The organism is Dialister sp., assembly GCF_047832375.1.
Lineage (GTDB): Bacteria > Bacillota > Negativicutes > Veillonellales > Dialisteraceae > Dialister.
Genome location: NZ_CP181256.1, coordinates 1,680,587 through 1,795,929 on the forward strand (window position 1 = coordinate 1,680,587; position 115,343 = coordinate 1,795,929).

Genomic DNA, 115,343 nt, shown 5'->3' on the forward strand with positions numbered 1-115,343 from the left:
CTGATTGCGGCTTTAATATAGTCAGGGGCCTGCTGACTCTATCACTAAAAATATAATTAACCATGCAGGGGGGCTAAGAGATAGTGGAAGCGCCACAGGTTGACCAGCTAAAAGGTAACAGCCAGAAGTTAAAAGCCCTTGAGCATTTGGCCGCTTACTTATTCACTCGTTCTCCGGCCCAAAGGGCCTAACCAGCTCAAGGCTCATTGCTCAAGGCAACCATACATTCACAGACACGCAGCTGCGCTTGCTGTCCATCTGCCTGCCGTACGGCACGGATGAAGGCGGCTATTTTCTCCGGGTCCTTCCCCTTCCGGTCTTCGTATTCCACACCGGAAGAGACATCCACCATATCCGGATGGACTTTATGTATGGCCTCTCCCACATTGGCCGCCGTCAGTCCGCCGGCAAGGATCCACTTCCTTCCCTTTCTGGGAAGGGCAGAAAGCCGATTCCAATCAAAGGATTTCCCGCTTCCCGGCTGGGCCGCATCGAACAGCCAGGCCGCCACACGGCCACCTTCCTCCATGTCCGGTGCCCCTTCTTTCATATTCACCGCCCGGATAACGGGAATGTGGATCCCTTCAAAAATCCGGGGATTCAGGGTCCCATGGATCTGGATATAGTCGAACCCCGCCTTCTCTATGGCCTCCACCTGCTCCATAGAAGGAGACACGGTGACCGCGGTCTTCCTGATTTTCTCCGGAACTGCCTTCATAATGGCCGCGGCTTCCGTGAGAGATATATTTCGTTTACTTTTGGGACAGAAAAGAATCATGCCCATGAAATCCACCTCTTCCGGTGGAAGATACTTCGTTTCTTCCGGCGAAGTAATGCCGCAGATTTTGATCTTTGTTCTCATAGATGCTGTCCTGTATGAATGTAAAATGGACGATGGAAAAATGAAAAATAGTGGTGGCGTCGCAAAAAAGGCAGCGGCCTTTGGACGTGGCTCTGTCCCATGGACAAGGTTCTGCCTGACGGCAAAGCTGTGGCCTGCGGCCAGGGGTGATGGCGGCGCACAAATTATATAGCGCCGCCTTATGAGACCAGCCCGCGGCGAAGCCGACTGGCCTCAATTCTCTTCACTCAATTCTCAAATCTTTTTCCACCGCAGGGCCTGACCGCCTGGATCCAGACCTGGCTGCTAGACCTAAATCAATCCTGGGCCACGCCGGTGACGATATCGATCTTCATGGTCTCCAGGGACATGCCCGTGGTGTATTCGATTTCCTTCTGCACATGGTCCCGCATGGTATGGATGGTCCGCTTGATTTCCTGGGGTGTACCGCTTCGAACAGTCACATCGAGCCGCAGGATCAGTCCGTTCACCTGACTTTCACTCTTCTTGCTCTTTACGTGGCGGATCCGGATTTTCTTCAGATTCCGTACGGCGTAACGGACCAGGTCCTCTATGACCCGGTCAGAAAAGGTCAGTTTTCCGTAATAGCTGAAAACCGGCCGCACCACGGACCGTTCATTCCATTCACTGAACCGCTTCGGCTCTTTTTTTCGGTTTCGAAGGAACCGGAGCGGGTCTACCATGTACCCTTTGAAATAGGGTTTGAGCTCCATGGTGGGCACAGGAATCACATGCTTACCTTCCTTATGCCGGGCCTCGCTGGCTTTCAGCATATCCTCAGGCTTCGCCACGTCTTCGATGCGGATATACTTCGACGGCATAGGAAGATCCAGGGCCTTCGCAATGGTCACCACCATCCGGTCCGACGTACCGAGGATGAGAACCCGTTTCGGATTGATTTTTCGGAGCGCATCGCGTACTTCATCCCGCTGTTCCTTATCCCAGAATATGGCCCGCCGCACAGCCTTCAGTCGGCTCGCTTCCCGTTTCGCCGATTTGCCCGCCACAATGCGGCTGTGATAAATCAGGATACCGTCATCAATAATGCAGGACGCCTTATTTTCATAGGCAATCACCAGGGCCCGGTCACTCTTCCCCGTCCCTGGCGGGCCATAAAATCCAATGGTTTCCATGGCATAGCTCCTTTCTTCACTTTGTTTTATCCATTATATCATGGAAGGGCCGTACAAGAGAGCCTGCAATGCCTGTATAGAGGAGCAGCATGCATTCGTGCGGAGACTTGAGCGCCTTAAGCTGTGCAGGTCCCTTGGACCAGGGAAGCGCTGATTAATTCGCAGAGTCAGATTTCATAAGGATTTTTATGCACTGCTTCGTCATAAATCGGCCAAGGGTAAAAGGAAGGCGCTTTTATGTGCAGAGAAAGCGCCAACTTACCTTGGCTCAGCAGTCCTATGCAGGACTGCTGCCTTAAATAGCTCGCTATTCGCGTCGAGTTATTCCTCGCATTGCATAAAAATCCAAGAATGAAATCTGGCAACGATTTAATCAGTGCTTCCCTAGATCCATCCGTTCTCTTCAGCTCTCCCTCAGCCACCGCAGCCACCTTTTCTTATGCCTTGAACAGAGCATAAAGATACAAAAAGGCCATGAAAGCATATCCGCTCTCACAGCCCTTTCATTTCTATTCTTCCCCTACGATCTGGACTTCCGTATGAAGGTCTACGCCGTAATTCTCTTTCACCTTTCGCTGCACATCGTGGATGAGATGAAGCATATCCTCGCAGCTGGCGTGGCCATTATTGATGAGGAAGCCCGCATGCTTTTCGCTGACCTGGGCATCTCCCACTGCATATCCCTTAAGCCCCAGTTCCTCGATCATCTGGCCTACGAAGTGGCCTGCCGGCCTCTTGAACGTACTGCCGGCACTCCGCTTTTCCAGGGGCTGCTTCGTCCGCCGCCGATGGTTCAGGTCATCCATGAGAGCCCGGATATCCTTCTTATTCCCCTGCTTCAGAGACAGGGTGATGTCTACGATGACCTCGCCATTTTCCATGAACAGGCTGTGACGGTAGGAATAGCCGATGTCATGGCTGTCATAGGTGATGAGGTCCCCCTTAGCATCACAGGTGGTGGCGGAAACGATGATTTTCGACATTTCTCCGCCATAGGCGCCAGCGTTCATATAGGCTGCGCCGCCGATGGTGCCCGGAATGCCGCTGGCAAATTCCATGCCCGAAAGTCCATTCTCATAGGCCGCCTGGGCTGCCTGGGCCGTAGAAACGCCGCTGGACACTTTCAAAAGGTTACCGTTCTGTTCGATTTTATGGAGCCGTCCGGTAAAAATGACTACCCCACGAATTCCCTTATCCCGTACCAGCAGGTTCGCTCCTCCGCCCAGGATAAAAACGGGAATATGATTCCTGTGGGCCAGCTTTGTCACTACGCAGAGTTCCTCCGCCGTCTTCGGCACCAAAAAACAATCCGCCGGGCCGCCGATACCAAAAGTGGTATGACGGCTCATGGGTTCATTGATTTTTATCTGCTTTTCATCTAAAACATTAGTAAAAATCTGTGCATATTCTTTATTCATACATGTCCCTTTTCCATTGAAATAATTACTCATATTATTATAAATTTGCCCGATGGTATCGTCAATGGAAAACGTGAAATTGGTATGTGTCAAGGTTTTCTCGGTACTTTATTTGACAGTCGACGTTATCAGGTTTCCCAGCCTCTGCTTTCTCAATAAATCTGTATCGCTTTAGCAAGCTGGCCCATCGGAGTTGAAGTCGCTCCATATACGCCTATACGGCCTTCCAGGCACCCGGGACGGTAATTCCGTGCGTTCCTGTGCCATTTAGCGTCCCTGGCGGCTTTGCGGTTCGTTTTTACGGCTGCTACGACCGCCTTATGCATCTGCCGGTCCATCTTCTTGTAGGCTTTGCCTGCAGCACAGTAAATCAGGGCTTTTTCCAAAGTGTCATTCTGGGTAGCAGTAATCAGCGTGCCTATTGAATCCATACCTATCCTGCACCAGCTGCGCCCCTGCTTTTTCAGACGGTAGCTATAGCGTCGGTGGTTGCTTTCAGCTGCCCCCAGTTGGATATCGGTTCGGATTCCGCGCTCCCGGATGCCCGGGATATAGTCGGCGTTGCGACTCAGATAGTCTGCCAGTCTCCGTACCTGCTCGGCCTGTTCTTCTGTTTCTGCGTAGCTGGCAGCCGCATCCAGATATGGCTTCATATCTGTGATGACATTTCTGCTCTTATTCAGTTCAAGCACGAATTTATCGATGAATCCACGTGGGCAGAAGCTGAGGCGGGTCCGCACTTTCTCATTCACATGGTATCTGTCCCGGAAATGGTAATGTGTCTTGCATCCCTCGACTATATCGTCGAAGTCACCGAAATTATATCCTGCTCCGCCATCCCCGTTGGAAAGTACTGTAATCTCGCTCAGATTGTACCGGCCATGCACCCACACCTTGACGAGTTCAACCAGCCTTTTCCTATCCGTTCCAGAGAAGCAGTTGTACCCTGTCAGTCTCGAACGTTTCCCATTCTTCTCGACGCCCTCATAGACCTGGATTCGGTGAAGTTCTATGTTCTGGCCGCCTTTGGTATCGGTGTCGGGGTCCGCCTGCTGCTTCATTACAATCCCATCGCCCTCAATAGCCAGCAGCCCGTCCTCCGGTACTCTCTTCTCGGCCTGCTCCATAGCTGCATCTGCTGCTTCGTATTTTCTGACCATTTGGGCGGCAGCGCGGCTGAGATTTGAAACTGTCTGATGTGAAATATCCGTCTGGGTCAGAATTTTCACGATATGGCTCACATTACGGAACTGGGTAACCTGGGTAGCCTGCGCAATGCGCAGAATCACTCCCATGCTATAGTGACGGGAAGGCAGAAATCCAAATTTCTTATCTAACGGGTAAAATCCCTGCTTTCCGGCCATCTCCAGCCGCCTCCGCTTGTAGGTGACAGGACCAAACAGGCAGTATATGGTTCTGGAATCCCGCCGGGAAATCCGCCACCCCTGAGGCTTGTAGACCCTATCGTACAGCTCGCCATCGATCATTTCGAAGGCCGTCGCCACAAGAAGGCCAAAGAGTTCCGTGAAGAGGTGCCAGAGAACCTGCTCCATGGCCAGTGAATCCTTAGAATCCTTGATACTCTTGAGAATTTCCTCCTGAATAAAAGGTTTGAAAAGTTCGATATTCTCTGATAAAATGCTCATTGGGAAGAGTCCTTTCTTTTGATTTTGTCGCAAGGAAATTATAACATTTCCATCAAAGGGGACTCTTCCCTTTTCTATCCAGCAGGGGAGAAATCCTCTACCGAGAAACATTTTACACTAAGGTGAAATTGTCCTGTGGTAATTGGGATATAACCGGGAAATAGACCTTACGGAAACAAAAGAACCGCAGGATATTTCCCACGGTTCTTTCCAGGTTGTCAAAATTTCAGGTTGTTATTATTTCTTTTCTACCAGTTTCAGGTCTACGGCAATGTTCTTTTCTACGTTTTCACCCTTAGCCAGTTTGATGGCGGTTTCTACGCCGATTTCACCCATCTTATCCGGCTGCTGGGCAATGGTAGCTGCCATGGAACCATCGTTGACAGCTTTGATGCCGTCATCGGTGCCATCGAAGCCGATGATGAAGATCTGCTTATTAGCTGCTTTAGCAGCACTTACAGCGCCGAGGGCCATTTCATCGTTTTGGGAGAAAATAGCCTTTACGTCAGGATTTGCCTGGAGAATGTTTTCAGCAACGGTGAGGCCTTTGGAACGGTCGAAGTCAGCGTTCTGTTTTGCAAGGACCTTCAGTTTGCTGTCCGCAATGTTATGGAAGCCCTGGCCTCTTTCACGGGTTGCGGATGCGCCGGGGATACCTTCCAGTTCTGCTACCGGAGTGCCTTCACCCAGTTTGGAAACGATATATTCTGCTGCCATTTCGCCGCCTTTGACGTTGTTGGAAGCGATGTGGGCAGCGACTTCGCCCTTATCAGCGGAGCGGTCAATGGTAATAACCGGAATCTTGGCCTTATTGGCTGCCAGTACGGAGTTGGAGATTGCAGCAGAGTCTACCGGGTTAACGATAAGTACGCTGATATTTCCCTGGAGCAGGTCGGCGATATCATTGGACTGTTTAGCCGGATCGTTCTGGGCATCTACGATCTTTACGTTGACGCCTGCTTTGTCAGCAGCTGCCTTTACGCTGTTGGCCATGGTCACGAAGAACGGGTTGTTCTGGGTGGATACGGAGAAGCCAATGGTAATCTTTTTGTCACCGGATGCGGAGCCGGCAGCCTTCTTGTCAGAAGAAGAGCCGCAGCCTGCGACGGAAATGAGAGCTGCGCCGATAAGAGCAGCTAATGCGATTTTCTTTAACACTTGTTTTCCTCCTTAGTTTTTCTTGCGATCCATAAGTACTGCGAGCAGAATAACGATGCCTTTGACAACCTGCTGGTAGAAGCTGGATACATTTAATATGTTAAGGCCATTATTCAGGGTACCGATGATGAGTGCACCGATGAGGGTACCGGAAATACGGCCTTTGCCGCCTGCAAGAGACGTACCGCCAAGAACAACGGCTGCAATGGCATCCAGTTCATAGCCCATGCCGGCTGTCGGCTGGGCACTGTTCAGGCGGGCAGTGAGGATAGCACCTGCAATAGCGCAGAGGCATCCTGTTAAAGAATAGGCAAAAATCTTGATTCTGTCAATCTTGATACCGGAAATGTAGGAAACTTTTTCGTTCCCCCCTACGGCATAGGTCTGGCGGCCAAGGGGTGTCTTCTTCAGGACAAACCAGAGAATGAAGAACGCAATGAGCATGATGATGGCCGGTACCGGGATATCCATGATGAAGCCCTGGCCGAATCCGGTAAAGATGGGATCATCGGAAAGGCCGGAAATCGGGTTGCCGTTCGTAAATACCAGGGTAGAACCACGGTAAATGGTCATGGTAGCCAGTGTAGCAATGAAGGGAGCCACCTTGCCATAGGAAATGATGATACCGTTGATGGCGCCCAGGAGAATGCCGATGAATGCGGAAAAAACGATAGCCATTTCCGGGTTGGTTCCCTTGGCGATCATGCTGGCCATGAGGGCACTTGACAGGGCCAGGATACTGCCTACGGAAAGGTCGATGCCGCCGGTGAGGATGACGAAAGTCATACCGAAGGCAATGAGGGCATTAATGGAAATCTGGCGAGCCAGGTTTTTCAGGTTGGACGGGTCAATGAAGCTGTCATTCAATGCGGAAATAACAATGAAGAGAACAATAAGGCCGATGAGCGGTCCCATTTCTCTGACTATATTTTTTACTTTTGCAGAACTCATGCTTTTACTCTCCTCCGGTTGCAAGTGTCATAATGCGGGTCTGGGTGGCATCTTTATGTTCAACAATGCCGGCCACCGTGCCTTCGTGAATGACCAGAACCCTGTCGCTCATGCCGATGACTTCCGGAAGTTCCGAAGAGACCATGATAATGGATACGCCCTGGGCAGTCAGTTCATTCATCAGATCATAAATATCTTTTTTCGCGCCGATATCGATGCCCCGTGTAGGTTCATCGAGAATCAGAAGTTTCGGGTGCATGCCCACCCATTTGGCAATGACCACTTTCTGCTGGTTGCCGCCGGAAAGGGTGCTGGCAGGCAGGTTGATATCCTGGGCCTTGACGCCGAGCCGTTTGGAAAGGGTGCTGGAAAAATCAAATTCTTCTTTATCATTGATTACGTCATGCTTAGCCAGCCGTTCTTCACTAGGCAGGGCAATGTTCCGTTCAATGGAGAAATCAAGAATCAGACCTTCGGTCTTTCTGTTTTCCGTGATAAACCCAAAACCTGCCTTAATGGCATCCCGGGGATTGTTGATGTGGATTTTCTTTCCTTCAAAGAAGAGCTTTCCTTCCTTATGAGGATCCACGCCGAAGATGGCCCGCATGATTTCTGTGCGGCCTGCGCCCATGAGGCCTGCCACACCGAGAATTTCTCCCTTCCTCAGGTTGAAGGAAATATCCCGGAATACGCCGGGCTGGGTAAAGCCTTCTACCCGGAAAATCTCATCCCCCGGTACATTGGTACGGGCCGGATAGTATTCACTCATGACGCGGCCCACCATGTCTCCTACAATCTGGTCCATGTTCGTTTCTTCCGTGGGCCGGGAGCTGATGGTCTGCCCATCCCGCATGACGGTGATGGTATCGCAGTTGGAGAAGACTTCTTCCATACGGTGGGAAATGTAAATAATGGAAACGCCCCGGGCTTTCAGTTTCTTCATAACATCGAAGAGCCGGTCCGTCTCTCTTTCCGTCAGGGCCGCTGTCGGTTCATCCATGATGACCGTCTTTGCATCAAGCATAAGGCTTCTCGTAATTTCCGTCATCTGCTGCTGGCCTACGGAGCAGTCCCCAGCCACTTCATCCAGGGGCAGGTCGATACCGATTTCCTTGCACTTGGCTTCCGCCATTTCATGCATTTTCTTGAAATCAATGGTACCGAATCTCGTTTTTGGCTGGTTCATGAGGAACAGGTTTTCCAGAACCGTCAGGTTCGGCCAGATATTCAGTTCCTGGTGAATGAAAGCGATACCGTGTTCTTCGGCGTCTTTATTGTTGCGGAAGGTGACTTCCTTCCCGTCCACCAGGATCGTGCCGGCATCAGCCTTGTGGATACCGGTAAGAATATTCATTAATGTGGATTTTCCGGCGCCATTCTCTCCCATGAGAGCATGAACTTCGCCGGGCCGGATATGCAGGTTGACTCCGCCCAGTACCTTATTGGTACCGAAGGATTTGCAGATCCCTACCATTTGTATGTCCATGTAATTTGTTTTCCTCTCTTAGAAGATGACTCCGGACTGGAGAATGATATTGGAGAATGGTGTGATTTCCCCGGTGCGGATAACTGCCTTGCAGTCCTTTTCCCAGGCCTTCAGCTGTTCATGGGAATCGAGCATGACCCATTCCACTTCGCTTTCCGGGAATACTTCCTGCAGTGCCTTCCACTGCTTCGGATTCTTAATCTTTGTTTCCGGCGCAATGTAGATTTTTTCAATCTGCATGTACTTCGCCATTTCCTTCACCACTTCGATAAACGGCGGTTCCCCAAGGCGAAGGGCCAGGTCGATTTTCTGGACTCCCGCCGGAACCGGAAGGCCACAGTCCCCTACGCATACTTTATCCGTATGACCCAGGTCAGCCAGCACCTTGGCAATATTGCTGTTCAGAATTCCTACTTTTTGCATGAGAGCATATCCTCCACATCTTTCCGCCAGGGCATTCCTCCCTGGGCACCCAGTTTACCTACAGACAGAGCAGCGGCGGCATTGGCGAAACGGATAGCTTCCTTCACGGAAAGTCCGTCGCACCGGCCCGCTGCGAAAGCGCCATTAAACGTATCCCCTGCACCGGTGGTATCTACCACGGACACAGAAAATCCGGGAACATGGACCACTTCCTCTTTTTCACCATAGAGGACGCCATCCTTTCCCACAGTCATAATCACCTTGCCTGCATGGGACTTCAGGATTTCATCCCGGTCCATGCCTTTGAACATGAGGGCCGCCTCGTGTTCATTCGGTGTAATATAGGTGACCTTCTCGATCCAGTCTTCCGGGATATCCATGTAGGGAGCCGGATTCAGCATGACCGGTACCTTTTCTTCGTAGCAGCGGTCAATGATGTAGCCGATGGTATCCATGGGAATTTCATGCTGCAGCATGACCAGGTCCGATGTACGGATCACATCGAAGGCCTTATCCACCACATCCCGGGTCACCTTCTCATTGGCACCCTTGATGACGATGATGCTGTTATCCCCTTCCGCCAGGATAATGTGGGCCGTACCGGTATTGACCCCTTCCAGCACCGAAACATAGTCCGTCTTCACATGGCTGTCTTCCAGGGCCTTCAGCATGAGGCTGCCATAAGGATCATCCCCCACACAGCCAATCATATATACCTCTTCCCCAAGCCTTGCTGCCGCAACCGCCTGGTTAGCCCCTTTGCCGCCGGGAGAAACGATAAGCCGTTTCCCCATCACCGTTTCACCGGCCTGTGGACGGCGGTCTGCCTCTACAGTGAGGTCCATATTGCAGCTTCCGATCACAGAAATATGTCCCATAGTACCTCCAAAAACAGATATATACAGTATATACTTTTTCAAGTCAACGCTATTATTCTATCACAAAGTACGGGGAGATTAAAGATGATTTGAAAATTTGTATGTGTCAAGGTTTTCTCGGTACTTTGTATGTGTCAAGGTTTTCTCGGTACTTTATTTGACAGTCGACGTTATCAGGTTTCCCAGCCTCTGCTTTCTCAATAAATCTGTATCGCTTTAGCAAGCTGGCCCATCGGAGTTGAAGTCGCTCCATATACGCCTATACGGCCTTCCAGGCACCCGGGACGGTAATTCCGTGCGTTCCTGTGCCATTTAGCGTCCCTGGCGGCTTTGCGGTTCGTTTTTACGGCTGCTACGACCGCCTTATGCATCTGCCGGTCCATCTTCTTGTAGGCTTTGCCTGCAGCACAGTAAATCAGGGCTTTTTCCAAAGTGTCATTCTGGGTAGCAGTAATCAGCGTGCCTATTGAATCCATACCTATCCTGCACCAGCTGCGCCCCTGCTTTTTCAGACGGTAGCTATAGCGTCGGTGGTTGCTTTCAGCTGCCCCCAGGTGGATATCGGTTCGGATTCCGCGCTCCCGGATGCCCGGGATATAGTCGGCGTTGCGACTCAGATAGTCTGCCAGTCTCCGTACCTGCTCGGCCTGTTCTTCTGTTTCTGCGTAGCTGGCAGCCGTATCCAGATATGGCTTCATATCTGTGATGACATTTCTGCTCTTATTCAGTTCAAGCACGAATTTATCGATGAATCCACGTGGGCAGAAGCTGAGGCGGGTCCGCACTTTCTCATTCACATGGTATCTGTCCCGGAAATGGTAATGTGTCTTGCATCCCTCGACTATATCGTCGAAGTCACCGAAATTATATCCTGCTCCGCCATCCCCGTTGGAAAGTACTGTAATCTCGCTCAGATTGTACCGGCCATGCACCCACACCTTGACGAGTTCAACCAGCCTTTTCCTATCCGTTCCAGAGAAGCAGTGGTACCCTGTCAGTCTCGAACGTTTCCCATTCTTCTCGACGCCCTCATAGACCTGGATTCGGTGAAGTTCTATGTTCTGGCCGCCTTTGGTATCGGTGACGGGGTCCGCCTGCTGCTTCATTACAATCCCATCGCCCTCAATAGCCAGCAGCCCGTTCTCCGGTACTCTCTTCTCGGCCTGCTCCATAGCTGCATCTGCTGCTTCGTATTTTCTGACCATTTGGGCGGCAGCGCGGCTGAGATTTGAAACTGTCTGATGTGAAATATCCGTCTGGGTCAGAATTTTCACGATATGGCTCACATTACGGAACTGGGTAACCTGGGTAGCCTGCGCAATGCGCAGAATCACTCCCATGCTATAGTGACGGGAAGGCAGAAATCCAAATTTCTTATCTAACGGGTAAAATCCCTGCTTTCCGGCCATCTCCAGCCGCCTCCGCTTGTAGGTGACAGGACCAAACAGGCAGTATATGGTTCTGGAATCCCGCCGGGAAATCCGCCACCCCTGAGGCTTGTAGACCCTATCGTACAGCTCGCCATCGATCATTTCGAAGGCCGTCGCCACAAGAAGGCCAAAGAGTTCCGTGAAGAGGTGCCAGAGAACCTGCTCCATGGCCAGTGAATCCTTGGAATCCTTGATACTCTTGAGAATTTCCTCCTGAATAAAAGGTTTGAAAAGTTCGATATTCTCTGATAAAATGCTCATTGGGAAGAGTCCTTTCTTTTGATTTTGTCGCAAGGAAATTATAACATTTCCATCAAAGGGGACTCTTCCCTTTTCTATCCAGCAGGGGAGAAATCCTCTACCGAGAAACATTTTACACTAAGCGGTACTTTATTTGACAGTCGACGTTATCAGGTTTCCCAGCCTCTGCTTTCTCAATAAATCTGTATCGCTTTAGCAAGCTGGCCCATCGGAGTTGAAGTCGCTCCATATACGCCTATACGGCCTTCCAGGCACCCGGGACGGTAATTCCGTGCGTTCCTGTGCCATTTAGCGTCCCTGGCGGCTTTGCGGTTCGTTTTTACGGCTGCTACGACCGCCTTATGCATCTGCCGGTCCATCTTCTTGTAGGCTTTGCCTGCAGCACAGTAAATCAGGGCTTTTTCCAAAGTGTCATTCTGGGTAGCAGTAATCAGCGTGCCTATTGAATCCATACCTATCCTGCACCAGCTGCGCCCCTGCTTTTTCAGACGGTAGCTATAGCGTCGGTGGTTGCTTTCAGCTGCCCCCAGTTGGATATCGGTTCGGATTCCGCGCTCCCGGATGCCCGGGATATAGTCGGCGTTGCGACTCAGATAGTCTGCCAGTCTCCGTACCTGCTCGGCCTGTTCTTCTGTTTCTGCGTAGCTGGCAGCCGCATCCAGATATGGCTTCATATCTGTGATGACATTTCTGCTCTTATTCAGTTCAAGCACGAATTTATCGATGAATCCACGTGGGCAGAAGCTGAGGCGGGTCCGCACTTTCTCATTCACATGGTATCTGTCCCGGAAATGGTAATGTGTCTTGCATCCCTCGACTATATCGTCGAAGTCACCGAAATTATATCCTGCTCCGCCATCCCCGTTGGAAAGTACTGTAATCTCGCTCAGATTGTACCGGCCATGCACCCACACCTTGACGAGTTCAACCAGCCTTTTCCTATCCGTTCCAGAGAAGCAGTTGTACCCTGTCAGTCTCGAACGTTTCCCATTCTTCTCGACGCCCTCATAGACCTGGATTCGGTGAAGTTCTATGTTCTGGCCGCCTTTGGTATCGGTGTCGGGGTCCGCCTGCTGCTTCATTACAATCCCATCGCCCTCAATAGCCAGCAGCCCGTCCTCCGGTACTCTCTTCTCGGCCTGCTCCATAGCTGCATCTGCTGCTTCGTATTTTCTGACCATTTGGGCGGCAGCGCGGCTGAGATTTGAAACTGTCTGATGTGAAATATCCGTCTGGGTCAGAATTTTCACGATATGGCTCACATTACGGAACTGGGTAACCTGGGTAGCCTGCGCAATGCGCAGAATCACTCCCATGCTATAGTGACGGGAAGGCAGAAATCCAAATTTCTTATCTAACGGGTAAAATCCCTGCTTTCCGGCCATCTCCAGCCGCCTCCGCTTGTAGGTGACAGGACCAAACAGGCAGTATATGGTTCTGGAATCCCGCCGGGAAATCCGCCACCCCTGAGGCTTGTAGACCCTATCGTACAGCTCGCCATCGATCATTTCGAAGGCCGTCGCCACAAGAAGGCCAAAGAGTTCCGTGAAGAGGTGCCAGAGAACCTGCTCCATGGCCAGTGAATCCTTGGAATCCTTGATACTCTTGAGAATTTCCTCCTGAATAAAAGGTTTGAAAAGTTCGATATTCTCTGATAAAATGCTCATTGGGAAGAGTCCTTTCTTTTGATTTTGTCGCAAGGAAATTATAACATTTCCATCAAAGGGGACTCTTCCCTTTTCTATCCAGCAGGGGAGAAATCCTCTACCGAGAAACATTTTACACTAAGGAAAATTTTACAAAAGCCCAAAAGAACGCACAAAGACCGTATTTTCTTTATTATACCCGAAAGGGAAAAGGACGTTAAGGGAAAGAAGAGAAGCGGTATGGGATCAGGGGGAGTTGGCAAGTTCCCCAATTGGGCGAATGGGGCTAAAGGTGGTGGGTGAACATCGCTTCGCTCGTTCACCGGGTTGTGGGCGCTGACACGCCAGGGACATAAGGGAAAACAGCCGCCTTCGGCGGCAGATTCACCTCACGCTCCCGCTTTACCGGGGCGTCAGCCCCAGGTAAAGCCACACCCCGGTTGGCAAGCGCCAGCGATGCCAACCCACCACCTTTAGCCCCATTGATACGTATGAGACGTCTCTCAGCTGCTCCCGCACTATAAAACAGCTGCCGTCACGGAATGTAACGGCAGCTGCATCTTATATTGACCTTACCGGTCTACATTGGTCATTTCTCTCGGGTTCACCCATTTATCGTAATCTTCTGCGCTCACATAGCCAAGGGCCACCGCTGCTTCCTTGAGGGAGCTGTTGTCGGCAAAGGCTTTCTTCGCAATCTGGGCCGATTTTTCATAGCCGATATGGGGAGACAGGGCAGTAACAAGCATGAGCGATTTTTCTACCAGTTCCGCCATCCGTTCTTCATTGACTTTGATGCCCTGGGCGCAGTGGATATCGAAGGAATGAATGGCATCGCCCAGGAGTCTTGTGGATTCGATGAAGCTTTCTGCGAGAATCGGAGCAAATACATTCAGTTCGAAACGGCCCTGGGAGGAAGCCATGGAAACTACGGTCTGGTTGCCGTGAACCCGGCAGGCCACCATGGTGAGAGCTTCGCACTGGGTGGGGTTCACCTTGCCCGGCATGATGGAAGAGCCCGGTTCATTGGCAGGAATGGAAATTTCTCCCAGTCCTGCTCTCGGACCGCCAGCCAGGAGGCGGATATCATCGGCAAACTTCATGCAGTCCCCTGCCAGGGCATCGAGAGCGCCATGGGCAAAGACAATGTTATCCCTGCCGGTTAAAGCATAGAATTTATTGGGCGCCGAAGTGAAGGGCATGCCCGTTTCTTCAGAAATGGCTTTAGCCACCTTTTCCCCGAAATCCTTCGGGCTGTTCAGGCCGGTACCTACGGCTGTGCCGCCGATAGCCAGGGGATGCAGGTATTTTTCGGCATCCTGGATCATGGAACGGGCCTGTTTCAGCATTTCCAGCCAGCCGGAGATTTCCTGTCCGAATGTGAGGGGTACCGCATCCTGCACATGGGTACGGCCGATCTTCACCACATGCATGAATTCCTTGCTCTTGGCAGCAAAGGTATCAATAAGTCCATCCAGGGAACCGTAAAGGTAATGATGGAGCACATACACCGCTGCCACATGGAGAGCCGTGGGGAAAGTATCATTGGAGGACTGGGACATATTCACATCATCATTGGGGTGTACCCGCTTATCACTGCCCGCTTTTTCCAGCTTGGCATTGGCAATATGGGCCACCACTTCGTTCATGTTCATGTTGCTCTGGGTACCGGAACCGGTCTGGTAAACCACGAGAGGGAATTCTCCGTCCCACTGGCCTGCCAGAATTTCATCGCAGGCACTGCGGATGGCCTTCCCCTTTTCCGGATCCAGTTTCCCGTCTTCCTCATTCACTTTGGCCGCGCATTTCTTCAGGATAGCAAAGGCCCGGATAATTTCCTTCGGCATGGCATGGCCGCCGATTTTAAAGTTTTCAAAGGACCGTTGGGTCTGGGCACCCCACATGTGGTCCGCCGGAACTTTGACTTCACCCAAAGAATCATGTTCGATACGATATTCCATATTGGTTCACTCCTTTTTTATGAAATGGGATTACTAAACTTACCTATTTATTGTAACATCTTTGCATAAAGGGGAAAATTGCAATATTCATATAGGTAATGGGAATATCTTTGCAAAAAGGGCATAAGAAGAAGTGGCTGAGGAGTAATGCCCTGCGGGCAAGGTGACTCAAGGGAAACGCCTGCGGCGAGGGGGTGGTGCGGCGCACAAAATTTTGAAGCGCCGCAAAATATTGATAAGGCGGCTGCGCCGCAGGATTCAAAACTTGTGCCGCTTTATAATTTATTGCACCGCACCATCCCCTCGGGCGAAGACCGTTCCCCCTGAGCCACCTCGCCGCAGGCGTTACCCCTCAGTCACTTTTCTCAAGATACACCTTCATCCCAAATAGCCGAAATCCATATCCCCCTTATCCTACCCTTCCACCGTTTTCACGGCGCCGGCCAGATCCGTGGTGAAATCGATTTTTCCGAAGGAGGAAGACTTGGGAAGGGCCAGGGAGAAATCGGAAAGGAGGCAGAACTCAGCGGTCCCCTTTTCCAGGAAAAGGTCCATTACATGGCCGCCCCGGCTCTTATCATCGGAAAGGTAGTGGAAATGCCACCCCGGCATATTGAGGCTGGCCATGAAGGCCGGGCAGTACAGACCGATAAGGGTGCCTGTGGTATGTTCGAAATGAAATTCCACCTGGTCCGTCTTCATGGCTTCATCCAGCCGGCGATAGGGCTTCTGCTGTGCTTTTTCACTTCGAGTATACATTTTTTCAAAGGTTCCATGAATTCGGATACCATAAAAATAATTCTTTCCCCACCGGTTGATGAAGTCATCCGCCTCTCCCCGGAGCTTGGCCAGGGATCCGATATGCTCCAGTGGCAGTGTCCTATCCGGTTCAAAGAAGAAAACGTCGGCAAAAGGAACTTTCACCGTTCCCTCCGGTTTCTTCACTTCCCCCTTTCCATTGACCTGGTACACCTGGCCATCCACCATGACCAGTTCCCCATCCAGGGAATCAAAGGTGCCAATGCCATAATCCCCATGGCCCATGAGCTCTTTTACAGGGATAAAACCTTCATAATGGCCCAGTACCAGGGACTGCAGCAGGGCAGCCTGATATAATGTACGTTTCGTTGTATTCATGATATTCTCCTTATATGCATTTTCACCATATGGTTTATGTAAATATCGATACATTTATTGCTGAAGGTGGCTAAGGTGGCTCAAGGTTCTCAGGTGGCTGAGAGGAATGTGCGGCGCACAATTCATATAGCGCCGCTCTTCGTATGCAGCAGTTCCGTTGCAGAATAAACAGCCTGTGCCGCTGTATAATTTTATGCGGCACACCTTCCCCTCGGGCGAAGCCCGTTACCCATCAGCCACTTTGCCCTAAGGGCATTACCCCTCAGCCACTATGACTATAACCACTTTCATGCCAGTGAATATTCACACGTTTTATCCCACTATACCATCAGCAAAAGCCGGGCGGACTGCCCGGCTTCTTTTATTCTACGGAATGGATGAAATCCATGACTTCCTTCTTTTTCTCTTCCAGAAGAGCCCGGTCTCCCTTTGTTTCCATATTGAAACGAATGAGAGGTTCCGTGTTGGAGGGGCGCAGATTGAAGCGCCAGTTGTCGAACTCCACGCCGATGCCATCGGTGAGGTCGATGCGGGTCGCCGTTTTTTCGTATTTTTCTTTCACCTTTTCAATGACTGCGGCGCCATCTTTGATGGTGAGGTTGATTTCCCCGCTGCAGGGGTATTCCTTCTCCATTTCCGCCACCAGTTCTCCCAGATGCTTTCCTTTTTCACTCATCACCTGGGCCACAATGAGCCAGGGAATCATGCCGGAATCGCAGTAGGAAAAGTCCCGGAAGAAATGGTGAGCCGAGTTTTCGGCCCCGTATATGCCATGGACCCGGCGCATGGTTTCCTTCATGAAGGCATGGCCCCCCTTGGATTCCACCGCCTTTCCCTTGAGATTCCGGCAGATTTTTTCCGTGCACCAGAAGACTCTCGGATCATGGACAATGGTTTCACCGGGGTGCCGCTTCAGGAAATATTCTGAAAGAAGTCCCACCATGTAGTACCCTTCCACGAAGTGGCCGTTTTCATCGATAAAGAAGCAGCGGTCAAAATCCCCATCCCAGGCGATGCCAAGATCCGCTTTTTCCGCAAGTACCTTTTCCACCAGGGGCTTCCTGCATTCTTCCAGCATAGGATTCGGTACGCCATGGGGGAAGGAACCGTCGGGCTCCATATAAAGTTCCGTAAAAGTAAAGGGCAGGTGCTTTTTCAGTTCGGAAAATACGATGTTGGCACAGCCATTTCCTGCGTTCACCACGATGTGGAATGGTTTCATCTTCTTCACATCCACGAAGGACAGCACCGTTCTGATATAGTCCGGAAGGATTTCCTTCTCATGAAGGCTCCCCTTCTTCGGAGCCTCGGAAAAGTTTCCGGAAAAGGCCAGGGACTCGATATCCTTCAGCCCCGTATCGGCGCTCACCGGAATACCTTCCTGCCGTACGATTTTTATACCATTATAATTGGATGGATTATGGCTGGCGGTAATCATGAATCCTCCATCCATGTGGTAGTAGAAGGTACCAAAATACATCATTTCCGTGCCGCAGAGGCCGATGTTGTACACTTCGCTGCCTCCATCCATAAGTCCCCGGGCCGCCGCTTCCATGATGGCCTTCGAACTGGGCCGCACATCATAGCCGATGCACATGGTCTTCGGATGGTAGAGGGACGCATAAGCCCTCCCCACCCGATATGCCAGGTCCTCATTAATTTCATCGGGTACAATGCCCCGGATATCATAGGCCTTAAAGCCTTCATGAGACATCTGTAAAGGTTCCATGCCGATTATTTTCCTCCCTTCCGGTCCTGCAGCCGCTTGAGAATCGTAATATACCCATCGGCTCCGTATTTCAGGCACCGCTTCACCCGGGAAATGGTGGCCGTGCTGGCACCGGTTTTCTTCTCGATCTGGTCGTACTTTTCCCCGGCCTCCAGCATTCTCGCCACCTCCAGGCGCTGGGACATATCCCGGAGCTCATTGATGGTGCATAAATCTTCAAAGAATTCATAGCACTCCTCCCTGGTCTTCAGGGAAAGAATCCCGTCAAACAGGGTATCTGTCAAAGGATTGACAAGTCTCTGGTTCACACTCATGGTAAACCCCTCCTTCTATATATAAAGACCTGCGTCTTCTTTACTTTAGTATATTATAACATTACAGGCTGACAGGTGCAAAGGAAAAGGGACATACTGTATGTTTTAAATGCTTTCCCATATATCTTGGAAGTGAGGGGTTAGGAGTGAGGAGTGAGGAGTTGTGGTGCGCCGCATCAGAATGGTGGGCGGCGCAGATTTTTTTATTTTTCATCGGATTTAACAAACGGTGATTTATTGTATCCCTTATCCAGGGGCTCCATACTGTGGAATAAAATATAAAAATCGCGGCGCTACATGAATTGTGCGCCGCACATTCACTCTGAACTGGCCCCCTTGTCAAGGACACAATTAAAAGTGTAGTTTGAACCCCAAAGAGGGGCACCTGCTCACGTCCACCCTAACATTGCCACGCATTGGCGTCGTATAGGCTCCAGCACAAGTGCCTGTGCTGGTTTGCCTCATTTGCTACGGTATTTGCCCAAATAAGCTCCCAATAACGGCATCTACGGCCAGCTCGCAAGGATCCCTGGTAATTTCAGGAGGAGCGGGCACGTAGGGGACGTCCAAAGGGTATTTTCCGGTAGTTACGAAATTGTAGAATTCATTTGGGGAAAGCTTTGCCAGATTCCACTGGTAGCGACGGTTATTGTAATAGTCAATATAATCATCAATGATGGTTTTCACCTCCTCGAAGCTGGTAGCAACGGCCAACTTGTCTCTGATGCAGTCCTTCATGTGGCCAAAGAAACTTTCCTGTGGTGCATTGTCCCAGCAGTTTCCTCTTCTTGACATAGACCGGCGAAGGTTACTTTTTCGAAGAAGATCGACAAAATCATAGCTTGTATAGTGGCTGCCCTGATCTGAATGGATAATGGTCATTGTATTCAATGCTATAGGGTGGTCCCGTAGTAGAGCTTTGACTGTATCTAGTACAAAGTCAACCTCCAGGGAATCGCTGACCACGTAGGCCAGAATCTGCTTGGTAAAGGCATCCAAAATAGTAGATAGTGGGTGTTAAAAAACTAAAATAGCCTATTTCCTACTGAATGCTGATTATTATACATGATAATGTTATAATAAGTGCATAGGTATTTGACACACTAGGCAATTATCTTTGCATTTGGGAGCACAATTATGTATAAAATAACACCTGCAATTCGTGAAACTTCCCTTTTCGGATTCTATCAGGCCTCCGGCATTCAGCTTGATCCTGAAAACCAGTGGGTCAAACTGGCGGATAGCCTGGATTGGAAACGGTATGAAAAACTGTATGCCGCTTTATTTCCATCCCACACAGGCCGCCCAGGCATTCCATTTCGCATTGCATTTGGCGCCTACATCATCCAGAAGTACACGGGAGCATCGGATCGCAAGGTCTGCCAGCTGATTACTGAAAACCCATATTATCAGTACTTTCTGGGACTTGAGGAGTTTCAGCATAAGTGTCCCTTCAGTTTCCCGGCTCTGGTCTCTTTCCGCAAGCGCTTCACTGCAGAATTTATCATGAAGATCAACGAGATGTTTCTGGAAAGCGCAGCTCCCACCGCTCAACACAAGAATGACCAGACTGTACCGGGCCCCAATGCAGATGCTTCCATTAACTTCGGGACATTGATTGCTGATGCGACCTGTTCCCCCTCAAACATACGGTATCCACAGGATTTTTCACTCCTGAACGAAGCGAGGGAAAAACTTGAAGAGATGATTGACTATTTCCATGAGACCTATCATCCTTGGCAGAAGCCCAGAACATACCGTAGAATAGCTCGTAAAGACTATCTCCGGATAGCCAAGGCGAAGAGGCGTCCAGCTAAAGCAATGCGAATGCAAATACGGCGCGAGCTGGGAAACATTGAACGGGATCTTCGATACATTCAGGCTTATCTCGACGCTGGCTTTGAAATGCCAGAGAAGTACCTGACCATGTACGAGACCATCAAAGAGCTTTATGAACAGCAGAAGTACATGTATGACAACAAGGTGCACCGCGTCGATCATCGTATTGTGAGTCTGAGTCAGCCTTATCTCCGTCCCATTGTGCGTGGTAAAACAAAGGCTCCTGTTGAATTTGGGGCCAAATATGACATCAGCATCGATGAGAAAGGCCATGCCCGCATGGAAAAGATATCCTTTGATCCGTATAACGAAGGCGGGTTCCTTATTGATGCTATCGAGCGGTACAAGGCTCGCACAGGCAGGTATCCTGAGAGGGTGCTTGCTGACCAGATTTACCGAACCAGATCCAACAGGAAGTACTGCGAAGAACACGGAATACGTCTGTCAGGCCCAAAGCTTGGCAGACCGCCAAAAAACAAGCCTAAAACAACCAAGGCCGAATACAAAGATAATGTCGATAGGATCGAAGTTGAGCGGGTGTTTAGCCTTGACAAGCACTGCTATGGAGCCGGGCTCATCATGACTAAGCTCTCGGAGACGACGCTGTCTTCCATTAGCATGTCTGTTTTCGTTGGGAACCTGTTCAGTGTCCCAGTTGGGTCGTTTTTTTTACTCTATTTCGCAGATTGCGGTCCGGAAGCTGGCTCCCAACACTACATGGAGCTTATTGACTAGGCTGCGAAGGGGCTAAACTGGCAAGGTGACCGGATTTTTGCTCCGGTGGTGGTGCAAATGCTATTTTGAAAAAAGTAGGTTAATAAACAGCCACTAGATAAGTAGGCAAAAATTCCATTGTATGGCAGGTAGGTAATGTCCGTCAGTAGAACCGTTCTGGGGCCAAATTCCTCAAACCGTCTCTTCAACAGGTTTGCCTTAGTGTAAAATGTTTCTCGGTAGAGGATTTCTCCCCTGCTGGATAGAAAAGGGAAGAGTCCCCTTTGATGGAAATGTTATAATTTCCTTGCGACAAAATCAAAAGAAAGGACTCTTCCCAATGAGCATTTTATCAGAGAATATCGAACTTTTCAAACCTTTTATTCAGGAGGAAATTCTCAAGAGTATCAAGGATTCTAAGGATTCACTGGCCATGGAGCAGGTTCTCTGGCACCTCTTCACGGAACTCTTTGGCCTTCTTGTGGCGACGGCCTTCGAAATGATCGATGGCGAGCTGTACGATAGGGTCTACAAGCCTCAGGGGTGGCGGATTTCCCGGCGGGATTCCAGAACCATATACTGCCTGTTTGGTCCTGTCACCTACAAGCGGAGGCGGCTGGAGATGGCCGGAAAGCAGGGATTTTACCCGTTAGATAAGAAATTTGGATTTCTGCCTTCCCGTCACTATAGCATGGGAGTGATTCTGCGCATTGCGCAGGCTACCCAGGTTACCCAGTTCCGTAATGTGAGCCATATCGTGAAAATTCTGACCCAGACGGATATTTCACATCAGACAGTTTCAAATCTCAGCCGCGCTGCCGCCCAAATGGTCAGAAAATACGAAGCAGCAGATGCAGCTATGGAGCAGGCCGAGAAGAGAGTACCGGAGGACGGGCTGCTGGCTATTGAGGGCGATGGGATTGTAATGAAGCAGCAGGCGGACCCCGACACCGATACCAAAGGCGGCCAGAACATAGAACTTCACCGAATCCAGGTCTATGAGGGCGTCGAGAAGAATGGGAAACGTTCGAGACTGACAGGGTACCACTGCTTCTCTGGAACGGATAGGAAAAGGCTGGTTGAACTCGTCAAGGTGTGGGTGCATGGCCGGTACAATCTGAGCGAGATTACAGTACTTTCCAACGGGGATGGCGGAGCAGGATATAATTTCGGTGACTTCGACGATATAGTCGAGGGATGCAAGACACATTACCATTTCCGGGACAGATACCATGTGAATGAGAAAGTGCGGACCCGCCTCAGCTTCTGCCCACGTGGATTCATCGATAAATTCGTGCTTGAACTGAATAAGAGCAGAAATGTCATCACAGATATGAAGCCATATCTGGATGCGGCTGCCAGCTACGCAGAAACAGAAGAACAGGCCGAGCAGGTACGGAGACTGGCAGACTATCTGAGTCGCAACGCCGACTATATCCCGGGCATCCGGGAGCGCGGAATCCGAACCGATATCCACCTGGGGGCAGCTGAAAGCAACCACCGACGCTATAGCTACCGTCTGAAAAAGCAGGGGCGCAGCTGGTGCAGGATAGGTATGGATTCAATAGGCACGCTGATTACTGCTACCCAGAATGACACTTTGGAAAAAGCCCTGATTTACTGTGCTGCAGGCAAAGCCTACAAGAAGATGGACCGGCAGATGCATAAGGCGGTCGTAGCAGCCGTAAAAACGAACCGCAAAGCCGCCAGGGACGCTAAATGGCACAGGAACGCACGGAATTACCGTCCCGGGTGCCTGGAAGGCCGTATAGGCGTATATGGAGCGACTTCAACTCCGATGGGCCAGCTTGCTAAAGCGATACAGATTTATTGAGAAAGCAGAGGCTGGGAAACCTGATAACGTCGACTGTCAAATAAAGTACCGAGAAAACCTTGACACATACCAGGTTTGCAACCACATTTCCTGTCTGCAAATCCCGCAGAATCTTTCTTCGTGGGTTCAGCTTTCTGAGAGGGCATATGAGATTGTACTTGTTCATCAGCCGTAAAACTTTCTTCCGGTTCATAATGATCGGCGGGGTCATATGCAGCAGGGTCATATGGATTTCCCGGGCCCCCTTGGGATATCCATCCATGTTGTATGCACGCAGAATGAGGTCAAAGTCTCGACGGTCTCTTTCTTCACGGGCTGCACGGAGTGGTGCGGCGTTCAGCCATGCATAGTATCCGCTGCGGGAGACACTGGCTATATTGCAGAGATCTTTGATGTTGAGCCGATTCCCCGACGCCTGCGTAGTTTCGTAGATGATTTCAAATATACTGGAGGAGTCATTCATGAGCACTGCACCTATTTTCTCGAAATCCCTACAGATGTAATTTTTTTAAAAACTCCACCTGTTGCTGCAGGTATTCCACCCTGCTTTCGAGACGGCTTAGAGGATCTTGCCCGCTGACGGCCGCCGGGCCTTTGGAGGGGCCCGGCGGCTTGCGCCCCTCGTGGAATTCGCCGTATTTGGCGTACTCATCCTTGATGTGCTGAGTAATACTCCAAATCCTTCTCTGCCCAATAACGTCGGCTGAAAAGCCATGGTGCTTCAGAATGTCCCTTGGCAATGCGCCCTTTTGGTACTCGGCATAGAATTTTTCTTTGAAACTCTTAGTCAGCATCAATGTTGACCTTGTAACGCTGAAAACGTTGGGGTTCAGGATTAAATCGGCTATCTGTTTGTCGGTAAATAGTTGTTTGCTCATGTGCATCCTCCTTGAAATGATGTAGATTGAGCATACCATAGGCACCGAGGTTGTGTCTAACAGGCCGGACCATGGTTGGCGCGCCATCCAGACCTGCGTCACGCCTAAAGGCGCCTGGAGTGGGGAGGAAAACTGTGAGGACGTGTCCAAAATATGGGGGCCTCACTTTCGGACGTGTCCACTCCTCGGGATCCAGTTTACTCCTCACTCCTCACTCCTAACTCCTCACTCCTAACTATTCATCATATGGGCCCTGTTCTGCCTGATTCCGATTTCGCCAAACTGCTCTAGTCTCCAGCTATCCCCCGTTATAGCCAAAAGTTATATTGACAACACTTTTCATGAATAGTATTATAAGTGCAACCCTTTTCGTAAGGGTCAATTTTACATGGATTCATCATGAGTGGCGGAGGGACTGGCCCTGTGAAGCCACGGCAACCATTCCGGTAGGGAAACGGTGCCAATTCCAGCGAGTGTAAACTCGAAAGATGATGTGGATAATGACTTTCATCTTTCGATGAAAGTTTTTTATGATTCAAAACGATAAGGAGCCCTGAATGATTGAACTTAAACATATAACGAAATTATATGGCAGTTTCAAAGCACTGGACGACATCAATCTCACCATTAAGGATGGAGAAATCTTTGGGATTGTAGGACAGTCCGGCGCCGGTAAGTCCACCCTGATCCGGTGCATCAACATGCTGGAACCGCCTACGTCCGGTGAAGTACTCATCGACGGCAAGGACATGACAAAGCTCACGAAGACCCAGCTTCGGGAAGAGCGAAAGAAAATCGGCATGATTTTCCAGCATTTCAACCTTCTCTCCAACCGCACCGTGGCCGGCAACGTGGCATTCCCCCTGGAACTGTCCCATGTGCCGAAGGCGGAGCAGAAGAAACGGATCGACGAAATCCTGGATGTCGTAGGCCTTACGGAATACAAAAACAAGTATCCCTCCCAGCTCTCCGGCGGACAGAAACAGAGAGTCGGCATTGCCCGGGCCATCGTTTCCAACCCTTCGGTCCTCCTTTCCGATGAAGCCACCAGCGCCCTGGATCCGGAAACTGTAAAATCCATCCTCCAGCTGCTGAAGGACATCAATAAAAAACTGGGCATCACCATCATCATGATTACCCACCAGATGGAAGTGATCAAGGAAATCGCCGAACAGGTGGCGGTCATCGAAAAGGGCCGCATCATCGAACAGGGCAGCGTGGTAGACCTCTTCACGAACCCCCAGACCGAGACACTGAAAAAGTTCGTAGGCTCCGTCATGTCCTCGGACGTGCCGGAACAGCTCTCCCACATGAATATTTCCAAAGAGAAGAAAACGGACAGCGACCAGACCGTGGTGAGCCTCAAATTCCGGGGAGATGTAGCCAACGAACCGATCATTGCAAACCTCATCAAGAAATACAATCTGGACGTCAGCATCCTTTACGGTTCCATCGACTACATCCAGAACGTGTCCTTCGGCCGCCTCATCATCATGATCAACGGCAGCGAAGCAGATATGAACAAGGCCCTGGGCCATTTGAAATCTTTACCCATTACAAGCGAGGTGATCGGATATGTCTCCGGCAATAACTAATCTTCTTCTGAAAAGTCTGGCAGAAACGCTCTACATGCTTTCCGTTTCCGCCTTCATCGCCGCCATCATCGGCATTCCCCTGGGGATCCTTCTGGTGGTAACCGAAAAAAACGGCATTCTCTCCTGCCCGGTGCTGAACAAGCCCCTGGCCTTCATTATCAACCTCATCCGCTCTATTCCGTTCATCATCCTCATGGTGGCCATCATTCCGTTCACACGGCTCGTAGCCGGCACATCCATCGGTACCACCGCCGCCATCGTCCCATTAACCATTGCGGCTATTCCTTATACCGCCCGTATGGTGGAAACCTCGATTCGTGAAATTCCCTTCGGCCTCATTGAAGCCGCTGAATCCATGGGCGCTTCCCCCCTCCAGATCATCTGGAAAGTCCTCATTCCGGAAGCCCTCCCCTCCATCATTGAAAGTCTTACGGTAGTCATCGTCTCCCTCATCGGTGCATCCGCCATGGCCGGCACCATCGGCGGCGGCGGCCTCGGTGACCTGGCCATCCGCTACGGCTACCAGCGCTTCCAGGCAGATGTCATGATTGCCACCATCATCGTCCTGGTCATCATCGTCCAGCTCATCCAGCTCATCGGCAGCCGGCTTGCAAGAAAAGCCGATAAGCGGTAAGGAGCTCTGCCTCAACCTCCCGCTGAAATCTCCGGTAACATCCGGTGTTTAGTTAGGAGTGAGGAATGAGGAGTGAGAAGTGAAGGTGTGCCACTTCAAAATAATAGGGCGGCACGTAATTATATATATAAATGGTCCCGTTGAAATAAATTCTAGATTTGGAATCTATTATATCTAATTAGCGGCGCTATATAATTTGTGCGCCGCCACCACCACTCCTCACTCTGAACTGGCCCCCTTGTCAAGGACACAATTAAAAGTGTAGTTTGAACCCCAAAGAGGGGCACCTGCTCACGTCCACCCTGACATTGCCACGCATTGGCGTCGTATAGGCTCCAGCACAAGTGCCTGTGCTGGTTTGCCTCATTTGCTACGGTATTTGCCCAAATAAGCTCCCAATAACGGCATCTACGGCCAGCTCGCAAGGATCCCTGGTAATTTCAGGAGGAGCGGGCACGTAGGGGACGTCCAAAGGGTATTTTCCGGTAGTTACGAAATTGTAGAATTCATTTGGGGAAAGCTTTGCCAGATTCCACTGGTAGCGACGGTTATTGTAATAGTCAATATAATCATCAATGATGGTTTTCACCTCCTCGAAGCTGGTAGCAACGGCCAACTTGTCTCTGATGCAGTCCTTCATGTGGCCAAAGAAACTTTCCTGTGGTGCATTGTCCCAGCAGTTTCCTCTTCTTGACATAGACCGGCGAAGGTTACTTTTTCGAAGAATATCGACAAAATCATAGCTTGTATAGTGGCTGCCCTGATCTGAATGGATAATGGTCATTGTATTCAATGCTATAGGGTGGTCCCGTAGTAGAGCTTTGACTGTATCTAGTACAAAGTCAACCTCCAGGGAATCGCTGACCACGTAGGCCAGAATCTGCTTGGTAAAGGCATCCAAAATAGTAGATAAGTAGGCAAAAATTCCATTGTATGGCAGGTAGGTAATGTCCGTCAGTAGAACCGTTCTGGGGCCAAATTCCTCAAACCGTCTCTTCAACAGGTTTGCAACCACATTTCCTGTCTGAAAATCCCGCAGAATCTTTCTTCGTGGGTTCAGCTTTCTGAGAGGGCATATGAGATTGTACTTGTTCATCAGCCGTAAAACTTTCTTCCGGTTCATAATGATCGGCGGGGTCATATGCAGCAGGGTCATATGGATTTCCCGGGCCCCCTTGGGATATCCATCCATGTTGTATGCACGCAGAATGAGGTCAAAGTCTCGACGGTCTCTTTCTTCACGGGCTGCACGGAGTGGTGCGGCGTTCAGCCATGCATAGTATCCGCTGCGGGAGACACCGGCTATATTGCAGAGATCTTTGATGTTGAGCCGATTCCCCGACGCCTGCGTAGTTTCGTAGATGATTTCAAATATACTGGAGGAGTCATTCATGAGCACTGCACCTATTTTCTCGAAATCCCTACAGATGTAATTTTTTTTAAAAACTCCACCTGTTGCTGCAGGTATTCCACCCTGCTTTCGAGACGGCTTAGAGGATCTTGCCCGCTGACAGCCGCCGGGCCTTTGGAGGGGCCCGGCGGCTTGCGCCCCTCGTGGAATTCGCCGTATTTGGCGTACTCATCCTTGATGTGCTGAGTAATACTCCAAATCCTTCTCTGCCCAATAACGTCGGCTGAAAAGCCATGGTGCTTCAGAATGTCCCTTGGCAATGCGCCCTTTTGGTACTCGGCATAGAATTTTTCTTTGAAACTCTTAGTCAGCATCAATGTTGACCTTGTAACGCTGAAAACGTTGGGGTTCAGGATTAAATCGGCTATCTGTTTGTCGGTAAATAGTTGTTTGCTCATGTGCATCCTCCTTGAAATGATGTAGATTGAGCATACCATAGGCACCGAGGTTGTGTCTAACAGGCCGGACCATGGTTGGCGCGCCATCCAGACCTGCGTCACGCCTAAAGGCGCCTGGAGTGGGGAGGAAAACTGTGAGGACGTGTCCAAAATATGGGGGCCTCACTTTCGGACGTGTCCACTCCTCGGGATCCAGTTTACTCCTAACTCCTAACTCCTCCCTCCTAACTATTCCAGAATTATGATACGATTCTTTTTCGGTATAATCAGCTATTTATCTCGTATATAACGGGTCCTCCCCTTATATAAATCCACTTCCCTCCATACAGACCTGTCTCACGTGGAAGGGAAAAAGAAAAGAGAAAGGAAGTCTTATTTATGTTAAAGAAATTAGTCATCGCCGGTCTCTGTGCACTCTCCGCAGCAGCATTCATTTCCGGCTGCGGTTCCAGCCAGAAACCCACCTCCTCCGCCGCCGCATCTGCCCCGGCTGAAAAGAAAGAAATCACCGTTGGCGCCACCGCCGGCCCCCATGCGGAAGTCGTAGAAGCTGCTGCCAAAGAAGCTGAAAAGAGCGGCCTCAAAGTCAACGTAAAGGAATTCTCCGACTACATCACTCCGGACCAGGCACTGGCTGACGGAGACCTGGACATGGTCGTTTACCAGCACAAGCCCTTCATGGAAAACTTCAATAAACAGCATGGCACTAACCTCACCGCCATCGGCAAAGCCATCCTCATGCGCATGGGCATTTACTCCAACAAAGTGAAGGATGTAAAAGACCTGCCCGACGGCGCTACCATTTCCATTCCGAACGACCCCACCAATGAAGGCCGCGGCCTCCAGCTCCTGGAAAAAGCGGGTGTCATCAAACTGAAAGACGGCGTAGGCATGAAAGCCACCCCCGCTGACGTAGTAGAAAATCCGAAACACATCCAGTTCAAGGAAATCGAAGCAGCCCAGCTCCCGAGAAGCCTGGATGATGTGGACGCTTCCGTCATCACCATGAACTACGTCATGAGCGCCGGCCTCTCCCCGAAGGACCAGGGCATCTTCCTGGAAGACAAGGATAACCCCCTGGCAGTCATGATCATCGCTGTCCGTGACAAAGATAAAGACCAGCCGGCCTACAAGAAATTCGTACAGGCCTACCAGTCTGACTCCGTAAAGAAATTCATTGCCGACAAGTACCATGGCACCATCGAACCGGCCTGGGACTGATTCGTGAATCGAACCAAAAAGAACTGCGACTAAAAGGTCGCAGTTCTTTTTTATTCCTGTAGAAATATTTCACCAAACGGGCGGAGTTTCTAGCTGCCAGAAAACTTAATGGCCTTCGGCGCTTCCTGATTGATGAATAGAAATCAATTTTGCACCTTGCTGACGTTTGGTCCAACGGAACTGAACAACTCGATCTAGGTCTCGATCTTTTCACCCCAGCTTCTTCGAGCCGAAAGTATAGTCCGGCGGGAGGAACGGGGACACCGGTGCATCCACTTTATCTGCTGCCGCTTCGGTGAAGGATTCAAAAATCGCCATATCCAGTCCATCGTAGATGTAGGAATATTCCGGGTGCCACTGTACGGCCCAGATGAACCGTTTTTCCGGCGCATAGGCTGCTTCCACCAGCCCATCCTCCGACATGGCCATGGGCACAAGGCTGTCGGACAGTTTCTTCACCGCCTGATGATGGAGAGAGTTCACGCCCAGCATGGGGACTCCCAGCCGTTCATAGAGCGGCGTCCCTTCCAGAATATGGTTGAAATGGGCAGTCCAGTCATAGGCAAAGCTCATGGTATGCTCCGGCGCATGAAGGAAAGGCCGCTCCTCATCAATATCCTGGTACAGGGTCCCTCCCAGGAGGGCATTCATCAGTTCCAACCCCCGGCAGATTCCAAGAGCCGGCACATCGTGGCTCCAGCAGTAGCTGAAAATCATGGTTTCCAGTGCATCCTTCGCTTCACACACCGGACCGCAGCAGGCCTTCTTCTTCTCCCCATAGAGGGAGGGGGATATATCCTGGCCTCCGGTAAACAGGAAACCATCGAAGTCATCCCGGATTTCAGAAAATTCCTCTTCCGTCATATGAAGCGGCAGGATCAAAGGAATACCTCCGGCCTCCCGAATGGAATCCATGTAACCCGGCAGCATCCAGATGCTCTTCTTCTCTTCATCCCATAATGGCGTGATACCAATTCTCGGCTTTCTCATAATAAGCACCTCCGAATTCCTGTTTACTTTGAGCAAGTCAACCCCAAAATGTGTATGAAAGCGAAAAAGCACTGTCCAAAAGACAGCGCCCTTACTGAAAAGCAAAAGGCACCGATCACTGATCGGCGCCTTTGCCCTTGTTAAATTCTTGTACTAAGTATAAGGGATTTCTCCAACCCTTGTCAAATCGTTACGTATTAAAAAGATTCTATAAGTACTTACAGAAAAAATATGGTGCTGCAGTGTGGCTTACCAGCGTGCATACGAATGGGGCCTTGAGCATTCAGCCTTGGGCCTTGAGCAAATCGACCGCTCCGCGGCGATTATGTGGCTGAGTGACATGCAAACGGACGGGGACTTCCATCTGCCAACTGATAGCTTCAAGAAATGCTGGAAGCCGAGGCCCCGTACGATTGCATGAAAGCACATACAAGCGCTGCAGGCTTACCGTTTTCCCTGACTGTCAGCAGCTAAAAGCCAAAAGCCTCACCTGTTCGCATGCCATTCAGTCATTCGTCCATCGGCCCGAAGAGCCTGATTTCCAAATCCAAGTATCAAACTCTATTGATACCACCACAATAAGCCCGAAAGAAGGGTCAAGCAAGGGCCATGCAGCACTCAAAGTATCTGCCATGCTCCAACCATTCAGTCAGGCTTATTTTTGACGACCTGTTCAGTTTTGGCTAGTGTCTATTTCCATCCAAAAGGAAGGAAATAGTGGAAAGTGCATCGAACGGGTTTTGATCCCGGAGCTCTTATGGATTCATCTTTGCAGGATGGCTTGCAGCTTCCGCCTTGTCCGGGTATTTTTTCGAGGCCTCTCCCCGGAAAGGCGTACACCCTCATCCGTATAGATTATACATGATAATATCTATTTTGAGAATAGTAATATTTATATTCTGATAAAGTATTTTTCTATAGGTTTGTATAAATTCCAAAATAAAATTATAACGGAAAATCTATGGAAAAGAAAAAATATTAAAATGGCCATCCCCTTCTTACCGAATATCCCGTTTCTTCATGGCCCAGACTGTCAGGAAGATGGCCAGGATGCCGGCGGCCAGTTCGCCTCCCGGGATAGAGAGCCACACAAGAAATAGTCCATTGGACTCCTTTGCTGCCAGCCATGCGAAGGGGAGGGGGATAAGGATGAGGCGGACGAAGGAAATGAGGAGGGAGCAGCCCCCTTCCTCCATGGCCTGGCAGGCGCCCTGGAGGATGATGGTGATTCCGGCGAAGGGAAAGCCCCATAAAATGATATGGAGAGCGGTGACTGTGAGATTCATGGACTCCTCGGTCAGTCCAAATCCATGGACCAGGATTCCGGCACCGGCGCCGATGACCGCCATTCCGGCTGCCATGATGGCCAAGGCTCCCATCAGGGCCCACCGGAGGGTTCCCTTCACCCGATCTCCCCGGCCGGCACCCCGATTGAAGGAAATGATCGGTATGGAAGCATTATTCAAGCCATAGGCCGGCATGAACACGAAATTCTGGAGTTTATAGTAAATCCCATAGGCCGTGACTGCAGAAACAGACAGGCCACCGAGGATGATATTCATGCCGTAACTCATGACCGGCGTCAGGAGCTGCATCACCATGGCCGGAATCCCTATGGCATACACCGGCGAAAGGACCTGGAGTCGGGGCTTCAAGCAGCGGAATCCGTGGTCCAGTTCCCTGATTTCATGGAAATAATAGTGGCCTGCAATGAAGAGGGAAAGGAACTGGCCTATCACCGTAGCCGCCGCGGCTCCTGCCACCCCCATGGCCGGCAGGCCGAAGCAGCCATAAATCAGGATGGGATCCAGCAGGCAGTTGGCCAGGGCCCCGGACAGCTGGGCCGTCATGGTGACCATGGTATGACCTGTGGCCATGATGATTTTTTCCAGAGCCATGTACATCACCGTGCCAAAGGAAAAAATGGTCACAATCTGCAGGTATAAAACGGCGAGACTCCCTATTTCTTCATTTCCTGTCTGGGAAGCGATAAATGCGGGAGCCCCAAAAAGACCGAAGAGAAAAAAGGCAAGGCTGTAAACCAGGGTCACAAAGATGGCATTTCCCGCCGTTTCCGAACCTGAAGTCCGCACATTTTATATCTATGCTGCGGCAGGACAAGCTTAATTGATTCGATAAATACTGCCTTTTCTATCTTCTATAGCACTTGACTGCCTTATGCTCTAGATATAAAATATGTCTAGAGGTGGACAGCTATGGACTATAAAACACAAGTCATTAATGGCACAACATATGCTTTCATAGATAAATCACACTGGAATTCAGAGAAAAAACGCGGTGAGCATAAACGCAAGTACATCGGCAAGGTAATTGAAGGCAAACTGGTCTTCAATAAGAAGTATCTCTTGGAAAAGCAACTGGAAACGCAGAAAACATCAAAGCCTGGGCCGGTTCCGGTTACTTCGTGCAAACGGTCTTTCTACGGCGCTGTTTATCTGCTTTCCTGCATTGCCGAGAAGATCGGGCTTCGTGATGACCTGAAAGCCTGCTTTGGTGATATTTACAAAGAACTTATGTCGCTTGCCTTCTATCTCGTACTGGAGGAGGGTCAGGCGATGTATCGATTCAAGAAATGGGGACACACCCATGTGCACCCATTTGGAGCGGATATTCCGTCCCAACGCATCAGCAGGCTCTTTGGGATGATTACGGAGGATGCGAAGATGGCCTATTTCAAAAGGCAGGCCAAGAGGCGCTGTGAAACGGAATATCTGGCTTTTGACACAACGTCTATTTCCTCATTTTCGGAGTTGCTGAAGCAAGTGAAATATGGCAAGAACAAAGAAGGAGATGACCTTCCCCAAATCAATCTGGCACTCCTCTTTGGCGAAGTTTCCATGCTGCCGGTGTATTACCGAAAACTGCCGGGCAATATTGCGGATGTAAAAACCATTGACAACCTGATCAAGGACGTGGATTTTCTCGACCTCGTAAAACTGCAGCTCTGCATGGACCGAGGGTTCTTTAGCCAGAAGAACATCAACGAGCTGATGAAGCACCACCATAAGTTTCTCATTGGAGCCAGAACCGGCTTGAAACTGGTAAAAACACACCTGGACGATATCCGTGACAGCTTTGTCACACGGTCAAACTACAATCCTGCATTGCAGCTGTATGTATGCACATTCACAGAACAGTGGGATTATGAAGAAGAGAAGCCGCGTCTTGGAACAATTAAAACGGGAAAGCGTCGGGTATACCTGCATATTTACTATAATGATCAGCACTGTACAGATGACCGTAACCGTTTTAACCATATGCTTGACCGGTATGAAGAAGAGCTGCAGACCGGAAAACGCAAACGGGAACATGAGGGTGCCTATGCCAAGTATTTCATTGTCCACGAAACACCGGCAAGAGGCATAGCCATCGCATATAATGACAAAGCTATCCGCGAAGCCGAAAAAGACTTTGGCTATTTTGCCCTCCTGACCAACTCCATTAAGGATCCGGTCGAGGCAATCCGTATTTACCGCATGCGGGATCTGATAGAAAAGTCCTTTGGAAACCTTAAAGAGCGTTTAGATATGCGGAGAATGTCCGTATCGTCAGAGGAAAATCTCGAAGGCAAGCTGTTTGTACAATTCCTTGCACTGGAGCTGATGTCTTACATCAAACGCCAAATGGAAATCCATGACCTCTACAGGAATTACACCATGCAGGAATTCTTGGATGAACTGGATACCATCGAGTATTACCAGCAACCCGGCAGGGCTCACCATCTGTCCGAAATTACAGAGAAACAGCGCAAGCTGTATGAGATGATGGGTGTGGATGTACCAACCTAGATATAAAATGACAGGACTTCAGGTTCCGAAGCCACCTCTCTCCTCTTCTGCCCCAGCTGCCGTGCCAGCACCGCATTGATGCCCACTCCCGTTCCCACGCCGATGGCAATCATCAGGATCTGGATGGGATAGGCCAGGGTCAGCGCATTCACCGCCTTTTCCCCGTAATCCACGATTTCCGGGGAATCTGGAATGTGGGAAACGAAGAAAGTATCCACCACGTTGTACAGGGCCTGGCCCACCATGGAAACCATCATGGGCGCCGCCATGTGGAACAGGAGTCGGTTCACCGGCATCCGGGCCATGGGACTTCCCCCGGGTTCTCTATGATTCATTTCTGTCTCCATTGATTTTTCCTCTGCAAGTAAAAATTTGGAAAGCCTATAATCATAGAAAATACCACAGTTCCAAGGCCCATGTAAGTATGCACTTTCCCTATACCTGCTATAGAAAAGGAAAGCAGGCAGCCGGACAGCTGGCAATCCGGCCCTCAGACGATGGAAGGTAGATGCGAACAGGCCCTGTGGGCGTGAGATCGAGACCGAGGTCGAGATTGAGGCGGACAGTGGCTTCGCCGCAAATGCCCCCGCCCGTTCGAACGTACACTCCTCCACCAATCACCCGACCCGAAGGGCCTGTTCCGCTCAAGGCTCAAGGCTGAAGGCTCAATGCCCACATCCATTCAAACGTACACTCATCCACAGGATGCGGCGAAGCCGCTGAAGGCCTAGACCTAGATCTAGATCTAGATTTCCAGGGCCTATGGCCCGATTCCCTCTCGGTCTCGACATTTCCATCCTATGGTATAATAGATACATTGAAATTTCGTAATCTGTAAATCAATTGATGTAAAGGACCATCTATGTCTATATTCCGTTTTTTCCCGGCCCTCCAGGTCCGAAATTACCGGATCTTCTGGGTTACCCAGTGGATTGCCCTTATCGGGTTCTGGCTCCAGCTCACTGCCCAGCAGTGGCTGGTGTATACCATGACGGACTCCGCCTTTCTCCTGGGGCTGCTCTCGGCCTGCCAGTTTGCGCCGAGTCTCTTTTTTACCCTCTTCACGGGGCTCTGGATCGACAGGCACAATAAGAGGAAAATCCTCATCGGCACCCAGATTACTTACCTGGTGCAGGCCTCCCTGCTGGGTCTTCTCCTCTATACGGGCCATGCGACCTACGGCTGGATCCTCTTCTTTGCTTTCTTCGTAGGCACCATCGATTCCTTCGACATGCCCGCCCGCATGGCCTTCATGCCGGAACTGGTGGGGAAAGAGGCTCTCCACAGCGCCATCAGTCTGAATTCCGCCAATTTCAACCTCACCCGCATGATTGGTCCCCTGCTGGCGGCTTTTCTGATCAGTTACCTTTCCTACAGCACCATCTTCTTCCTGAATGCCCTGTCCCTGATTCCCATTATCCTTGCCTACAGCACCATGGATGTAAACTCCACCATCGTCCCTGCAGAAAACCGGCATCCCCTGCAGGAAATCAAAGAGGGACTGCTGGAGGCCAAACGGAATCCTGTCATTTACAAGAATCTCCTGGCCGCCGGCATCGTAAGCGGTCTCATTCTCAATATGGGTACCTATGGCCCCCTCTTTGCGGACCGGGTACTCCACGCCGGGGTTGGCGGGTTCGGAGCTATCCTCTTTGCCGCCGGAGCGGGATCCATGGCCAGCGGCGTCCTTTCTGCCGCTTCAAAGAAACACCTGTCCCAGTCCTACATTTTCCATTCCGCCATCGCCTGCGGCCTCCTTCTCATGGCGGTGAGCTACATTTCCTTCCAGCCACTGGCTCTCCTGGTCTTTGGCATTTTGGGATTTACGGTCATTATTTTCATGGTAAACTGCAATACCGCCATCCAGCTGGCATCGCCGAAGGACTGCCTGGGCCGCATCATGGGACTCTACACCTTCGTCTTTTTAGGGAGCGCTCCCTTCGGCTCCCTCCTGGTAAGCACCATTATCGAGTACCTCGGCACCTCCGCCGGCCTCCTGGTCACGGGACTTCTGGAAATCCTGCTCATCGTGCTCTATACAAGGCCTGATCAGCAGTAGATGGGTGGCAAACCCACTCCGGTGCATGGAATTAAAGGTGGTAGGTCGAGCGATGCTTCGCTGGCCCCACCAGGTGGTGGGCGCTGACGCGCCGGGGACATAATGTGGATCCGCCTGCGGCACCCTTCGGAATCCCTCACCCCGGTGGGGAGCATTCCGGCCAGGCGTCAAAAGGAAAGCTCTTTTATGTGCAGTATAAGAGCAAACTTACGCCTGGCTCAGAAGTCTTATGCAGGACTTCTGCCTTTAGAAAAGGGAGCCTCGTGCAGTGTCATTTTCATGGCTTTGGGTTATAGTCATTAGGCTCCCAACAGCGGCGGAGCCGCTATTCGTTAGCCTCCTTCCTTGGGAAGGCGAGAGTCCTGCAGAGGACTCTCGAGCCGGGCTCATTTGCGAGCATTTACTGCACATTAAGCGAGCACCTTAGAGCCCGGCCGTCGGTGGCGCCGAAGGCGACGGAGGTTAGCAGTTGAAAGCGCCGCAGGCCAGTCCACCAACGGCCCCGGCGCGAAGCGCCTATCACCCGGTGAACGAGCGCAGCGATGTTCACCCACCACCCTTAGCCCCATTCACCCGTTTGGTGCAAAAACTTACATACAAAAAGCCGTCCCTGCATTCACCGCAGGAACGGCCTTCTTCATTTTATGAACAGCGGCAAAACCGCTGGGGACGTCGAGTAGACGGAATCAGATTTCTCTGTCCGCCCCTCACGGAACCGTACGTGCGGTTTTCCCGCATACGGCTCTTCAAATAGTCTTTTCAATTCCATATCTGCACCATGATTCTTGGAGGGGATACATGTTCCGCCCATATTTCGCGAAACTTTTCCCATCCTAAGCTCTTACGTTGGCTTCTCTTATTCAGATATTTATGTGTCATGTACTTGGTAAACCGTACAAAGCCGGATATTCCTTCATAGTTTCCATTAACACCGTAATAACTGTAGTGCCCTCTGAGCTTTGCATTGAGATGGTCCACCATTTCGTGTACTGGCATATGCATATTTGCTTTCAGCCATTCCTTGACATTCTTCTTCTTTGTTTTCAGTTTCTTCTTGCTAGAGCGCACGCCAAGTCGGTATGTTCCGGTCCGAGTCCGAGTGTCATAGAACGTGAAGCCAAGAAAGTCAAATTCCTTGCCTCCCTCGCTATTTCTCCCAATGGGCAGTATCCGTGTCTTGTCTTTAGCAAGCTCAAGGCTATATCTGTCCAGTCTCTTTCCCAACACATCATAGACCTTTCGTGCATCCTCTTCGTATTCGAAGAGAACGAGAAAATCATCTGCATATCTGACATAGTACATTTCACCTTTCATACGAGGCTTTACAGTCTCCATCATCCAGGTATCCAGCACGTAGTGCAGATATACGTTGGCCAGTATGGGCGATATAAGCCCGCCCTGCGGCGTTCCTTTATCGCTCTCATAATATTTGCCTTCTTCCATAATCCCGCTTTTAAGAAATCTGACGGTGTACCGCAGAAAATTCTTGTCGGCTATGTCTCGGCTCAGGAATTCCATGAGCTGCTTTTGGTCCACGTTGTCAAAGAATCCTTTGATGTCTGCTTCCAATACCCAGTTCACGTTTCCTCGCATAATGGCCCGGTCAATCACACGGATTACGTCATGAGCACTCCGTTTCGGTCTGAATCCAAAGGAACAGTCCAGAAATCTTGGCTCGTAAACGGCTTCCAGTAAGTAAGCCATGACATACTGTACCAGCCTGTCTTCATAAGCCGGTATTCCCAATGGACGGCGTTTGCCATTTCCTTTTGGTATATATACCCTCTTTACTGGTTTGGGCCTGTACTGGAATTTCTTCATGGATTCCACCAGTTTACTGATGTTTTCCGTGACATTCCTGTCATAATCTTCCCTACTGACTCCATCAACTCCTGTAGCCTTGCCTTTTCTCTGTTTGAGATGGGCCGCATACAGTGTTTCTGCATTGACTCGATGCATCAGCCCTTCCACTCTTTCGTGGCCTGCTGATAGGAATCTAATCTCTTGTACATGTTTTGGCATTCTTTTGCAACCTCTTGTGTCTGAATGTTCTGCACAATAAGCACAACTATTTGCTGTTCCCTTCGCTCCATCCGCTTTCACAGACTTCCTTACTACTATGGAACAGTCCGACTCCTGCCGAAGTATTTGGGTCTCTCCTCTTCGTAGGATTCAATTCCCATACCTTGCGGACCTCGGCAGGTCTCCCAGGTACATACATAGTATCTTGCACACTCGCCATGCCCTTGGACCCCGGTGGCACCTGCATGTTTCTCGCTTAACGAACCATGCATTACAGTCTGCGTCCATCGAGAGAGAATCGACTGCCACTCATCATCGTTACGGGGCTGAATAAGCTTCACACTCACGGAGTCACCGCTTTGCATTACGGCTCTTGTGCTCCCCTGTCTACGCTTAGACTGCAACCTCACGATTGCAATCCCAAGACTAGGTACCAGCTGCCTGCTAAGCTTTGCTGGGTCATGGACTTGCACCACGGCTATACTATGTACGCCGAACTGGCGCACCTCGATCTCGATCTTTCTTCCGATCTCACTTTTCTCGTATCTTCCGAATCACATTGGTGGTCGAATAGCCATCCACGAAGGGAAGGATTTCCACCTTTCCCGCGTACTGCCGGCCGGCCACTTCGGACACTTTGTAGTCTCCGCCTTTCACAAGGATGTCCGGCTTCAGGTGGGACAGGAGCTCTTCCGGCGTGTCCTCATCGAAGATTACCACTTCGTCCACAGACCGGAGAGCGGCCAGCATGAAGCTCCGATCCCCTTCGTTATTCACAGGCCGTGAAGGCCCTTTTAAAGCCTTCACGGAGCGGTCGGAATTGAGTCCCACAATCAGGTGGTCCCCCAGGGACGCTGCCTGCTGGAGGTACGTAATGTGGCCCCGATGGAGTATATCAAAGCAGCCGTTGGTGAAGACCACCACTTCTCCCCGACCCTTCCACTCTGCCACCTTCTTTTCCGCTTCTTCCCAGGTGAGGGGCCGATAGGAAAGCCGCAGACCCTCCCCGGATACCCAGGCCTTCAGCAGTTCTTCCCGCTTGACCTGGTAGGTTCCTACCTTGGAAACGGCAATGCCCGCCGCCTTATTGGCAAGTTCCAGCAATGTTTCCATGTCCATATGGGCTGCCGTGGCAGCGGCGGTGACGGCCATCACCGTATCTCCGGCGCCGGATACATCGAACACATCCTGGGCCACCGATGCCCGGTGGACAGCACTGTTTTCACTGACTGCGGTGATTCCCTTTTCCGAACGGGTCACAAAAAGATGGGTGAGGTGGAACTTTTCCCTCACCGCCTTTCCGGCTTCTACGATGGCCTCTTCTTCATTAGGGATTTCTTTACCCACGCAGTCCGACAGCTCTTTCAGGTTCGGAGTAATGCCATAGGCTCCATCGTACTTTGTCCAGTCACTGCCCTTTGGATCCACCAGCACCGGTACACGGCGGGACTTTGCCAGGCCAATGACGGACTGGGCCAATTCTTCCGTAATCATGCCTTTGCCATAATCCGAAAGGACGATGGCCCCCAGCCCCCTTTTCAGGAGCCCCGAGAGCCAGTCCATAATGAACTTTACCTGCTCCGTAGAGGGCTGTTTCTTTTCCTCATAGTCCAGGCGCATCATCTGCTGCCGCGCACCGAGGATACGGATTTTCGCTGTGGTATGGTAATGGTCCGCCGTAATGAGGCCGGACATGTCGATCCCAGCCTGCTGCAAAAGAGACGAAAGAACGGCGCCGTCACTGTCATTGCCCCTCATTCCTGCCGCATAGACCTCACATCCCAGGGCCGCCAGATTTGCCGCCGTATTGGCAGCGCCTCCCAGCACATCCCGCTGGGATTGGACCAGGTTCACCGGCACCGGAGCCTCCGGAGAAATCCGGTTCACCTTGCCCGTAATGTACCGGTCCGTCATCATATCCCCGATAACCGCGGCCTTGATATGAGTAATTTCATCTTTCAAAAATCGTTCGCCATCGAGCTGCATAGAATCTCCTGTTATAAAAAATGAATTCGAGTCATATTGATTATTATACCATAGGAATGATGGTGGGTGCTCAAACAGGTGAATGGGGCTAAGGGTTGTGGGTGAACTGCGCTTCGCTTGTTCACCGGGTTGTGGCTGCATGCCAAGGCCTTCGCCTTGGCGCAGCGGGGGCATAAGGTTGATTTGCCGCCAAAGGCGGCTTTTCTCCCTTACGCCCCCGGTGCGCAGCACCTACAACCCGGTTGGCGAGCGGAGCGATGCCAACCCACCACCCTTATGAACCATTCACCTGTCTGGGCCTATAACTTCACAAATTCTGCCTCTTCGAGGCAGATCCATCCTGCGGCTTTGCCGCGGACCGTTTGGCCTGATAGGAAGGCGCCTTTATGTGCAGGCTAAGCGCCTTTTATATTTCAGGCCAAACTTGGAGGTCCTCTGCAGGACCTCCATCTCTAAGGGGCTGCATGACCAGGGATTATCTCACATTGGTCCAATGCTCTTTACGATGATGCTGGTGCTCTGTCAGCTGTAAGCTGACAGCAGTAAGCAGATAATTAATAATCCGCGGCCCTATATATTTTGTGCGCCGTACCTCCCCCTTGGCCGCAGGCCATTACCCCTGAGCCACTTCGCCGAAGGCGTTACCCCTTAGCTACTTCAGTCTAAAGCCAACCAGTAGTTTGTGATATCCGCTCTCTCGCAGATTCTGCCTCTTCGAGGCAGATCCATCCTGCGGCTTTGCCGCGCCCCTTCTCTAAGGGGCTGCATGGTCAGGGATTATCTCACACTGGACCAATGCCTTTTACGATGATGCTGGTGCTCTGTCAGCTGTAAGCTGATAGCGGTAAGCAGATAATTAATAATCCGCGGCCCTATATATTTTGTGCGCCGTATCTCCCCCCTGGCCGAAGGCCATTACCCTTGAGACACCTTGCCGAAGGCGTTACCCCTTAGCTACTTCAGTCTAAAGCCAACCAGTAGTTTGTGATATTCGCTCTCTCGCAGATTCTGCCTCTTCGAGGCAGATCCATCCTGCGGCTTTGCCGCGCCCCTTCTCCAAGGGGCTGCATGGTCAGGGATTATCTCACATTGGACCAATGCCCTTTACGATGATGCTGGTGCTCTGTCAGCTGTAAGCTGATAGCGGTAAGCAAGAAACTAAATAATCCGCGGCGCCATATATTTTGTGCGCCGCACCACCACTCCTAACTCCTCACTATCATCATTTCTTCCACACCTTCATAGCCATCTGTGCCATTTTATCGTATCCCTTGCTGTTGGGATGGACGCCATCGGTGAACCAGCGGTCGTCAGCTGGTAAGCCCCGGCAAAAATCGATAGAAGGGATGCCCTCCTTTTCCGCCAGATTTCTCAAAAACGACGCGTATTCCTGAAGGTCCTGCAGGTTTCTTTCATACACGTAGGATGCCTGCCATCCCGTTTCTATGCTGTTCTTCGTGGTTAAAGGAGGAATCCCCACCGTAAGGGGTACTTGTGAAGAAAGGCTCCGGATGCCGCGGGCTACGTCCCTTTCCAGCACGCTGAGCCGAAGGCCGTTCAGGATATCATTGGTTCCGGCCATGAAGAAGAACCCCTCCCCCTCCTCGGGATGGAAGGACGATGCAAAGAGGCTGTCAAGGATATCCACCGCCAGAGCCCCACATACCCCATGGTTGGTAAAAGAAATGGATTTCATCCGCTTATCAAGAAGTTCTACCCATCCCTCGCCCTGCCTTACTCCGTAACCTTCGGTAAGGCTGTCACCAAAGCAGTGAATGGCGGAAATCTGATTCTGGTCCCATGCTTTTCCCATACATATCACCTCAGTTTTATTGTAGCATGGACCGGCTAAAAAGAGGCTGGCTATCATGATGAATGGGGAATTCTCGCTGTCATCTTCCTGGATTCCTGTAAAGCTGACCGACCTGCTGCGCTTTATCGCTTTATAAGGATAAGAATAACAGTCTCTTCAAGCGTAGGCTGTAATACTTTCCTGGAAGCCCAAAACAAGGAAATACTGATTAATTTGCAGAGTCCGATTTAATCAGTACTTCCCTGACCAGCTGCTATAGTTATGTATTTTTGAATATTCAAGTTGAATCGTCCTGCGATCCATATATAACAAGCATGAACCTGGAATATCTGACGCACCAAAAAGCCGTGAAAAATGACAACTCATTTCTCACGGCTTTTCTCATACCCTTATTTCAGATGGTGGCTTCCCCGTTCTGTAATCGGAACGCCTGCTTTACAAAGTGGGCATTCTTCCGGCTTGTAAGTCGGAACAGTGAGGTGGAGCAGCGGATATACTTTTTCCGGTGGTACGCCGAAATCTGCTTTGCCGCCGGAACGATCAACGAGAAGACCGATACCTACGATATCGCCCTTTGCCTTATTGACTACATCTACCACTTCTTTGATGGAGCCGCCGGTGGTGACGATATCTTCCACAATCAGCACCTTTTCACCGGGAGCAATTTTAAAGCCCCGACGAAGGGTCATTTTTCCATTTTCCCGTTCTGTAAAAATAGAGCGAACACCGAGGAGACGGGCAGTCACCTGGGAAAGGATAATGCCGCCGGTTGCCGGTCCGATAACCGTTTCAATGCCCTTATCCTTGAAATGGTTGGCAAATTCCTGGCACAGTTTTTCCGTATATTCCGGATGCTGGAGAACATTGAATTTTTCTACATACAGGGGGCTGTGAAGTCCGCTGGTGAGAAGGAAATGGCCTTCCAGAATTGCCTTGGTTTCTTTCAGTAAAGATTCAACTTCTTTTTCGTTCATCATGCATTCTCCTTAATTTCCTTTAAAATAAGCCGTGCTGCTGCACAGGGATCAATGGCCTGGGTAATAGGCCGACCGATAACGAGCATGGAAGCGCCATCTTTAAATGCTTCCGATGGTATAGCAATACGCTTCTGGTCATCGGTCTGGGCAAAGGCAGGGCGGATACCGGGTGTCACAATCAGAAAATCATCTCCCGCCATCTTACGAATGGATGAAGCTTCCCGTGGGGAAGCTACTACCCCATCCACACCGGATTCTTTGGCCAGTTCCGCCAATTCCAGCACATGGTCCTGGATAGGAAGATGGCCGCCTACTTCCTGCCATCCCTGGTCATCGAAACTGGTGAGCACAGTGACTGCCAGGATCTTAGGCCGTTCTACGCCCAGTTCTTCCGCCGTAATCCTTGCATACCTGGCTGCTGCCTGCATCATGGCCCTGCCACCGCCGGCATGGACAGTAATGAGATTGACGCCGAGCCTGGTCACTGAAGCCACGCTGTGTCCCACAGTATTGGGAATGTCATGGAGCTTCAGGTCAAGAAAAACCTTTTTCCCATGTTCCTTCAGATAATGGATGGTTTCGCTGCCGGCACTGTAATACAGTTCCATTCCTACCTTGTAATAGGAAATCAGGTCCCCCAATTCATCCACCAGGGCCTTCATTTTTTCAAAAGAATCCACATCCAGTGCCACAATCAGACGATCATCAGCTGTGTAGACTTCCTCTTTGTCTTCCATTCACGCTCTCCCTTCATGAATACATACTTCTCGAATATTATACCATTTCAGGCCGCCTGTGGCGAGATTTGAATGGCTGACTTGTGAATGTATCACCCAATTCGGTGGATGGGGCTAAAGGTGGTGGGTGAACGTCGCTTCGCTCGTTCACCGGGTGGTGGCTTCAACATCGCTTCGCTCGTTGAAGCGGGGTCATGAGGTGGATCTGCGGCTTCGCCGCTGTTCATAATCAGCCGACACAGGCGGCGTTACATAAGGTTTCCCTTCCTTTTAAGCGCAGCGTCCCAACCCAGTTGACGAGCGCAGCGATGTCAACCTGCCACCCGGTCGGGCAAGCGCAGCGATGCCCGACCCACAACCCTTATGAACCCTTCGCACGTTTGGGCCCGTATCATCTCCGGAACGCACAAAAGGCCGCGAAGAATCATTCTTCACGGCCCTTTCTTTACTTTCCTGCCTGGGTGGCAGCTTCTTTGATCATATGAAGGGTAACGGAATTGAAATCCACCGGCGTATCCAGTGCTTTCACTTCCTTGAAGCCTACCCCCAGTTTTCCGGTATAGTAGGCAGTGACTTCGCCCTTTGTATTAATCTTAACAGCATAAATGGTCTTGTCGTCTCCAAGACCCACGAGGCGGAACGCGCCGGGTGGGGAAATGACGCGCCAGGAGCTGTCATCTCCATTAAAGGTGTAGAGAATGCCCTTCTGGCTGTCATCATAGAAGAGACGGTCCTTATCATAGTACACCGCAATCTTACCAATATGGGAGGTCTGCACGTAAATACGGCGGGTATCATAGTTCGCATCGGTACGATAGATACGGTAGAGCCCCTTGCCCACTTCCATCTTCATATACACCGCATTGGTAGCGGTGGAATAGGCCACATCCACGATTTTTGCATTTCTCGGGAGGTCCCGGATAGGCGCATCGGACTCGTGGGTGGTGCCATCCGGATTGTACCGGGCCAGGGTCACATCCCACCGTCCACCGCTCCAGTGGATCGGATAAAGGGCCATGAGTGCCAAGTTCCGGTCAGGCATCCATTCGAAGAAGGATACGCCCTGGTTCTTCAGGTCTACCTTTTGGGGGTTATTCAGGTCATCGGCCTTGTAAATAGTAACGCTGTCCTGGGTCACATCAGCCATGTATTTGAAATCATGGGAATAATAGGCTTTTCCTTTGACACTGACCTTAGCATACAGTTTCTTGCCCTCTTTTTCTGCCGCTTCTGCCACCTTGTCCTTGACGTCGGACATATCATAGTCCCCACTGGACAAAGGGGCAAAGAGGACACGGTCCATGTAAAGATAGGCTCCTGCCTGGACACCGATGCCCAAGATAAAGCAGAATGCCAGCTGGCATAACTTCTTATTCAACCTGTCCTCCTTATTTCACGATAAAAGCAGTAGGTATCATACGCTCGCCCAGAAGGTCTGCCGGTTTGTTTACGACTTTACCGTTATAGTACAGGGTCGTGGAAGAACCGCCATCCAGGTTGGCCGCAATGTAAGCACCGTTTTCATAAAGAATATTTTGGGAATCCACCAGGGTGGCGCCGATACTGTATCCCGGCTGCCGGCCATCGATAACGAGGAAGAGAATGGTACCATCTTTCTTCTGTCCAATGGCGGAACGGGGCGAAATTCCCCATCCACCGTCACCGCTTTTGATGACCTTTTCCCCGTTGATAATGAGAGGCGGTCCAAAGGTCAGACCTTCCACAGCGCCAAGGTCCCGGAGCTGTTTCTTATTATAATGGCCGGCTATGAGGTTTCCGCTCTTCGTCATACCTACGAAGTCTACCTTTTCATTATCGTCCACCTGCTGTCCCAGGAGGTATTTCCCGCCATGAAGAATAAATCCATAAGGCAGGCGGCCGGTCCCGGTGCCATTGGGGTCATAGAAACCACCGCCATTAATGGCTGCCACGGCATTGTTCTTTTTCGCAATGTTACTTGTGGTATCCCCTTTTTCATTAATGTCTTCCGCCGTGGCCACCTGCACCCGGGTAGGATTCGGGATTTCCAGGAGATATCCCACGAACCGGGATGTTTCGATTTTCTTCAGGGTCAGGGAAGAATCTGTCCGAGGCTTGAAGGAAAACATCTTCTGGGTGTCCGTTGTCGTTACAACGCCGAGAATCTTATTCAGCTCATCCTGGGAGTAGAGCCAGGTAATGTACTGGGGATGGCGGGACCGCATAATGGCGCCCACCACCGCTCTCTTCAGGTTGCCGAACGGCCCGAACAGAACCACAATGGGTGACGTAATGATGAAGAATATGAGCGTCATCAGTATGAACTTAAATATAAAGCTGTGAAATATGCGTTTCATTCGTGCTCCTAATAAAAACCGAAGTTCCCGGCATCTGTCCGGTCAGGACGGATGCCCTGTCAGACCGGCGTATAATTATCTTTGTTCAGCCTTTCAGAGAACCGGGCCAGGGAAATATCATTTCCGATATATACCCGTTTCAGCTCGTATGGGTAACTGCCTACATGAACCCTGCCGACATCGGTGGTAACAGCCATTTTAATGCCTGCTTTCTTGGCAATGGCCACCACTTCATCATCGTAGTCACCATAGGGGTATGCCAGCCAGGGGTTATCGATACCCAGATGGTACTTCAGGGCCTGGTTGGCTTCCACAATTTCCTTCTCCTTCTCCTTGGCCGTGGCCAGGTTATGGAGTTTCGGGTGGGACAGGGTATGGTTGGCAATGGTCACGGTGTGGCTGTCAGCCATTTCCTTCAGCTGGTCCCAGGTCATCCGGTTATAGGGCTTGCCCACATCATCGGTAATGAGGAACAGGGTCCAGGGGTATCCGTATTCCTTCATCAGGGGATACACAATGGTGTAGCTGTCCAGATAGCCATCATCAAAGGTGATACACACCGGCTTCTCCGGAAGCGGGGCACCCTTGGTCACATAATCATAGAGTTCCTGCATGGTAATGGGATGGTATCCGTGGTCCCGAAGATAATTCATCTGGATGCGAAGGTTAGCCTCCGTCATAATGGCTGCATTACCCTGTTCATTACCAATCATGTGGTACATAAGGACAGATACACCCTCCGGCACACTGTAAGGCACGCCGGGATCCCGGTGCACTACAGCCACTCCTGGTTTCAGCGCCGTCTGGGATGCAGCAGGCTGGGAAGAGGCTGCGGAAGAACCGCCTGAAGCTCCGCCATTACTGCAGCCTGCCACTCCCAGGATGGAAAGGGACACCAGGGAAACAGCAGCCAGAACAGCCGCTTTTCTCCAATATTTTGACAACGATTTCACTTAAAAAAACTCCTTCTTGCAAAAGTCCATAATTCCTCATTTTGACAATATGTAATTATTTTACTACTATTTTCTCTCTTTTGCTACTATTTGCAAAAAATAGAGGTCCCACTGCATCAATGTATTGGTACAGATTGAGGCAGCCTGCCGACAGGCAGGCTGTTCATAGGCCACAGGATTTTTCGAATCGTAAATTCTCAAAGTAACTTCCAGTCGCCTGAAACTGGCGATAAGTTCGAGAAATTTGCTGGAAGTTAGTTTGAGAAATTGTAAAAATCGCCTTAATTTTCGTTGTTAATTGTGAATTTTAGAGCAATAAGACTGTTTCAGCGCATGCTAAAAGAAACTTTGAATTGTTATTTTTCAAAGTAAATTCCGGTTGACATGAAGTTGCTTTGAGAAATACTCCTGGCTCTAAAACAAGAAGATGCTGTTGAATTTGTTGCTGGTAAAAGTAAGCAGTTGACAATATCCATTCCGGGGCTGCTGATTTTCGCCTGTTCTCCAATGCTTGTCAAGACGAAAGACATGTCTTGACAAACATTGGAGAACAGGCGGTCAGCTGGCCAGTCCGGAAATGGATTAGAATGCTACAACTCCAAGTATCTGGAGCAGCTTTGTCGTCTGCACAACGTTTTCAGCAGGGACTTTGCAGATTCCTAAAATGTGGGCAGCCTCCGTACCATAGATGTGGGTAAACATTTCGTAGGCGGTTTTGCCATTAAAGACTGACCTTTTGGTTGAATTTATGTGGGAAAAGATTATATCTACTTTTTCCTGCGTCAGGTTGTCGAAGTTGGCTCCTTTCGGCAGGATGTCACGGAGGAGTGTGTGATTCTTCTCCACGCGAGGCTTTTGGCTGGAGCGCATAGGATCGCAATAAAAGAGGCGTGTTTCCCTCGTTCCGGCCGCATTCATCTCGATGCCATCTATATTGGCGAATTCTCCCCCGTTATTTGTAAGGATAAGAGAGAAACAACTGGCAAAGGGAATGCCGGCATCGGTGAATTTCTGACGGAGGGTTTGAAACTGCTCCGTTACAGCCTGGGCCGTCTTGTTGGGCAGCAGCCGGCCAAACATGAAATTGCTGTTGGTAAAGAGCATTGTAAGCAATACCTTGCCGCCGACACGTCCAATTACAGTGTCCATCTCAACCCAGTGCGTAATATGATTTGCAGCGATATGCTGCTGGAAATCTTCATATGCGCGGCCTTTCTTTGCTCCATACGGCACATATTCAAGCTGACGGGGCTTGCGGGATCTGAATTTGACCATACGGGGAAGTTCGATCGGGCTGAAGGAGCAGTATCCTTTCTTGATATAGCGGTAAACAGTAGCCTGCGACGCCTGAATTTCCTCGGTCTGCATAATGTGGTAAATATGCTGCCCTTTCTTTATCCCTTCCCGGAGCTTCCTGTCAGTATCCCAGAAACTGGCTTTATTAAGTGCAATACCGGTTCTGGATTCTGACCTGAGGGCCTCATAATCTTTTTGGGCAGATTTGGCTCTATAGACCAGACGTTTAAGATGACAGTATGGCTTTTGCTTACAGCCATTGCAGACATAAGGCGAATGGGCGAGTTTGGGACATTCGTCGTTTAAGACACGGCCACTGTCATCGCGGCGAGTCCAGTTGTTTGCAGCCAATTCCCGATGTTTACGTACTTCCTTAGATATTGTGCTGGCATCCTTTCCAATAGTACGTGCAATTTCAGAGAAAGTAGATTGGGATTTGAGCATCGCTTCGATGGTGAGTCGGTCATCAAAGGTGAGATGTTTGTTCTTCCTTGTAGAATTGACAATGTTGCTCATAGTTAACCTCATATTCCACGAGTATTTCTCAAGTTAAATTCTACCAAATGTCAGTTCTCAAAGTAAATTCCAGAATGACCTTCAGAGCTGGAACTTACTTTGCGAAATTGCTGGATTTTTCGAATTCTCAGCGTACATTTATAATTATCACTCCCATCCTCTCCCTACCCATTCTTTCGTGATATAATAATAGATACCCGATTTTGCATTGGAATACTCATATATAATGTAAGAAATGAAGAAAGGACGCTCTATGAAAACTCTTTTTAAATGGCTTATGGCACTAATCCTGCTTTTATTCCTTCCTTTGACCATGCCCGCCATGGCAAAGAATGCGTCAGTCACATCTCTTCGCTGGACTACACGAAACGATGGCAATCCTCCCTTTGTACGCATCGCCATGGATCTCACAAAGGCGGTGCATGCAGAAGCAGCTATCGATGATGCCGGCAAGAATTTTGAAGTCATCATGAGAAATACGTCCATGGGAAACGTGGCGTCCCAGTATGATATGGATTCCCGGGCTATTGATTTTGCTACCCTTTCTGAAAAAGATGGGGATACCTATCTGGACGTAGCTCTGTCTAAATCCCAGAAAATAGATGACATCCGTGTCTTTGCCCTTCGTCCCGACGCAAAAATGAAAAAGCCTCATCGTTTAGTCGTAGATATCCCGGTTCCCGGTGCAGTGCAGACCTACAAAAAGAAATCTTCCACCACCCCTGCTTCTTCCAAATCCGATGCCACTCCAGCTATCAAAAGCTACAGCGTATCGGATCAGGCTAAAAATGTATTAAAAGGAAAAATCATCTGCATCGATCCTGGCCATGGCGGTACTGACGTAGGCGCTATTGGCCATGTGGGAGATAAGACGGTTTATGAAAAGGACATTACCCTGTCCATTGCCCTTCCCCTCCGGGATATGCTCACTTCTGCCGGTGCAGAAGTCGTCATGACCCGATCCACTGATAAAGACGTGTATGGACCCTGGGCCGATGCGGATCCGGAGCTCCAGGCCCGCTGCGATGTAGCGAACGAAGCCCATGCGGATGCCTTTGTTTCCATCCATATAGATTCTTTCTCCAATTCCACCGTCGACGGTACCACCGCCTATTACTACCCCAAGAGCTCCAAAGACCTGCTCCTGGCCCAGATGCTGCACCAGTCCACAATGAATACCCTCTCCATTCCTGATCGGGGCGTACGGTCCAATGATTTCTACGTAAACAAGTACACCACCATGCCTTCAGTACTCATGGAAATGGGATTTATTACCAATACCCACCGTGCGAAAATGCTCACATCCTCCTGGGCTCCCAGAAGTATCGCCCAGAGCCTCTTCAATGGACTGGTTAATTATTTCGCCGCCATTCAGTAAGGAGAACCGCCATGGATAAAAAACTCTTCTTTTTAGCCGTTTCTCTCTCCGCCCTCATTGCCCTGTCCGGATGTGCACCGGATACAGGGAAACAGTCTGCCCAAAGCATTTCACCTAAGGCCGCCTCTTCCCAGTCCGTGAAAACACCGGCAGAAGCATCGTCTACTCTAACCTACTACCGGATCAGTGATGACGGCCTCAGAATTATCCCCACCGCCATCAAAGTCAAAGCCAGTGACCACACCGCCAGAAACAGTCTGGAAGAAATGATACGGACTGACAGGAAATCCAAATATCCCCTCCTCCCGGCTGGGCTTTCCCTGAAAACCATTTCCATAAAGGACGGCAGGGCTTACGTAAACTTCAGTAAAGAGCTGAACAGCCTCAAAGGAGAAACGGCGGAGTCCCTTTTCATTGCCATGACTGTAGATACACTCACAGAATTCCCGAATATCAGGGAAGTAGAAATCAAAGCGGACGGCAAGGCACCGAAATTCCAGATGGACATGACAAAGACCTTCAAGAGGGATGAAAGTTATATACAGATGGAAAAGAAATAAAAAAGAGCCCTCAAGGGCTCTTTTTTATTTGGATCCGAATATCGGTATTCTCCAATCCCATAAATGGGGCTAAAGGTTGCAGATGAACATTGCCCCGCTCGTTCACCGGGTGGTGGGCACTTCGCACCGAGGGCGTGAGGTACATTACGCTTCGCCGAGCTGCGTCCTTCCAGCCAGGACTCTATCCTTCGGCCAGGGAAGATGCAACGCACAATTCATATAACGTCGCAGATTTTCTTAACAGGAAACCTCCCTATCTATGAAGAGAGCAGTGTTTTAACCTTTCCCACTCATGGAGGAGGTAACGAGCGCAGGAGGGCGGAGGGATTCTCGCTGAAGTCACTCCTACCGTTCTACCCCATAATCCCAGCCCCCCTGCGGCATTTCCATCCATTTCCTATAGCACCCCTCCACCGCTGACACGGCCACCCTCTTTCTAAAGAGGGTGGGTCAGGGTACTGTTTTTAGCGACGGGCTCTGTGAATTCACAAGGCGGCGCTATATGAATCATACGCCGCACCTTCCCCGCAGTCACCTCAGCCACTTCAGCCACCTTAGCCACTATGACCGTATCCATACGTTCAGCCGCCCGTCACCATGCCTTCTCCAATCAAAAATCGGGGTTTGAGTCTCAATATTTAAAACTCAAATCCAGATTTTTTTATTTTTCTTCTTTCTTTTCCGGCACCAGAATCTGGCCTTCTGCAAAAGCAGCGGGATAGGAATATTCCCGCATTCCATCCTTGAATTCTACCGTCAGCCGCCCATCGCTGATTTCTGTAATGACCCCTTCTCCATAGTCAGGAGAAAGGACCAGTGTCCCTTCACTTAAATCAATGTACCGGGTATTGCCGCGATGGGTTTCTTTTGCCACGTGGGGCGAAATCGTATGGCGCCGTTCCGGCTTTTCCTGTTCCGGCACCCGGTAGGTCCTGCCTTTACCCTTGGGTAGGGTTTCCTTTTTCGCTTTTTTCTTGTCCGGGAAAGCGCTCTTTTTCAGCTTTGCCGGCAGGCCCTGGGGATACATGACATGTTCTCCTGTGGCTTCATAGGTCACATAGACTCCCCGCTCCGTGATGCGGCTGACTACCCCTTTCCCCAGCTTTTCATCGTTCACTGCAAGGCCCACGGTGACTTCATTTCTTTCCTGATTTCTCTGCCGATTCTCCGTCCGGTCCTTGGTATCGAAGGTAAATACCTTCTTCTCAAAGGGCTTACCATCGGCCCGGGATTTGGAAATCCGGCTTCCATCATCCCTTTTGCGGCGAGGAATGACCTTTTCCACATCTCCGAAGGCTACGGTAATACCATCTTCCGTCACCTTTCTTACAATGCCTACGCCCAGGGTACGGTCTTCAAATTCCACGCCCGGTTCCAATTTTCTCCTGCGGAACGTTCTGTTTCCATTGGCCCTTCTGTCTTTATGAAAGGGTTTCCCGCCTTTCCTGTGAAAGGGCTTATCCGATTTATCCATTTCTTTCTCCTTATTCCCATTACAACCTGAACAGCAGCCTGGTATTTACATTACTTTACACTGAATGGTTTCTTTCTGCAACCTTTGGGCTACCGCCAGTCGTAACGTTGTTCCTTGATTCTGCGGTCCAGATCCTTTTTCGCCGCCTTTTCAGCCATATCCTGCCGTTTATCGTATAATTTCTTCCCCGTAGCCGTACCAATTTCCACTTTCACCTTGCCATGACGGAAATACATCTTCAGGGGCACCAGGGTATACCCCTTCGTCTTCAGCTTCATTTCAATTTTGCGGATTTCCTGCTTATGGAGCAGAAGTTTCCGGGTACGGAGGGGATCGTGGTTAAAAATATTGCCCTGCTCATAGGGACTGATATGGGCATTCCAGAGGTATACCTCTCCATTTTCTACTTTCGCGAAACTGTCCCGGAGATTTACCCGTCCTGCCCGGATGGATTTCACTTCCGTCCCGGTGAGAGCGATCCCGCATTCATAGGTTTCGTGTATAAAATAATTATGGTAAGCCTGCCGGTTCGTAGAAACCGGCGGTGCTGTCTTCAACTTTTCCTTTGTCATCAATGCATCCTGCTTTCCGGAATCGGTTCAAAGGACTTCTGCAGACCCCGGGGCTGGAAGCGCCGCCCCTGTGCAGGGCCTCCCTCCCCATCGGCCGGGCTGGACCTGCCAGCCTTACCTGCTTCTTTTTCCTTTACCTTTTCCCTTTCCTTTGCTCCCTTTTTTCTCTTTCTTCCGGGAATGGGATTTGGAGGAGCTTCTTGTTTTCTTCTCCAGGTTCAGGGGAGAATGGATTTCTCCGAGGATGAAATCTACTTCTCTTCTTTCCTTGTCCGCCTTCACCAGTGTCACCCGGACCGGCATTCCCATGGAATAGGTGGTACCGGAGAACCGGCCTTTCATGGTCATGGTGTCTTCCTGGTAAACGTATTCATCATCGTCCATGGAATCGATGTGGACAAGGCCTTCTACCCCATTGTCCAGGCCCACGAAGATACCGAACCTGGTAATCCCCGTAACATGGCCGTCAAAGGGCTCTCCCACGAAGGGAACCATGTATTCCGTCATCTTCAGGTCATCCACGTCCCGTTCCGTTTCCGTTGCATTCTGCTCCGTTTCAGAGCAGTGCTCCGCGGCGCGGATGAGGAATTCCGTCTGTTTTTTCCGCTGGGCCTTCGTCATATCGTCATGAAGGGCCTCACGGATAAGACGATGGACCATGAGATCCGGATATCGGCGGATAGGCGAAGTGAAATGGGTATAGCATGCACTGGCAATGCCGAAGTGTCCATTGTTATCGGTACTGTAGCAGGCCTGGGGCAGGGAACGGAGCGTCATCACCTGCACTACCGCCTCAATGTCCTGGCCCTTCACCGATTCCAGCAGCTTCTGCACATCCTTTGGCTCCGGATCGTCGGGGATATGAATAGGAAGACCCATGATGGCAATGAGGCGCTTCAGGGAATTCAGCTTATCCTGGTCCGGATGGTCATGGACACGATAAATGGATGTGTGGCCTGTCTTTTCCAGGAACCGGGCCACCGCTTCATTGGCAGCGATCATGGCATCTTCGATCATTTTCTCCGCTTCCCCGCGGACTCTCTTTTCGATGCGAAGGGGCGTGCCATCCTCGTCGAGGACCACCTTATATTCGGGGAAATCAAAATCCAAAGCTCCCCGACGGGTTCTGTTATCCCGGAGCGCCTTGGCACATTCCCTCAGGTCTTCCAGCATAGGAAGGTGCAGCTTCAGGTCTTCCGGTGCAATTCCTTCATCAAAGGCTTTGTTGATTTCCGGATAATTGCAGCGCCTTGCCACCCGGACGATGGAAGGGGAAATACATTCCGTCTTCACCGTGCCATCCGGCGCCACATCCATGACACAGGACATGGCGTACCGGTCTTCATCATGGTTCAGACTGCAAAGGTCATTGGACAGCTGGAAGGGAAGCATGGGAATCACCCGGTCCGCCAGGTACACACTGGTCCCCCGGCGATAGGCCTCATCATCCAGAAGGGTTCCCTTCCTCACATACCTGGACACGTCGGCAATATGGACGCCCAGTTCGAAATGGCCGTTCTCCTTCTTTTCACAGTACACTGCATCGTCCAGGTCCTTGGAATCAGGGCCGTCGATGGTAACGATAGGAATATTCCTGAAATCCTTCAGTCCCTTTTCCATCCGGATATCCCGGGAAAGGTGGTCCGCTTCTTCCATGAGGTCATCGGAGAACACATGGGGCAGCCGATGCTGGGCTACGATGATATCGATATCCAGGCCCTTGTCTCCTTTATATCCGATGATTTCAGTCACATGGCCTTCCGCATCGGTCCACTCTCCGGGCCACCGGGTTACTTCTACTACCACCCGGGCCCCTGTGGTGGCTCCCATCTCCTGTCCCTCAGGGATCTGGATTACCATATCCACCTTTTCATCGATAGGCACAGCCTCTCCGCCGCCCTTGAGCATTTCATAGGTGCACACAAAGGTATCATTGGCTCTTTCAATGACTCTGGTAATCCGGCCTTCCGTATTGTGACGGCCGGTTTCACTCTTCATGGTCTTTACTTCTACCGTATCATTATTGACCGCATTCAGATGGTCCTTCTCCGCAATATACACATCCTCATGATCTTCATCGGTCAGAAGGAATCCGAATCGGCCGTAGGACTTGTAGGTCCCCTGCAGTACCACTCCCGGCTTGTAAGGCAAAAGTTCCTTTTTCTCCATTTATATCTCCTGGTTCAAATACCTGCATCGCAGGAAAGACTGACCCTTCGCCAACGGCCGATATTCCTGCATAAAAAACGATCTTCTCTATTAAGACTACATGAAATGGGGCCCTTCTGCAAGAGCAAAATAAAACGAGGCCTGCGGCCGGCAAGCCTCGTTCCGCCTGATCAGAAAGTATTCATGTATCTCCCCAGTACAAGGCAGAGAACAGCAAAAATAGTGCCAAATACGATGGTGAACTTCGACAGCACCGCATCCTTGCCACGGGTCCTGCCGCCGGCCATATTCTCCGTACCTCCGCCGATGGCTGTTCCCATGCCGGCCTGTTTCGATTCCTGGCCAACAACTACCACAATCAGAAGTAAAGAGACAATCAATGTCAAACCAATCAAAAAGTACTTCACTGTAAATCCTCCTCTGCACCTGCCACACTCAAGGCAGATACGGCCTTTTTCCGAATAAAATGATAAATATCAAAGACTATTTTATACTAAACCGGGTAGCGGGTCAAGAGGAAGGGTCGGATGAGTATGTGTCAAGGTTTTCTCGGTACTTTATTTGACAGTCGACGTTATCAGGTTTCCCAGCCTCTGCTTTCTCAATAAATCTGTATCGCTTTAGCAAGCTGGCCCATCGGAGTTGAAGTCGCTCCATATACGCCTATACGGCCTTCCAGGCACCCGGGACGGTAATTCCGTGCGTTCCTGTGCCATTTAGCGTCCCTGGCGGCTTTGCGGTTCGTTTTTACGGCTGCTACGACCGCCTTATGCATCTGCCGGTCCATCTTCTTGTAGGCTTTGCCTGCAGCACAGTAAATCAGGGCTTTTTCCAAAGTGTCATTCTGGGTAGCAGTAATCAGCGTGCCTATTGAATCCATACCTATCCTGCACCAGCTGCGCCCCTGCTTTTTCAGACGGTAGCTATAGCGTCGGTGGTTGCTTTCAGCTGCCCCCAGGTGGATATCGGTTCGGATTCCGCGCTCCCGGATGCCCGGGATATAGTCGGCGTTGCGACTCAGATAGTCTGCCAGTCTCCGTACCTGCTCGGCCTGTTCTTCTGTTTCTGCGTAGCTGGCAGCCGTATCCAGATATGGCTTCATATCTGTGATGACATTTCTGCTCTTATTCAGTTCAAGCACGAATTTATCGATGAATCCACGTGGGCAGAAGCTGAGGCGGGTCCGCACTTTCTCATTCACATGGTATCTGTCCCGGAAATGGTAATGTGTCTTGCATCCCTCGACTATATCGTCGAAGTCACCGAAATTATATCCTGCTCCGCCATCCCCGTTGGAAAGTACTGTAATCTCGCTCAGATTGTACCGGCCATGCACCCACACCTTGACGAGTTCAACCAGCCTTTTCCTATCCGTTCCAGAGAAGCAGTGGTACCCTGTCAGTCTCGAACGTTTCCCATTCTTCTCGACGCCCTCATAGACCTGGATTCGGTGAAGTTCTATGTTCTGGCCGCCTTTGGTATCGGTGACGGGGTCCGCCTGCTGCTTCATTACAATCCCATCGCCCTCAATAGCCAGCAGCCCGTTCTCCGGTACTCTCTTCTCGGCCTGCTCCATAGCTGCATCTGCTGCTTCGTATTTTCTGACCATTTGGGCGGCAGCGCGGCTGAGATTTGAAACTGTCTGATGTGAAATATCCGTCTGGGTCAGAATTTTCACGATATGGCTCACATTACGGAACTGGGTAACCTGGGTAGCCTGCGCAATGCGCAGAATCACTCCCATGCTATAGTGACGGGAAGGCAGAAATCCAAATTTCTTATCTAACGGGTAAAATCCCTGCTTTCCGGCCATCTCCAGCCGCCTCCGCTTGTAGGTGACAGGACCAAACAGGCAGTATATGGTTCTGGAATCCCGCCGGGAAATCCGCCACCCCTGAGGCTTGTAGACCCTATCGTACAGCTCGCCATCGATCATTTCGAAGGCCGTCGCCACAAGAAGGCCAAAGAGTTCCGTGAAGAGGTGCCAGAGAACCTGCTCCATGGCCAGTGAATCCTTGGAATCCTTGATACTCTTGAGAATTTCCTCCTGAATAAAAGGTTTGAAAAGTTCGATATTCTCTGATAAAATGCTCATTGGGAAGAGTCCTTTCTTTTGATTTTGTCGCAAGGAAATTATAACATTTCCATCAAAGGGGACTCTTCCCTTTTCTATCCAGCAGGGGAGAAATCCTCTACCGAGAAACATTTTACACTAAGGTCGGATGAGATACAAAAAAGACTCTGACTCTGAACCTAAACCGAACAATAGCCTCTAGCCGAGGCCCCTTCCTTGGGGATGTAAGCGAACTGGATTCGTAGTAAGCATCGGCGAGCGAAAATCCAGTGAACCCTTTCCCAGCGAAGTCGGGCAGGGAATCCCCAACGGGGTGGGGTTAGCTGATGGAAAATGATTGAAGCGCCGCAGGCTGGCCATCTTTCCTGGCCGCTAGTAGCTAGAAGCCCCGCCCGTTCACACGCATCCATAGCCACACGAGCCCCGCCAAACGGAACTGTTGCATAAATAAAAAAATGCGGCGCCACATTATTTTTGTTTGTGCGCCGCACCACTATTCCTCATCCCTCATTCTTGATTTCCCCTACTTTTTTCTCATCTGATCCAGTTTTTCCTGCACCGATTGGGGAATGGCTCTTCCAATCTCGCTGCGCAGGTTTTTCCGGTTATTATGGGTGATGAAGGTGGCCTGCACCGCCTTATCATCTTTTACCGCCTTTACCAGGTCATCCACTGCCACCCGGTAGGCGCCGTTTCCCATGACCTGGCTCTGTTCCGGCCCGTCGGAGGTAACCACGAAAATGTGGCGGTATTCATCCCGCCGGAGGTACGATTCTTTTTCGATGTAGCTGTCGGCGGTCATACGGCTGGGCGTATAAACGAGAGTAAAGGAATCGGCCAGTTTCTCTACCTTCGCCTTTGTGGACTGTCCCTGGCCATCAAAGACGATGATCACTTCGATATCGTTGTGGGCGCCATAGTCCTGCATGAGGTCCACCAGCTTTTTACGGCTCGATTCCAGGTCTTCCCGGTCAAAGAGTTCCGGCCGCCAGAAGATGACGTTGTATCCATCCACCAGATAGAGATCTTTCATGACTGGCTCCTCTGCTTTGCTGCTTCGTAAATCAGGAGGGCTGCTGCCACGGATACGTTCAGGGAGGACACCTTTCCCTTCATAGGAATGCGGACACAGAAATCGCAGAGCTTCCGGGTCAGTGGACTCACGCCCTTCCCCTCTGCTCCCATAACGATAACAAGGGGCCCCTTCAGGTTCGCCTCGTAGTACAGGTCTTCTCCATCCATATCTGCCCCTACCACCCAGAATCCTTTGTCCTTTAAAGATTCCAGGGTCTGCCGGATATTTCCGGTCTGGCATACCGGAAGGTAGGCAAAGGCACCAGCTGCTGTTTTCATGGCCGCCGCCGTAACAGGGGGGCTCTTATGTTTGGGAAGGAGTACCGCCGCCGCACCGGCACATTCCGCTGTCCGCACGATGGCCCCCAGGTTTCTCACGTCCTCCAGTCCATCCAGAAGAATAAGGATAGGAGACTTCCCTTCCCATTCCGCCAGCACTTTGTCCAGGTCCGCATATTCATAGGGCTTCAGGAGTGCCGCCACTCCCTGGTGCACCACGCCCCGTGACAGGTCATCCAGCCGTTCTTCGGTCACCTCTTCCACCGCCGCCCCAGTATTCTCAGCCAGGTTCAGGATAGAAAGGAGCCGTTCATCCTTCTTTCCATCCTTCACGAATACTTTACGCACACTCCGGGTACGGAGGAATTCGGTCACACTGTTTCGTCCGCAGATGAGGAGGGAATCCGAAGACTCTCCCCGGATTCCCTGTTTTCTGTCTCCCCTGCCAGGCTTGCGGCCTTTCCTCAGGCCTTCAGGTCCGGACCTTCGATTGTTTTTGGAAACCATTTTTCTTTTATCCATTTTCATGGCCCATTTCTCCTGCCACATACTTCAGGCTTCTCTGCATGAGGAAATCAAGACGCTCCGTCTGTCCCGAAAGCTGGAGGTATCCAAGGAGCGCCTCGAAGGCCGTAGACTCCCGGTACTCCTCTACCGTAGCACTTTTCGGCACATGGGAGCTCGTATTTCTGGCCCTTTTGCACACCTTCAGTTCCCTGTCATTCAGGAGTTCCCTGATTTCGAAAAGGATCCGGCTCTGCCAACGGGCAGAGACGATTTCCGATGCCAGGCTGTTCAGGATCTGTACATTATATATGCCCGTATCAATCAGTGATTTCCTGATAAAGAACGACCAGCACACATCGCCCATGTACGCCAGGGTCAGGGCATCCATGGAAAAGACCTCCTGCTCACCGAGAACAGGAGATGCTTTACCGATTTTGTGGGCCATCTGTTTTTTCAGGAACAGGACTCTTTTAAACTCCACGCTTTTTCCACCTTGCTCCTGTAGGAGTATCTTCAATCACAATACCGATTTCACCCAGCTTATCCCGGATTTCATCGGCCAGCTGGTACTGCTTTGCCTTTCTGGCGGACTGGCGGACAGAAAGGATGACGTTCATGAGGTCATTGTAGTCCTTGTCGTCATAGGCTTCTTTCTTCTTCCATTCCTTTTCCAGAATACCGAGGATATCCAGGATGGTCTTGAATGCCTTTCCTGCCTTATCCAGGGCTTCCCTGTCGAAGGAGGTGCCGCCATGTACTTCGTTGTAGTACACGTTAATGGCCTTTGCCAGGTCAAACATGGCACCGGTAGCAAGACCTGTATTGAAATCATCGTCCATGGCATCATGGAAGACCTTCATGTCCGTTTCTGCAGCCTTTTCAAGAGCCTTGGAGGCATCTGTCTTTTCGGTTCCCTCTTTGCCGGAAAGCTCTTTCACCCGGGCAATGACGTCTTTCAGCTTATCCATATTCTTTTCTGCTTCTTCCAGGCGGTCATCGGAGAAGTCCAGGGGGCTTCTGTAATGGGTGGACAGGAGGAAGTACCGGAGCGCATCGCCGGAATACTTTTCCAGCACATCCTTCACCAGGAAGAAATTGTTCAGGGACTTGCTCATCTTTTCAGAATTGATGGTAATGAAACCATTATGCAGCCAGTAATCCACGAAATGGCAGCCCGTGCATCCCTCAGACTGGGCAATCTCATTTTCATGATGCGGGAAAATCAGGTCAGAACCGCCGCCGTGGAAATCAAAGGTCTTCCCCAGGTAATGGATGGACATGGCAGAGCATTCGATGTGCCAACCCGGACGGCCTTTGCCCCAGGGACTTTCCCAGAACGGTTCTCCCGGTTTAGCCGCTTTCCAAAGGGCAAAGTCTCCGGGATTTCTCTTTTCGTCATTCACTTCAATCCGGGCGCCTGCCAGCATGTCCTCAATCTTGCGGCCCGAAAGTTTTCCATAGTCCTTGAACGTGGAAATATCATAGTACACGTCACCGCCAAGAACATAGGCATGGCCCTTTTTGATCAGGGTCTCCACCATGTGGATGATATCATCCATGTGTTCAGAAACCCTGGGGTACACATCGGCCCGGCGCACATGGAGGGCATCCATGACCTGGAAATAGGCATCGATGTAGCGGTCGGAAATGGTCTTCCAATCGGTCCCTTCCGCATTGGCTTTGTTGATGATCTTATCATCCACATCGGTAAAGTTCTGGACAAAGGTCACTTTATAACCGATGTATTCCAGGTACCGGCGAATCACGTCCCAGGTCACTGCCGGCCGGGCATTGCCGATATGGGGATGGTTGTATGGGGTGACGCCGCAGACGTAGATCTTCGCTTCCCCCGGGGTAATCGGTTTAAAAACCTCTTTTTCCTTGGTCAGTGTGTTATAGACTTTAATTTCTTCCATTTAAATTCCTCCATCACGAGTCAGATCAATGCTTCCATTTCAGAAAGACAGACAAGGCATTATTTCTACAGTGACACAATCCCATCATCTTCTTTCTTCATTCAAAAAGCCACCGCCTCACAGAGACGGTGGCCCGTTATTCCACTCTGTCGGCAAATGCCGCACATTCGGCTGTATCGCAGCCCTGCGGAAAAGGATACTTCAATTTCCCCTTTTCAGCTCCCAAAGGCATTTCCTGAAAGATCGCTCCAGACATTCCCACCATCCATGTCCTCTCTGCAGGATGACTTCCAGTACTTCTTTTGATCATCACTCGAAAATATAAATATAAGCATTCACAGCTGACCTGGCTTTTGACCCCACACTCGCCTGCTGGAGCGTTCGCTACCCGGTATCTTCCTCTCACTACTGACCCTCTCGGTTTTCCCGGCAGGACTTACATCTAAACCGCACCATGCTCAGCAGGAATTTTTCCTGCGTTACGTGGATCGCTTTGGCTGCGACTACCATCGACTTTCAGCCACAGACCTGCAATGCTTATTTATTATTATAGATGGAGTATGTGGAACCTGTCAATATGGAAACGATAAAAGAAATGCGTTTAAAGCGGCTGAAAGATGATATCTGCAAATTAAATGCAAGGCTCAAAACAGAAGCTTTCAAACTCATCGCCCATGTAGCCAGACATTTTGCTAACCAGGTTAAGGTGGAGAGGCCCAACGGGACAGATTCTCAATTAAGCCCAGCTTTTTGCGATAAGTCCACAGTATTCCTTCATTCACGCTTTATCATCGATAATAGCAGCACCGCCTTTTTCGCCGGTACGAATTTTCACGGCGGTCACCAGCTCAGAGACGAAGATTTTTCCATCTCCCACATGGCCGGTGTTGCAGGTGTCCCGAATTGTCTGGATCAGTTTTTCCAGGGGAGTCTCATAAATGACGATTTCTATTTTGATTTTCGGTAGGAGGTTCACGGAGAGCACGTTGCCCCTGTAGATTTCTTCCTGTCCATGGGTGAGGCCGCAGCCGTAGACTTCGGTCACCGTAATGCCGGTGACGCCGATTTCATAGAGCTTGTCTTTCAGCTCTTCCAGTTTCTCCGGCCGAATGACCGCGTCCACTTTGTAGATTTTCTTTTCTGTTTCCATCCTGTTCACCTCTTACAGTTTATTATACGCTCTTTCACCATGATCGATGAGGTCCAGGCCCTGGGCTTCTTCGGAAGCGCTGGCACGAACCTGCATGAAGCATCCCAGTACTTTGATGATGATAGTGGTCATCACTACGGCCACAATGATGCCGATGATAATGCCGGTAATCTGGGGAATCATCTGGGCCGGGTTTCCATAGAGGAGGCCGTCGGCGCCGGCATCGTTAATGGTCTTCGTGCAGAAGACGCCGGTCATGAGGGCGCCCCATACGCCGCCCATGCCGTGGCAGCCGAAGGCGTCCAGGGAGTCGTCATAGCCGAATTTCGTTTTCACTTCGGAAACAAAGAAGTAGCAGAGGCAGGGTGTAGTGAGGCCGATGATGAAGGCGGCGGAGGCATCTACGAAGCCCGCCCCCGGAGTGATGCCTACGAGACCGGTAAGGATACCGGTCATGAGGCCCAGGGCAGTCATTTTCCTATGAACAATCTGTTCAATGATAATCCACACAAGACCGGCGGTGCAGGAGGCGATGCCCGTATTGGCCAGGGCCTGTGTCATGACGTCGTTGGACATGAGGCCGGCACCGGAGTTGAATCCGAACCATCCGAGCCAGAGGAAACTGCCGCCCAGGCAGACATAGGGAATGTTATGGGGACGAAGGGACAGGAAACCGTATCCCTTTCTCTTGCCGATGAGAATCGCAGCCGTGAGAGCGGAGAAACCGGAGGTCACATGAATGACCGTGCCGCCGGCGTAGTCCAGGGCTCCCATGTCCCGGATGAATCCCCCTACACCCCAGACCATGTGGCACATGGGGTCATAGACCAGGGTCCCCCAGAGGAGGATGAAGAGGCAGTACGCAGGGAAACGGGTCCGTTCCACGATGCCGCCGCTCACGATGGCGGGGGTCAGGATGGCAAAGGCCATCTGGAACATGGCGAAGAGGATATGGGGAATGGTTTCCGAATATTCCGGGTTTGCCGCCATGCCTACATGGTGGAAGAAGGCCCAGTCCAGGTTCCCGATAACGCCGCCCACATCGGGTCCGAAGGAAAGGGAATAGCCATAGACGAACCACTGTACCGTGAAAATAGCCAGGCACACCATGGACATCATAATGGTATTGATCGTGTTTTTCCGGCGTACCAGGCCGCCGTAGAAAAAGGCCAGGGCCGGGGTCATGATAAGCACCAGCAGCGTGGCGATGGCCATGTAGGCCATGTCCGCCCCATTCAGTTTACTTTCTCCATCCGCCGCCAGGGCAAGGGTCGGCAGGAAACAGGCCCCAAGGAAGGGGGCAGGTATGTATTTCTTCATAGCAACCATCCTTATCTGCAAATAAAAAAGCCGCCGGGAACACAGTATTCCGCAAAGCAGCACCATCACCATTTTTTATGAACTTGTCAAAGGGAAAAGGTTTCCTGGGCCCTTTCCTGAAATACCGGTAAGTACGATTCCTTACCCCTTTCCGGGATACACGGAATGCATCGGTAACACCTCCAAAAAAAGAGAGAGCCTCCGTTTTCTACGAAGGCTCTCTTGCCGTTTATTTACTTATGTAGATTATTATAGCCACAGTGGATGGATTTTGCAAGGGGATGGATTGAAAATTGGAATCTCAATAGCCCGCAAATGTTTATAGGCATAGTGGCTAAGAGGACTAAGGTAGCTCAAGGGGAACGCCCTGCGGGCGAAAGAAAGGTGTGCCGCGACAAAATTAAAGCGGCATGAATATTTTATCCAGCAGCGAAGCCGCATTCCAGTATCGCAAGGCGGCGCTTACCTGTTTGTACGCCGCCACCTTACCCTTGAGCGAAGCCAGTTCCCCTGAGCCACTTCACCATCAGCCGTTACCCCTCAGCCGCCTTCCAACGCTTCCGTCACACTATCCCACTGTCTCACTCAGCATCCGCCATCTTCGCCGCCTCGTCCAGTACTTTGCCGATACTGTCGTGGAAGACCAGGTCACAGGACGAATCCTTGGCCGTTTCATCCCGATTGATCATGACGAGACTGTCGCCGGTGAAATAGTCGATAAATCCCGCTGCCGGGTACACCACAAGGCTCGTACCGCCGATGATAAGCATATCCGCCTCCTGGATGGCCTCCATGGCATCCTGCATGGTATCCATGTCCAGCGGTTCTTCGTAGAGCACCACGTCCGGCTTGATAATACCTCCGCAAACGGGGCAATGAGGCACCGGATGGCAGAGGGATAGAAATTTATCCACGGTGAACGATTTCCCACAGCCGATACAGTAATTCCGAAGGACAGAACCGTGAAGCTCCAGTACATTCCGGCTCCCCGCCCGCTGGTGAAGGCCATCGATATTCTGGGTCACCACGGCAGAAAGCTTTCCTTTCCTCTCCCAGTCCGCCAGCACATAGTGGGCCCGGTTCGGACTTGCTTTCAGCATGGCTTCCGTGAAGGATGCATAGTTTGTAAAAAATTCCACCGGATGCTCCTCAAAGAAATGGTGGGACAGCATCTCCTCCGGCGTCCAGGGCAGATCCGTCTTCTGCCGATAAAGACCGTTAGCACCGCGGAAATCGGGGATATCGGACTCCGTGGATACGCCGGCACCACCAAAGAAAACGATGCGATGGTGGTTCCGGATCATGTCTGCCAGTTTTTCTATGTCTGTCATGGGAGGCTCCTTTCTGCCATGTGGGGCAAATGTCAATGAGAGGGATTATGGCTGGCTGTAAGACGGTATTGCTGTATAGGGCCTGCGCAGCCCTACTATCCCTTATTTTTTATTGTATCACGAAAATCAGGAGAATATTTCAAAATTCCGTCAAAATCTCGCAAAGGAGGGAGAAATAGGCAGATGTACGTACAAACGGCAGGAAAGCCGAGAGTCAGGAGTGGCAATAACGGTGCCATGCGATAGAGGTTATCTGTTGGATACACCGCAGGCTATCGTCTTGCGGCGCTGGCCGCTATCTGGTAGTCTCCCTTTTTCAAAGGCAGCAGTCCTGCATAGGACTGCTGAGCCGGGCCCAAGTTGGTGCTTTTTCTGCACATTAAAGCACCTTCCTTTTGTGGCCCGGCCGGAATGATGTCTGCTAAGCAGACAGAGGGATTCTGATAGGTTTACAGTGGATAATACGGATATTTTATAGAATTAGTTATATAACTGTTAGACGATAAAGATAGATGAGAACATGCTTAGCGGGCCGAGATCCACCAGTACCCATCCCTATTTCTCAGCCATTGTCAGCTCTCTTCCGGGAAGAGAGCCTCGTACAGTGTCATTGGCACGTTTGGAGTGCAGAATCTTCCGGAAACCATCTGGAGGCGCAGCCGCGGTCAAGGTGTATAAGGCGTTGCCTCTCAATTTGTGCGATCCCCCTTGCGCCGCAGACCATTTTCCCCGGCCACTTTCCTGATAGCGGCAGAGCCGATGTTTCCTCAATCTCGGTTTCGACCTCAATCTCGTCAACCCTCTCTTCCTTCTTTGGGTTATAATACATATAGCATGTAATCACAAGGAGGTCATTATGAGTCAGTTAACACTTGCTAAAGCTAAGGAAATCCTTCCGAAATACACGACGGAAGACCATCTTTTCACTCACGCCCTGGCCGTAAGTGCTGCTATGGGCGCCATGGCAGACTATTTCCACCAGGACAAGGACCACTGGGAAGCCATCGGCTATCTCCACGATGTGGACTATGAAAAGTATCCGAACGAGCACTGCCACCATGTCCGAGAATTTCTGGAGCCCGAAGGGGTAGATGAAGAAGATATCAATACCATCATCTCCCACGGCTGGGGTATCTGCGATAACGACGTGGAACCTACCACGGATATCGAAAAGAGCCTGTTCACTGTGGATGAACTGACGGGGGTGGTCATGGCCTATGCCCTCATGCGTCCGGAAGGCATTACGGGCATGGAAGTAAAGGGCCTGAAAAAGAAATTTAAAGATAAGCGCTTCGCCGCCGGCTGCAACCGGGACGTCATCAAGAAGGGATTTGAAATGCTGGGTCTCGATGCAGCTACAGTGATGCAGGCCTGCATTGATGGCATGACTGCCCACAAGGAAGAACTGGGGCTGAAGTAATAAGGGAACCTTCGACTGATGAAAAATAACTGAAAGGGAACGCCCTGCGGTCGAAGGGAGTAGTGTGCCGCAGCAAAACTAATTGGCGGCATGAATATCATATCCAGCGGCTTTCCCGCGGTCCAGTATCATAAGGCAGCGCTTCTCTATTTGTGTACCGCCTCCACCACCCTGGCCGCAGGCCATTTCCCTTAAGCCACCTTGCCCGCAGGGATTTTCCCCCTCAGCCATTATTCCCTCTTTTATAACCCCTCTTTACCCCTCTTTTATAACCTTTTCTCTATAATCGAGTAGGAGGCGGGCACTTACCCGCCGACCTCTCACACCACCGTACGTACCGTTCGGTATACGGCGGTTCTCTAGTTTTCGCATACTTGCTTATAGTAGCTCGTTAGGGACACATATCCCTGGCGGGCTATTTCTTTATTGCTAAGGATTTGGTTCAGCATAAGTGCCGCCCTCCATGTCCCTTTTCGGCAGTTGGCCAGTTCGTGTACCTTCCATTCCGGTATTTTGTATTGCCGTATCATTCGGTACTTTGTCCTGACCTTTTTCCACTGTGTCCAGTAGATGGCTCGTATTCGCCTTCTCACCCATTCATCCATCTCACGAAGCATTCCTGTCATATCTGCCAACTTAAAGTAGTTCACCCATCCTTTGGCTATCTGATTGAACCTTACTGGGCGCATTTCATTACTAATCGCTTTATTGCGGTTGGTAATAGCCCTCAGGTTTTCTTTCAGTTTGCTCTTGGCCTTCGGATGTACTCTGAAGTGGCATTTTCCTTTCTTGCGATAGAATCCGTATCCCAGATATTTTACCTTGGATATGGATTCCACGCTGGTTTTCTCCCTGTTCACTTTGAGGAACAGCTTCCCTTCAATGAACGGGATGATGTGGACTAAGGTTCTTTCTGCACTTTTCCTGCTTTTACACAGTATCATGCAGTCGTCTGCGTAGCGCACAAACTTATGCCCCCGCTTTTCCAGTTCCTTGTCCAGTTCATTCAGCATGACATTCGCAAGTAGAGGGCTGAGTGGTCCTCCTTGTGGTACGCCTTTCTCACTCTTTTCAAATATCCCGTGAGACATTACGCCTGCATTGAGAAATTTATGTATGAGCGAGATGTCTCTGCCATCTTTTACAGTACGCGAAAGAATCTCGATGAGCTTGCTTTGGCACACCGTGTCAAAGAATTTCTCAAGATCCATGCTTACCGCATAGACATATCCTTCCTCCGCATACTTTTGGCATTGTCTTAAGGCATCATGGGCTCCCCGCTTTGGACGAAATCCCAAACTGGAATCTGAGAATTGCGGCTCATAGATAGGCATAAGTACTTGGGCTATGGCCTGTTGCACTACCCTGTCTACTACCGTCGGTATTCCCAACTTACGAAATTTGCCTTTTTCTGCCTTGGGTATTTCTACCCTGCGGACCGGTTCAGGGGTATATTCCCCTGCCACTATCTCCTCAAGCAGGTCCAAGCGGTGCTCGCTAAGATACGGTAGAAGTTCATCTACACTCATCCTGTCGACTCCGCCTGCCCCTTTGTTGGATTTCACTTTCCTGTAGGCAGCATTCATGTTGTCACGGGATAAAATCCGCTTAAGGAGACTGTCCGTTGGCAAGTCTGCAATGATGTTGTTGTGTTCAGCAATCCCCACATGGATGGGCACTCCGGCATATCCCTGCTGTTCCGCAGCTGCTTTCTGCCAGTAATCTTCTTTCTGAAGTTGTCTGCCTTTAAGCCCATGGTTGGTTACTTTCATTGACTAACATCTCCTAAAGTTCGGCCCTTCCCAGATATCTATAGGTCATCTGGTACTATGGCTTCTGCTGACTTCTCACGACAAATCTTATTTCAACCACAGCACAGCCCAATAAATACAGCCTTATTCTGCTGTGTCCGTGAGACCTCCCCAGGTAAGAACGCACTCTTTCTCTCCATATATCCGCCACATTTACTCTACAGGATTCCGTACAGCTATGGGACTTCAGTTTGTATGGCAACCTTATCCATCCTGCCGTAGCCTTATGTGATTCTTGTACATCGGACCGGAGATTTGCCTGCACCTTCCTTCAGATTCCACCTCACGATGGACACCCTTGGTGTTCGGCTATGACCTTCCCGCTGTCGGGCAGTCTAGGGACTTTCACCCTCAAGAGTGCACCCATGCTGGGCGCACCATCAAAACAGCCCCCGACCGAATTTGGTCGGGGGCTGTTTTACGTCCTTATTTCTTCTTCATTGCTTCCGCTGCTGCGGCTGCTTCTTTCGCCTTTTCTTCGGCTTCCATTTTCTTGAAAGCTTCGGTCATCTTGATCTTGCGGATTACTTCCTGGCCGGCGGGGCTCTTCAGGTAAATGAGGGTGGTCTTCGGAACCATGCGGTACACGGTCTCCCAGTCGTCTTCCGCCAGGGCCTTACGGACGGTGGAGGCGGAGACAATCTGGTTCCCCTTCTGTTCCCGAGGGATTTCCTTCAGCTCAATGCCGTTGGCTGCAAACACTTCCCGCATGGCATTGTTGTAGGCCATGGTAGTCTTGTCGGTCGGTTCTTCGCCTACAAAGCGGACCGTAATATTCAGGGCTGGCGCAATGCGGGTGGCAAAGACTGTGGCGTCCAGTTTTGTCTGGGCTGCCAGTTCATCGGTGCCTTTAATGAAGTAGGTAGGGAATGTGGCGTTGGAAATGATGAAATCGCCACCGCTGATGACTTCAACTCCCTTCATGTCACGAACCCCCTGTTTTATGAGAGAGAAACGGTCAGAGAATGGGAATATGGACCGATCTTCCTGGACAGCGAAAATAATAACTTCGTCGCAATTGTTGTGAGCATATTCTACAAGGCTCCGATGGCCCAATGTAAAGGGATTGCAGTTCATAACGATGGCGCCCCGGTTCTTACCTTCTCCGGTACCCAGGATAGCCCGTACCCGTCCCAGATAATCCTCCAGAGTATCTGTACCCCGTTCCAGCAGGGCTGCGTATGGTTCCGCCACTGCCACACATTTAAATCCCATGTGTTCAAAAACCGGCACGTTCTTTGGTTTCGTGAAAATCTGGTTTCCCGTAATCCCCCGGCGGTTCGATTCACCCTGAAGATTCCGGATAATGCGGCGGGTGAGCCCCTTCTTCTGGTAATCTTTGCGGATGGCGATATCCCGCATCACCCTTCCGCCAAGGGAACCGGTACCTATGAGCTGACCATCATCGTAGAGCCCCATGGTGTAGTCAATGTTTCCCGTAAATGTAAGGTCAAAGGTTTTCAGAAATTCGACGACCTTTGCTTTTTCAGCAGGGTCAGTCAGAAATATTTCGTGTTCAGAAATCATAAGCAGTTCCTCCTTCGTAACAGGCCAGGCTTCCCGGAGGAAGTGGCAGGATCCGGTCAATACCGGGATTCTAGAAGTGTATCAAAAAGAGTATATTTATTGTCAAAATACTGTATATTTTATTCCCACTACCGCTATTATAACATAGCCCCTCTCTCTCGGAAATAGATTCTATAATTTAATTTCATCCAATAATGAGTTTATGTAAATTCCTCTTTACCCTTATCATAGCATAGGAATGAAAAAATAGAATTGATATATATCAAGAAAAACCGGGAAAGAAAATTCTTTCCCGGTTTTCTTGTATAGGGAGGAAGGATTATTTCTTTTCCCCTTCCCCTGTTTTTTCAGCTTCTGCTGCTTCCATTTCTTTTTCTTCAATATACCGGATGGCATCGCCCAGTATGTAAAGAGATCCGCAGATGAGAACAATATCATTTTCTCCGGCTGCCTTCGTGGCATCTTCCAGAGCTTCTCTCACCGTGCTTTCCGGTTTGAAGTCTACCGCAATGTGCTGCTCTACGATGAGTTTGCCGATGTCTTCCGGCTTTCTTGTCCTCGGTGTGGGCGCAGGGCAGGCAAAGACCATGTCTCCCTTACGGATGAGGAGCTGGATTACGGTCTGGGTATCCTTATCGGCCAGGGAAGTGAAGACGAAAATCCGCCGTTTCTTCGGATACTGTTCTTCCAGGGCTTCTGAAAGAGCTTCGGCACCGGCAGGGTTATGCGCCCCGTCCATGACGTAGGTAACGCCGCGGATGGTGTGGATTTCGAAGCGTCCCTGCCAGCGGGTACGTGCCAGGCCCTCCCGGAGGTCGTTTTCATTGACCCGGTCATCCTGCTTCATGATAACCGTAAGGGCCATGGCAGCCACCGCAGCATTCACGGCCTGGTGGGCACCTACAAAAGGAACATAGAGAATGCCCTTTTCCAGGTCCTTGGGCACGTCCTTCCTTTTGATTGTAATGACCTGGCCCTGGTGCCATCTGCTGCGGGAGTCGATTTCAAAATCCCGGCCGTAGAAATAAATACGGGATTTTTTCTCGTGGGCCTCTTTTTTCAGCTGTTTCAGGCCACCCTGCTGGGCCGCTGTGACAACAGGAATTCCTTCTTTGATGATTCCCGCCTTCTGGTGCGCGATTTCCTGGAGTGTATTGCCCAGGTACTTCATGTGATCCATGGCCACATTGGTGATAATGGAGACCACGGGGATAATGACGTTGGTGGAGTCGTACAGTCCTCCCATCCCCACTTCCATGACAGCATAGTCCACTTTCTGTTCTTTGAAATACCAGAAAGCCATGGCCGTGAGGAGTTCAAATTCCGTGGGCGCTTCCACGCCATCAGCCACCACTGCCTCCGCTGCCTCACGGACCACAGTGGCCGTTTTGGCAAAGTCTTCCCGGGAAATGTCATGGCCGCAGACGTAGATCCGTTCTGTGTAGTCCACAAGGTGGGGAGAGACATAACGTCCCACCCGAAGCGTGGCATTTTCCAGTACGCTGGTGATCATGGCGGTAACGCTGCCTTTGCCGTTTGTCCCGGTGACGTGGACCACTTTGTAGGCGGTCTCGGGATGTCCCAGCTTTTCGAGCATGGCTTTAATCCGTTCCAGTCCCGGTTTTATGCCAAAGGAAGCTGCCTGTTCGAGCCAGGCTACTGATTCTTCGTAATTCATAGTTTCTCCTTTGAATATGAGATAGCGTATGTGCAGATGAGATCAAGGGGAGTAGGGCCTGAGGCCCCGGGGATCCAGACCTTCAGGGGTTCAGGCCCGCTCCCCCTCAGCCACTTTCTATTACAGCTGCTGGAGGAATTTCAGGCGTTCGTCCAGAGATTTCATCTTTTCTTCGAATTCTGCCAGTTTATCCTTTTCTTTCTGAACGACCGCTTCCGGCGCTTTGGCGAGGAAGCCTTTGTTGTTCAGTTTTCCGGAGGTCCGGGCAATTTCTTTTTCCAGGGAAGCCTTGTCTTTTTCGATGCGCTTTGTTTCTTTTTCTGTATCGATGAGGCCCTTCAGTTCCAGGTATACTTCCATGCCGGTGACTACGGTGGTCAGGGCATTTTCCGGTTTCGCAGCCCCTTCGTCCAGGAGGTGGATAGTTTCTACGTGGCCCAGTTTTTCGTAGTATTCCTTATGAGATTCGATGGCTTCTTTCAGATCGTCCCGGAGAATAGCCACGTCAATGTGGCACATTTTGTTCGGTGCTACGTTGGCTTCGGCCCGCATGTTGCGGACAGCCTTGATGGAGTCCATGATCCGTTCGAACTGTTCTGCTTCCTTCGGGAACCGGAGGTTGTCATCGGCCACAGGCCAGGGAGCTCTTGCCAGAATTTTGCCTTCATGGGGCAGGTGCTGCCAGAGGTGTTCTGTAATGAATGGCATGAATGGGTGTAGCAGGGCCAGCATCCGGGTGAGAGTGTACACGAGAACGTACTGGGTCACCTTGCGGTCTGTATTGTGCTCGCCATAGAGACGGGTCTTGGCGGTTTCAATGTACCAGTCGCAGAAGTAGTTCCAAGCAAAATTGTAGATGGAGTCAGCTGCTTCACCCAGTTCGTACTTGTCAAGGTTCGTGCTTACGTAGTCTTCGGTGGCAGCGAGGCGGTCAAGGATCCACTTGTCTGCCAGTGTGTACTGGTCAGCGGTGGGAACGAAGTCTTTATCATAGTCATCCAAGTTCATAAGGGTAAACTTGGTGGCATTCCAGATCTTATTGGCGAAGTTCCGGTTTCCTTCTACCTTTTCATAGTAGAAACGCATGTCGTTGCCAGGGGTATTGCCGGTAACCAGAGTGAACCGAAGGGCATCGGCGCCGTACTTGTCGATAACTTCAAGCGGATCAATGCCGTTGCCCAGGGATTTACTCATCTTGCGGCCCTGGGAATCCCGGACGAGGCCATGGATGAATACGTACCTGAATGGAATTTCATGCATGAATTCCATAGACATGAACATCATGCGGGCTACCCAGAAGAAAATGATATCGTAGCCGGTGACCATGGTGGACGTCGGGTACCACTGTTTCAGCACCGGAGTCTGGTCCGGCCAGCCCATAGTAGAGAATGGCCAGAGGGCAGAGGAGAACCAGGTATCCAGTACGTCCGGGTCCTGGTGGATGTGCTTGCTGTGGCACTTCGGGCATTCCGTAAGATCCGTGCGGGATGCGGAAACGGCGCCGCAGTCATCGCAGTACCATACAGGAATACGGTGGCCCCACCAGAGCTGGCGGGAAATGCACCAGTCGTGAATGTTGGAGAGCCACTGGATGTAGGTCTTGGAGAACCGTTCCGGTACGAACTTTGTCTTGCCGGAAGTGACGGCATCCATGGCCGGACCGGCAAGAGGTTTCATCTTCACGAACCACTGTTTCGTGGTCATCGGTTCTACGACGGTCTTGCAGCGGGAGCAGTGGCCTACGGCATGCTTCGTTTCTTCAATCTTTACGAGAAGTCCTGCTTTCTTGAAATCTTCGATGATGGCTTTCCGAGCTTCATAGCGGTCCATACCATTGTACTTACCTGCCTTTTCATTCATGGTGCCATCTTTGTTCATGATGACGATGGTGGGCAGATCGTGGCGCTGGCCCACTTCGAAGTCGTTGGGGTCATGGGCCGGGGTGATTTTCACGCAGCCTGTGCCGTATTCCATATCTACGTAGTCGTCGGCGATGATGGGGATTTCCCTGTCCGTGGTGGGCAGCTTCACCATCTTGCCTACGAGATGGGCATAGCGCTTATCCTTCGGGTTCACCGCTACTGCGGTATCGCCGGGGATAGTTTCCGGGCGAGTGGTGGCAATCTGGATGTAGCCATCCTCACCAACAATGGGGTAATTGAAATACCAGAGATGGCCTACTTCATCCTCATGTTCTACTTCGATATCAGAAAGGGCCGTCTGGCAGCGGGGGCACCAGTTCGTAATACGGAAGCCCTGGTAAATGAGTCCCTTTTCATAGAGGGAAACGAAGACTTCCCGCACAGCCCGTGCGCATACGTCGTCCATGGTGAACCGTTCTCTCTTCCAGTCACAGGAAGAGCCGAGACGGCGAATCTGAAGGCCGATGCGGTTGCCGTATTTTTCCTTCCACTGCCATACCCGTTCCAGAAATTTTTCACGGCCCAGGTCATACTTTGTGAGCCCTTCTTCAGCAATCTGCTTTTCTACCTTTACCTGGGTAGCAATACCGGCATGGTCCTTGCCTGGGAGCCAGAGGACATTATATCCCTGCATTCTCTTGTACCGGATGAGGATATCCTGGAGAGTATTGTCCAGGGCGTGGCCCATGTGCAGCTGTCCCGTCACATTCGGCGGCGGAAGGACGATGCTGTAAGGTTTCTTCGTGGGGTCCGGTTCATCGTGGAATACATCATTGTCTTCCCAGAATTTGTACCATTTCTGTTCAATCGCACTGGGATCATATTTCCCAAGGTCATTCGTGTCTGCCATACTATTCACTCCTAAAAATAAAAAATCTCCTCCATCCACATAGGACGAAAGAGTGCTTCCGCGGTACCACCTAATTAATCATTACAATGATCTCTCATTTGCGGATAACGTGCGCCACGGACATTTCTGCCAGCTCCGGGGTGACCTGCTGTTTCCTTATATACCGCCTTCCCACCAGCCGGCGGCTCTCTGGAATCAATTCCACAGCTTCTTCCCATCTTTGCTTTTCATAGTATGAAATTATGATAGCAGGTCATGGAAGGAAATGCAAGAGGGGGATGGCAGGATGGTGAGTTGGTATGTTGGTGATTTGGTGAATTAGTGAGTTGGTGAGTTGGTGGGTTGGTGGGACAGTGGGACAGGGGCGGGCTTACTGCTATCCGCTTACAGCTGACAGCTTGCAGGGAATCGGCCGTGTCCAGGGGATGTGTGACTTAGTGGCGTGCGAACAGATGGGCCTTGAGCCTTGAGCTTTGAGCTTTGAGCCTTGAGCGGGACAGGCTATCCGGGCCAGGTGCCGGATGGATAAGTGCGACCATACTGATGGGCTTCCAGCTGCCAGCAAAGTTGGACAGCCTGCGGCGGAGCCGCTTATCGCGTCGAGTAGACGGAATCAGATTTCTCTGTCCGCCCCTCACGGAACCGTACGTGCGGTTTTCCCGCATACGGCTCTTCAAATAGTCTTTTCAATTCCATATCTGCACCATGATTCTTGGAGGGGATACATGTTCCGCCCATATTTCGCGAAACTTTTCCCATCCTAAGCTCTTACGTTGGCTTCTCTTATTCAGATATTTATGTGTCATGTACTTGGTAAACCGTACAAAGCCGGATATTCCTTCATAGTTTCCATTAACACCGTAATAACTGTAGTGCCCTCTGAGCTTTGCATTGAGATGGTCCACCATTTCGTGTACTGGCATATGCATATTTGCTTTCAGCCATTCCTTGACATTCTTCTTCTTTGTTTTCAGTTTCTTCTTGCTAGAGCGCACGCCAAGTCGGTATGTTCCGGTCCGAGTCCGAGTGTCATAGAACGTGAAGCCAAGAAAGTCAAATTCCTTGCCTCCCTCGCTATTTCTCCCAATGGGCAGTATCCGTGTCTTGTCTTTAGCAAGCTCAAGGCTATATCTGTCCAGTCTCTTTCCCAACACATCATAGACCTTTCGTGCATCCTCTTCGTATTCGAAGAGAACGAGAAAATCATCTGCATATCTGACATAGTACATTTCACCTTTCATACGAGGCTTTACAGTCTCCATCATCCAGGTATCCAGCACGTAGTGCAGATATACGTTGGCCAGTATGGGCGATATAAGCCCGCCCTGCGGCGTTCCTTTATCGCTCTCATAATATTTGCCTTCTTCCATAATCCCGCTTTTAAGAAATCTGACGGTGTACCGCAGAAAATTCTTGTCGGCTATGTCTCGGCTCAGGAATTCCATGAGCTGCTTTTGGTCCACGTTGTCAAAGAATCCTTTGATGTCTGCTTCCAATACCCAGTTCACGTTTCCTCGCATAATGGCCCGGTCAATCACACGGATTACGTCATGAGCACTCCGTTTCGGTCTGAATCCAAAGGAACAGTCCAGAAATCTTGGCTCGTAAACGGCTTCCAGTAAGTAAGCCATGACATACTGTACCAGCCTGTCTTCATAAGCCGGTATTCCCAATGGACGGCGTTTGCCATTTCCTTTTGGTATATATACCCTCTTTACTGGTTTGGGCCTGTACTGGAATTTCTTCATGGATTCCACCAGTTTACTGATGTTTTCCGTGACATTCCTGTCATAATCTTCCCTACTGACTCCATCAACTCCTGTAGCCTTGCCTTTTCTCTGTTTGAGATGGGCCGCATACAGTGTTTCTGCATTGACTCGATGCATCAGCCCTTCCACTCTTTCGTGGCCTGCTGATAGGAATCTAATCTCTTGTACATGTTTTGGCATTCTTTTGCAACCTCTTGTGTCTGAATGTTCTGCACAATAAGCACAACTATTTGCTGTTCCCTTCGCTCCATCCGCTTTCACAGACTTCCTTACTACTATGGAACAGTCCGACTCCTGCCGAAGTATTTGGGTCTCTCCTCTTCGTAGGATTCAATTCCCATACCTTGCGGACCTCGGCAGGTCTCCCAGGTACATACATAGTATCTTGCACACTCGCCATGCCCTTGGACCCCGGTGGCACCTGCATGTTTCTCGCTTAACGAACCATGCATTACAGTCTGCGTCCATCGAGAGAGAATCGACTGCCACTCTTCATCGTTACGGGGCTGAATAAGCTTCACACTCACGGAGTCACCGCTTTGCATTACGGCTCTTGTGCTCCCCTGTCTACGCTTAGACTGCAACCTCACGATTGCAATCCCAAGACTAGGTACCAGCTGCCTGCTAAGCTTTGCTGGGTCATGGACTTGCACCACGGCTATACTATGTACGCCGAACTGGCGCACCTCGATCTCGGTCTCGACCTCAATCTTACCATTGCCGCAGGACAGAGCCCAGTCCCTTCCGTTTAACTCTTCTCTTTTCCTAATGGGAACGAATCGCATAATCCTTCGATTTTATCGTTGTTTCCCCATTTCATAGATAACTATATAAATTGGAAAAAGCCTGCAAACTGTATTATAATGTATAAGGCTAAAAGTAAAAGTTTGCAAAATCTTGACTATTCCTATACAATGATATCGTTTCACATATAGAAACGACAGGGTTCCGGAAATCAGATTCTGAAATTTCCCGTTCCCCTGTTCCCCATTCCCGGTTATTTCGAAAAAAATGATCTGCCCATGCGCCGTTCCATGGCGGCAGGATTCCTCAATTCCCTGGCGGACGGCGAAAAGGATACTATATGATTGACAAATGTAAAAAGATCATAGGCTTTGTGATCCTGATCATTGCTGCCATCATATCCGTTTATGTAGTCCGTACTTACTACCCGGAGTTCTATTATCATACGATCCATCTGACCATGGCCGGTGATGTGGATGGGCTGGCAGACTATATTTCCTTTTTTGGATATGGTGCTTTTCTGGTGAGCATTGGCCTCCTTATCTTCTGCAATGTATTTGGCATACCTACTATCCCCTTCCTCACTGTAAATGGTGCCCTGTTCGGACTCATTCCGGGCATTATCATTTCCTGGATCGGCGAAGTGATCGGCATTGAAATCAGCTTTCATATCGGCCGTATTTTCTTCCGCAAACAGGCCCGTGCCATCATTGAGAAAAAGCATATGCTCACAAAGCTGGATAAGTACAGCTGTGTGAAGAATATGGCCCTGGCAAGGGCTATCCCCTACTCCCCCAATATTCTCTTCACCGCTATCGCTGTACTGAGCAAACTCACCTGCCGGGAACATCTGAAAGCTACGCTCATTGGGAAAATCCCATCGGTCATCGTAGAAGTGTGGCTTGGCCATGATCTCATTTACTTCTCCGAACACGGCACCCGGTTCCTCGTTCTTCTGGGTCTTCTTGTCTGTGGATATGTACTCCACCGGATGTATAAGAAACGTCATTGTTTCAAGAATAAATGTCTGTAAGCAAAATGGTCGGCTCCAAAGCCGACCATTTTTTACTGCCTCAGGGATGGTAAAAAGTCGTGGAAGAGAAAAGTGATGGCATGCTAAAGCGAATCCGGGGAAGCACTGATTAATTCGCAGAGTCAGATTTCATAAGGATTTTTTGCAATGCTGCGTTATCATTCTCCTTACATAGTGGAATGGTTTCGGCGGCGCGTAAATGATATACCCCCGCTACCCCTCCCTTTCCTGGGTATTGTATAATATACTTGTAGTTATAGATAATAAGAAAATCTATATAATTTATGAATATTAGGATCAAAGAAAGGAGGCCTCCATGAAAGGATATATAGAAGTTTACACGGGCGATGGTAAAGGAAAGACCACCGCTGCCATCGGACTGGCTATCCGCGCCATTGGGGCCGGAAAAAAAGTATGCATTATCCAGTTCATGAAATCCCTTGCCTATGCAGAGCAGAAAGTGCTGAAAGAACTGCCGGGCATTACATTGATTACGTTAGGAAAACCTTATTTCATCGCCAAGGAAGGTATGCTTTCGGAAGAAGAAATCAAAGCCTGGGGCGATAAGCTGGTGGTTTACCCTGCCGGCCACCCGCCGGAAGAGTATCACCGGATGATCCAAAAGGGTATCGACGAAGCGGTAAAAGCGGTATCCGGTCCCTACGACGTGGTGATTCTGGATGAGTACAATATGGCCTGCTGGTATGACCTGGCCAGTGATGAAGACACGAAGAGAATCCTTGCGGCCCGCAGGCCGGAGGTGGAGCTGGTATTCACCGGCCGCAATGCCCCCCAGCTTATTCTGGACAAGGCAGACCTTATTACAGAAATGAAAAAAATCCGCCACTACTTTGATAAGGGCGTCATGGGAAGAAAGGGAATCGAAGACTGATTTTTTCTCCCATAAGAAAGGACAATAGTTATGGAAAAAATTACAGGAAAAAGCATTTCCGGAATGGTCACCATCGGACCACTCCGTATATTCCGCTGGAAGGAACCGGATATTCCGGAAATGAAGGTAGAAAGGCCGGAAACCGAAGTAGCCCGTTTCGATTCCGCCAGAAATACGGCGGGAGCCAAAATGAAGCAGTTCTATCAGGAAGCCATCAGCCACGTGGGCCTCGATAACGCTTCCATTTTCAAAGTATACCAGCAGATGCTGGCGGACTCGGAATTCATCGATTCTGTGCGGTCCATGATCCGCAGCCAGGGTATCAACGCTGAATACGCCGTATCCCAGGCTGAGCAGAATTTCACCCGTATTTACAGCGCCGACTCCGACGCCTACATGCAGGCCCATATTGCCGACGTTCAGGAAATCGCCCGGATCCTGCTCCGCACACTCCGTCAAAAAAAGGCACTCTTTGCCCAGGATGAACCCTGCATTCTCTACGCTGATGACCTCACCCCAAGCGAGACCATCCAGATGGATACCACAAAGATTCTGGGATTTGTGACGAAAGAAGGCACCCCCACCTCCCACACCGCCATCCTGGCCAGGGCGCTGGGTGTACCGGCCATCGTGGCCACAGGATCCGACGTGGATGACTCCTACGACGGAAAGACGGCTGTCATCGATGGTTTCTCTGGTACCGTATACCTGGACCCCACACCGGGCATTCTTTCTGTGATGAAAGAGAAACAGGACCAGAGCATCCGGCTGAAGGACCTTCTCCAGCAGCTGAAGGGCCTTCCCAGTGAAACGAAGGATGGCCACCGGGTAGAAGTGGCAGCCAACGTATCCTCTGCCTCCGACCTGGCAGCAGTCCTGAAAAATGATGCCGAAGGCATCGGCCTCTTCCGCAGCGAATTCATTTACATGGGCCGGGATACACTGCCCAGCGAAGAAGAACAGTTCAACATTTACAAACTGGCACTGGAAACCATGGCAGGCAAACGGGTCATCATCCGTACCCTGGATATCGGCGCCGACAAAGAGGCCTCTGCCTTCCACCTTCCAAAAGAAGAAAACCCAGCCCTCGGCCTTCGGGGCATCCGCATTTCCCTGAAACGGCCGGAAATCTTCAAGACCCAGCTCCGGGCCATCCTCCGGGCCAGCGCCTTTGGCAAAGCAGCTATTATGTTCCCCCTCATCACCTCTGTCTGGGAAGTGTGGAAAGCAAAAGAAATCCTGGATGAAGTGAAACGGGAACTGGACAAGAAGGGCATTGCCTACGATCACCATATGGAAACGGGCATCATGATCGAAACACCGGCAGCGGCTCTCATCAGCGACAAGCTGGCGAAAGAAGTGGACTTCTTCTCCATCGGCACCAACGATCTGTCCCAGTACACCCTGGTCGTAGACAGAACGAGCCGGGTGCTCTCCGATTTCTTTAACCCCCATCACCCGGCTGTATTGAAACTGATCCGGATGACCGTGGAAAATGCCCATAAAGAAGGCATCTGGGTAGGCATGTGCGGCGAACTGGGTTCCGATCTTTCCGTTACCGAGACATTCCTTAAAATGGGAGTGGATGAATTCTCCGTAGCCCCTTACTCTGTCCTCCCCCTGCGCCAGCAGATCCGTTCTCTGGACCTTTCTCGAAAAAACTGATTCAGAGCTGGAAAAAAACGGGACCATGAAAAATCATGGTCCCGTTTTTTTTCTGTGTTTAAAAGCGGAGGGTTCAAGTCCACAGGGTTCAAAGGTTCAGAAAGATTCCACCGGTCTCGCAAGCTCGCATGTCAGGTTCAAGGAGAAAAATACGGAGCTGATATTAAATCGTCCCATGATTCCTCTTCACACAAAGAAACCGCGCTCCGTACAATTTGCGGCGAATCCCCTGCATCTCCCTTTGAACCTGCAAGATTAGCACAGCCAAATTCCAAGGAACCTTTTGAACTCTCTTGAAAGAATGAGTAAATAGTCAGATTTTAGCTATTTTTCGCACTCCCTGCCCCTCAAACTCGCCATCAATCCCGACCTCACCTTGCTCCCAGTTTGAACACCACCGTTCCCAGAACTGCGGACACCGTGGAAGAGAGAAGGATGGAAAATTTCGCCAGGTTCAAGAGGCCAGGGTCCGTGAAAGCGATGGAAGCGATGAATATGGACATGGTAAATCCGATGCCTCCCAGCATGCCTGCTGCCGCCAATTCTCCCGGACGAGCCCCACCGGGAAGTGATATGCCTGTGATTTTATGGATCAGGAATACGGAACCAAAGATGCCCAGCGGTTTTCCCAGTACCAGCCCGGCGCCGATACCCCAAAGAAGGGGCGATGTGAAATCCAGGGCTCCCAGGGAAATAGCCACACCCGCATTGGCCAGGGCAAATACCGGCATAATGAGGTAAGAAGACCAGGGTTCCAGCCGTTCTTCCCATTCATGGAGCATGGATGTTTTCGGATCTTCCCGAGCGGGGATGGAAAAGCCCAGGACCACGCCGGCAATGGTGGGATGGATACCGGCCTTCAGGAAGAAATACCATCCGAAAAGTCCGCAGACCAGGTAAGCCGGAAACCATTTCACCTTAAGCCGGCCCATGAGGAAAGGCACCGCTAAGGCGACGAGTCCCGCTGCCAGGGCTGCCCATTCCATCTGGCTGCTGTAAAAAAGGGCAATCACAATGATAGCTCCCAGGTCATCCACAATGGCCAAGGCCGTGAGAAATACCACCAGTCCCAGGGGCGCGCTCCCGGCAGCCATGGTCATAATGCCCAGGGCAAAGGCAATGTCCGTGGCCATGGGGATTCCCCATCCTCCCATGGTGGGGCTTCCCCAGTTCACGATGCTGTAAAGGATGGCCGGCACCACCATGCCCCCCAGGGCACCGAATACGGGCAGTACCATGGCTGACGGAGTTTTCAGCTCTCCAAAAAGAAACTCCCGCTTGATTTCCAGACCCACCAGGAAGAAAAACACCGCCATGAGACCATCATTGATCCAATGGACCAGCCCCATTTCCAGGGAAAAGGCTCCGTATCCCAAGGATAGCGGGGTATGAAGGAAATGGTCGTATTCTTCCCCTAAAGGGGAATTGGCAAGTATAACGGCTGCCAGGGCACAGATCAGAAGAATCACGCCACCGCTGGCTTCAGATTTCAGAAACGCAAGAAATGGGTCTTTTATGGTCCGGATCGTTTTTCTCATAGTCATCTCCTTTTTATGATATAAACCAATTTATATATAAATCATAGCATATATTTTTATTTATGTCATTATATGTTATGATTATTTTTATTATTGCATTGTATGCTATAGGTTGCGTTGGAATCTGCCGGATATTATTCGGAGTTATGGAGTGTAGATGATGGCTGACAGCTATAAGCTTGCAGTTGACACCTGGCGGCTGACGGCCTACCGCTGCTGAAAAAGAAAACTATCCGCAAATCAAGCTATTCCCCAATATCTGTAAGCTGTAAGCTGTAAGCTGATAGCTGTCAGCCATTGACTGTAAGCCGTTAGCAGTAAGCGGATAACGGATAGCAGACGGCGGATAACCATCCCCCAGCCAACAAAAAAGACTGCAGATTTCTCCACAGTCTTTTCATTGACATCCTTATTTCAACAGGTTTCCATCTTCAAAATAGTTGATCCTCATGGCTTTCCTGACCTTCTGCAGGGTTTCATCAGCCTTGGCGGCTGCTTTCTTTGTGCCTGCCTCCAGGATATCCGCCACAACGGGAAGCCGTTTTTCCCATGCATGGCGCCGTTCCCGGATAGGAGCCAGTTCTGCCTGCATCACCTTATTCAGGAACCGTTTCACCTTCACATCCCCCAGGCCGCCCCGGGTGTAATGGGCCTTCAGTTCATCCAGATTCTTGTATTCCGGAAGGAATTCTGCAAAGTATTCATCCCTGCAGAAAGCGTCGAGATAGGTAAATACGGGATTTCCTTCCACGTGGCCTGGATCGTCTTTCCTAAGGTGTGTGGGATCGGTGTACATGGACATGATTTTCTTCTCAATGTCCTCCGGTTCATCGGACAGATAAATGCAGTTGCCCAGGGATTTGCTCATCTTAGCCTTCCCATCGGTGCCGGGCAGGCGGAGGCTGGCCTTGTTGGAAGAAAGGACAATCTCCGGTTCCACCAGGGTTTCCCCGTAAATTTCATTGAACTTCCGGACAATTTCCCTTGTCTGTTCCAGCATAGGTTCCTGGTCTTCCCCCGTAGGAACAGTGGTGGCCATGAAGCCCGTAATATCGGCGGCCTGGCTCACCGGGTAGCACAGGAATCCCGCCGGAATACTGGCCTCGAAATGCTTCTGCTGGATTTCTGCTTTTACCGTAGGATTCCGTTCCAACCTTGCTACGGTAACCAGGTTCATATAGTACATGGTCAGTTCCGGCAGCGCCGGCACCAGGGACTGGATGAATATGCAGGATTTTTCCGGATCAATACCTACAGAGAGGTAGTCCAGCGCCACCTGCAGCACATTCTTGCGAACCTTTTCCGGGTTATCCGCATTGTCCGTCAATGCCTGGGCATCGGCAATTTCAATATATACTTCATCAAATTTTCCGGAGTTCTGGAGAGCCACCCTTTCGCGAAGAGATCCCACATAATGGCCCACATGCAGGCGGCCAGTAGGACGGTCACCGGTTAAAATAATTTTCTTCATACACACAACTCCTATCCTTAAATTCCGGACAAGCCCAATCGAAAGCATCTCCAGAGGACTGGAGAATCGCCGTCAACCGGTACTTCTCTCATATAGTTCTATTTTATGCTGAATGCCCTGATTTCGCAATAGCAGGGATGTCTGGTGGTCTGGGTGGTCTGCTGTCCGCCTACAGCTGTCAGCTTACAGCCTCAGATCATGAATCTGACAGCGGTAAGCCAATAACTATCCGCTGTGAGCCGTAAGCTGCTCCCCATGGATCGAGTAGGAGGCGGGCACTTACCCGCCGACCTCTCACACCACCGTACGTACCGTTCGGTATACGGCGGTTCTCTAGTTTTCGCATACTTGCTTATAGTAGCTCGTTAGGGACACATATCCCTGGCGGGCTATTTCTTTATTGCTAAGGATTTGGTTCAGCATAAGTGCCGCCCTCCATGTCCCTTTTCGGCAGTTGGCCAGTTCGTGTACCTTCCATTCCGGTATTTTGTATTGCCGTATCATTCGGTACTTTGTCCTGACCTTTTTCCACTGTGTCCAGTAGATGGCTCGTATTCGCCTTCTCACCCATTCATCCATCTCACGAAGCATTCCTGTCATATCTGCCAACTTAAAGTAGTTCACCCATCCTTTGGCTATCTGATTGAACCTTACTGGGCGCATTTCATTACTAATCGCTTTATTGCGGTTGGTAATAGCCCTCAGGTTTTCTTTCAGTTTGCTCTTGGCCTTCGGATGTACTCTGAAGTGGCATTTTCCTTTCTTGCGATAGAATCCGTATCCCAGATATTTTACCTTGGATATGGATTCCACGCTGGTTTTCTCCCTGTTCACTTTGAGGAACAGCTTCCCTTCAATGAACGGGATGATGTGGACTAAGGTTCTTTCTGCACTTTTCCTGCTTTTACACAGTATCATGCAGTCGTCTGCGTAGCGCACAAACTTATGCCCCCGCTTTTCCAGTTCCTTGTCCAGTTCATTCAGCATGACATTCGCAAGTAGAGGGCTGAGTGGTCCTCCTTGTGGTACGCCTTTCTCACTCTTTTCAAATATCCTGTGAGACATTACGCCTGCATTGAGAAATTTATGTATGAGCGAGATGTCTCTGCCATCTTTTACAGTACGCGAAAGAATCTCGATGAGCTTGCTTTGGCACACCGTGTCAAAGAATTTCTCAAGATCCATGCTTACCGCATAGACATATCCTTCCTCCGCATACTTTTGGCATTGTCTTAAGGCATCATGGGCTCCCCGCTTTGGACGAAATCCCAAACTGGAATCTGAGAATTGCGGCTCATAGATAGGCATAAGTACTTGGGCTATGGCCTGTTGCACTACCCTGTCTACTACCGTCGGTATTCCCAACTTACGAAATTTGCCTTTTTCTGCCTTGGGTATTTCTACCCTGCAGACCGGTTCAGGGGTATATTCCCCTGCCACTATCTCCTCAAGCAGGTCCAAGCGGTGCTCGCTAAGATACGGTAGAAGTTCATCTACACTCATCCTGTCGACTCCGCCTGCCCCTTTGTTGGATTTCACTTTCCTGTAGGCAGCATTCATGTTGTCACGGGATAAAATCCGCTTAAGGAGACTGTCCGTTGGCAAGTCTGCAATGATGTTGTTGTGTTCAGCAATCCTCACATGGATGGGCACTCCGGCATATCCCTGCTGTTCCGCAGCTGCTTTCTGCCAGTAATCTTCTTTCTGAAGTTGTCTGCCTTTAAGCCCATGATTGGTTACTTTCATTGACTAACATCTCCTAAAGTTCGGCCCTTCCCAGATATCTATAGGTCATCTGGTACTATGGCTTCTGCTGACTTCTCACGACAAATCTTATTTCAACCACAGCACAGCCCAATAAATACAGCCTTATTCTGCTGTGTCCGTGAGACCTCCCCAGGTAAGAACGCACTCTTTCTCTCCATATATCCGCCACATTTACTCTACAGGATTCCGTACAGCTATGGGACTTCAGTTTGTATGGCAACCTTATCCATCCTGCCGTAGCCTTATGTGATTCTTGTACATCGGACCGGAGATCTGCCTGCACCTTCCTTCAGATTCCACCTCACGATGGACACCCTTGGTGTTCGGCTATGACCTTCCCGCTGTCGGGCAGTCTAGGGACTTTCACCCTCAAGAGTGCACCCATGCTGGGCGCACCATAAAAAATCCGCAGGACCTTTTGTTCCTGCGGATTCTGTTCAGTTATTCAACGGTCACAGACTTGGCCAGGTTTCTTGGTTTATCCACATCGTTGCCTCTCTTGATACTGGTGTAGTAAGCAAGGAGCTGCATGGGAATCACTGCAAGAATCGGAGCGATGAAGAAGTCCACCCTTGGAATACGAACAGTTTCGGTGGTGTATTTCTCCAGTTCCTTGTCGTCATCGTAGCCGATGCCAAGGACCTCTGCGCCCCGGGCTTTTACTTCCTGGATGTTGCTGTACATCTTGGAGCTTACAGCATCCTGTGTAGCCACGGCAATGACCGGCGTATCTTTGGTAATGAGAGCCAGTGTACCGTGTTTCAGTTCTCCAGCGGCATAGGATTCTGCATGGATATAGGACACTTCCTTCAGTTTCAGTGCCCCTTCCATGGCGATGGCATAGTCGATAGAACGGCCCAAATAGAAAATATCATGGGCTTTGATGAGACGGTCCGCCACATGGGACATGTGGTCTTTTTCACCCAGTACCTTTTCAATCTGCTTCGGCAGGTCCTTCAGGCCATCGGTAATCTTGTGAATCAGTTCCATCGGAATGGTGCCACGAAGCTGGGCCATGTAAAGGGAAAGCAGCAGCAGCGCCACGAGCTGGGTGGTATAGGCTTTTGTGGAGGCCACGGCGATTTCCGGACCTGCCAGGGTATAGACCACATTATCCGCTTCCCGGGCGATGGAAGAGCCGATGGAGTTCGTGACCGCCAGGCTCTTTGCGCCATGGCGCTTGGCTTCCTTCAGTGCTTCCAGGGTATCGATGGTTTCACCGGATTGGGAAACTACAATGCACAGGGTATGGCTGGTGGTAAGAGGCTTGCTGTACCGGTATTCGGAAGCGATTTCTACGGAAACCGGAATCTTCACGAACCGTTCGATGTAGTGCTTTGCTACGAGCCCTGCATGGTAAGCAGTACCGCAGGCAGTAATAAGGATATTGTCGATGTCATCAAAGCATTCCTTCGTCCAGTGAAGATCCGGGAAGGCTACGGAGCCATCTTTGTTCAGGTGAATCTGTACGGTGTCCCTGACGGCTTTGGGCTGTTCAAAGATTTCCTTCAGCATGAAATGGGGATAGCCGCCTTTTTCTGCAGCTTCTGCGGTCCAGGTGACCTTCTGGATTTTCTTCTGGATCGGGTGTCCTTCTTTATCAAGAATAGTGACGCTGTCTTTCTTCACCACCGCCAGTTCTTCATCGTCCAGGATGTAAATATCCCGGGTTCTGTTGATCACTGCCGGAATATCGGAGGCAATAAAATTTTCTCCTTTACCGAGACCGATGATGAGAGGGTTTGCTTTCTTTGTACAGATAATGGTATCCGGGTCTGCAGCGTCCATGATGACCAGACTGTAGGAGCCTTCGATCATAGAGAGCATCTTGCGGACAGTGGACAGGAAATCCCCATCATCCAGTTCTTCCAGGAGGTGCGGAACCACTTCCGTATCCGTATCGGACTTGAAGACATGGCCCTTTTCCATGAGGTCCTTTTTCAGGGTCATGTAGTTTTCAATGATGCCATTGTGGACCACTACGAAATGGTTATGGCAGTCACCGTGGGGATGGGCATTCCGGTCAGACGGCTTGCCATGGGTAGCCCAACGGGTATGACCGATGCCGATATGACCAGTCAGGGGATGTTCTTTCAGCACATTTTCAAGGTTCACCAGGCGACCTTGCTTCTTCTCGATTTGGATTTTTCCATTTTCATAGACCGCGATACCGGCAGAATCATATCCTCTGTATTCGAGACGACGAAGACCGTCAATCAGGAAGTCCTGGGCATTCCCGCTTCCCACATAACCTACAATACCGCACATATGGTATTCCTCCTTATACATTCTGTTTCTTTATTATCGATTATATTATTCTGCCCCAGCCGGGGCCGCCTGCTTTTAAAGCGAAAAAAGGCAATACATACGCATATTATTATATCACAGGGAATGAAATTTTGAAAATTCAGGGCTCCAATGCCTTTGTCGCCAGCCATGAGGCATACAGGTAAGGAACGGGACTTTCCCATTTCTGCCCGTCTCCTGGCCCTGAAAAGAAGCTGGGGCTGCGTCAATTCCGACACAGCCCCATTGCTATTGATTCTATTTTACATCCCGCTGATGACAGATTCAATAGTCTGTACGTCCTGCATATTGGCAATGCCTTCCACCGCTGCCATGACTCCCAGAGCCATGAGGGCCAGGAGGAAAACTACCGCCAGCACATAGGGTGTGAGGGCAATAAGCACCGATTTCCCGAAATGGAACCGGTAATTTTCACTGATAGCCTTCACATCCAGATAAAAGGACCAGATGAATATGACGAAGCTGCCGATGCCGGAGAGGAAAGAAATACCAAGATTATCGAGGAACGAAAACACCACGGAGAAAGCCAGAGGCAGGGACGCTGCCATGAAGCCCGCCGTAATCCCCTGGGCCGTTCCCATGCCGCCCCATAGTCCGGAAATGTAGTCAATCACTGCGCTGTGCACCAGAAGAGCGGCGCCCATGAACAGGAACAGCATCAGGAACTGTACCACCGGTCCTGGTCCCTGCCGAAATACGGAAAGGGATAAAAGAAATACAACGAAGAGCCAGAGGATAAAACCTTCTTTCAGCCGTTCTTCATTGGTCACCTGCCGGAGCGCCCGTTCCGGCGCCGTGAGCAGGGCAAATGCCAGGTCTAATAACTGATTCATGGAAATCCTCCTTATTTCATGGACGGTACTGACGATTCGAGAAGGGACTCTTTGAAGCTGTCAGCCGCTGCCCTGGCAAACAGGCCGGAAAGATTTTTCACTTCACCGGACAGAAGGCCCTTCAGGGATACACCGCTGCCATAGACTTTCACCGGAATATTTTCCCCGTCTCCCTGGATACCGCCGCTGGATGCCGCATAGCTCAGGGCATCATAGTAGTTGCCCATGGCATCCACCAGTCCCAGGTCCTGGGCCTGTTTGCCCGTAAGGATCCGGCCGTCGGCAATGCTCCGAACCTTGCTTTCATCCATTTTCCTTCCATCCGCCACGGTCTGGACAAACTGGCTGTAAATATCATCCACCATGGACTGCACCATGTCCCGTTCTTCTCCGGTCATGGAGCGGTACATGGAAAGGATATCCTTGTGGGCACCACTCTTGATCTTTTCATTTTTAATGCCCAGCTTATTCATGAGGTCTTCCACATTCGTATAGTCCATGTAAACCCCGATGCTGCCCGTAATGGTGGCGGGAGTAGCAAAAATATAGTTTCCTTTGCTTGCAAGCCAATAGCCTGCAGAAGCGCACATATCCCCCATGGAAATGATGATGGGCTTTCCGCTGCTCCTGATCTTATCCATCTCCTCCGCAATTTCCTGAGTAGCCCCTGTGGAGCCGCCGGGGCTGTTAATACGGACAAGGATGGCCTTGGCCTCCGGGTCCTTGCGGGCTTCCTGGAACTGACGCATCAGTTCCTCACTGGTGACGCCGCTGCCGCCGTTGAGAAGGGAATCCGTATCCGGTCCCCCGTAAATGGGTCCATCAATGCGGATCACCGCCACATAGCCGCTTTTCCTGTTCTGGGAAGCCCCGTTTTTCCAAAGGTCCGCAGTACCCGCTGCGATGGCCACCACCAGAAGAAGGACAATGCCAAGGATCATCCATTTCCTTTTTACCTGTATATCCATAGATTCCTCCTTTACACCAGGGAATTCCATACCGAAACCTGCCGGCCTTCCAATGAATGCCTGATTAGATTATAGCACAGAGGGGATAAGGAAGGGTTTATCCGGTTCACGGCTTACAGCTATCTGCTATCCGCTTACGGTCCTCTATTACTAAACTGTCAGTGGTACTCTGTAAGCAGTTAGCCGACAATCCCCTACTTCCTGATAAATCTCATATAAATGTATGCCGCCGACAGGACCTGGAACAGGAAAGACAGGAGAAATACAGGTCCCATGCTGCCGCACACATGGGCCAGGCCACCGCCAAGGACCGGGCCCATACAGTTTCCGATATTCATGGCAGCCGCATTGATTCCATAGGCGCTACCGGCTTCATCGTTGCTGATCATCTCCGGGATGGCACCGGATATGGACGTCACTCCGCCCATGGTGAAGAACCCAAATCCAAACTGCCCCAGGCCAAAAAAGACAACCGTAGGCGCCAGGAACTGGATTCCCGAAAACAGCCCGGCGCCGGCAAAGGAAAGGGCCATGGTCCTGTAGAACCCCATCTTTTCCCCGCACCGGCCCCAGAAGGGACCCGCCACGGCTCCGGCTACCCCAGCAGCGCCGCAGATGAGTCCGGAGATGAGGGTGGCATTATCCGTAGTGCCAGTCAATTCTACCACATGGAGTGCTATGAGGGGATTGATAATCAGCATGGCGCACTGGTTAATAATCATGAGGGCCATGAGAATCATAAAATTCTTATTTTTTCCCAGCTGCCGGAGAGAAGCAATAAGGGGCACCTTTTTTTGATTTCCTTTTTTCCGGGCCGGTTCCTTCACGAAAAGGAAGACCAGGAAAAAGGCAAGGACATCGACACATCCTGAAATGAGGAACGGGAGCCGAAGGCCCGTCAGGGCTCCCAGAATACCGCCCAGGAAGGGGCCCAGCATGGTCCCCGCGCTCCGTCCGCCCAGAAGTATACCGATGGACAGGCCCGCATGGCTTCCGGCAATTTCTGATACCAGGGCCTGGCTCACCGGATTGAAGCCGAAGGAAAATCCCTGAAACAGCCGGGCTCCCAGAAGCTCCCATGGATTCTGGGCAAAATAAGACATAAAATAAGCAATAGATAGACAAGCTGCGGACCGGAGAATCATCTTCCGCTTCCCGAACCGGTCCGCCAGGGCTCCCCAGACCGGCATGACCAGGGCGCCAACGATAAACATACCGGACACCACAGCGGAGTTCCACAAAGCCACCGTATCCGGAGATGCCCCCAGTTCCATAAGATACAGCGGCAGGAATGGAAACACCAGAGTCGCACTGCCCCCAATAAAGGCGGCTCCCACGGCAGAAGCCATAATCGTCTGCCGGACTTCCCTTTCCGAAAGCTCCGTTTTCTTTTCTCCCATAGTATTTCTCCTGAAAAATAAAAGAGAGCACCTCTGTGCTCCCTTTTCTCATGGTGACCGGTATGGGATTCGAACCCATACTCTCTGCGCTGAGAACGCAGCGTCTTAACCGTTTGACTAACCGGCCATGTATGAGTTATTATACTTGATTTTGTGGGTAAATTCAAGTATAAAATTAAGGAGAAAATGGAGAGGTATGAACCACAAGTGATATTGTCTCAAGTAACCACAAATGAAAATGTCCCAGTCATGGTATAATCTCATCACAATCTTAACGCAAGTGATGGGAGGAATTTTTATCAGAAAGGTTGAATTAACGATGGACGAGCAGTTCAAATATGAAACAATCAAATCTCTTGTTGCTCATCCAGATGGCAACAAGCTTGCAGCAGCAGTCCGGCTGGGGTGCACTGTCCGCACCGTGAACCGGTTAATCCTGCGCTATCGTCAGGAAGGTAAAGCAGCATTTGTCCACGGGAACAGGGGTAGACAACCCGTAACAACACTTCCAGCCTCACTCAGAGAAAAAATTGTGGCTCTTTACCAGAATGAGTACTATGGCGCCAATTTTACCCACTTTACCGAACTTCTGGACAGACATGAGAATATCCATGTCTCCGTTTCCTCTGTAGCCTCCATTCTTGAGGCAGCCTTTATTCTCTCTCCTAAGGCTACACGGGCCAAAAGAAAACGGATCAGGAGAAAATTGGAAGCAATGAAAAGCAACACGAAATCCAAGAAAAAGCAGATGGAAATACAAGTCAATCTTGTGGCTGCTGAAGATGCCCACAGCCGGCGTCCACGGCATGCTTACTTTGGGGAACAGCTGCAGGGTGATGCCACTCCATATGAATGGGTTCCCGGGAAGATCTGGCATCTCCACCTCTTCATTGATGATGCTACTGGCATCGTGACTGGCGGCTATTTTGACACCCAGGAGACCCTGAACGGCTATTACCATGTCCTCTGGCAGACTCTCAAAGATTACGGAATCCCTGTGGAAATCTTCACGGATAAACGCACTGTGTTCATTTACAAACAAAAAGGATCCCCGTCCATCGACGAGGATACCTATACGCAGTTCGGTTACGCTTGCAGGCAACTGGGGATACACCTTGAGTCAAGCAGCGTACCACAGGCCAAAGGCCGGGTTGAGCGGCTCAATGAGACGCTGCAGTCGCGCCTGCCGATTGAGCTGAGACAGGCAGGCATCACGACTATTGCAGACGCCAATGAATTCCTCAAGTCCTACCTAAAAGAATTCAATGCGAAGTTTGCACTTCCCCCCAATAGTACCAAATCAGCTTTTGTGACGCAACCGTCAGATGAGAGGATCAACCTGATACTGGCTGTACTTACAGGCCGTACGGTAGACAGAGGCCACTGCATCCGTTTCCAGCGTCAGTACTATCGTATGCTTGATTCAGAAGGCCATCAGGTGCATTATGCCAGCGGAACCAAAGTACTAGTCATACGGGCTTTCAACGGCGAACTCTACTGCAGTGTTAACGATACCAGTATCTACGCGCTGGAAGCCATCCCTTTGCGCCAGAAGAAATCTCCTGAGCTTGATGCTGACTATACCAAACCAAAGCCTCAGAAACACTGGATTCCACCGATGAGTCACCCATGGAAGCAGGCATCTTTCCGTCATTACGTCCTTACAAGACCGCATCATTCCAGACAAGATCCAGAAGAACTTGCATCGCGTAACATATTTTAGTAACATACTGGCCTAACCACTCAAAATAGCCCCACTATTGCGGGGCTATTAAATGACAATTCTCGGGACATTTTCAAAAATGCTTGACAGTATAAAATTAAGGAGAAAATGGAGAGGACTCATTGGCACACTAAAGGGGCAATTTCACATTGCCGAGTTTTTGGGAATAGTGGTTTAGCATGCTGACGGTTAGAGTCACAGCCTTTAGCTTTGAGCCTTGAGCCTTGAGCTGGTCAGCGTCTTCGACGCAAATGCACCTCTTGCTCGCTTCGCGGGACTTCCCACAGGGGAAAGAGTTCACTGATTTCTCGTTTGCCAGACAGCACTCTACGAAATCAGTTCACTTGCCACCCCAAAGGGGGGCAGCAAGTTTCTTGGCTCCCCCTTTGGGGTGGCAGCGAACGCATTTTGAAGGAGCGCAAGCGACGCGCAAAATGCAGTGATCCCTTTCCCGTAAGGGTGAGCTGTCGCCGCAGGCGACGGAGGGGGTGCATTTGCCGCGAAGCGGCTATTCAGCTCAAGGCTCAAAGCTATGACTCCAACCGTAAGCATGCTAACCGCCAAACCCCAATGGCTCGTCAAACCGCAATAACCCAATAAAAAACTGTGGGAGCCATCTCTCCCACAGTCCTCTTATTCTTATTTATCTAGTTTTTTGAAAAGGCTTGCCATTTCCAGGGCATCCATGGCACATTCAAATCCCTTATTACCGGACTTCAGTCCTGCCCGGTTGATGGCCTGCTCAATGGTATCGGTGGTGAGCACGCCGTACAGCACCGGAACGCCGCTGGACAGGGATGCCATGGCCACTCCCTTTGTCACTTCCGTAGCCACGTGTTCATAATGGTCCGTTTCTCCGCGAATCACGGCGCCGAGGCAGATTACCGCATCGTATTTACCGCTTTCCGCCATTTTCTTTGCGGCCAGGGGAATTTCAAAGGCCCCTGGCACCCAGGCAAGGTCCACTTTATCCATGTCCACCCCATGGCGGGAGAGCCCGTCCACTGCGCCGTCAATCAATTTGGAAACAATGACTTCATTAAAACGGGAAGCCACAATACCAACGCGAATTTCGCTTTCGTTATATAGTCCGGAAATAATATTCATTTTTTACTCCTTTAGTTTATGAATCAATATAATTGAGGGGTCCAGGTCCAGGACAACCGCGGCTGCGCCGTGTCTATCACTGTCAACAGTAAGCCGTAAGCCTATCCTGCATCCTTACTCCTTCGGTTCTTCAATTTCCTTGTCCAGTTTCAGCATATGCCCCATCTTTTCCTGCTTTGTTTTCAGGTAGAATTCATCTTCCCTGGTCGGTGCCATTTCAATGGGTACCCGCTCGGCGATGGTAATGCCGTATTCTTTGACATCGTCCAGCTTCTGGGGATTATTTGTAAGAAGCCTGATGGTAGTAGCCCCCAGGTCCTTCAGTATCTGGGCGCCCGTCATGTACTCCCGAAGGTCCGGAGCAAAGCCCAGTTTCAGGTTTGCTTCCACCGTATCATACCCTTCGTCCTGGAGAGCATAGGCTTTAATTTTATTGATGAGGCCAATGCCCCGGCCTTCCTGGCGGAGGTAAACGAGAACTCCCCGCCCTTCCCGAGCAATCTGCCGGAGGGCACTGGACAGCTGCTGGCCGCAGTCGCAGCGAAGGGAACCGAAGCAGTCCCCCGTAAGACATTCTGAATGAATACGGCAGAGTACGGGCTTCCCGTCGCCCACATCGCCCATGGTGAGGGCTACATGGTGTTCTCCATTCATGCGATTCACAAAGCCATAAATTTCAAAATTGCCATACTTCGTTGGGAGGTGGGCTTCTGCCACCCGTTCCACGATCTTTTCATTTTTCTTTCTGTATTTGATGAGTTCCTGGATATTCCCGATTTTCATTCCCTTTTCCCTGGCCAGTTTGAAAAGGTCCTTTCTTCTGGCCATGGTGCCATCGGGGTTCATGATTTCGCAGCAGAGACCTGCCGGTTTCAATCCCGCAAGGCGGCAAAGGTCCACCGTCGCTTCCGTATGGCCCTGCCGTTCCAGGACTCCCCATTTTCTTGCTTTTAGTGGGAAAAGGTGCCCCGGCCGCCGGAAATCTTCGGGCTTTGCCCCGTCTTTGATGGCTTCCAGTGCCGTCATGGAGCGGGCTGCCGCCGAGACACCGGTACCGGAATCCTTATAGTCTATGGACTCAAGAAATGCGGTCTGGTGGTTATCCGTATTGTGGCGGATCATGGGGCCCAGATAGAGGGAGTCTGCGATTTCCGCCGCCATGGGCATACAGATGACTCCCTTCGCTTCCGACGCCATGCGATTCACATTTTCCGGCGTTGCAAATTCCGCCGCACAGATATAGTCTCCCTCATTTTCCCGGGATTCCGGGTCCTGCATAATGACGATGTGTCCTTTTCGAATTTCGTCGATAATTTCTTCAATGCTGTCAAATTTATAATCCATACTGTCCTCCATGCCCCAAAGTTTCCAGCATGCCCATGGTGAGGCCTTCTGCCGGGCCTTCTTTCATGAGCTGCTCTATATATTTTCCAAGGTAATCACATTCAATATTCACAGGATCTCCGGAATGCTTCTGCAGCAAGGCGGTTTCGCTGCCGGTGTGTGGGATAAGGGCAATGGAAAAGGAATCGTCCCTTCTTTCTGCTACAGTCAGACTGATCCCATCCACCGCCACAGATCCCTTTTCTATGACGTACCGCATCCATTTCCGTTCCAGGGAAATGGAAATATTGATGGCATTATCTTCCTTTGCCATGGAAATGATATGTCCCACACCATCCACATGGCCCATCATGATATGACCACCCAGCCGGTCAGAAAGGCGAAGCGCCCGTTCCAGGTTCACCGGACTTCCGGGACGGAAAAGGGAAAAAGCGGTGCGTCTCATGGTTTCCGGTGTCACATCGGCGTCAAAGGAATCATGATCCATGGAAATCACTGTAAGGCAGGCACCGTTCACTGCGATGCTGTCGCCGATTTTCGTCCCATCCAGTACCTTCCGGCAGGAGACGGTCAGCCGTTCGGACCGATTTCTTTTGATAATGCGCCGTATATGGCCCACTTCTTCAACGATTCCGGTAAACATGCTATCCCTCCTGCTCCTTATGTTCAGAAGGTCCTTCCGCGGCAGCGGTTTCATCCTTTGCTTTCAGTTCTTCCTCAAGTTCATCGATCCGCCTGTCCGGGGTTTTGGCATCTTCCCTGTCCACATAGGCTTCAATGACCAGATCAGGGCCCGACATTTCGGTGGAAATATTTTTCATGCGAATGGCCTTCGCAATGGAAGGAGCCCCTGCACCTCCAATAAGTCCCGGCGCTTTCGTGCCGCCGATAATCATGGGAGCCTGATATATTCTGACTTTATCTACAATTTCCGCCTCAAAAGCCGATGCTGCCAGGGTGGCGCCTCCTTCCAGAAGGATGCCGTCAATCCCTTTCAGAGCCAGTCCTGTCATGGCCGAAGGAAGGTCTACCTTTCCCTTTTCTCCACTGTCTGTCATGATAATATCTACGCCCATGGAAGACAGTTCTTCCCGTTTTTTCTCATCGGCAGCCGTAGTGGTAAGTACTATGGTCTCTCCCGGTTTCTGGAAGACTTTAGCCTTCAATGGGACCGACAGGTTTCCATCCACAATGATGCGGACCGGATCATCCAGTCCTTCTGTCCTGGCCGTGAGCTGGGGATTATCTTTAATCACGGTGCCGGCGCCTACCATAATGCCCCGATAGCAGCCGCGGAGGACGTGAACTTCTTCCCGGGATTCTTCCGAGGAAATCCACTGTGAATCCCCGGTATAGCAGGCTGTCTTTCCGTCAAGGGACATGGCTGCCTTGTAAAGGACAAAGGGCTTGTGCTCCGTCACGTACTTCAGGAATACTTCATTCAGCTTCCGGGCCTCTTTTTCCATGACTCCCACGGTTACAAAAATCCCGGCATCCCGCAGTTTACGAATCCCCTTGCCCGATACCAGCGGATTTGGATCTACCATGGCAGTGACAACCCGGTCTATATCTTTTTTTATGATCAGGTCCGCACAGGGCGGTGTCTTGCCGTAATGAGAACAGGGTTCCAGTGTCACATACAGTGTGGCCCCTTTAGGATCCTCCGTGCAGTGGGCAAATGCATTGACCTCCGCATGGGGACCGCCAAATTTCTCATGCCACCCTTCCCCGATGATGCGGCCATCTTTGACAATAACAGCCCCCACCATGGGATTGGGGCGGGCGTGTCCCATTCCCCGGACCGCCAGTTCCAGGGCCCGGGCCATAAATTTTCTATCTTCATCGATACGCAAAAAATCCACCTTCCCTTCTTCCAGGGAGGTGGATAAAAATCATTCTTTACCACTCTTCTTTCATCCGGACTATACCGTCGGCTCTGGAATTTCACCAGACCTACCACAGGAAAAACCTGCAGTTCGTGGGCTTTACCACCGGTGGGGACTTACACCCCGCCCTGAAGAGATTCAACTTACTCGATATTTCTATTATAGCAGATTCGTCACGGATTGCAACGAGGAGGATGTATTGGGTATATACCCAATCTGATGTATAGGGCTAAGGGTGGTGGGTTGGCATATCTTTGCTTGCCAACCGGGTGGTGGCTGCATGCCAAGGCTGCCGCCTTGGCGCAGTGGAGGCATAAGGTACATCTGCTGCAAAGGCAGCTGTCCAACCAGCAGCCCCCGGTGCGCGTCAGCGCCCACAACCCGGTGAACGAGCTGATGTTCAACCACCACCCTTATGAACCATTCATCCGTTTTACACACTCACTCTCCTTCCCTTATTGCCAGAGGCTGCACACTGCCTGTTCTACATCCACTCCGATATCCTCAATGGACCGGAGTTTCCCATCTTCCGTGCAGGGAATCCGTTTCCATCCATAGAGAGCAAGGAGCTCCTGGTAGGCTCCGTGGCATTTCCTGAGGTACTCCAGGTGCTGCTCATGGATATCCATGGTGCCCCCTTTTGCCGCCCTTTCTTTGACTAAAGCCTCTGAAATCCGGAGTGGAATATCAAGAAGAATCACAAGGTCCGGCCGGGGCAGTTCCAGTTCCCCGTACTCCGTCTTTTCCAGCCACTTGAGAAATTCTTTTCTTTTTCCCTGGTCTTCGTACTTGGTCATCTGGTGAACCATATTGCTGGTGGTATAACGGTCCGCAATGACGATGCCTCCGTTCTCATAAAACGATTTCCACTTCATGCGGTAAGAGGCAAAGCGGTCCACCGCATAGAACAGGGAGGCCGCATAGGGATTTACGTCATCCGGATTGCTGCCGAAATCGCCATGGAGATACATCTTCACCAGGGAAGAGGAGGGACTGTCATAATCCGGAAATGATACATGCATGACGCTTTTTCCCTGGCTCTTCAATTTTTCCTCCAGGAGAGTGGCCTGGGTCTCCTTGCCGCTGCCATCAATTCCTTCCAGTACAATAAGAGTGCCTTTCATAATAGACTCCTTACATGATAGATTTTATGTTTATCCCCCTGCCCAGGGGGGCGGGGAAAACAGTTTCCCCCATATAGCACAAAAGGGACAGCCTCCAGAGAAGCTGTCCCTCCAATTTATCCTTTTCTCTTCGGATTAAATTTATTCATAGCGTGGTCCACGCCATTTTCCAAAGCGTCTTCGATGGAATCGGCGGTATGGATCTTTGCCTGTTCAATTTTCTCTATGTCTTCCCCGTAGGGACGGCTCAGCACATGCTCCACCACCGTATGCCCATCTTTCGGATGGCCTACGCCAATGCGGAAGCGGTTGAAGTTTTCGCTTCCCAGGTGGGCAATCAGTGATTTGATGCCATTGTGGCCGCCGGAAGCACCTTTTTTCCGAATCCTGGTCTTTCCCGGAGGCAGGTCCAGATCATCACAGACGATGTAAATATCATCGAGACCAATCTTGTAGTACCGGGCAATGGCTCCCACCGCTTCGCCGCTGTTATTCATATAGGTCAGCGGTTTCACGAGGAGTACCTTTTCCCCATGCACAATAGTCGGTCCGATTTCCGCCTTCATGTCTTCTTTCCAGTTCGTCACATGCCAGCGGCGGGCCAGCTCATCGATCACGTCAAATCCCATATTATGGCGGCTGTGTTCATATTCTGTTCCCGGATTTCCAAGTCCCGCTATCAGTTTCATTATTTGTCAAAGAGCTGGCTTACGGAAGCGTCATGGAAAATACGAAGAATGGCTTCGCCGAGGAGAGGAGCGATGGACAGAACAGTCAGTTTATCCTGGATTTTTTCTTTCGGAATAGGCAGGGAGTTCGTCACAATCAGTTCCTTGATATTGGAATTTCTGATTCTTTCTGTAGCTGGGTCAGTAAGTACCGGATGACATACGGCAGCGTATACATTCTTTGCACCGTATTCAGCAAGCGCCTTTGCCCCTTCGCAGAGAGAGCCTGCGGTATCTACGATATCATCGACTACGAAACAGTTGCGGTCCTTTACGTTGCCGATGATGTTCATGACCTTGGCAACCCCCGGTTCCGGACGCCGTTTTTCGATGATAGCAATTGGTGCACCTACGCGGTCTGCCAGTTCCCGGGCACGGGTTACACCGCCAAGATCCGGGGAAACGATGGTCAGGTTGTCCAGGTTCTTGGATTTCACATAGTCAGCCAGAAGGGAGGCAGACATGAGGTGATCCACCGGTACATTGAAGAAGCCCTGAATCTGGCCTGCATGGAGATCCATGGTTACCACCCTTGTCACACCGGCAACGGACATGAGATCAGCCACCAGTTTTGCACTGATTGGTTCACGGCCCCTTGTCTTTCTATCCTGCCGTGCATAGCCGTAATAAGGAACGACTACCGTAATATGACGGGCAGATGCTCTCTTCAGTGCATCTACCATGATAAGCATTTCCATAAGGTTATCATTTACCGGTGCGCCGGTCGGCTGGATAATGAAGCAGTCCTTACCACGGACACTCTCATTAATCATGACCTGGATTTCGCCGTTGTTGAAACGGCCGCAAATAGCCTTTCCCAGGGGCACTCCGATATAGTCGGAAATTTCCTTTGCCAGTGCCGGATGTGCGGTGCCTGTAAAAATCTTCAATTTAGAAGTGTCTTCCATGTCCATTTTGCTGCCTCTCCCTTTCCTTTCAATGCCTGAAAGTCTTTACTTGATTACCTGGAATAGCGGATACCCATCGAACCCAATGACCCACCATCTCATGCTTTTATTATATACCAGTTTCCCGGTAAATTAACAGTAAAAAATAGGTACGTTTGAAAAAATGTCTGTCCCATCAGTCTTTGTACGTATCGTCCTTGACCCAGTCTTTGATATTGAGCTGCCTTGCGCGGGCAACCGAAAGGGCCTTTGCAGGAACATCCTTTGTTATTGTGGATCCCGCTGCCGTAAAGGCTCTTGCTCCCACATGCACCGGAGCCACCAGGTTCGTGTTGCACCCGATGAATGCATGGTCATCTACCTTGCAGCGGTGCTTGTTCTTTCCATCAAAATTCACGGTAACCGTGCCGCAGCCAAAGTTAACGTTTTTACCAAGATCCGAATCGCCACAGTAAATCAGATGGGGAAGTTTCGTTCCATCATCGACAGTGGAGTTTTTAACTTCCACGAAGTTGCCGATTTTAATATGGTCATGAAGAACGGTGTCCGGGCGAAGATGGACAAATGGTCCGATTTCATTATTATTTCCAATGGTGCAGTCATGTCCGTAGACCCGGTTCAAGTGGTTCCCATCACCCACAGTTACATTGGTAAGCTGGGTATCCGGACCGATTTCGCAGTTTTCTCCCACCACCGTATTTCCCTGAAGCATGGTGCCCGGAAGGAGGACTGTGTCCCTTCCTACTTTTACATCCTGTTCAATATAGGTATGTTCAGGATCAATGATACTGACACCCTCGGCCATCAGTTCTTCTGCCTTGCGGAGACGGAGTACCCTGTCAGCTGCCGCCAGCTGGATTCGGGAATTGACACCCATAGTCTCATCCGCATCATCCGCTGCCACAGGAATAACCTTTTCTCCAGCTTTAATCATAATTTCAAACACGTCGGTCAGGTAATATTCGCCCTGTGCATTTTTATTGTCAATCTTCTTTAAAGCATCCAGGAGGGGACCTGCCTTGAATACATAGGTGCCCGTATTGATTTCATGGACTGCCAGCTGCTCAGGTGTACCATCTTTCTGCTCTACAATGGAGGTCATATTTCCTTCTTTATCGCGAAGAACACGGCCATAGCCGAAGGGATTATCCAAAATGGCAGTCAGCACTGCAGCTGCAGCCTGGTTCTTTTCGCAGACTTCTGCCAGGTCATGGATGGTCTCGCTCCTGAGAAGGGGGGTATCTCCGCAGATTACAAGTACATAACCCTCTTTGTCCCCTTCAAATTCCGGAATAGCCTGGATAACAGCGTGCCCGGTGCCGAGCTGCCCTGCCTGGTGGACAAAGGAAACATTCTTCCCTTCCAGTTCCTTTCGAACCAGATCTTCCTTAAAGCCCGTAATTACCACACATTTTTCAAAACCAGCTTCCCGAACTACGCGGATAACCTGCTCCACCATGGGAACGCCGCATACCCGGTGCAATACCTTCGGTAAATTGGACTTCATTCTGGTACCCTGTCCGGCTGCCAAAATCAGTGCTGTCAATTCTGCCATAGTACCTCCTGTAAGAAAACACTGCATCTCTCTATATAATCGGATAAACCTGTTTATATCAGTAAAATCCGTAGCTTTTATTTTAACAAATTGGGTAATGTATAGCAAGAAAAGATTAGGGACAAAGCGACGGAATAATGAAATAATGTACCAGGGCCCCTCCCTTTATAGCCAAAAGTTCCATCGTCCTATAACCTACCGGTCTACCCCCTTTCGTTGACACTCCCTACCCCGTATGCTATAGTGAAATTCAGTTACAGAGAGGCAATGAGGAGAAGAGTAGGCAGCGGGATGGTCTATAGAGAGCCCCTGATGGTGAAACGGGGTGACTGAAGGCTGCTGAATATGGACTCTGAGCCAGGAGGGCCGAATGGTTAAGCTTTTCCGGGGGCGCCCGTTACAACGCCAGGGTATGGTTTTCGCTGTACCTTTCGAGGTCCATGCAGGAATGTATGGATGAATTTGGGTGGTAACACGAGTCTTTCGTCCCATGGGGAGGAGGGCTTTTTTATTTGGAGGCGGTTTTATGCCTTTTTACAATGGTACTTTATTTGAAATCGACCGGAAGGAGATGCTCCGGTACGCCGGCACGAATCCGAAGGGCACCGATTTTCCGAAGGAAGCGGTGGACCGGGCGGTGGAGACGGCGCTGGCCCTGGCGGAGCCAAGGGGGATCTGGCAGATTCTTCCTTACTCTCCCTCCGAGGGGATCGTCGAAGGGAATCCGCCGCTCACTCTCACGGGAAACAGTATCCGCCACCATCTGGCCAATTCCTGGTCCGTGGCGGTGCTGGCGGTGACGGTGGGTGATGAAATCGAGAAGGAGTCCGACGCCTGTTTCAAGGCGGGGGACTATGTGCAGGGGCTGCTCCTGGATGCAGCGGCCACGGCAGCCACGGAGCATCTGGCAGACCAGGTGGACGGCCTCATCCAGAAGGAAGCGGCCCGGGACGGCCAGCGGACGGTGTGGCGCTTCTCCCCGGGCTACGGGGACTGGCCGGTGACCCAGCAGAATGAGTTCTGCCGCCTTATTGAGGCAGAAAAAATCGGGGTCCAAGTGACGGACCATTCCATGCTTTTCCCCCGGAAGTCGGTATCCGCCATCATCGGCATTTCCCAGTGCACCCAGCGCCCGGCCCCGGCCAAGTGCCGCACCTGCTGGATGAAGGACTGCCGGTTTCGAAGCTGAACGTGTGAATTGTTTTGGGCTATAGCTGGTGAAAGGTGGCTGAAGGGGGATGGCCTGCGGCCAAGGTGACTCAAGGGAAACGGGCTTTGCTCGAGGGGGTGGTGCGGTGCACTGTTCATATAGCGCCGCAGATGATGTATTCCGCGGCTTTGCCGCCATGGATTCATCGAGGCCATGTATGGTGAAAGGCAGATGGGAAGTTCTGGGCTTCATAAGGCGGCGCTTTCTAATTTGTGCGCCGCCACCTTCCCCTTGGCCGAAGGCCAATTCCCTTTAGCCACTTCGCCGCAGGCGTTACCCTTCAGCCACTTTCCACCCCAATGGAGCGTATATATAATATAACTATATAGACAATAATTAACATAAGGAGAACCTGTATGATTTTATTTGACGGCGGCATGGGTACCATGCTTCAGAAATTTGGTCTGGAAACCGGGAGCTGCCCGGACTACTACAATATTTCCCATCCCGAGGTGGTACAGCAGATCCATCGGGCCTACATGGAGGCAGGAAGCCAGTATATTACCACGAATACCTTCGGTTCCTCGCCCCTGAAGCTTTCGGACTATGATCTCCAGGACCAGGTGGAGAAAATCGCTTCCGCCGCCGTGGCCAATGTGCGGAAGGCCTGCGGGGACAGGGTGAAGGTAGCCGGGGACATGGGGCCAACGGGGAAGTTTATCCGCCCCATCGGGGACCTGTCATTTGATGAGGCCTGCGAAAATTATTACCGCCTCGCGAAAGCCCTTGCTGATGCAGGGGCGGACTGCCTCATCATCGAGACCATCATCGACATCCAGGAAATGAAGGCGGCCCTTCTGGCGGCGAAGACGGCGTCTTCTCTTCCGGTGATCTGCCAGATGTCCTACAGCGAAGATGGCCGCACCATTCCGGGGACCGACCCCATCACCGCCACGATCCTGTTGGATGCCATGGGGGCTGACGTCATCGGCGCCAACTGCTCCGTGGGTCCCGATAGGCTGCTGGATGCGGCGAAGCAGATGGTGTCGGTCACCAATAAGCCCGTCATCATCCAGCCCAACGCCGGCATGCCGGTATTGGAAAACGGGGAGACCCACTTTCCCCTGGATCCGGAGGCCTTTGCTTCCTACGGTCCGGCCTACGCAGAGGCGGGGATTTCCTTCATGGGCGGCTGCTGCGGCACCACGCCGGACCATATCCGGGCCCTGAAGGAAGCCCTGGACAAGGCGCCGCAGGTCACGCCGAACCCGGTGAAACCTTTCACCGCCCTCACGTCCCGCACGAAAACCGTCTTCATCGGCGATGATTACGCCCCCGTAAAGATCGGGGAACGCATCAACCCCACGGGCCGCCGGAAAATGAGGGAAGACATCCAGCGGGGCAGCTTCGTTTCCGTGAAAAAGGAAGGCCTCGCCGAAGTGGCGGCGGGGGCTGACGTACTGGACGTGAACATGGGGGTCCCCGGCATCGACCAGCGGGAAGCCATGGAAACCGCCATTTCCCAGCTCTCCATGCTCTGCCCCGTGCCCCTTTCCATCGACAGCACGGACCCGGAGGTGCTGGAACGGGCTCTCAAAGTATACCCCGGCCGTCCCCTCATCAATTCCGTAAATGGAGCGGACGATACCGTACTGGAAAAGGTGCTCTCCCTGGCGAAGAAATACGGCGCCGCCGTGCTCTGCCTTCCCCTGGAAAAGGGAAATCTCCCGAAAACCGCGGAGGAACGGATCCGCATCGCCCGCCGCATCATCGAAAAGGCCCTGGCCATGGGCCTTCGGAAAGAGGACCTGCTGCTGGATCCCCTGGTCCTCACCATCGGTTCCAGCGACACCGGAGCCCGGGAAACACTGAAGACCATTGCCCTCTATAAGAAGGAATTCGGCCTTCCCTGCGTCATGGGCACCAGCAACGTGTCCTTCGGCCTCCCTGCCCGGCCAAGAATCAATGCGGCCTTCCTCACCATGGCCTTTGCCTGCGGCATGAACGCCCCCATCATCAACCCTTTGGACCAGGACATGAAGGATGCCTTCGTGAACGCGAAGCTCCTCCTGGGCTTTGACCCGGGGGCACAGAACTTCATCCGGGAAGCGGCAGCAGTGGCCGCTCCGGCTTCGAAAGAAACGGCGAAAGACCTGCCGCCCCTGGAAGCCATCAAGGCTGCCGTGAAGAACGGAGAAAAGGAAGAGGCAGCGTCCCTCATGAAAAAAGCACTGGACAGCGGCATTTCCTCGGAAGCCATTATTAAAGAAGGCCTCACAGCGGCCATGACGGAAATCGGCGATGGCTACGGCGCCGGAAAAGTCTACCTGCCCCAGGTCATGATGGCGGCGGAAGCCATGCAGGCGGCCTTCAAGGAACTGAAGAAACTCCTCCCCGACGTCCAGGCAGCGGCAAAGGGAACCCTGGTCATCGGCACCGTGAAGGGTGACATCCATGACCTGGGCAAGAACATTGTGTCCGCCCTCATGGAAAACAGCGGCTACCATGTGGTGGACCTGGGAAAAGACGTGGAACCGGCTGATTTCATCAAAGCTGCCAAAGAAAATAAGGCGGATCTCGTAGGTCTCTGCTCCCTCATGACCACCACCCTGCCGGAACTGGAACATACGGTACAGGCCCTGAAAGCGGAATCGCCGGCGGCGGATATCCTCGTAGGAGGCGCCGTGGTGACCCAGGACTACGCCACCCGCATCGGGGCACCGAACTACTGCAAAGATGGCATCGCCGCCGTACGGATCGCCGATGCACTCATAGAAAAGAGGAATGGCTGATGACAACATTAAAAGAGAAAAACGAAGCCCATATTTTTACAATTACCACGGAACTGGACCCGCCGAAGAGCGCTTCCCCCGCAGTGACGGAGGAACAGGTGGTGAAGGTGGCGCCTTACGTGGACGCTGTCAACATCGCCGACTGCCCCATGGCGAAACTCCGGATGAGCCCCATCGCCCTTTCCTCCATTATCCAGCACAAGTACCAGGTGGAATCCATTTTCCACCTCACCTGCCGGGACCGGAACGTCATCGGCCTGCAGGCGGAACTGCTGGGGGCCTACGCCATGGGAGTCCACAACATCCTCACCCTCACCGGGGACCCGCCGTCCATCGGCGACCATCCCGAGGCGAAGGGAGTCTTCGAAGTGGACTCCACGGGACTCATTGAAATCGCAAGGTCCCTGAACGAAGGCCACGACCTCACAGGCCACGCCCTGGGGGTGCCTACGGACTTCTACATCGGTACCACCGCCAACCCCGGTACCGACGACCTGGATAAGGAAATCCGCCGTCTGGAAGGAAAGAAAAAGGCGGGAGCCCAGTTCATCCAGACCCAGCCTATCTATGACATCCGGCAGGCCGAAGACTTCCTGGCCGCCGCCAAAGGGCTGGACCTCCCCATCCTCTTCGGCATCGTCCCCCTGAAGAGCTTCAAAATGGCGAACTACCTGAACGATAAGGTACCGGGCATCTTCATCCCCTCCCCCGTCCTCCACGCCATGGAAAAGGGCGGCCGGGAAACGGGCCTCAAAATCTCCCGGGAACTGGTGGAAGGCCTCAAAGAAATCGGCGCCGCCGGCGCCCACGTAATGCCGGTAAACGACGTGGACGCGGTGAAGTATATCGCAGAAGGACTGCGGTGAAAGGCGTATAAAAAAGAGTATTGCGAAAGCCGCAATACTCTTTTTTTGTAGCTGAAAGACGGATCAGCCTGCGGCGCTGACGGATGGCTCAGCGCGGTTGGGGCCTTGTGCCTTGAGCCTTGAGCCTTGAGCTGGATAGGCCCTTTGGGCCTTTCCCATCCGTTCCCATCAGCTACCCCCAGTCTGCTGCTGAGTCATTAGGGACCCATCTGCGGCAAAGCCGCGGTCAACAGTCCCCAGTCCCCCTTTTTCAAAGGGGGATGTCTGTGTCAGCAGACAGAGGGATTCTGATGGGCCCTGCGGGCCGTCTCCATCAGTAATCCCTCACCCCCGTGGGGAGCATTCCGGCCGGGCGCTAATAGGAAAGCGCTTTTATGGGCAGGTTAAGCGCAAACTTGCGCCCGGCTCAGAGGTCCTATGCAGGACCTCTGCCTTTGGGAAAAGGAGCCTATTGCTGAGTCATTTGCATGTTATTTGTGCAGAGTCTTCAGGGCCCCATCTGAGGCAGAGCCGCTAATCGTCAGCCTCCTTCCATCGAGTAGGAGGCGGGCTTCGGCCCGCCGACCTCTCACACCACCGTACGTACCGTTCGGTATACGGCGGTTCTTTAGTTTTCGCATTCCTGCTTATGCAAGTCTGCGATGATGTTGTTGTGTTCAGCAATCCTCACATGGATGGGCACTCCGGCATATCCTTGCTGTTCCGCAGCTGCTTTCTGCCAGTAGTCTTCTTTCTGAAGTTGTCTGCCTTTAAGCCCATGGTTGGTTACTTTCATTGACTAACATCTCCTAAAGTTCAGCCCTTCCCAGATGCCTATGAGCCATCTGGTACTATGGCCTCTGCTGACCTCTCACGGCAAATCTTATTTCAACCACAGCACAGCCCAGTAAATACAGCCTTATTCTGCTGTGTCCGTGAGACCTCCCCAGGTAAGAACGCACTCTTTCTCTCCATATATCCGCCACATGTACTCTGCAGGATTCCGTACAGCTATGGGACTTCAGTTTGTGCAGCAACCTTATCCATCCTGCCGTAGCCTTATGTGGTTCTTGTACATCGGACCGGAGATTTGCCTGCACCTTCCTTCAGATTCCACCTCACGATGGACACCCTTGGTGTTCGGCTATGACCTTCCCGCTGTCGGGCAGTCTAGGGACTTTCACCCTTAAGAGTGCGCCCATGCTGGGCACACATCGAGTAGGAGGCGGGCTTCGGCCCGCCGACCTCTCACACCACCGTACGTACCGTTCGGTATACGGCGGTTCTTTAGTTTTCGCATTCCTGCTTATGCAAGTCTGCGATGATGTTGTTGTGTTCAGCAATCCTCACATGGATGGGCACTCCGGCATATCCTTGCTGTTCCGCAGCTGCTTTCTGCCAGTAGTCTTCTTTCTGAAGTTGTCTGCCTTTAAGCCCATGGTTGGTTACTTTCATTGACTAACATCTCCTAAAGTTCGGCCCTTCCCAGATGCCTATGAGCCATCTGGTACTATGGCCTCTGCTGACTTCTCACGGCAAATCTTATTTCAACCACAGCACAGCCCAGTAAATACAGCCTTATTCTGCTGTGTCCGTGAGACCTCCCCAGGTAAGAACGCACTCTTTCTCTCCATATATCCGCCACATGTACTCTGCAGGATTCCGTACAGCTATGGGATTTCAGTTTGTCATGCAACCTTATCCATCCTGCCGTAGCCTTATGTGGTTCTTGTACATCGGACCGGAGATTTGCCTGCACCTTCCTTCAGATTCCACCTCACGATGGACACCCTTGGTGTTCGGCTATGACCTTCCCGCTGTCGGGCGGTCTAGGGACTTTCACCCTTAAGAGTGCGCCCATGCTGGGCACACTCGGAAGGCGAAGGTCCTGCAGAGGACCTTCGAGCCGGGCCCAAGTTGGCACCTTTACTGCACACCAAGGCGCCTTCCTTTCAGGGCCCGGCGGTGGCGCCGAAGGCGACGGAGGTTAGCTGATGGGGGCGCCGCAGGCGGGAATTCAATTCTCTCCTCTCAAATCTCAATTCTTCTTAAAAACCCCGTTATAGTCATTTACCAGAGAGATCTCTCGACTCATCGAAGCTGTAGCGATTCTTGACTGTGGTGTCACTACTCCGCTTATCACCGCTCGAGATGCAGCAGTCCTGCAGAGGGCTGCTGAGCCGGGCCCAAGTTGGCGCTTTTACTGCACACCAAAGCGCCTTCCTTTCAGGGCCCGGCCGACCGGGGTACGGGTAGTGTCGATTGAAATGGCAACGAAGTTGCGAATGTACTCGATCTCGGTCTCGATCTCGATCTCACCAGCGCCGCCACCATCCCCCTCAGCCACTTCAGCCACTTCAGTCACTTGAGCCACCTCAGCCACTCATCGCGGATCTGTTTCCGGCATTATAAAAGGCAGCGCTTCTTATCCGGGCGCCGCCCTTCAATCACTTCAGTCATTTTCCCTTCTTACTCTGCTTCCTGTGATAGTACCAGAGGCCGCCGTAGACAATGGACACCAGGATAATGAGTATCGTAAGCCTCATGGCGTGTTCTTCCATGTTCACCACGTCGTGGCCCAGGACTACTTCCAGAGCTGTGGAAGGGAGTTTACCGATGAGGCAGCCCAAGGCGTACTGCCGGAAGTGCATACTGGAAAGGGCCGCAATGGCGGTAATGAGGCCATTGGGCATGTAAGGGATGGCCCGGGCAGCGGCGATGGCCTGCCAGGAGTCGTAGGAGTCCAGCCGCTTCAGGGTTTTACTTTTATTGATTATATTCATGGCCATGCCCCGGAAAAGGGTACGCATGACATAGAAGGAAATAAGAACTCCCACTGTTTCCGCGAGCCAGGAGATGATGACTCCCCAGAAGAGGCCAAATACGAGGCCATTGGCGGTGGAAATAAAGATAGAGGGCAGGAATCCTACGATATTGATGACCACGTCGATGAAGAAACTCATGAAGGCCGCATAAATACCAAAGCTATGGAGATAGTGTATGGTCCCCCGGAGGTCCCCATCTTTTGATAGATGGTAAATGGTGGGATAAAAGGTGGGATCAAAGAAATGGATGGATACGAGCACCAGAATGAGCAGTGCCAGTACGGAGAGTCGAAATTTCCGCTCCCCCTTTTCGTTCCAGTTTCTGTATCTCATAGAATGTCCTCAGAATTGTAAATAACGGTTTGAGCCACTGGTGCGGGGCTGACGGATGACAGAGCGCCGTGTGGACGTATGTGAGCTCCCAGCTTCCAGAAAAGCCAGCCAGTGGCTTCGCCGCATATGGAAGCCCTGCTGGATTCCGGCCCACAGGACCTGATCAGCCACCCTGGCTGCTAACAGCTAGAATCTAGAAGCCCCCATATGATTGCACGACTCTTAGCCACATGACGCCCCCGTACGGGCCTACGCCGCTTAGCCACATAACGTTCTGGTTCTGTCAGTGGCGAGCGATCTCGTCCACATACGCCCGGATCACATCGGCCATATCCTTCCGGTCTACGGTATCCGTGAACCGTTTCGGGCGGTTTTCCAGTTCACCCAGCTGCCGGGGAATGGCGATGCCTGTGGACCCTTCGATTTCCCGGAGCGTATCGTAGGGGCTGTCCTTTTCTGCAAGGCCCAGGGCTTTGGCTACGACGCCGGGGAACTTGTAGGGATGGGCGGTGCTGATAATAACGGTGTGGGAATGGCGGGGAATCTTCCCTTCCCTTCTCAGGTGGTCATAAACCGCGTAGGCCACGGCGGTGTGGGGATCCATGAGGTAGTCATAGGTCTCATAGACGCCGCTCATGGCATGGATCATATCTTCCGGCGATGCCCAGCCTCCCATCATTTCCAGGCCTGCCTTATGGAAGGCTTCCTTCGATACTTCGTATTTCCCCTCTTTTTTCAGTTTGGCCATGGCAGCGGCCACTTCGTCGGTGGAGCCGGTGAGGTAGTACAGGAACCGTTCGAAGTTAGAGGAAATAAGGATATCCATGGACGGCGCTTCAGTCATATGGAAGGGCCGGTTAATATCGTAGGTGCCGGTGGCGAAGAAATCGGCGAGTACCTTGTTTTCATTGGAGGCACAGATGAGCTCCCCAATAGGAGCCCCCACCTGTTTTGCAATCCAGGCGGCCAGGATGTTTCCGAAGTTGCCTGTGGGCACCACCACATTGAACTTCTCATCCGGTCCGATGGAGCCGTTTTCCAGCAGTTTCAGCCAGATCCACACATAGTACACCACCTGGGGCAGGAGACGGCCGATGTTGATGGAATTGGCGCTGGAGAAGAGAACCCCCTTCTCCGCCGATTCTTTGCGGAGCTCACTGCCGAAGACCTGTTTCAGGGTGCCCTGGGCATCGTCGAAGTTTCCTTCGATGCCCACCACCTTCACGTTATCCCCCAGCTGTTTCTGCATCTGGTCCTTCTGCAGGGGGCTCACGCCATGGGACGGGTAGAACACCATAATATGGACCCCCGGTACGTCCCGGAACCCTTCCAGCGCCGCCTTGCCGGTATCGCCGGAGGTGGCGGTGAGAATAAGGATTTCCTTCCCATCCTTGTCCTGTTTCTTCGCGTACACCAGGAGGTACGGGAAAAGGGAGAGGGCCAGGTCCTTGAAGGCGCAGGTGCGGCCATGGAACATTTCCGCCATGGAAAAAGCCTGGGACAGGGGCTTTACCGGCACAATATCCTTCGTCTCAAAGGTGCCGGTGTAGGCACTGTGGGTGAGCTCCTTCAGCGTATCTTCCGGAATGTCCGTGAGGAAATGGGACAGCACAAAGGCCGCCAGCTCTTCGTAGGACATGTCTTTCAGGGCCTTTGCCTCCAGAAAAGGCTTCGGCAGGAATTCGGGCACATAAAGGCCGCCATCATCGGCCAGCCCCTTCAGCAGCGCTTCTTCCGCTGTCACTGTTTCATTACTTCTGGTACTTCTGTATTTCATGGGACACCTCCGCGAATTTTCTCCATTTATTGTCATTGTAACATAAATCTATAGGGAGAAACAGGAGGAGCGGCGGTGGCATGGGAATGTTTAGAAAATGTTTACAGAGAAAAGGCTGCGGCCCGTCGGCCGGAGCTCTTCCCCTTGGGCAAGGCCGTGGCCTGCAGCCAAGGCCACGGCTTCCGCCTGGGCTCAAGGAAGAAATATGGATTTGGGTCGAAATCGAGGGGATCCGGTCCTGCGGTCCTTTTTTATTCGTTTCCACCAGCTAACCCAAGCCCCGTGGGATCTCCTGCCTGAGAAAGGGCCTCGTGCAGTGTCATTTTCACGCTATGGGTATAGAGTCAATAGGATTCCATTTGCGGCGAAGCCGCTATCAACAGTCCCCCTTTTTCAAAAGCGAGGGTCCTGCAGAGGACCCTCGAGCCGGGCCCAAATTGGCGCCTTTACTGCACACTAAGGCGCCTTCCTTTTGTGGCCCGGCCGGAATGATGTCTGCGAAGCAGACAGAGGGATTCTGGTGGGTTCTTCTCATGTAGGAATTTAAATGCCCATTGTACAGTAAACCCATTAGAATCCCTCACCCCCGTGGGGAGCTCCCTTTGAAAAAGGGAGCCTGCTGCTGAGTCATTTGAGCGTTTTTGTGCAGAGTCATCAGGACCCCATCTGCGGCGGAGCCGCGGTTAACAGTCCCCCTTTCTCAAAGGGGGATGTCTGCATCAGCAGACAGAGGGATTCTGATGGGTTCTTCTCACTGGCGGTTTAAAGTCCCTGGTGCCGTAATCCCATCACCATCTCTCAGCCCCGTGGGCAGCTCTCTTCGGGGAAGAGAGCCTACTACAGTGTCATTTGCGATTTTTAGGTGTAGAGTCTTTAGGGTCCCATCGGCGGCGGAGCCGTTTTCCGTCTCGACCTCCTTTGACGGAGATCAGCTGTCAGCTTTCCTGACTGCTGACAGTTAGAAACCAGAAACCACCATCCGTTCACATGCATCCTTTTATGATATAAAAAATAAAAGCTCGAAACTTTACAGTTTCGAGCTTATTGTTTCTGGTGGACCATCAGGGGTTCGAACCCCGGACACCCTGATTAAGAGTCAGGTGCTCTGCCAGCTGAGCTAATGGTCCGTTCGACGAAAATGATTATATCATTTTCTGAGCTTTCTGTCAAATCTTTTTTTATGTGATGTAAAAGATTTTTCAGGGCTCGCCGTCCTCATCGGACAACAGTGATACTATACCATATATTTTCCATTTTGACAAATTAGAAAATAATGAGATTGTTTATGCATGAAATTGCCGATGTTTACGGATTTCTATGCATCCCCATACTCAATAATGTATCCCATACTTATGCTTCAATTCCTCAATGTCCTCCCGCATTTCCTGATCACATTCTTTCAATGCTTCTTTCAGGTTCGGAAGCTGCTGGCGAGCCATGAAGGCTTTTTTTGCACTCGCCATTTTATAGATATGAGCCAGTTCCTTTTTATAGGAAGCCATAAACTCTTGCAGTTCCTCTTCTGTCATTTCTGTTTCTTCCACTTTGCTGCGATCTTCTGTATCCATGAATTCTTCACCTCTATATTGATCTCCCTGCTGGTACTGTCTGAATAAACTGTACCATAGGCAGAACCATTCCACAAGCAGACTTGAATTACCATGTTTACATCTCCTCATAACTATGCTATCCTTGTATCAGTCACATAGAATTTTATTGATACGAGGTACCCTATGGCAGAAAAAAGAGAAGGCCTGGACCAGCTCACCCAGCTGGGCAGCCGGAATACGAAGTATACTTATGATTATGACCCGAATCTTCTGGAAAAGATTCCCAATAAACATGGAGACCGGGATTATTTCATCAAGTTCAATTGTCCTGAATTTACGAGCCTCTGCCCAAAGACGGGACAGCCGGACTTTGCCACCATTTACATTTCCTATATTCCCGATAAATGGATGGTGGAAAGCAAATCCCTGAAACTTTACCTCTTCAGCTATCGGAATCACGGCGATTTTCATGAAGACTGCGTCAATATGATTATGACAGACCTGATCCACCTTCTCCATCCCCGCTACATTGAGGTGTGTGGCAAGTTCCTCCCCCGCGGCGGCCTTTCTATTGATCCCTACTGCAATTACGGCATCCCCGGTACGGAATGGAAAGATTTCGCCCGCTACCGTCTTCTTCACCATGACATGAACCCGGAAAAAGTAGATAACCGGTAATAAAAAAGCACTGAAATGAATGACATTTCAGTGTTTTTTTATTAATCAATTGTATAGCCGAGACGAATGGATGGGGCTGATGGTGGTGGGTTGGCATCGCTTTGCTCTCCAACCGGATTGTGGCTGCAGGCCACCACCTTGCCATCAGGCAGAGCCCTGTCCGCCGGACATAGCCCTATTTCTCACATCCCCATCTTCACCCGTCCATAAATGACGGCAATGGTAATGAGGAGGATAAGGACCATGAAGAAATAGTCCTTTCCCTTCGGTGCCACGCTTTCCATGAATGTTCTCCGGGATCCGCCAAAGCCCCGGAGTTCCAGGGAAAGGGCCATGGTCTCACTGCGTCCCAGGGAACGGAGCATGAGCGGGCGGACAATGGACATATACCGCTTCACCTGCTTGAAGAAATTCCCCTTTACCGCCAGTCCCCGGCAGGCCTGGGCTTCCGATACAGCCCGATTTTCTTCAATGAAATCAGGAATAAAACGGAGGCCTGCAGTAAACATGAAGGCATATTCATAGGGTACCTTCAGCTGCCGCACCATGGATGCCGTTAGGTCCTGGAGCTTCACCGTTCCAAGGAGGTAAATAAAGATAATGGTCATGCCCAGCATGCGGAGGGCTGCCACCACGGATTCCGTATTGCTGCCGCCGCCCACCTTTTCAATGACGCCAAGAAGTGCCGCAAAAATAATGAGCATAATGAGGGCTTTCAGGTTACGGAAGAGTTCACCGGACACCAGAAGGATCAGCACTTCCAGAATGCAAAGGGCCAGAAGGCTTTCCGGCTGGTGAAGAACGATGGCCCATACGGCGGTGCCGAATGTCAGAAGAATTTTTGTCAAAGGTACCAGGTTTCTCATCTGGAAGCGCCTCCTTTCCGAAGGATGAATTCTTTACAGAAACTGTCCATATCCCTGCAGTAGGGAGCGCCCGGGAGCCGGCGTCCCAAAAGGACTGCCGGCGGATAAGCAAGTCCCCAATCCTCCGGGCGGTTTGCCTCGGAGAAGAGGATTTCCGGCTTATCATTGAATACCACTTTATGACCGGCAATGACTACGACCCTGGTGCAGTCACGGGCTACGATATCCATATCATGGGTGACAAGGATAATGGTAATCCCCTTCTGCTGGAGGCTTTCCATGAGGGCCATGAGCCGTTTCTTTTCCCTGCCATCCTGTCCACTGGTCGGTTCATCGAGGACCAGGTATTCCGTATCCATGGCCAGGGCAGAAGCAATGGCCACCCGCTGCTGGTCGCCCCGGGAAAGAGTTCTTGGATATTCGTTTTCCAGAGACTTGGTATCTGTATCATCCATGGCCCGGTCAATGGCATTTTCCAGTTCCTCTCCCCGTTTTCCCTGGTGGAAAGGTCCAAAGGCGATTTCTTCCCGCACCGTAGGCATGAACATCTGTCGGTCCGGCTGCTGGAATACATAACCAATGAACCGGCTCCGGTCAGAAGCTTCCTCCTTTGTCACGTCGGCGCCGTTATACAGTACCCTGCCGGATGACGGTTTTTCCAGTCCCGTCAGCAGCCTTGTGATGGTGGTCTTGCCACTGCCGTTTCTGCCTGTAATGGCTACGAACTCTCCTTTATCGAAGGTGAGGGAAATATTATCAAGAACGAGGGGCATATTCTTTGCGTAACGGAATGATACATTCTTCAGTTCAAGCATTTTCTCTTCCTCCTTCCTTAAAGGAATCCACCACTGACTGCTCGGCGTCATGAATATTCAGGAACGGTTTCTCGAAGGAAACACCCCAGTCCTCCAGCTCCAGCTGGGCCCGGTACATATCCGGAATCGCTTCTTCATAGATGTGGTTCTTCTTCATATCCCGCATCACTTCTTCCGGTGTGCCCTGGCTGACGATTTCACCTTTATTCATAAGCACAAACTTCTTCGCATAGGGAAGGGTGGCTTCCAGATGATGTTCTGCCACAATCACCGTAAGTCCTTCTTTCTGATTCAGTTCACCCACCATTTCGTAGAACTCCCGGATTCCTTCCGGATCCAGGGCCGAGGTCGGTTCATCGAAAACCAGGACCTGCGGTTCCTCCGCCAGTACGGCAGCAACCACCAGACGCTGGCACTGGCCACCGGAAAGGGTAGATACTTTTCGTTCTTCCAGTCCATCCAGATGGACCTTAGCCAGGGCTTCCTTCGAGCGGCGGCGGATTTCATCCGGCGGGAATCCATGATTTTCCAGGGTAAAGGCCATTTCCTCCCCCACCGTCAGCGTAACAATCTGGGCTTTATAGTCAGAAAGGATGACACCGATAGAAGAGGCCAGGTCCGCAATGGTATGCTGGGTCACCGCTTTACCATCGGTGAATACCATACCTTCCATGGTGCCGCCATAGTAATGGGGAATGGCACCGGCCATGGACATGAGGAGTGTGGTCTTACCGGCACCGTTTGGTCCGGTGACGACAATGAAGTCACCTTTTTCTGCAGCCATGGAAACATCTTTCAGCGCCGGTTCCTTTGCAAAGGGATAGATATAGGTCAGATGCTCTACGCTGATGACCCCATCCTGGCTCTGTTCAAGGATGAGACCGCTGTGGTCACTGTCTTCCACATCGGACTCCGCCATGTAGTGCATGGACTTGAAGAGCCGAAGAGCCGGGAAATAGAGGAACGGTGTAATGATACCATTACCTATACCTACCATGGCAACAGCAGGGAGCATACCATAGAGAAATACTTTCATAGGAATCCCCATGACCGCCGTCAGGATTGCCACGAAAGTAAAGCCGGAAACACAGGTGGTAATGAATCCTGCAATGGCCGGGCGGAGAGAAAACTTCCCGATTTTAATGGGCGGTACGGAATGGGCAAAGAACCCGGCCACATAGGCGCCAAAGAATTCAGAGGCAAAATCGCCGTAGGGAAATGCAGACTTACTGGTAAATACTTCCATCAGCGCCGCCACCATGCAGATACCAAGGCACTGCTTATAGCTGGGTTTCGTGAGAAGGATAGCCACCACGTAGCAGGCAATCATCCAGTTCGGCGTGAACCCGGCAACCGATGGGGAAACCAGGTGGAGCAGCATGCCGATGGCCAGCATGAGTGTGGAAATCGTGAGCCAACGGAACCTGCCCCCTCTCGCCTTGGTGAAGACAAGTTTCGATACATCCATGACCCTTTCCATAATAACC

Annotated in this window: 91 protein-coding genes, 2 tRNA genes, 2 riboswitches and 1 other annotated feature; of the genes, 18 read left to right on the forward strand and 75 right to left on the reverse strand. The window is 51.0% G+C overall.

The genetic code is table 11. The annotated features are described in order from the left end of the window. Nucleotides 1–196: 196 nt before the first annotated feature. The 16 genes from ACFWUL_RS06745 to ACFWUL_RS06820 all read right to left on the reverse strand — a co-directional run bounded on the left by ACFWUL_RS06745 (nucleotide 197) and on the right by ACFWUL_RS06820 (nucleotide 19,432). Nucleotides 197–862: a phosphoribosylanthranilate isomerase gene (locus tag ACFWUL_RS06745; protein WP_416176794.1), complete on the reverse strand. Its 666-nt coding sequence runs from the start codon at nucleotides 860–862 to the stop codon at nucleotides 197–199. A 296-nt stretch (nucleotides 863–1,158) separates the two neighbouring features. Continuing rightward, complete coding sequence (locus ACFWUL_RS06750) at nucleotides 1,159–1,995, reverse strand: hypothetical protein (RefSeq protein ID WP_297023263.1); 837 nt, start codon at nucleotides 1,993–1,995, stop codon at nucleotides 1,159–1,161. A 509-nt stretch (nucleotides 1,996–2,504) separates the two neighbouring features. Next, nucleotides 2,505–3,413, reverse strand: a complete 909-nt coding sequence (gene murB, locus ACFWUL_RS06755) for a UDP-N-acetylmuramate dehydrogenase (protein ID WP_297020303.1) — start codon at nucleotides 3,411–3,413, stop codon at nucleotides 2,505–2,507. Nucleotides 3,414–3,565: 152 nt separating this feature from the next. Next, the gene (locus tag ACFWUL_RS06760) at nucleotides 3,566–5,059 is read right to left on the reverse strand and encodes an ISLre2 family transposase (RefSeq protein ID WP_416176795.1); all 1,494 of its coding nucleotides are present in this window, start codon (nucleotides 5,057–5,059) and stop codon (nucleotides 3,566–3,568) included. A gap of 237 nt (nucleotides 5,060–5,296) precedes the next feature. After that, complete coding sequence (rbsB, locus tag ACFWUL_RS06765) at nucleotides 5,297–6,217, reverse strand: ribose ABC transporter substrate-binding protein RbsB (protein ID WP_297020306.1); 921 nt, start codon at nucleotides 6,215–6,217, stop codon at nucleotides 5,297–5,299. Nucleotides 6,218–6,229: 12 nt separating this feature from the next. Next, a complete protein-coding gene (locus ACFWUL_RS06770) occupies nucleotides 6,230–7,168 on the reverse strand; it encodes an ABC transporter permease subunit (RefSeq protein ID WP_297020311.1) in 939 nt (312 codons plus the stop codon). A 4-nt stretch (nucleotides 7,169–7,172) separates the two neighbouring features. Further along, complete coding sequence (locus ACFWUL_RS06775) at nucleotides 7,173–8,654, reverse strand: sugar ABC transporter ATP-binding protein (RefSeq protein ID WP_416176796.1); 1,482 nt, start codon at nucleotides 8,652–8,654, stop codon at nucleotides 7,173–7,175. An 18-nt stretch (nucleotides 8,655–8,672) separates the two neighbouring features. After that, the gene (gene rbsD / locus ACFWUL_RS06780; protein WP_297020316.1) at nucleotides 8,673–9,077 is read right to left on the reverse strand and encodes a D-ribose pyranase; all 405 of its coding nucleotides are present in this window, start codon (nucleotides 9,075–9,077) and stop codon (nucleotides 8,673–8,675) included. Beyond that, nucleotides 9,065–9,955, reverse strand: a complete 891-nt coding sequence (rbsK, locus tag ACFWUL_RS06785) for a ribokinase (RefSeq protein ID WP_297020318.1) — start codon at nucleotides 9,953–9,955, stop codon at nucleotides 9,065–9,067. The genes rbsD and rbsK overlap by 13 nt, the downstream gene beginning before the upstream one ends. A gap of 197 nt (nucleotides 9,956–10,152) precedes the next feature. Next, nucleotides 10,153–11,646 (reverse strand): ISLre2 family transposase, encoded by a 1,494-nt coding sequence (locus ACFWUL_RS06790; RefSeq protein WP_416176797.1) that lies wholly within the window; start codon nucleotides 11,644–11,646, stop codon nucleotides 10,153–10,155. Between the two features lie 173 nt (nucleotides 11,647–11,819). Then, nucleotides 11,820–13,313 (reverse strand): ISLre2 family transposase, encoded by a 1,494-nt coding sequence (locus ACFWUL_RS06795; protein WP_416176795.1) that lies wholly within the window; start codon nucleotides 13,311–13,313, stop codon nucleotides 11,820–11,822. Nucleotides 13,314–13,864: 551 nt separating this feature from the next. Beyond that, nucleotides 13,865–15,253, reverse strand: coding sequence for a class II fumarate hydratase (fumC, locus tag ACFWUL_RS06800; RefSeq protein ID WP_297020320.1), 1,389 nt, complete (start codon nucleotides 15,251–15,253; stop codon nucleotides 13,865–13,867). Nucleotides 15,254–15,667: 414 nt separating this feature from the next. Continuing rightward, nucleotides 15,668–16,390: an acetolactate decarboxylase gene (gene budA / locus ACFWUL_RS06805; RefSeq protein WP_416176798.1), complete on the reverse strand. Its 723-nt coding sequence runs from the start codon at nucleotides 16,388–16,390 to the stop codon at nucleotides 15,668–15,670. 361 nt (nucleotides 16,391–16,751) lie between these two features. Next, the gene (locus ACFWUL_RS06810) at nucleotides 16,752–18,119 is read right to left on the reverse strand and encodes a phosphomannomutase/phosphoglucomutase (RefSeq protein ID WP_416176799.1); all 1,368 of its coding nucleotides are present in this window, start codon (nucleotides 18,117–18,119) and stop codon (nucleotides 16,752–16,754) included. 5 nt (nucleotides 18,120–18,124) lie between these two features. Continuing rightward, complete coding sequence (locus tag ACFWUL_RS06815; RefSeq protein WP_297020330.1) at nucleotides 18,125–18,433, reverse strand: YerC/YecD family TrpR-related protein; 309 nt, start codon at nucleotides 18,431–18,433, stop codon at nucleotides 18,125–18,127. A gap of 468 nt (nucleotides 18,434–18,901) precedes the next feature. Next, entirely contained in the window at nucleotides 18,902–19,432 is a 531-nt protein-coding gene (locus tag ACFWUL_RS06820) for an IS3 family transposase (RefSeq protein ID WP_416176800.1), read from the reverse strand. 138 nt (nucleotides 19,433–19,570) lie between these two features. Between ACFWUL_RS06820 and ACFWUL_RS06825 the strand changes: the two genes are divergently transcribed. Both ACFWUL_RS06825 and ACFWUL_RS06830 read left to right on the forward strand, forming a co-directional pair. Then, nucleotides 19,571–21,007: an IS5 family transposase gene (locus tag ACFWUL_RS06825; RefSeq protein WP_416176801.1), complete on the forward strand. Its 1,437-nt coding sequence runs from the start codon at nucleotides 19,571–19,573 to the stop codon at nucleotides 21,005–21,007. Between the two features lie 319 nt (nucleotides 21,008–21,326). Next, nucleotides 21,327–22,820, forward strand: coding sequence for an ISLre2 family transposase (locus tag ACFWUL_RS06830; protein ID WP_416176802.1), 1,494 nt, complete (start codon nucleotides 21,327–21,329; stop codon nucleotides 22,818–22,820). Here the strand turns inward: ACFWUL_RS06830 and ACFWUL_RS06835 are convergent. Then, nucleotides 22,798–23,283, reverse strand: a complete 486-nt coding sequence (locus ACFWUL_RS06835; protein ID WP_416176803.1) for an IS3 family transposase — start codon at nucleotides 23,281–23,283, stop codon at nucleotides 22,798–22,800. The two genes, ACFWUL_RS06830 and ACFWUL_RS06835, sit on opposite strands and share 23 nt — an antisense overlap. Nucleotides 23,284–23,311: 28 nt before the next feature. Continuing rightward, entirely contained in the window at nucleotides 23,312–23,698 is a 387-nt protein-coding gene (locus ACFWUL_RS06840; protein WP_416176804.1) for an HTH domain-containing protein, read from the reverse strand. Nucleotides 23,699–24,089: 391 nt separating this feature from the next. Beyond that, a riboswitch (SAM riboswitch) is annotated at nucleotides 24,090–24,193 on the forward strand. A 62-nt stretch (nucleotides 24,194–24,255) separates the two neighbouring features. Here ACFWUL_RS06840 and ACFWUL_RS06845 point away from each other — a divergent pair. Together ACFWUL_RS06845 and ACFWUL_RS06850 are read left to right on the forward strand one after the other, a co-directional pair. Further along, entirely contained in the window at nucleotides 24,256–25,293 is a 1,038-nt protein-coding gene (locus ACFWUL_RS06845; protein ID WP_297019598.1) for a methionine ABC transporter ATP-binding protein, read from the forward strand. After that, complete coding sequence (locus ACFWUL_RS06850) at nucleotides 25,274–25,927, forward strand: methionine ABC transporter permease (protein ID WP_296097242.1); 654 nt, start codon at nucleotides 25,274–25,276, stop codon at nucleotides 25,925–25,927. The genes ACFWUL_RS06845 and ACFWUL_RS06850 overlap by 20 nt, the downstream gene beginning before the upstream one ends. A 370-nt stretch (nucleotides 25,928–26,297) precedes the next feature. Here the strand turns inward: ACFWUL_RS06850 and ACFWUL_RS06855 are convergent, their stop codons facing one another. Together ACFWUL_RS06855 and ACFWUL_RS06860 are read right to left on the reverse strand one after the other, a co-directional pair. Next, nucleotides 26,298–27,320: an IS3 family transposase gene (locus tag ACFWUL_RS06855; protein ID WP_416176805.1), complete on the reverse strand. Its 1,023-nt coding sequence runs from the start codon at nucleotides 27,318–27,320 to the stop codon at nucleotides 26,298–26,300. Nucleotides 27,321–27,331: 11 nt separating this feature from the next. Then, a complete protein-coding gene (locus ACFWUL_RS06860) occupies nucleotides 27,332–27,736 on the reverse strand; it encodes an HTH domain-containing protein (RefSeq protein ID WP_416176806.1) in 405 nt (134 codons plus the stop codon). A gap of 378 nt (nucleotides 27,737–28,114) precedes the next feature. Here ACFWUL_RS06860 and ACFWUL_RS06865 point away from each other — a divergent pair, with 378 nt between their 5' ends. Further along, complete coding sequence (locus ACFWUL_RS06865) at nucleotides 28,115–28,957, forward strand: MetQ/NlpA family ABC transporter substrate-binding protein (RefSeq protein ID WP_297022166.1); 843 nt, start codon at nucleotides 28,115–28,117, stop codon at nucleotides 28,955–28,957. 210 nt (nucleotides 28,958–29,167) lie between these two features. Here ACFWUL_RS06865 and ACFWUL_RS06870 read toward each other — a convergent pair whose 3' ends face one another. Next, nucleotides 29,168–29,947, reverse strand: a complete 780-nt coding sequence (locus tag ACFWUL_RS06870; RefSeq protein WP_297022163.1) for a gamma-glutamyl-gamma-aminobutyrate hydrolase family protein — start codon at nucleotides 29,945–29,947, stop codon at nucleotides 29,168–29,170. 998 nt (nucleotides 29,948–30,945) lie between these two features. After that, the gene (locus tag ACFWUL_RS06875) at nucleotides 30,946–32,040 is read right to left on the reverse strand and encodes an MATE family efflux transporter (protein WP_416176807.1); all 1,095 of its coding nucleotides are present in this window, start codon (nucleotides 32,038–32,040) and stop codon (nucleotides 30,946–30,948) included. A 123-nt stretch (nucleotides 32,041–32,163) separates the two neighbouring features. Here ACFWUL_RS06875 and ACFWUL_RS06880 point away from each other — a divergent pair, with 123 nt between their 5' ends. Continuing rightward, on the forward strand, nucleotides 32,164–33,756 hold the full coding sequence (locus tag ACFWUL_RS06880; protein WP_416176808.1) for an IS1634 family transposase: 1,593 nt from the start codon (nucleotides 32,164–32,166) through the stop codon (nucleotides 33,754–33,756). Here the strand turns inward: ACFWUL_RS06880 and ACFWUL_RS06885 are convergent. After that, nucleotides 33,753–34,091, reverse strand: a complete 339-nt coding sequence (locus ACFWUL_RS06885; RefSeq protein WP_416176809.1) for an MATE family efflux transporter — start codon at nucleotides 34,089–34,091, stop codon at nucleotides 33,753–33,755. The genes ACFWUL_RS06880 and ACFWUL_RS06885 overlap by 4 nt on opposite strands. 527 nt (nucleotides 34,092–34,618) lie before the next feature. Between ACFWUL_RS06885 and ACFWUL_RS06890 the strand changes: the two genes are divergently transcribed. After that, on the forward strand, nucleotides 34,619–35,815 hold the full coding sequence (locus ACFWUL_RS06890) for an MFS transporter (RefSeq protein WP_416176810.1): 1,197 nt from the start codon (nucleotides 34,619–34,621) through the stop codon (nucleotides 35,813–35,815). Between the two features lie 759 nt (nucleotides 35,816–36,574). Here ACFWUL_RS06890 and ltrA (ACFWUL_RS06895) read toward each other — a convergent pair. The 9 genes from ltrA (ACFWUL_RS06895) to ACFWUL_RS06935 all read right to left on the reverse strand — a co-directional run bounded on the left by ltrA (ACFWUL_RS06895) (nucleotide 36,575) and on the right by ACFWUL_RS06935 (nucleotide 48,451). Then, nucleotides 36,575–37,837 (reverse strand): group II intron reverse transcriptase/maturase, encoded by a 1,263-nt coding sequence (ltrA, locus tag ACFWUL_RS06895; RefSeq protein WP_416176787.1) that lies wholly within the window; start codon nucleotides 37,835–37,837, stop codon nucleotides 36,575–36,577. Nucleotides 37,838–38,368: 531 nt separating this feature from the next. After that, complete coding sequence (gene rfaE2 / locus ACFWUL_RS06900; protein ID WP_297022158.1) at nucleotides 38,369–39,823, reverse strand: D-glycero-beta-D-manno-heptose 1-phosphate adenylyltransferase; 1,455 nt, start codon at nucleotides 39,821–39,823, stop codon at nucleotides 38,369–38,371. Nucleotides 39,824–41,045: 1,222 nt separating this feature from the next. After that, nucleotides 41,046–41,636 carry an SGNH/GDSL hydrolase family protein gene (locus tag ACFWUL_RS06905; RefSeq protein ID WP_297020578.1) on the reverse strand — a complete coding sequence of 197 codons (591 nt, stop codon included), beginning with the start codon at nucleotides 41,634–41,636 and terminating at the stop codon, nucleotides 41,046–41,048. A gap of 389 nt (nucleotides 41,637–42,025) precedes the next feature. After that, complete coding sequence (pyrE, locus tag ACFWUL_RS06910) at nucleotides 42,026–42,613, reverse strand: orotate phosphoribosyltransferase (protein WP_297020581.1); 588 nt, start codon at nucleotides 42,611–42,613, stop codon at nucleotides 42,026–42,028. After that, on the reverse strand, nucleotides 42,610–43,350 hold the full coding sequence (gene pyrF / locus ACFWUL_RS06915) for an orotidine-5'-phosphate decarboxylase (RefSeq protein WP_416176811.1): 741 nt from the start codon (nucleotides 43,348–43,350) through the stop codon (nucleotides 42,610–42,612). Before pyrF ends, pyrE begins: the two co-directional genes overlap by 4 nt. 445 nt (nucleotides 43,351–43,795) lie before the next feature. Further along, nucleotides 43,796–44,728, reverse strand: a complete 933-nt coding sequence (locus tag ACFWUL_RS06920; protein ID WP_297020586.1) for a hypothetical protein — start codon at nucleotides 44,726–44,728, stop codon at nucleotides 43,796–43,798. 10 nt (nucleotides 44,729–44,738) lie between these two features. Further along, on the reverse strand, nucleotides 44,739–45,686 hold the full coding sequence (locus tag ACFWUL_RS06925) for a phosphodiester glycosidase family protein (RefSeq protein ID WP_297020589.1): 948 nt from the start codon (nucleotides 45,684–45,686) through the stop codon (nucleotides 44,739–44,741). A gap of 59 nt (nucleotides 45,687–45,745) precedes the next feature. Next, nucleotides 45,746–46,639 carry a polysaccharide deacetylase family protein gene (locus tag ACFWUL_RS06930; RefSeq protein WP_416176812.1) on the reverse strand — a complete coding sequence of 298 codons (894 nt, stop codon included), beginning with the start codon at nucleotides 46,637–46,639 and terminating at the stop codon, nucleotides 45,746–45,748. Between the two features lie 582 nt (nucleotides 46,640–47,221). Continuing rightward, nucleotides 47,222–48,451 (reverse strand): IS30 family transposase, encoded by a 1,230-nt coding sequence (locus ACFWUL_RS06935; RefSeq protein WP_416176813.1) that lies wholly within the window; start codon nucleotides 48,449–48,451, stop codon nucleotides 47,222–47,224. A 253-nt stretch (nucleotides 48,452–48,704) separates the two neighbouring features. Between ACFWUL_RS06935 and ACFWUL_RS06940 the strand changes: the two genes are divergently transcribed. Both ACFWUL_RS06940 and ACFWUL_RS06945 read left to right on the forward strand, forming a co-directional pair. Next, nucleotides 48,705–49,829, forward strand: coding sequence for an N-acetylmuramoyl-L-alanine amidase family protein (locus ACFWUL_RS06940; RefSeq protein WP_297020596.1), 1,125 nt, complete (start codon nucleotides 48,705–48,707; stop codon nucleotides 49,827–49,829). A gap of 11 nt (nucleotides 49,830–49,840) precedes the next feature. Beyond that, nucleotides 49,841–50,389: a GerMN domain-containing protein gene (locus ACFWUL_RS06945; RefSeq protein WP_297020598.1), complete on the forward strand. Its 549-nt coding sequence runs from the start codon at nucleotides 49,841–49,843 to the stop codon at nucleotides 50,387–50,389. 661 nt (nucleotides 50,390–51,050) lie between these two features. On the opposite strand, the gene ACFWUL_RS06950 is transcribed toward ACFWUL_RS06945, so the two are convergent. From ACFWUL_RS06950 to ACFWUL_RS07005, 12 genes are all read right to left on the reverse strand, one after another. Then, a complete protein-coding gene (locus tag ACFWUL_RS06950) occupies nucleotides 51,051–51,863 on the reverse strand; it encodes a hypothetical protein (protein ID WP_297020599.1) in 813 nt (270 codons plus the stop codon). A gap of 89 nt (nucleotides 51,864–51,952) precedes the next feature. Continuing rightward, the gene (gene smpB, locus ACFWUL_RS06955) at nucleotides 51,953–52,435 is read right to left on the reverse strand and encodes an SsrA-binding protein SmpB (protein ID WP_297020600.1); all 483 of its coding nucleotides are present in this window, start codon (nucleotides 52,433–52,435) and stop codon (nucleotides 51,953–51,955) included. Nucleotides 52,436–52,549: 114 nt separating this feature from the next. Beyond that, nucleotides 52,550–54,604: a ribonuclease R gene (gene rnr, locus ACFWUL_RS06960; protein WP_297020604.1), complete on the reverse strand. Its 2,055-nt coding sequence runs from the start codon at nucleotides 54,602–54,604 to the stop codon at nucleotides 52,550–52,552. A gap of 170 nt (nucleotides 54,605–54,774) precedes the next feature. Continuing rightward, a complete protein-coding gene (secG, locus tag ACFWUL_RS06965) occupies nucleotides 54,775–55,011 on the reverse strand; it encodes a preprotein translocase subunit SecG (RefSeq protein WP_296097617.1) in 237 nt (78 codons plus the stop codon). A gap of 194 nt (nucleotides 55,012–55,205) precedes the next feature. Further along, complete coding sequence (locus ACFWUL_RS06970; RefSeq protein WP_416176797.1) at nucleotides 55,206–56,699, reverse strand: ISLre2 family transposase; 1,494 nt, start codon at nucleotides 56,697–56,699, stop codon at nucleotides 55,206–55,208. Nucleotides 56,700–57,201: 502 nt separating this feature from the next. Continuing rightward, nucleotides 57,202–57,711, reverse strand: coding sequence for an NYN domain-containing protein (locus ACFWUL_RS06975; RefSeq protein ID WP_297021682.1), 510 nt, complete (start codon nucleotides 57,709–57,711; stop codon nucleotides 57,202–57,204). Continuing rightward, complete coding sequence (gene rlmB / locus ACFWUL_RS06980) at nucleotides 57,708–58,559, reverse strand: 23S rRNA (guanosine(2251)-2'-O)-methyltransferase RlmB (protein ID WP_297021683.1); 852 nt, start codon at nucleotides 58,557–58,559, stop codon at nucleotides 57,708–57,710. Before rlmB ends, ACFWUL_RS06975 begins: the two co-directional genes overlap by 4 nt. Next, entirely contained in the window at nucleotides 58,546–59,019 is a 474-nt protein-coding gene (locus ACFWUL_RS06985; RefSeq protein WP_297021684.1) for a Mini-ribonuclease 3, read from the reverse strand. Before ACFWUL_RS06985 ends, rlmB begins: the two co-directional genes overlap by 14 nt. Further along, the gene (cysS, locus tag ACFWUL_RS06990; RefSeq protein WP_297021685.1) at nucleotides 59,009–60,454 is read right to left on the reverse strand and encodes a cysteine--tRNA ligase; all 1,446 of its coding nucleotides are present in this window, start codon (nucleotides 60,452–60,454) and stop codon (nucleotides 59,009–59,011) included. Before cysS ends, ACFWUL_RS06985 begins: the two co-directional genes overlap by 11 nt. A gap of 778 nt (nucleotides 60,455–61,232) precedes the next feature. Continuing rightward, nucleotides 61,233–61,604 carry a P-II family nitrogen regulator gene (locus ACFWUL_RS06995; RefSeq protein ID WP_297021687.1) on the reverse strand — a complete coding sequence of 124 codons (372 nt, stop codon included), beginning with the start codon at nucleotides 61,602–61,604 and terminating at the stop codon, nucleotides 61,233–61,235. Between the two features lie 12 nt (nucleotides 61,605–61,616). Continuing rightward, nucleotides 61,617–62,924 carry an ammonium transporter gene (locus ACFWUL_RS07000; RefSeq protein WP_297021689.1) on the reverse strand — a complete coding sequence of 436 codons (1,308 nt, stop codon included), beginning with the start codon at nucleotides 62,922–62,924 and terminating at the stop codon, nucleotides 61,617–61,619. A gap of 581 nt (nucleotides 62,925–63,505) precedes the next feature. Then, the gene (locus tag ACFWUL_RS07005) at nucleotides 63,506–64,255 is read right to left on the reverse strand and encodes an NAD-dependent protein deacylase (RefSeq protein ID WP_416176814.1); all 750 of its coding nucleotides are present in this window, start codon (nucleotides 64,253–64,255) and stop codon (nucleotides 63,506–63,508) included. Nucleotides 64,256–65,111: 856 nt separating this feature from the next. On the opposite strand from ACFWUL_RS07005, the gene ACFWUL_RS07010 reads away from it, so the two are divergent. After that, a complete protein-coding gene (locus tag ACFWUL_RS07010) occupies nucleotides 65,112–65,675 on the forward strand; it encodes a hypothetical protein (protein ID WP_296097600.1) in 564 nt (187 codons plus the stop codon). Between the two features lie 359 nt (nucleotides 65,676–66,034). Here the strand turns inward: ACFWUL_RS07010 and ltrA (ACFWUL_RS07015) are convergent, their stop codons facing one another. The 5 genes from ltrA (ACFWUL_RS07015) to ltrA (ACFWUL_RS07035) all read right to left on the reverse strand — a co-directional run bounded on the left by ltrA (ACFWUL_RS07015) (nucleotide 66,035) and on the right by ltrA (ACFWUL_RS07035) (nucleotide 75,412). Then, entirely contained in the window at nucleotides 66,035–67,447 is a 1,413-nt protein-coding gene (gene ltrA, locus ACFWUL_RS07015; protein ID WP_416176815.1) for a group II intron reverse transcriptase/maturase, read from the reverse strand. Nucleotides 67,448–67,912: 465 nt separating this feature from the next. Beyond that, on the reverse strand, nucleotides 67,913–69,013 hold the full coding sequence (gene citC, locus ACFWUL_RS07020; RefSeq protein ID WP_297021695.1) for a [citrate (pro-3S)-lyase] ligase: 1,101 nt from the start codon (nucleotides 69,011–69,013) through the stop codon (nucleotides 67,913–67,915). Nucleotides 69,014–69,332: 319 nt separating this feature from the next. Continuing rightward, on the reverse strand, nucleotides 69,333–70,691 hold the full coding sequence (locus ACFWUL_RS07025; RefSeq protein ID WP_416176816.1) for a bifunctional folylpolyglutamate synthase/dihydrofolate synthase: 1,359 nt from the start codon (nucleotides 70,689–70,691) through the stop codon (nucleotides 69,333–69,335). Between the two features lie 120 nt (nucleotides 70,692–70,811). After that, nucleotides 70,812–73,463, reverse strand: coding sequence for a valine--tRNA ligase (locus tag ACFWUL_RS07030; protein WP_297021699.1), 2,652 nt, complete (start codon nucleotides 73,461–73,463; stop codon nucleotides 70,812–70,814). 686 nt (nucleotides 73,464–74,149) lie between these two features. Continuing rightward, nucleotides 74,150–75,412, reverse strand: coding sequence for a group II intron reverse transcriptase/maturase (gene ltrA, locus ACFWUL_RS07035; protein WP_416176787.1), 1,263 nt, complete (start codon nucleotides 75,410–75,412; stop codon nucleotides 74,150–74,152). Between the two features lie 904 nt (nucleotides 75,413–76,316). On the opposite strand from ltrA (ACFWUL_RS07035), the gene ACFWUL_RS07040 reads away from it, so the two are divergent. From ACFWUL_RS07040 to ptsP, 3 genes are all read left to right on the forward strand, one after another. Beyond that, entirely contained in the window at nucleotides 76,317–77,009 is a 693-nt protein-coding gene (locus ACFWUL_RS07040) for a TVP38/TMEM64 family protein (RefSeq protein WP_416176817.1), read from the forward strand. Between the two features lie 316 nt (nucleotides 77,010–77,325). Beyond that, nucleotides 77,326–77,901, forward strand: coding sequence for a cob(I)yrinic acid a,c-diamide adenosyltransferase (locus ACFWUL_RS07045; RefSeq protein ID WP_297023747.1), 576 nt, complete (start codon nucleotides 77,326–77,328; stop codon nucleotides 77,899–77,901). Nucleotides 77,902–77,931: 30 nt separating this feature from the next. Then, complete coding sequence (gene ptsP, locus ACFWUL_RS07050) at nucleotides 77,932–79,566, forward strand: phosphoenolpyruvate--protein phosphotransferase (RefSeq protein ID WP_416176818.1); 1,635 nt, start codon at nucleotides 77,932–77,934, stop codon at nucleotides 79,564–79,566. 371 nt (nucleotides 79,567–79,937) lie between these two features. Here the strand turns inward: ptsP and nhaA are convergent, their stop codons facing one another. The 8 genes from nhaA to ACFWUL_RS07090 form a co-directional block, all read right to left on the reverse strand. Then, nucleotides 79,938–81,104 (reverse strand): Na+/H+ antiporter NhaA, encoded by a 1,167-nt coding sequence (gene nhaA / locus ACFWUL_RS07055; RefSeq protein ID WP_416176819.1) that lies wholly within the window; start codon nucleotides 81,102–81,104, stop codon nucleotides 79,938–79,940. A gap of 409 nt (nucleotides 81,105–81,513) precedes the next feature. Beyond that, nucleotides 81,514–82,575 (reverse strand): tryptophan--tRNA ligase, encoded by a 1,062-nt coding sequence (gene trpS, locus ACFWUL_RS07060; RefSeq protein ID WP_416176820.1) that lies wholly within the window; start codon nucleotides 82,573–82,575, stop codon nucleotides 81,514–81,516. Between the two features lie 333 nt (nucleotides 82,576–82,908). Beyond that, nucleotides 82,909–84,321, reverse strand: coding sequence for a group II intron reverse transcriptase/maturase (gene ltrA, locus ACFWUL_RS07065; protein ID WP_416176821.1), 1,413 nt, complete (start codon nucleotides 84,319–84,321; stop codon nucleotides 82,909–82,911). 462 nt (nucleotides 84,322–84,783) lie between these two features. Continuing rightward, on the reverse strand, nucleotides 84,784–86,610 hold the full coding sequence (gene glmS, locus ACFWUL_RS07070) for a glutamine--fructose-6-phosphate transaminase (isomerizing) (protein WP_297023736.1): 1,827 nt from the start codon (nucleotides 86,608–86,610) through the stop codon (nucleotides 84,784–84,786). A 281-nt stretch (nucleotides 86,611–86,891) separates the two neighbouring features. Then, nucleotides 86,892–87,482, reverse strand: a complete 591-nt coding sequence (locus ACFWUL_RS07075) for a YIP1 family protein (RefSeq protein ID WP_416176822.1) — start codon at nucleotides 87,480–87,482, stop codon at nucleotides 86,892–86,894. An 11-nt stretch (nucleotides 87,483–87,493) separates the two neighbouring features. Continuing rightward, nucleotides 87,494–88,450, reverse strand: coding sequence for a signal peptide peptidase SppA (gene sppA / locus ACFWUL_RS07080; protein ID WP_416176823.1), 957 nt, complete (start codon nucleotides 88,448–88,450; stop codon nucleotides 87,494–87,496). A 194-nt stretch (nucleotides 88,451–88,644) separates the two neighbouring features. Continuing rightward, nucleotides 88,645–89,850, reverse strand: coding sequence for an MFS transporter (locus tag ACFWUL_RS07085; RefSeq protein WP_297023726.1), 1,206 nt, complete (start codon nucleotides 89,848–89,850; stop codon nucleotides 88,645–88,647). A gap of 51 nt (nucleotides 89,851–89,901) precedes the next feature. Next, nucleotides 89,902–89,977, reverse strand: a tRNA-Glu gene (locus ACFWUL_RS07090). Nucleotides 89,978–90,082: 105 nt separating this feature from the next. Here ACFWUL_RS07090 and ACFWUL_RS07095 point away from each other — a divergent pair. After that, nucleotides 90,083–91,573: an ISNCY family transposase gene (locus ACFWUL_RS07095; protein ID WP_416176824.1), complete on the forward strand. Its 1,491-nt coding sequence runs from the start codon at nucleotides 90,083–90,085 to the stop codon at nucleotides 91,571–91,573. Nucleotides 91,574–92,212: 639 nt separating this feature from the next. Here the strand turns inward: ACFWUL_RS07095 and ribE are convergent. The 8 genes from ribE to glmU form a co-directional block, all read right to left on the reverse strand. Continuing rightward, nucleotides 92,213–92,680 carry a 6,7-dimethyl-8-ribityllumazine synthase gene (gene ribE, locus ACFWUL_RS07100; RefSeq protein WP_297019107.1) on the reverse strand — a complete coding sequence of 156 codons (468 nt, stop codon included), beginning with the start codon at nucleotides 92,678–92,680 and terminating at the stop codon, nucleotides 92,213–92,215. Nucleotides 92,681–92,794: 114 nt separating this feature from the next. Continuing rightward, a complete protein-coding gene (locus tag ACFWUL_RS07105) occupies nucleotides 92,795–94,024 on the reverse strand; it encodes a bifunctional 3,4-dihydroxy-2-butanone-4-phosphate synthase/GTP cyclohydrolase II (RefSeq protein WP_416176825.1) in 1,230 nt (409 codons plus the stop codon). After that, the gene (locus ACFWUL_RS07110; RefSeq protein WP_297019104.1) at nucleotides 94,014–94,667 is read right to left on the reverse strand and encodes a riboflavin synthase; all 654 of its coding nucleotides are present in this window, start codon (nucleotides 94,665–94,667) and stop codon (nucleotides 94,014–94,016) included. The genes ACFWUL_RS07105 and ACFWUL_RS07110 overlap by 11 nt, the downstream gene beginning before the upstream one ends. Nucleotide 94,668: 1 nt before the next feature. After that, complete coding sequence (gene ribD, locus ACFWUL_RS07115; RefSeq protein WP_416176826.1) at nucleotides 94,669–95,886, reverse strand: bifunctional diaminohydroxyphosphoribosylaminopyrimidine deaminase/5-amino-6-(5-phosphoribosylamino)uracil reductase RibD; 1,218 nt, start codon at nucleotides 95,884–95,886, stop codon at nucleotides 94,669–94,671. Between the two features lie 39 nt (nucleotides 95,887–95,925). Continuing rightward, nucleotides 95,926–96,050, reverse strand: a riboswitch (FMN riboswitch). Nucleotides 96,051–96,365: 315 nt separating this feature from the next. Further along, nucleotides 96,366–97,034, reverse strand: coding sequence for a dTMP kinase (locus ACFWUL_RS07120; RefSeq protein ID WP_416176827.1), 669 nt, complete (start codon nucleotides 97,032–97,034; stop codon nucleotides 96,366–96,368). 116 nt (nucleotides 97,035–97,150) lie between these two features. Further along, a complete protein-coding gene (gene pth / locus ACFWUL_RS07125) occupies nucleotides 97,151–97,723 on the reverse strand; it encodes an aminoacyl-tRNA hydrolase (RefSeq protein ID WP_416176828.1) in 573 nt (190 codons plus the stop codon). Then, the gene (locus ACFWUL_RS07130) at nucleotides 97,723–98,676 is read right to left on the reverse strand and encodes a ribose-phosphate diphosphokinase (protein ID WP_416176829.1); all 954 of its coding nucleotides are present in this window, start codon (nucleotides 98,674–98,676) and stop codon (nucleotides 97,723–97,725) included. The genes pth and ACFWUL_RS07130 overlap by 1 nt, the downstream gene beginning before the upstream one ends. Before the next feature lie 169 nt (nucleotides 98,677–98,845). After that, a complete protein-coding gene (gene glmU / locus ACFWUL_RS07135) occupies nucleotides 98,846–100,225 on the reverse strand; it encodes a bifunctional UDP-N-acetylglucosamine diphosphorylase/glucosamine-1-phosphate N-acetyltransferase GlmU (RefSeq protein ID WP_297019096.1) in 1,380 nt (459 codons plus the stop codon). A 258-nt stretch (nucleotides 100,226–100,483) separates the two neighbouring features. After that, nucleotides 100,484–100,719, forward strand: a binding site (T-box leader). A 32-nt stretch (nucleotides 100,720–100,751) separates the two neighbouring features. Here glmU and ACFWUL_RS07140 point away from each other — a divergent pair. The 3 genes from ACFWUL_RS07140 (at nucleotide 100,752) to ACFWUL_RS07150 (ending at nucleotide 105,033) form a co-directional block, all read left to right on the forward strand. After that, on the forward strand, nucleotides 100,752–101,414 hold the full coding sequence (locus ACFWUL_RS07140) for a vitamin B12 dependent-methionine synthase activation domain-containing protein (protein WP_297019231.1): 663 nt from the start codon (nucleotides 100,752–100,754) through the stop codon (nucleotides 101,412–101,414). Nucleotides 101,415–101,791: 377 nt separating this feature from the next. After that, the gene (locus ACFWUL_RS07145; protein ID WP_416176830.1) at nucleotides 101,792–104,167 is read left to right on the forward strand and encodes a homocysteine S-methyltransferase family protein; all 2,376 of its coding nucleotides are present in this window, start codon (nucleotides 101,792–101,794) and stop codon (nucleotides 104,165–104,167) included. Further along, nucleotides 104,167–105,033, forward strand: coding sequence for a methylenetetrahydrofolate reductase (locus ACFWUL_RS07150; protein WP_297019227.1), 867 nt, complete (start codon nucleotides 104,167–104,169; stop codon nucleotides 105,031–105,033). Before ACFWUL_RS07145 ends, ACFWUL_RS07150 begins: the two co-directional genes overlap by 1 nt. Before the next feature lie 607 nt (nucleotides 105,034–105,640). On the opposite strand, the gene ACFWUL_RS07155 is transcribed toward ACFWUL_RS07150, so the two are convergent. The 7 genes from ACFWUL_RS07155 to ACFWUL_RS07185 form a co-directional block, all read right to left on the reverse strand. After that, a complete protein-coding gene (locus ACFWUL_RS07155; protein WP_273317580.1) occupies nucleotides 105,641–105,808 on the reverse strand; it encodes a hypothetical protein in 168 nt (55 codons plus the stop codon). Nucleotides 105,809–106,299: 491 nt separating this feature from the next. Further along, the gene (locus ACFWUL_RS07160) at nucleotides 106,300–106,467 is read right to left on the reverse strand and encodes a hypothetical protein (protein WP_273317580.1); all 168 of its coding nucleotides are present in this window, start codon (nucleotides 106,465–106,467) and stop codon (nucleotides 106,300–106,302) included. Nucleotides 106,468–107,212: 745 nt separating this feature from the next. Next, the gene (locus ACFWUL_RS07165) at nucleotides 107,213–107,377 is read right to left on the reverse strand and encodes a hypothetical protein (protein ID WP_416176831.1); all 165 of its coding nucleotides are present in this window, start codon (nucleotides 107,375–107,377) and stop codon (nucleotides 107,213–107,215) included. A 91-nt stretch (nucleotides 107,378–107,468) separates the two neighbouring features. Then, nucleotides 107,469–108,170, reverse strand: a complete 702-nt coding sequence (locus tag ACFWUL_RS07170) for a TVP38/TMEM64 family protein (protein WP_297022241.1) — start codon at nucleotides 108,168–108,170, stop codon at nucleotides 107,469–107,471. A gap of 283 nt (nucleotides 108,171–108,453) precedes the next feature. Continuing rightward, nucleotides 108,454–109,947: a threonine synthase gene (gene thrC / locus ACFWUL_RS07175; protein ID WP_297022239.1), complete on the reverse strand. Its 1,494-nt coding sequence runs from the start codon at nucleotides 109,945–109,947 to the stop codon at nucleotides 108,454–108,456. Between the two features lie 1,051 nt (nucleotides 109,948–110,998). After that, nucleotides 110,999–111,074 (reverse strand) — tRNA-Lys (locus ACFWUL_RS07180). A gap of 204 nt (nucleotides 111,075–111,278) precedes the next feature. Further along, a complete protein-coding gene (locus ACFWUL_RS07185) occupies nucleotides 111,279–111,515 on the reverse strand; it encodes a hypothetical protein (protein ID WP_297022236.1) in 237 nt (78 codons plus the stop codon). Nucleotides 111,516–111,680: 165 nt separating this feature from the next. On the opposite strand from ACFWUL_RS07185, the gene queF reads away from it, so the two are divergent. Further along, nucleotides 111,681–112,175, forward strand: a complete 495-nt coding sequence (gene queF, locus ACFWUL_RS07190; protein WP_297022233.1) for a preQ(1) synthase — start codon at nucleotides 111,681–111,683, stop codon at nucleotides 112,173–112,175. Between the two features lie 182 nt (nucleotides 112,176–112,357). On the opposite strand, the gene ACFWUL_RS07195 is transcribed toward queF, so the two are convergent. Genes ACFWUL_RS07195 through ACFWUL_RS07205 form a run of 3 tightly spaced genes read right to left on the reverse strand, consistent with a single transcriptional unit; the run spans nucleotide 112,358 to nucleotide 115,336 of the window. Next, nucleotides 112,358–113,041, reverse strand: coding sequence for an energy-coupling factor transporter transmembrane component T family protein (locus ACFWUL_RS07195; protein ID WP_297022231.1), 684 nt, complete (start codon nucleotides 113,039–113,041; stop codon nucleotides 112,358–112,360). Then, complete coding sequence (locus tag ACFWUL_RS07200; RefSeq protein WP_297022229.1) at nucleotides 113,038–113,856, reverse strand: energy-coupling factor ABC transporter ATP-binding protein; 819 nt, start codon at nucleotides 113,854–113,856, stop codon at nucleotides 113,038–113,040. Before ACFWUL_RS07200 ends, ACFWUL_RS07195 begins: the two co-directional genes overlap by 4 nt. Then, complete coding sequence (locus tag ACFWUL_RS07205; RefSeq protein WP_297022227.1) at nucleotides 113,849–115,336, reverse strand: tryptophan transporter; 1,488 nt, start codon at nucleotides 115,334–115,336, stop codon at nucleotides 113,849–113,851. Before ACFWUL_RS07205 ends, ACFWUL_RS07200 begins: the two co-directional genes overlap by 8 nt. Between the last annotated feature and the right edge of the window lie 7 nt (nucleotides 115,337–115,343).

Coding starts and splice junctions, on each gene's coding strand:
- ltrA (WP_416176815.1), bottom strand. CDS start 67,447: ATGAAAGTAACCAACCATGGGCTTAAAGGCAGACAACTTCAGAAAGAA.
- rbsK (WP_297020318.1), bottom strand. CDS start 9,955: ATGGGACATATTTCTGTGATCGGAAGCTGCAATATGGACCTCACTGTA.
- ACFWUL_RS06890 (WP_416176810.1), top strand. CDS start 34,619: ATGTCTATATTCCGTTTTTTCCCGGCCCTCCAGGTCCGAAATTACCGG.
- ACFWUL_RS06935 (WP_416176813.1), bottom strand. CDS start 48,451: ATGAGCAACATTGTCAATTCTACAAGGAAGAACAAACATCTCACCTTT.
- ACFWUL_RS06925 (WP_297020589.1), bottom strand. CDS start 45,686: ATGAAACGCATATTTCACAGCTTTATATTTAAGTTCATACTGATGACG.
- ACFWUL_RS06885 (WP_416176809.1), bottom strand. CDS start 34,091: ATGAATCATAGAGAACCCGGGGGAAGTCCCATGGCCCGGATGCCGGTG.
- ACFWUL_RS07120 (WP_416176827.1), bottom strand. CDS start 97,034: ATGAAAGGCACTCTTATTGTACTGGAAGGAATTGATGGCAGCGGCAAG.
- ACFWUL_RS07205 (WP_297022227.1), bottom strand. CDS start 115,336: ATGGAAAGGGTCATGGATGTATCGAAACTTGTCTTCACCAAGGCGAGA.
- ACFWUL_RS06870 (WP_297022163.1), bottom strand. CDS start 29,947: ATGAGAAAGCCGAGAATTGGTATCACGCCATTATGGGATGAAGAGAAG.
- rlmB (WP_297021683.1), bottom strand. CDS start 58,559: ATGAAAATGGATAAAAGAAAAATGGTTTCCAAAAACAATCGAAGGTCC.
- ACFWUL_RS06855 (WP_416176805.1), bottom strand. CDS start 27,320: ATGAATGACTCCTCCAGTATATTTGAAATCATCTACGAAACTACGCAG.
- ltrA (WP_416176787.1), bottom strand. CDS start 75,412: ATGCCAAAACATGTACAAGAGATTAGATTCCTATCAGCAGGCCACGAA.
- ACFWUL_RS07075 (WP_416176822.1), bottom strand. CDS start 87,482: ATGAATCAGTTATTAGACCTGGCATTTGCCCTGCTCACGGCGCCGGAA.
- sppA (WP_416176823.1), bottom strand. CDS start 88,450: ATGGATATACAGGTAAAAAGGAAATGGATGATCCTTGGCATTGTCCTT.
- ribE (WP_297019107.1), bottom strand. CDS start 92,680: ATGAATATTATTTCCGGACTATATAACGAAAGCGAAATTCGCGTTGGT.
- ACFWUL_RS07170 (WP_297022241.1), bottom strand. CDS start 108,170: ATGAGATACAGAAACTGGAACGAAAAGGGGGAGCGGAAATTTCGACTC.
- pyrF (WP_416176811.1), bottom strand. CDS start 43,350: ATGGAAGACAAAGAGGAAGTCTACACAGCTGATGATCGTCTGATTGTG.
- ACFWUL_RS07095 (WP_416176824.1), top strand. CDS start 90,083: ATGAAAATGTCCCAGTCATGGTATAATCTCATCACAATCTTAACGCAA.
- rbsD (WP_297020316.1), bottom strand. CDS start 9,077: ATGCAAAAAGTAGGAATTCTGAACAGCAATATTGCCAAGGTGCTGGCT.
- ACFWUL_RS07160 (WP_273317580.1), bottom strand. CDS start 106,467: ATGAAAGTAACCAACCATGGGCTTAAAGGCAGACAACTTCAGAAAGAA.
- ACFWUL_RS06940 (WP_297020596.1), top strand. CDS start 48,705: ATGAAAACTCTTTTTAAATGGCTTATGGCACTAATCCTGCTTTTATTC.
- ltrA (WP_416176787.1), bottom strand. CDS start 37,837: ATGCCAAAACATGTACAAGAGATTAGATTCCTATCAGCAGGCCACGAA.
- ACFWUL_RS07105 (WP_416176825.1), bottom strand. CDS start 94,024: ATGGATTATAAATTTGACAGCATTGAAGAAATTATCGACGAAATTCGA.
- glmS (WP_297023736.1), bottom strand. CDS start 86,610: ATGTGCGGTATTGTAGGTTATGTGGGAAGCGGGAATGCCCAGGACTTC.
- rfaE2 (WP_297022158.1), bottom strand. CDS start 39,823: ATGCAGCTCGATGGCGAACGATTTTTGAAAGATGAAATTACTCATATC.
- pth (WP_416176828.1), bottom strand. CDS start 97,723: ATGAAACTGATAGCGGGACTTGGAAATCCGGGAACAGAATATGAACAC.
- ACFWUL_RS07155 (WP_273317580.1), bottom strand. CDS start 105,808: ATGAAAGTAACCAACCATGGGCTTAAAGGCAGACAACTTCAGAAAGAA.
- rnr (WP_297020604.1), bottom strand. CDS start 54,604: ATGGAGAAAAAGGAACTTTTGCCTTACAAGCCGGGAGTGGTACTGCAG.
- ptsP (WP_416176818.1), top strand. CDS start 77,932: ATGGAAAAAATTACAGGAAAAAGCATTTCCGGAATGGTCACCATCGGA.
- ACFWUL_RS07040 (WP_416176817.1), top strand. CDS start 76,317: ATGATTGACAAATGTAAAAAGATCATAGGCTTTGTGATCCTGATCATT.
- queF (WP_297022233.1), top strand. CDS start 111,681: ATGGCAGAAAAAAGAGAAGGCCTGGACCAGCTCACCCAGCTGGGCAGC.
- ACFWUL_RS06760 (WP_416176795.1), bottom strand. CDS start 5,059: ATGAGCATTTTATCAGAGAATATCGAACTTTTCAAACCTTTTATTCAG.
- ACFWUL_RS07110 (WP_297019104.1), bottom strand. CDS start 94,667: ATGTTTACCGGAATCGTTGAAGAAGTGGGCCATATACGGCGCATTATC.
- ltrA (WP_416176821.1), bottom strand. CDS start 84,321: ATGAAAGTAACCAATCATGGGCTTAAAGGCAGACAACTTCAGAAAGAA.
- ACFWUL_RS07145 (WP_416176830.1), top strand. CDS start 101,792: ATGATTTTATTTGACGGCGGCATGGGTACCATGCTTCAGAAATTTGGT.
- ACFWUL_RS06970 (WP_416176797.1), bottom strand. CDS start 56,699: ATGAGCATTTTATCAGAGAATATCGAACTTTTCAAACCTTTTATTCAG.
- ACFWUL_RS06825 (WP_416176801.1), top strand. CDS start 19,571: ATGTATAAAATAACACCTGCAATTCGTGAAACTTCCCTTTTCGGATTC.
- ACFWUL_RS07045 (WP_297023747.1), top strand. CDS start 77,326: ATGAAAGGATATATAGAAGTTTACACGGGCGATGGTAAAGGAAAGACC.
- fumC (WP_297020320.1), bottom strand. CDS start 15,253: ATGGAATATCGTATCGAACATGATTCTTTGGGTGAAGTCAAAGTTCCG.
- ACFWUL_RS07130 (WP_416176829.1), bottom strand. CDS start 98,676: ATGGACATGGAAGACACTTCTAAATTGAAGATTTTTACAGGCACCGCA.
- glmU (WP_297019096.1), bottom strand. CDS start 100,225: ATGGCAGAATTGACAGCACTGATTTTGGCAGCCGGACAGGGTACCAGA.
- citC (WP_297021695.1), bottom strand. CDS start 69,013: ATGATTTCTGAACACGAAATATTTCTGACTGACCCTGCTGAAAAAGCA.
- ACFWUL_RS06845 (WP_297019598.1), top strand. CDS start 24,256: ATGATTGAACTTAAACATATAACGAAATTATATGGCAGTTTCAAAGCA.
- ACFWUL_RS06750 (WP_297023263.1), bottom strand. CDS start 1,995: ATGGAAACCATTGGATTTTATGGCCCGCCAGGGACGGGGAAGAGTGAC.
- ACFWUL_RS07200 (WP_297022229.1), bottom strand. CDS start 113,856: ATGCTTGAACTGAAGAATGTATCATTCCGTTACGCAAAGAATATGCCC.
- ACFWUL_RS07000 (WP_297021689.1), bottom strand. CDS start 62,924: ATGAAGAAATACATACCTGCCCCCTTCCTTGGGGCCTGTTTCCTGCCG.
- ACFWUL_RS06795 (WP_416176795.1), bottom strand. CDS start 13,313: ATGAGCATTTTATCAGAGAATATCGAACTTTTCAAACCTTTTATTCAG.
- ACFWUL_RS07030 (WP_297021699.1), bottom strand. CDS start 73,463: ATGGCAGACACGAATGACCTTGGGAAATATGATCCCAGTGCGATTGAA.
- cysS (WP_297021685.1), bottom strand. CDS start 60,454: ATGGAAGAAATTAAAGTCTATAACACACTGACCAAGGAAAAAGAGGTT.
- budA (WP_416176798.1), bottom strand. CDS start 16,390: ATGAATACAACGAAACGTACATTATATCAGGCTGCCCTGCTGCAGTCC.
- ACFWUL_RS07140 (WP_297019231.1), top strand. CDS start 100,752: ATGCCTTTTTACAATGGTACTTTATTTGAAATCGACCGGAAGGAGATG.
- ACFWUL_RS07150 (WP_297019227.1), top strand. CDS start 104,167: ATGACAACATTAAAAGAGAAAAACGAAGCCCATATTTTTACAATTACC.
- ACFWUL_RS07085 (WP_297023726.1), bottom strand. CDS start 89,850: ATGGGAGAAAAGAAAACGGAGCTTTCGGAAAGGGAAGTCCGGCAGACG.
- ACFWUL_RS07185 (WP_297022236.1), bottom strand. CDS start 111,515: ATGGATACAGAAGATCGCAGCAAAGTGGAAGAAACAGAAATGACAGAA.
- ACFWUL_RS07025 (WP_416176816.1), bottom strand. CDS start 70,691: ATGAATTACGAAGAATCAGTAGCCTGGCTCGAACAGGCAGCTTCCTTT.
- ACFWUL_RS06880 (WP_416176808.1), top strand. CDS start 32,164: ATGGACTATAAAACACAAGTCATTAATGGCACAACATATGCTTTCATA.
- ACFWUL_RS06860 (WP_416176806.1), bottom strand. CDS start 27,736: ATGAGCAAACAACTATTTACCGACAAACAGATAGCCGATTTAATCCTG.
- ACFWUL_RS06865 (WP_297022166.1), top strand. CDS start 28,115: ATGTTAAAGAAATTAGTCATCGCCGGTCTCTGTGCACTCTCCGCAGCA.
- ACFWUL_RS06815 (WP_297020330.1), bottom strand. CDS start 18,433: ATGAGTGTGAACCAGAGACTTGTCAATCCTTTGACAGATACCCTGTTT.
- ACFWUL_RS06975 (WP_297021682.1), bottom strand. CDS start 57,711: ATGAAAGATCTCTATCTGGTGGATGGATACAACGTCATCTTCTGGCGG.
- murB (WP_297020303.1), bottom strand. CDS start 3,413: ATGAATAAAGAATATGCACAGATTTTTACTAATGTTTTAGATGAAAAG.
- ACFWUL_RS06745 (WP_416176794.1), bottom strand. CDS start 862: ATGAGAACAAAGATCAAAATCTGCGGCATTACTTCGCCGGAAGAAACG.
- ACFWUL_RS06830 (WP_416176802.1), top strand. CDS start 21,327: ATGAGCATTTTATCAGAGAATATCGAACTTTTCAAACCTTTTATTCAG.
- ACFWUL_RS07005 (WP_416176814.1), bottom strand. CDS start 64,255: ATGACAGACATAGAAAAACTGGCAGACATGATCCGGAACCACCATCGC.
- ACFWUL_RS07010 (WP_296097600.1), top strand. CDS start 65,112: ATGAGTCAGTTAACACTTGCTAAAGCTAAGGAAATCCTTCCGAAATAC.
- trpS (WP_416176820.1), bottom strand. CDS start 82,575: ATGAAGAAAATTATTTTAACCGGTGACCGTCCTACTGGCCGCCTGCAT.
- ACFWUL_RS06835 (WP_416176803.1), bottom strand. CDS start 23,283: ATGAATGACTCCTCCAGTATATTTGAAATCATCTACGAAACTACGCAG.
- ACFWUL_RS06840 (WP_416176804.1), bottom strand. CDS start 23,698: ATGAGCAAACAACTATTTACCGACAAACAGATAGCCGATTTAATCCTG.
- smpB (WP_297020600.1), bottom strand. CDS start 52,435: ATGACAAAGGAAAAGTTGAAGACAGCACCGCCGGTTTCTACGAACCGG.
- ACFWUL_RS06810 (WP_416176799.1), bottom strand. CDS start 18,119: ATGGAACCTTTACAGATGTCTCATGAAGGCTTTAAGGCCTATGATATC.
- nhaA (WP_416176819.1), bottom strand. CDS start 81,104: ATGAGAAAAACGATCCGGACCATAAAAGACCCATTTCTTGCGTTTCTG.
- ACFWUL_RS06775 (WP_416176796.1), bottom strand. CDS start 8,654: ATGGACATACAAATGGTAGGGATCTGCAAATCCTTCGGTACCAATAAG.
- ACFWUL_RS06790 (WP_416176797.1), bottom strand. CDS start 11,646: ATGAGCATTTTATCAGAGAATATCGAACTTTTCAAACCTTTTATTCAG.
- ACFWUL_RS06950 (WP_297020599.1), bottom strand. CDS start 51,863: ATGGATAAATCGGATAAGCCCTTTCACAGGAAAGGCGGGAAACCCTTT.
- thrC (WP_297022239.1), bottom strand. CDS start 109,947: ATGAAATACAGAAGTACCAGAAGTAATGAAACAGTGACAGCGGAAGAA.
- pyrE (WP_297020581.1), bottom strand. CDS start 42,613: ATGATGAACGAAAAAGAAGTTGAATCTTTACTGAAAGAAACCAAGGCA.
- ACFWUL_RS06905 (WP_297020578.1), bottom strand. CDS start 41,636: ATGGGAAAAGCATGGGACCAGAATCAGATTTCCGCCATTCACTGCTTT.
- ACFWUL_RS06770 (WP_297020311.1), bottom strand. CDS start 7,168: ATGAGTTCTGCAAAAGTAAAAAATATAGTCAGAGAAATGGGACCGCTC.
- ACFWUL_RS06850 (WP_296097242.1), top strand. CDS start 25,274: ATGTCTCCGGCAATAACTAATCTTCTTCTGAAAAGTCTGGCAGAAACG.
- ACFWUL_RS07195 (WP_297022231.1), bottom strand. CDS start 113,041: ATGAGAAACCTGGTACCTTTGACAAAAATTCTTCTGACATTCGGCACC.
- ACFWUL_RS06995 (WP_297021687.1), bottom strand. CDS start 61,604: ATGGAAACAGAAAAGAAAATCTACAAAGTGGACGCGGTCATTCGGCCG.
- ACFWUL_RS06945 (WP_297020598.1), top strand. CDS start 49,841: ATGGATAAAAAACTCTTCTTTTTAGCCGTTTCTCTCTCCGCCCTCATT.